Origin of the sequence: Streptosporangium sp. NPDC049078, from assembly GCF_040648855.1 — a bacterium.
In the GTDB taxonomy this organism is placed as follows: domain Bacteria; phylum Actinomycetota; class Actinomycetes; order Streptosporangiales; family Streptosporangiaceae; genus Streptosporangium.
The window spans coordinates 44,680-158,526 of record NZ_JBEZEL010000014.1 but is presented as its reverse complement, the minus strand read 5'-3'; the positions used below and the strand labels follow the sequence as shown (position 1 = coordinate 158,526).

The 113,847-nt window shown below is 69.3% G+C and carries 108 protein-coding genes and 1 tRNA gene (1 of these 109 only partly in view); 51 read left to right on the top strand and 58 right to left on the bottom strand.

The annotated features are described in order from the left end of the window. Positions 1-1,272: the 3' portion of a RecQ family ATP-dependent DNA helicase gene (locus AB0B90_RS24680; RefSeq protein ID WP_350946111.1), read on the top strand. 798 nt of this gene lie to the left of the window's left edge; only the last 1,272 of its 2,070 coding nucleotides appear in the window; its start codon lies beyond the left edge, outside the window; it ends in the stop codon at positions 1,270-1,272. 40 nt (positions 1,273-1,312) lie between these two features. On the opposite strand, the gene AB0B90_RS24675 is transcribed toward AB0B90_RS24680, so the two are convergent. Together AB0B90_RS24675 and AB0B90_RS24670 are read right to left on the bottom strand one after the other, a co-directional pair. Then, on the bottom strand, positions 1,313-2,143 hold the full coding sequence (locus AB0B90_RS24675; RefSeq protein WP_362924991.1) for a formate/nitrite transporter family protein: 831 nt from the start codon (positions 2,141-2,143) through the stop codon (positions 1,313-1,315). A gap of 269 nt (positions 2,144-2,412) precedes the next feature. Then, entirely contained in the window at positions 2,413-3,306 is an 894-nt protein-coding gene (locus AB0B90_RS24670; RefSeq protein ID WP_350945962.1) for a sugar kinase, read from the bottom strand. A gap of 211 nt (positions 3,307-3,517) precedes the next feature. Here AB0B90_RS24670 and AB0B90_RS24665 point away from each other — a divergent pair, with 211 nt between their 5' ends. Then, on the top strand, positions 3,518-6,136 hold the full coding sequence (locus AB0B90_RS24665; RefSeq protein ID WP_350945963.1) for a bifunctional GNAT family N-acetyltransferase/acetate--CoA ligase family protein: 2,619 nt from the start codon (positions 3,518-3,520) through the stop codon (positions 6,134-6,136). Between the two features lie 30 nt (positions 6,137-6,166). Here AB0B90_RS24665 and AB0B90_RS24660 read toward each other — a convergent pair whose 3' ends face one another. Further along, positions 6,167-6,751 (bottom strand): hypothetical protein, encoded by a 585-nt coding sequence (locus AB0B90_RS24660; protein WP_362924989.1) that lies wholly within the window; start codon positions 6,749-6,751, stop codon positions 6,167-6,169. Positions 6,752-7,262: 511 nt separating this feature from the next. Here AB0B90_RS24660 and AB0B90_RS24655 point away from each other — a divergent pair. Genes AB0B90_RS24655 through AB0B90_RS24645 form a run of 3 tightly spaced genes read left to right on the top strand, consistent with a single transcriptional unit; the run spans position 7,263 to position 9,860 of the window. Next, complete coding sequence (locus tag AB0B90_RS24655) at positions 7,263-7,853, top strand: DUF5998 family protein (protein WP_350945965.1); 591 nt, start codon at positions 7,263-7,265, stop codon at positions 7,851-7,853. Beyond that, a complete protein-coding gene (locus AB0B90_RS24650; protein WP_362924987.1) occupies positions 7,850-8,965 on the top strand; it encodes a nucleotide pyrophosphatase/phosphodiesterase family protein in 1,116 nt (371 codons plus the stop codon). Before AB0B90_RS24655 ends, AB0B90_RS24650 begins: the two co-directional genes overlap by 4 nt. A 49-nt stretch (positions 8,966-9,014) precedes the next feature. Next, a complete protein-coding gene (locus tag AB0B90_RS24645) occupies positions 9,015-9,860 on the top strand; it encodes a sulfurtransferase (protein WP_350945967.1) in 846 nt (281 codons plus the stop codon). A 232-nt stretch (positions 9,861-10,092) separates the two neighbouring features. On the opposite strand, the gene AB0B90_RS24640 is transcribed toward AB0B90_RS24645, so the two are convergent. Continuing rightward, positions 10,093-10,710 (bottom strand): hypothetical protein, encoded by a 618-nt coding sequence (locus AB0B90_RS24640; protein WP_362924984.1) that lies wholly within the window; start codon positions 10,708-10,710, stop codon positions 10,093-10,095. 58 nt (positions 10,711-10,768) lie between these two features. Here AB0B90_RS24640 and AB0B90_RS24635 point away from each other — a divergent pair, with 58 nt between their 5' ends. After that, positions 10,769-11,584, top strand: a complete 816-nt coding sequence (locus AB0B90_RS24635; RefSeq protein WP_362924982.1) for an ATP-dependent Clp protease proteolytic subunit — start codon at positions 10,769-10,771, stop codon at positions 11,582-11,584. After that, positions 11,581-12,183 (top strand): ATP-dependent Clp protease proteolytic subunit, encoded by a 603-nt coding sequence (locus AB0B90_RS24630; protein ID WP_362902348.1) that lies wholly within the window; start codon positions 11,581-11,583, stop codon positions 12,181-12,183. Before AB0B90_RS24635 ends, AB0B90_RS24630 begins: the two co-directional genes overlap by 4 nt. A gap of 14 nt (positions 12,184-12,197) precedes the next feature. On the opposite strand, the gene AB0B90_RS24625 is transcribed toward AB0B90_RS24630, so the two are convergent. From AB0B90_RS24625 to AB0B90_RS24605, 5 genes are all read right to left on the bottom strand, one after another. Further along, positions 12,198-12,554 carry a helix-turn-helix transcriptional regulator gene (locus tag AB0B90_RS24625; protein WP_350945971.1) on the bottom strand — a complete coding sequence of 119 codons (357 nt, stop codon included), beginning with the start codon at positions 12,552-12,554 and terminating at the stop codon, positions 12,198-12,200. Positions 12,555-12,673: 119 nt separating this feature from the next. Next, entirely contained in the window at positions 12,674-15,232 is a 2,559-nt protein-coding gene (locus AB0B90_RS24620) for a CHAT domain-containing protein (RefSeq protein ID WP_362924980.1), read from the bottom strand. Further along, positions 15,233-15,697 (bottom strand): hypothetical protein, encoded by a 465-nt coding sequence (locus AB0B90_RS24615; RefSeq protein WP_350945973.1) that lies wholly within the window; start codon positions 15,695-15,697, stop codon positions 15,233-15,235. It abuts the gene before it with no gap. After that, a complete protein-coding gene (locus AB0B90_RS24610) occupies positions 15,694-16,260 on the bottom strand; it encodes a sigma-70 family RNA polymerase sigma factor (RefSeq protein ID WP_350945974.1) in 567 nt (188 codons plus the stop codon). The genes AB0B90_RS24615 and AB0B90_RS24610 overlap by 4 nt, the downstream gene beginning before the upstream one ends. A gap of 61 nt (positions 16,261-16,321) precedes the next feature. Beyond that, complete coding sequence (locus AB0B90_RS24605; protein WP_350945975.1) at positions 16,322-17,389, bottom strand: S8/S53 family peptidase; 1,068 nt, start codon at positions 17,387-17,389, stop codon at positions 16,322-16,324. A gap of 206 nt (positions 17,390-17,595) precedes the next feature. Here AB0B90_RS24605 and AB0B90_RS24600 point away from each other — a divergent pair, with 206 nt between their 5' ends. Then, the gene (locus AB0B90_RS24600; RefSeq protein WP_344918407.1) at positions 17,596-18,090 is read left to right on the top strand and encodes a DUF3145 domain-containing protein; all 495 of its coding nucleotides are present in this window, start codon (positions 17,596-17,598) and stop codon (positions 18,088-18,090) included. Between the two features lie 163 nt (positions 18,091-18,253). Here the strand turns inward: AB0B90_RS24600 and AB0B90_RS24595 are convergent, their stop codons facing one another. The 9 genes from AB0B90_RS24595 to AB0B90_RS24555 all read right to left on the bottom strand — a co-directional run bounded on the left by AB0B90_RS24595 (position 18,254) and on the right by AB0B90_RS24555 (position 26,927). Then, positions 18,254-19,711 (bottom strand): carboxyl transferase domain-containing protein, encoded by a 1,458-nt coding sequence (locus AB0B90_RS24595; protein ID WP_350945976.1) that lies wholly within the window; start codon positions 19,709-19,711, stop codon positions 18,254-18,256. A gap of 12 nt (positions 19,712-19,723) precedes the next feature. Continuing rightward, positions 19,724-20,956, bottom strand: a complete 1,233-nt coding sequence (fabF, locus tag AB0B90_RS24590) for a beta-ketoacyl-ACP synthase II (RefSeq protein WP_350945977.1) — start codon at positions 20,954-20,956, stop codon at positions 19,724-19,726. Positions 20,957-21,013: 57 nt separating this feature from the next. Further along, positions 21,014-21,253 (bottom strand): acyl carrier protein, encoded by a 240-nt coding sequence (locus AB0B90_RS24585; protein WP_350945978.1) that lies wholly within the window; start codon positions 21,251-21,253, stop codon positions 21,014-21,016. A gap of 65 nt (positions 21,254-21,318) precedes the next feature. Next, positions 21,319-22,275 (bottom strand): beta-ketoacyl-ACP synthase III, encoded by a 957-nt coding sequence (locus tag AB0B90_RS24580; protein ID WP_350945979.1) that lies wholly within the window; start codon positions 22,273-22,275, stop codon positions 21,319-21,321. Positions 22,276-22,282: 7 nt separating this feature from the next. Then, positions 22,283-23,194, bottom strand: a complete 912-nt coding sequence (locus tag AB0B90_RS24575) for an ACP S-malonyltransferase (protein ID WP_350945980.1) — start codon at positions 23,192-23,194, stop codon at positions 22,283-22,285. 117 nt (positions 23,195-23,311) lie between these two features. Further along, positions 23,312-24,421 (bottom strand): helix-turn-helix domain-containing protein, encoded by a 1,110-nt coding sequence (locus AB0B90_RS24570; protein ID WP_350946112.1) that lies wholly within the window; start codon positions 24,419-24,421, stop codon positions 23,312-23,314. A gap of 356 nt (positions 24,422-24,777) precedes the next feature. Continuing rightward, entirely contained in the window at positions 24,778-25,260 is a 483-nt protein-coding gene (locus AB0B90_RS24565) for a DUF350 domain-containing protein (protein ID WP_362924975.1), read from the bottom strand. Between the two features lie 22 nt (positions 25,261-25,282). Continuing rightward, positions 25,283-26,443 (bottom strand): glutathionylspermidine synthase family protein, encoded by a 1,161-nt coding sequence (locus tag AB0B90_RS24560; RefSeq protein ID WP_350945982.1) that lies wholly within the window; start codon positions 26,441-26,443, stop codon positions 25,283-25,285. Positions 26,444-26,498: 55 nt separating this feature from the next. Beyond that, a complete protein-coding gene (locus AB0B90_RS24555; RefSeq protein ID WP_350945983.1) occupies positions 26,499-26,927 on the bottom strand; it encodes a hypothetical protein in 429 nt (142 codons plus the stop codon). Positions 26,928-27,088: 161 nt separating this feature from the next. Between AB0B90_RS24555 and AB0B90_RS24550 the strand changes: the two genes are divergently transcribed. Beyond that, positions 27,089-28,969 (top strand): serine/threonine-protein kinase, encoded by a 1,881-nt coding sequence (locus AB0B90_RS24550; RefSeq protein ID WP_362924972.1) that lies wholly within the window; start codon positions 27,089-27,091, stop codon positions 28,967-28,969. Between the two features lie 201 nt (positions 28,970-29,170). Here AB0B90_RS24550 and AB0B90_RS24545 read toward each other — a convergent pair whose 3' ends face one another. Both AB0B90_RS24545 and aceE read right to left on the bottom strand, forming a co-directional pair. Further along, positions 29,171-30,739, bottom strand: coding sequence for an alpha/beta hydrolase (locus tag AB0B90_RS24545; RefSeq protein WP_350945985.1), 1,569 nt, complete (start codon positions 30,737-30,739; stop codon positions 29,171-29,173). 93 nt (positions 30,740-30,832) lie between these two features. Then, positions 30,833-33,580, bottom strand: coding sequence for a pyruvate dehydrogenase (acetyl-transferring), homodimeric type (gene aceE, locus AB0B90_RS24540; RefSeq protein WP_350945986.1), 2,748 nt, complete (start codon positions 33,578-33,580; stop codon positions 30,833-30,835). Between the two features lie 848 nt (positions 33,581-34,428). Between aceE and AB0B90_RS24535 the strand changes: the two genes are divergently transcribed. The 13 genes from AB0B90_RS24535 to AB0B90_RS24475 all read left to right on the top strand — a co-directional run bounded on the left by AB0B90_RS24535 (position 34,429) and on the right by AB0B90_RS24475 (position 43,113). After that, positions 34,429-34,836, top strand: a complete 408-nt coding sequence (locus AB0B90_RS24535; protein ID WP_350945987.1) for a secondary thiamine-phosphate synthase enzyme YjbQ — start codon at positions 34,429-34,431, stop codon at positions 34,834-34,836. Positions 34,837-34,959: 123 nt separating this feature from the next. After that, the gene (locus AB0B90_RS24530) at positions 34,960-35,388 is read left to right on the top strand and encodes a DUF3052 domain-containing protein (RefSeq protein ID WP_329084203.1); all 429 of its coding nucleotides are present in this window, start codon (positions 34,960-34,962) and stop codon (positions 35,386-35,388) included. An 83-nt stretch (positions 35,389-35,471) separates the two neighbouring features. Next, entirely contained in the window at positions 35,472-35,930 is a 459-nt protein-coding gene (locus AB0B90_RS24525) for a peroxiredoxin (RefSeq protein WP_362924969.1), read from the top strand. 30 nt (positions 35,931-35,960) lie between these two features. After that, positions 35,961-36,311 carry a hypothetical protein gene (locus AB0B90_RS24520; RefSeq protein WP_350945989.1) on the top strand — a complete coding sequence of 117 codons (351 nt, stop codon included), beginning with the start codon at positions 35,961-35,963 and terminating at the stop codon, positions 36,309-36,311. 170 nt (positions 36,312-36,481) lie between these two features. Then, complete coding sequence (locus tag AB0B90_RS24515) at positions 36,482-37,549, top strand: ROK family protein (RefSeq protein WP_362924967.1); 1,068 nt, start codon at positions 36,482-36,484, stop codon at positions 37,547-37,549. Positions 37,550-37,581: 32 nt separating this feature from the next. Further along, positions 37,582-37,656: transfer RNA gene (locus AB0B90_RS24510), tRNA-Val, on the top strand. Between the two features lie 460 nt (positions 37,657-38,116). Next, entirely contained in the window at positions 38,117-38,563 is a 447-nt protein-coding gene (locus AB0B90_RS24505) for a hypothetical protein (protein WP_362924965.1), read from the top strand. 56 nt (positions 38,564-38,619) lie between these two features. Next, positions 38,620-40,689 carry a hypothetical protein gene (locus AB0B90_RS24500; protein ID WP_362924963.1) on the top strand — a complete coding sequence of 690 codons (2,070 nt, stop codon included), beginning with the start codon at positions 38,620-38,622 and terminating at the stop codon, positions 40,687-40,689. Next, positions 40,686-40,820, top strand: coding sequence for a hypothetical protein (locus AB0B90_RS24495; protein ID WP_362924961.1), 135 nt, complete (start codon positions 40,686-40,688; stop codon positions 40,818-40,820). Before AB0B90_RS24500 ends, AB0B90_RS24495 begins: the two co-directional genes overlap by 4 nt. A gap of 123 nt (positions 40,821-40,943) precedes the next feature. Continuing rightward, complete coding sequence (locus AB0B90_RS24490; protein ID WP_362924959.1) at positions 40,944-41,543, top strand: hypothetical protein; 600 nt, start codon at positions 40,944-40,946, stop codon at positions 41,541-41,543. A gap of 400 nt (positions 41,544-41,943) precedes the next feature. Then, positions 41,944-42,147 carry a hypothetical protein gene (locus AB0B90_RS24485; RefSeq protein ID WP_350945991.1) on the top strand — a complete coding sequence of 68 codons (204 nt, stop codon included), beginning with the start codon at positions 41,944-41,946 and terminating at the stop codon, positions 42,145-42,147. Between the two features lies 1 nt (position 42,148). Next, on the top strand, positions 42,149-42,562 hold the full coding sequence (locus AB0B90_RS24480; RefSeq protein WP_350945992.1) for a PIN domain-containing protein: 414 nt from the start codon (positions 42,149-42,151) through the stop codon (positions 42,560-42,562). Positions 42,563-42,852: 290 nt separating this feature from the next. Continuing rightward, the gene (locus AB0B90_RS24475; RefSeq protein WP_362924956.1) at positions 42,853-43,113 is read left to right on the top strand and encodes a hypothetical protein; all 261 of its coding nucleotides are present in this window, start codon (positions 42,853-42,855) and stop codon (positions 43,111-43,113) included. Positions 43,114-43,173: 60 nt separating this feature from the next. Here AB0B90_RS24475 and AB0B90_RS24470 read toward each other — a convergent pair whose 3' ends face one another. The 3 genes from AB0B90_RS24470 to AB0B90_RS24460 form a co-directional block, all read right to left on the bottom strand. After that, positions 43,174-44,040 (bottom strand): leucine-rich repeat domain-containing protein, encoded by an 867-nt coding sequence (locus AB0B90_RS24470; RefSeq protein ID WP_362924954.1) that lies wholly within the window; start codon positions 44,038-44,040, stop codon positions 43,174-43,176. Positions 44,041-44,381: 341 nt separating this feature from the next. Then, positions 44,382-45,494, bottom strand: coding sequence for an ABC transporter substrate-binding protein (locus tag AB0B90_RS24465; RefSeq protein ID WP_362924952.1), 1,113 nt, complete (start codon positions 45,492-45,494; stop codon positions 44,382-44,384). A 309-nt stretch (positions 45,495-45,803) separates the two neighbouring features. Then, on the bottom strand, positions 45,804-47,051 hold the full coding sequence (locus tag AB0B90_RS24460) for a cellulose binding domain-containing protein (protein ID WP_350945998.1): 1,248 nt from the start codon (positions 47,049-47,051) through the stop codon (positions 45,804-45,806). Between the two features lie 820 nt (positions 47,052-47,871). On the opposite strand from AB0B90_RS24460, the gene AB0B90_RS24455 reads away from it, so the two are divergent. From AB0B90_RS24455 to AB0B90_RS24445, 3 genes are all read left to right on the top strand, one after another. Beyond that, positions 47,872-48,321, top strand: a complete 450-nt coding sequence (locus tag AB0B90_RS24455; protein WP_350945999.1) for an SRPBCC domain-containing protein — start codon at positions 47,872-47,874, stop codon at positions 48,319-48,321. After that, the gene (locus AB0B90_RS24450) at positions 48,318-48,656 is read left to right on the top strand and encodes a metalloregulator ArsR/SmtB family transcription factor (RefSeq protein ID WP_350946000.1); all 339 of its coding nucleotides are present in this window, start codon (positions 48,318-48,320) and stop codon (positions 48,654-48,656) included. Before AB0B90_RS24455 ends, AB0B90_RS24450 begins: the two co-directional genes overlap by 4 nt. Positions 48,657-48,968: 312 nt before the next feature. Next, positions 48,969-49,781, top strand: a complete 813-nt coding sequence (locus AB0B90_RS24445) for an SDR family oxidoreductase (RefSeq protein WP_350946001.1) — start codon at positions 48,969-48,971, stop codon at positions 49,779-49,781. A gap of 497 nt (positions 49,782-50,278) precedes the next feature. Here AB0B90_RS24445 and AB0B90_RS24440 read toward each other — a convergent pair whose 3' ends face one another. The 3 genes from AB0B90_RS24440 to AB0B90_RS24430 all read right to left on the bottom strand — a co-directional run bounded on the left by AB0B90_RS24440 (position 50,279) and on the right by AB0B90_RS24430 (position 52,348). After that, positions 50,279-51,400 (bottom strand): hypothetical protein, encoded by a 1,122-nt coding sequence (locus AB0B90_RS24440; protein WP_350946002.1) that lies wholly within the window; start codon positions 51,398-51,400, stop codon positions 50,279-50,281. Continuing rightward, complete coding sequence (locus AB0B90_RS24435) at positions 51,397-51,915, bottom strand: SigE family RNA polymerase sigma factor (RefSeq protein ID WP_350946003.1); 519 nt, start codon at positions 51,913-51,915, stop codon at positions 51,397-51,399. Before AB0B90_RS24435 ends, AB0B90_RS24440 begins: the two co-directional genes overlap by 4 nt. 301 nt (positions 51,916-52,216) lie before the next feature. Beyond that, positions 52,217-52,348 carry a hypothetical protein gene (locus AB0B90_RS24430; RefSeq protein ID WP_350946004.1) on the bottom strand — a complete coding sequence of 44 codons (132 nt, stop codon included), beginning with the start codon at positions 52,346-52,348 and terminating at the stop codon, positions 52,217-52,219. Positions 52,349-52,785: 437 nt separating this feature from the next. Between AB0B90_RS24430 and AB0B90_RS24425 the strand changes: the two genes are divergently transcribed. The 3 genes from AB0B90_RS24425 (at position 52,786) to AB0B90_RS24415 (ending at position 54,637) form a co-directional block, all read left to right on the top strand. Next, entirely contained in the window at positions 52,786-53,526 is a 741-nt protein-coding gene (locus tag AB0B90_RS24425; protein WP_350946005.1) for an NPP1 family protein, read from the top strand. 249 nt (positions 53,527-53,775) lie between these two features. Further along, positions 53,776-54,216 carry a helix-turn-helix transcriptional regulator gene (locus AB0B90_RS24420; protein WP_350946006.1) on the top strand — a complete coding sequence of 147 codons (441 nt, stop codon included), beginning with the start codon at positions 53,776-53,778 and terminating at the stop codon, positions 54,214-54,216. 10 nt (positions 54,217-54,226) lie between these two features. Further along, positions 54,227-54,637 carry a VOC family protein gene (locus AB0B90_RS24415; protein ID WP_350946007.1) on the top strand — a complete coding sequence of 137 codons (411 nt, stop codon included), beginning with the start codon at positions 54,227-54,229 and terminating at the stop codon, positions 54,635-54,637. A gap of 114 nt (positions 54,638-54,751) precedes the next feature. On the opposite strand, the gene AB0B90_RS24410 is transcribed toward AB0B90_RS24415, so the two are convergent. Beyond that, on the bottom strand, positions 54,752-55,621 hold the full coding sequence (locus AB0B90_RS24410; RefSeq protein ID WP_362924947.1) for a dihydrodipicolinate synthase family protein: 870 nt from the start codon (positions 55,619-55,621) through the stop codon (positions 54,752-54,754). A 70-nt stretch (positions 55,622-55,691) separates the two neighbouring features. Between AB0B90_RS24410 and AB0B90_RS24405 the strand changes: the two genes are divergently transcribed. Next, a complete protein-coding gene (locus AB0B90_RS24405; protein WP_362924945.1) occupies positions 55,692-56,822 on the top strand; it encodes a LysR family transcriptional regulator in 1,131 nt (376 codons plus the stop codon). A 17-nt stretch (positions 56,823-56,839) separates the two neighbouring features. Here AB0B90_RS24405 and AB0B90_RS24400 read toward each other — a convergent pair whose 3' ends face one another. From AB0B90_RS24400 to AB0B90_RS24380, 5 genes are all read right to left on the bottom strand, one after another. Further along, a complete protein-coding gene (locus AB0B90_RS24400) occupies positions 56,840-57,502 on the bottom strand; it encodes a LysE family translocator (RefSeq protein WP_350946010.1) in 663 nt (220 codons plus the stop codon). Positions 57,503-57,661: 159 nt separating this feature from the next. Then, positions 57,662-57,868: a DUF397 domain-containing protein gene (locus tag AB0B90_RS24395; RefSeq protein ID WP_350946011.1), complete on the bottom strand. Its 207-nt coding sequence runs from the start codon at positions 57,866-57,868 to the stop codon at positions 57,662-57,664. Between the two features lie 64 nt (positions 57,869-57,932). After that, positions 57,933-58,133: a DUF397 domain-containing protein gene (locus AB0B90_RS24390; RefSeq protein ID WP_350946012.1), complete on the bottom strand. Its 201-nt coding sequence runs from the start codon at positions 58,131-58,133 to the stop codon at positions 57,933-57,935. Between the two features lie 115 nt (positions 58,134-58,248). Continuing rightward, positions 58,249-58,449 carry a DUF397 domain-containing protein gene (locus AB0B90_RS24385; protein ID WP_350946013.1) on the bottom strand — a complete coding sequence of 67 codons (201 nt, stop codon included), beginning with the start codon at positions 58,447-58,449 and terminating at the stop codon, positions 58,249-58,251. Beyond that, complete coding sequence (locus tag AB0B90_RS24380; RefSeq protein WP_350946014.1) at positions 58,440-59,267, bottom strand: helix-turn-helix transcriptional regulator; 828 nt, start codon at positions 59,265-59,267, stop codon at positions 58,440-58,442. Before AB0B90_RS24380 ends, AB0B90_RS24385 begins: the two co-directional genes overlap by 10 nt. A gap of 490 nt (positions 59,268-59,757) precedes the next feature. Between AB0B90_RS24380 and AB0B90_RS24375 the strand changes: the two genes are divergently transcribed. After that, positions 59,758-60,231 (top strand): hypothetical protein, encoded by a 474-nt coding sequence (locus AB0B90_RS24375; protein WP_350946015.1) that lies wholly within the window; start codon positions 59,758-59,760, stop codon positions 60,229-60,231. A 14-nt stretch (positions 60,232-60,245) separates the two neighbouring features. Here AB0B90_RS24375 and AB0B90_RS24370 read toward each other — a convergent pair whose 3' ends face one another. Both AB0B90_RS24370 and AB0B90_RS24365 read right to left on the bottom strand, forming a co-directional pair. After that, a complete protein-coding gene (locus tag AB0B90_RS24370; RefSeq protein ID WP_350946016.1) occupies positions 60,246-62,234 on the bottom strand; it encodes a hypothetical protein in 1,989 nt (662 codons plus the stop codon). 64 nt (positions 62,235-62,298) lie between these two features. Further along, on the bottom strand, positions 62,299-62,607 hold the full coding sequence (locus AB0B90_RS24365) for a hypothetical protein (protein WP_350946017.1): 309 nt from the start codon (positions 62,605-62,607) through the stop codon (positions 62,299-62,301). A 210-nt stretch (positions 62,608-62,817) separates the two neighbouring features. Between AB0B90_RS24365 and AB0B90_RS24360 the strand changes: the two genes are divergently transcribed. From AB0B90_RS24360 to AB0B90_RS24350, 3 genes are all read left to right on the top strand, one after another. Continuing rightward, positions 62,818-63,114 carry a hypothetical protein gene (locus AB0B90_RS24360; protein ID WP_350946018.1) on the top strand — a complete coding sequence of 99 codons (297 nt, stop codon included), beginning with the start codon at positions 62,818-62,820 and terminating at the stop codon, positions 63,112-63,114. A gap of 132 nt (positions 63,115-63,246) precedes the next feature. Next, on the top strand, positions 63,247-65,358 hold the full coding sequence (locus tag AB0B90_RS24355) for an alkaline phosphatase family protein (RefSeq protein ID WP_350946019.1): 2,112 nt from the start codon (positions 63,247-63,249) through the stop codon (positions 65,356-65,358). Positions 65,359-65,414: 56 nt separating this feature from the next. Beyond that, positions 65,415-65,759 (top strand): MmcQ/YjbR family DNA-binding protein, encoded by a 345-nt coding sequence (locus tag AB0B90_RS24350; protein ID WP_350946020.1) that lies wholly within the window; start codon positions 65,415-65,417, stop codon positions 65,757-65,759. Between the two features lie 262 nt (positions 65,760-66,021). Here AB0B90_RS24350 and AB0B90_RS24345 read toward each other — a convergent pair whose 3' ends face one another. The 3 genes from AB0B90_RS24345 to AB0B90_RS24335 all read right to left on the bottom strand — a co-directional run bounded on the left by AB0B90_RS24345 (position 66,022) and on the right by AB0B90_RS24335 (position 68,906). After that, entirely contained in the window at positions 66,022-66,411 is a 390-nt protein-coding gene (locus tag AB0B90_RS24345) for a hypothetical protein (protein WP_350946021.1), read from the bottom strand. 518 nt (positions 66,412-66,929) lie between these two features. Next, a complete protein-coding gene (locus AB0B90_RS24340; protein ID WP_350946022.1) occupies positions 66,930-68,180 on the bottom strand; it encodes an amidohydrolase family protein in 1,251 nt (416 codons plus the stop codon). 147 nt (positions 68,181-68,327) lie between these two features. Beyond that, complete coding sequence (locus AB0B90_RS24335) at positions 68,328-68,906, bottom strand: TetR/AcrR family transcriptional regulator (protein ID WP_350946023.1); 579 nt, start codon at positions 68,904-68,906, stop codon at positions 68,328-68,330. Positions 68,907-69,077: 171 nt separating this feature from the next. Between AB0B90_RS24335 and AB0B90_RS24330 the strand changes: the two genes are divergently transcribed. From AB0B90_RS24330 to AB0B90_RS24305, 6 genes are all read left to right on the top strand, one after another. Then, positions 69,078-69,977 (top strand): alpha/beta fold hydrolase, encoded by a 900-nt coding sequence (locus AB0B90_RS24330; protein WP_350946024.1) that lies wholly within the window; start codon positions 69,078-69,080, stop codon positions 69,975-69,977. A gap of 243 nt (positions 69,978-70,220) precedes the next feature. Continuing rightward, positions 70,221-70,709: an NUDIX hydrolase gene (locus tag AB0B90_RS24325; protein ID WP_350946025.1), complete on the top strand. Its 489-nt coding sequence runs from the start codon at positions 70,221-70,223 to the stop codon at positions 70,707-70,709. Between the two features lie 353 nt (positions 70,710-71,062). After that, positions 71,063-71,329 (top strand): hypothetical protein, encoded by a 267-nt coding sequence (locus tag AB0B90_RS24320; protein ID WP_350946026.1) that lies wholly within the window; start codon positions 71,063-71,065, stop codon positions 71,327-71,329. Positions 71,330-71,679: 350 nt separating this feature from the next. Further along, positions 71,680-72,363, top strand: coding sequence for a maleylpyruvate isomerase family mycothiol-dependent enzyme (locus AB0B90_RS24315; RefSeq protein ID WP_362924938.1), 684 nt, complete (start codon positions 71,680-71,682; stop codon positions 72,361-72,363). A 129-nt stretch (positions 72,364-72,492) separates the two neighbouring features. Next, entirely contained in the window at positions 72,493-72,723 is a 231-nt protein-coding gene (locus AB0B90_RS24310; RefSeq protein ID WP_350946028.1) for a hypothetical protein, read from the top strand. Continuing rightward, positions 72,713-73,033: a type II toxin-antitoxin system PemK/MazF family toxin gene (locus AB0B90_RS24305; RefSeq protein ID WP_350946029.1), complete on the top strand. Its 321-nt coding sequence runs from the start codon at positions 72,713-72,715 to the stop codon at positions 73,031-73,033. The genes AB0B90_RS24310 and AB0B90_RS24305 overlap by 11 nt, the downstream gene beginning before the upstream one ends. Before the next feature lie 138 nt (positions 73,034-73,171). Here the strand turns inward: AB0B90_RS24305 and AB0B90_RS24300 are convergent, their stop codons facing one another. Beyond that, positions 73,172-74,662: a pyridoxal-dependent decarboxylase gene (locus AB0B90_RS24300; RefSeq protein WP_362924935.1), complete on the bottom strand. Its 1,491-nt coding sequence runs from the start codon at positions 74,660-74,662 to the stop codon at positions 73,172-73,174. Between the two features lie 343 nt (positions 74,663-75,005). Here AB0B90_RS24300 and AB0B90_RS24295 point away from each other — a divergent pair, with 343 nt between their 5' ends. Continuing rightward, entirely contained in the window at positions 75,006-76,253 is a 1,248-nt protein-coding gene (locus AB0B90_RS24295) for a hypothetical protein (protein WP_350946031.1), read from the top strand. 228 nt (positions 76,254-76,481) lie between these two features. Here AB0B90_RS24295 and AB0B90_RS24290 read toward each other — a convergent pair whose 3' ends face one another. From AB0B90_RS24290 to AB0B90_RS24275, 4 genes are read right to left on the bottom strand one after another with little or no spacing between them, the layout of a single operon-like run. Further along, positions 76,482-77,483, bottom strand: a complete 1,002-nt coding sequence (locus AB0B90_RS24290) for a LacI family DNA-binding transcriptional regulator (protein WP_350946032.1) — start codon at positions 77,481-77,483, stop codon at positions 76,482-76,484. Between the two features lie 42 nt (positions 77,484-77,525). Next, the gene (locus AB0B90_RS24285) at positions 77,526-78,392 is read right to left on the bottom strand and encodes a carbohydrate ABC transporter permease (protein WP_362924933.1); all 867 of its coding nucleotides are present in this window, start codon (positions 78,390-78,392) and stop codon (positions 77,526-77,528) included. Beyond that, entirely contained in the window at positions 78,392-79,294 is a 903-nt protein-coding gene (locus AB0B90_RS24280) for a sugar ABC transporter permease (protein ID WP_362924931.1), read from the bottom strand. The genes AB0B90_RS24285 and AB0B90_RS24280 overlap by 1 nt, the downstream gene beginning before the upstream one ends. After that, on the bottom strand, positions 79,291-80,598 hold the full coding sequence (locus AB0B90_RS24275) for a sugar ABC transporter substrate-binding protein (protein ID WP_362924928.1): 1,308 nt from the start codon (positions 80,596-80,598) through the stop codon (positions 79,291-79,293). The genes AB0B90_RS24280 and AB0B90_RS24275 overlap by 4 nt, the downstream gene beginning before the upstream one ends. A 315-nt stretch (positions 80,599-80,913) precedes the next feature. Between AB0B90_RS24275 and AB0B90_RS24270 the strand changes: the two genes are divergently transcribed. Then, a complete protein-coding gene (locus AB0B90_RS24270) occupies positions 80,914-83,067 on the top strand; it encodes a beta-galactosidase (RefSeq protein ID WP_362924926.1) in 2,154 nt (717 codons plus the stop codon). A gap of 86 nt (positions 83,068-83,153) precedes the next feature. Then, positions 83,154-84,680, top strand: coding sequence for an arabinogalactan endo-1,4-beta-galactosidase (locus tag AB0B90_RS24265; protein WP_362924924.1), 1,527 nt, complete (start codon positions 83,154-83,156; stop codon positions 84,678-84,680). A gap of 125 nt (positions 84,681-84,805) precedes the next feature. Here the strand turns inward: AB0B90_RS24265 and AB0B90_RS24260 are convergent, their stop codons facing one another. The 12 genes from AB0B90_RS24260 to AB0B90_RS24205 all read right to left on the bottom strand — a co-directional run bounded on the left by AB0B90_RS24260 (position 84,806) and on the right by AB0B90_RS24205 (position 98,406). Next, positions 84,806-86,152 (bottom strand): amidohydrolase family protein, encoded by a 1,347-nt coding sequence (locus tag AB0B90_RS24260; protein WP_350946038.1) that lies wholly within the window; start codon positions 86,150-86,152, stop codon positions 84,806-84,808. Continuing rightward, the gene (locus AB0B90_RS24255) at positions 86,149-87,771 is read right to left on the bottom strand and encodes an amidohydrolase (RefSeq protein ID WP_362924922.1); all 1,623 of its coding nucleotides are present in this window, start codon (positions 87,769-87,771) and stop codon (positions 86,149-86,151) included. The genes AB0B90_RS24260 and AB0B90_RS24255 overlap by 4 nt, the downstream gene beginning before the upstream one ends. Beyond that, the gene (locus tag AB0B90_RS24250) at positions 87,768-89,189 is read right to left on the bottom strand and encodes a hypothetical protein (RefSeq protein ID WP_350946040.1); all 1,422 of its coding nucleotides are present in this window, start codon (positions 89,187-89,189) and stop codon (positions 87,768-87,770) included. The genes AB0B90_RS24255 and AB0B90_RS24250 overlap by 4 nt, the downstream gene beginning before the upstream one ends. 81 nt (positions 89,190-89,270) lie before the next feature. Further along, on the bottom strand, positions 89,271-89,987 hold the full coding sequence (locus AB0B90_RS24245; protein WP_350946041.1) for an ABC transporter ATP-binding protein: 717 nt from the start codon (positions 89,985-89,987) through the stop codon (positions 89,271-89,273). After that, complete coding sequence (locus AB0B90_RS24240; RefSeq protein ID WP_350946042.1) at positions 89,984-90,757, bottom strand: ABC transporter ATP-binding protein; 774 nt, start codon at positions 90,755-90,757, stop codon at positions 89,984-89,986. Before AB0B90_RS24240 ends, AB0B90_RS24245 begins: the two co-directional genes overlap by 4 nt. Then, complete coding sequence (locus tag AB0B90_RS24235) at positions 90,754-91,761, bottom strand: branched-chain amino acid ABC transporter permease (protein ID WP_350946043.1); 1,008 nt, start codon at positions 91,759-91,761, stop codon at positions 90,754-90,756. Before AB0B90_RS24235 ends, AB0B90_RS24240 begins: the two co-directional genes overlap by 4 nt. Beyond that, positions 91,758-92,654, bottom strand: coding sequence for a branched-chain amino acid ABC transporter permease (locus AB0B90_RS24230; RefSeq protein WP_350946044.1), 897 nt, complete (start codon positions 92,652-92,654; stop codon positions 91,758-91,760). Before AB0B90_RS24230 ends, AB0B90_RS24235 begins: the two co-directional genes overlap by 4 nt. 79 nt (positions 92,655-92,733) lie before the next feature. After that, a complete protein-coding gene (locus AB0B90_RS24225) occupies positions 92,734-93,930 on the bottom strand; it encodes an ABC transporter substrate-binding protein (protein WP_350946045.1) in 1,197 nt (398 codons plus the stop codon). Between the two features lie 479 nt (positions 93,931-94,409). Further along, complete coding sequence (locus AB0B90_RS24220; protein ID WP_350946046.1) at positions 94,410-95,288, bottom strand: NAD(P)-dependent oxidoreductase; 879 nt, start codon at positions 95,286-95,288, stop codon at positions 94,410-94,412. A gap of 14 nt (positions 95,289-95,302) precedes the next feature. Continuing rightward, positions 95,303-96,595, bottom strand: a complete 1,293-nt coding sequence (locus AB0B90_RS24215; RefSeq protein WP_350946047.1) for a Xaa-Pro peptidase family protein — start codon at positions 96,593-96,595, stop codon at positions 95,303-95,305. A 13-nt stretch (positions 96,596-96,608) separates the two neighbouring features. Continuing rightward, complete coding sequence (locus tag AB0B90_RS24210) at positions 96,609-97,613, bottom strand: transketolase C-terminal domain-containing protein (protein WP_362924917.1); 1,005 nt, start codon at positions 97,611-97,613, stop codon at positions 96,609-96,611. Continuing rightward, positions 97,606-98,406 carry a thiamine pyrophosphate-dependent enzyme gene (locus tag AB0B90_RS24205; protein WP_350946049.1) on the bottom strand — a complete coding sequence of 267 codons (801 nt, stop codon included), beginning with the start codon at positions 98,404-98,406 and terminating at the stop codon, positions 97,606-97,608. Before AB0B90_RS24205 ends, AB0B90_RS24210 begins: the two co-directional genes overlap by 8 nt. A gap of 202 nt (positions 98,407-98,608) precedes the next feature. Here AB0B90_RS24205 and AB0B90_RS24200 point away from each other — a divergent pair, with 202 nt between their 5' ends. After that, positions 98,609-99,316: a GntR family transcriptional regulator gene (locus AB0B90_RS24200; protein WP_350946050.1), complete on the top strand. Its 708-nt coding sequence runs from the start codon at positions 98,609-98,611 to the stop codon at positions 99,314-99,316. Between the two features lie 154 nt (positions 99,317-99,470). Here the strand turns inward: AB0B90_RS24200 and AB0B90_RS24195 are convergent, their stop codons facing one another. Next, a complete protein-coding gene (locus tag AB0B90_RS24195; RefSeq protein WP_350946051.1) occupies positions 99,471-100,337 on the bottom strand; it encodes an NAD(+)/NADH kinase in 867 nt (288 codons plus the stop codon). Between the two features lie 217 nt (positions 100,338-100,554). Continuing rightward, positions 100,555-101,040, bottom strand: a complete 486-nt coding sequence (locus tag AB0B90_RS24190) for a hypothetical protein (RefSeq protein WP_362924914.1) — start codon at positions 101,038-101,040, stop codon at positions 100,555-100,557. Positions 101,041-101,336: 296 nt separating this feature from the next. Here AB0B90_RS24190 and AB0B90_RS24185 point away from each other — a divergent pair, with 296 nt between their 5' ends. The 4 genes from AB0B90_RS24185 (at position 101,337) to AB0B90_RS24170 (ending at position 106,400) form a co-directional block, all read left to right on the top strand. After that, complete coding sequence (locus AB0B90_RS24185; protein WP_362924912.1) at positions 101,337-102,134, top strand: sulfotransferase; 798 nt, start codon at positions 101,337-101,339, stop codon at positions 102,132-102,134. After that, on the top strand, positions 102,131-103,324 hold the full coding sequence (locus AB0B90_RS24180; RefSeq protein ID WP_362924910.1) for a glycosyltransferase family 4 protein: 1,194 nt from the start codon (positions 102,131-102,133) through the stop codon (positions 103,322-103,324). Before AB0B90_RS24185 ends, AB0B90_RS24180 begins: the two co-directional genes overlap by 4 nt. A gap of 592 nt (positions 103,325-103,916) precedes the next feature. Beyond that, on the top strand, positions 103,917-105,302 hold the full coding sequence (locus tag AB0B90_RS24175) for a family 2B encapsulin nanocompartment shell protein (protein ID WP_350946055.1): 1,386 nt from the start codon (positions 103,917-103,919) through the stop codon (positions 105,300-105,302). Between the two features lie 57 nt (positions 105,303-105,359). Next, positions 105,360-106,400: a family 2 encapsulin nanocompartment cargo protein polyprenyl transferase gene (locus tag AB0B90_RS24170; protein ID WP_362924907.1), complete on the top strand. Its 1,041-nt coding sequence runs from the start codon at positions 105,360-105,362 to the stop codon at positions 106,398-106,400. A 51-nt stretch (positions 106,401-106,451) separates the two neighbouring features. Here AB0B90_RS24170 and AB0B90_RS24165 read toward each other — a convergent pair whose 3' ends face one another. Both AB0B90_RS24165 and AB0B90_RS24160 read right to left on the bottom strand, forming a co-directional pair. After that, entirely contained in the window at positions 106,452-107,603 is a 1,152-nt protein-coding gene (locus tag AB0B90_RS24165) for an acyl-CoA dehydrogenase family protein (protein WP_350946057.1), read from the bottom strand. A 177-nt stretch (positions 107,604-107,780) separates the two neighbouring features. After that, a complete protein-coding gene (locus tag AB0B90_RS24160) occupies positions 107,781-108,515 on the bottom strand; it encodes a hypothetical protein (RefSeq protein WP_350946058.1) in 735 nt (244 codons plus the stop codon). A gap of 333 nt (positions 108,516-108,848) precedes the next feature. On the opposite strand from AB0B90_RS24160, the gene AB0B90_RS24155 reads away from it, so the two are divergent. The 4 genes from AB0B90_RS24155 to AB0B90_RS24140 all read left to right on the top strand — a co-directional run bounded on the left by AB0B90_RS24155 (position 108,849) and on the right by AB0B90_RS24140 (position 113,695). Next, on the top strand, positions 108,849-110,486 hold the full coding sequence (locus AB0B90_RS24155; protein ID WP_350946059.1) for an ABC-F family ATP-binding cassette domain-containing protein: 1,638 nt from the start codon (positions 108,849-108,851) through the stop codon (positions 110,484-110,486). A gap of 84 nt (positions 110,487-110,570) precedes the next feature. Then, positions 110,571-111,551, top strand: coding sequence for a LacI family DNA-binding transcriptional regulator (locus AB0B90_RS24150; protein WP_350946060.1), 981 nt, complete (start codon positions 110,571-110,573; stop codon positions 111,549-111,551). Between the two features lie 595 nt (positions 111,552-112,146). After that, positions 112,147-112,698 (top strand): hypothetical protein, encoded by a 552-nt coding sequence (locus AB0B90_RS24145; protein WP_350946061.1) that lies wholly within the window; start codon positions 112,147-112,149, stop codon positions 112,696-112,698. A 52-nt stretch (positions 112,699-112,750) separates the two neighbouring features. Beyond that, on the top strand, positions 112,751-113,695 hold the full coding sequence (locus AB0B90_RS24140; protein WP_362924903.1) for a hypothetical protein: 945 nt from the start codon (positions 112,751-112,753) through the stop codon (positions 113,693-113,695). Positions 113,696-113,847: the final 152 nt, after the last annotated feature.

Below are 113,847 nucleotides of genomic sequence, written 5' to 3'. Positions count from 1 at the left end.
ATCGCCTATTCGGGGCAGACCGAGCAGGCCGAGCGGCTCGCCGCCGAGCAGGCGTTGCTGGACAACAAGATCAAGGCGCTGGTCGCGACCTCCGCGCTCGGTATGGGCTACGACAAGCCCGACCTCGGCTTCGTCGTGCACGTCGGCGCACCGCAGTCCCCGGTGGCCTACTACCAGCAGGTCGGCCGTGCGGGCCGAGGGGTCGAGCGTGCCGAGGTGATCCTGCTGCCCGGCGCGGAGGACCGCGACATCTGGGCGTATTTCGCCTCGCTGGCCTTCCCTCCCGAGCCCGTGGTGCGCGCCGTGCTGGCCGCGCTCGAGGAGGGCGGCGTGATGTCCACGGCCGCCCTGGAGAACCGGGTGGACCTCAGCAGGAGCCGCCTGGAGACGATGCTGAAGGTCCTCGACGTCGACGGCGCGGTGCGCCGGGTCAAGGGCGGCTGGGAGTCCACCGGCGAGCCCTGGGCGTACGACGCCCCCCGCTACGCCAGGGTCGCCGCCGAGCGGGAGGCCGAGCAGCGGGCCATGCTCGACTACCTCGACACCACCGGCTGCCGTGAGGAGTTCCTGCGCCGCCGTCTCGACGACGACACCGCCTCAGCCTGCGGACGCTGCGACAACTGCACCGGCGGCCACCGCTCGCCAGAGGTGGACGAGCGGGCCGTACGGTCGGCCGCCGACCGGCTCCAGCGGCCCGGAGTGGACATCGAGGCCCGCAGGCAGTGGCCGACCGGGCTGGCCGACCTCAAGGGCAGGATCAAGCCGGAGCTGGGTGCCGAGCCGGGCAGGGTGCTGGGCAGGCTCACCGACATCGGCTGGGGCAACCGCCTGCGCGGTCTCCTCGCCGACGGCGCCCCCGACGGGCCGATCCCCGACGACGTCTTCGCCGCCGTGATCAAGGTGCTCTCGTCCTGGGAGTGGGCACAGCGACCGGTCGGCGTCGTCGCGGTGCCCTCGGGAAGCCGTCCCCAGCTCGTCCGCGGCCTGGCCGAGCGGCTCGCCCAGGTGGGGCGCCTGTCCTACCTGGGCGACCTCGGTTATCGGTCGGGCTCGCCCGGACGGCAGTTCAACAGCGCGCAGCGCGTCCAGGCGATCCGGGGCACCCTCGCCATGCCCGCCGCCCTGGGCGCGGCCGTCGCCGGGGCCGGAGGCCCGATCCTGCTCGTCGACGACCTGGTCGACACCGGATGGACGATGACGCTGGGAGCCGCGATGCTCCGTCATGCCGGAGCCCCCGCCGTGCTGCCCCTCGCCCTCGCGGTCACCAGCTAGGAGGAGTGAGTCCGGTCCGGTGGACTGCCGTGTCACGCTGTCAGCCGTGGTGGCCGCGTTCCTCGGCGAGGCGGTGCGGCACCCGCGCCAGCCGCAGGAAGGTCACCAGCCCGACACCGCCGACGAGGTTGCCCATGACGGCCCAGCCCAACGCCGCCAGCCAGTCCAGGTAACCGAACGGAGCCTGGCCGGTGATCAGGGCGGTGAACATCAGGATCGAGTCCAGCACGCTGTGGAACAGCTGACCGCCGGCCAGCAGAGCGCCGAACAACACGGCGGGCACCAACCGGACCCCGAGATCGTCGGTGGCGTGCTGCATCCGGGTCATCAACGTGATCACCATGCCGGCCAGCACCGCGAGAGAGAACGAACGCAGGTTCGTCCCCAGAGCCGCGAAGTGGGTGCCGGCCTCCACGGCGGTCGGATGCAGCCCGGGAAAGGCCTGCATGATCAACCAGGCGATTCCCCACCCGCCGGCCAGGTTGGCCACCAGTGACACCGCCCACAACCTGGCCAGTCCACTCAAAGATCCGTGGCGGGCCGCGACCGCGGCCACCGGTACCAGGAAGTTTTCGGTGAACAACTCGCTACGGGCCAGCAACAGCGCGACGAAACCGATGCTGAACGCCGACCCGGCCAGAATCGCCGACCCGGTCGCCTCCTTGACCAGCAGGTACGCCAGCACCCCGGTACCGACGTCGATCCCGCCCAGCAGGCCGGTCACCACCAGTGTCGGCCACGGCCGGGCCAGCCGCGCGGAACCCTCGTTGACCAGACGGTCGAAGGCGTCCTCAAGCTCGGGCTCCGGCTCCACCGGAGGCTGCGTCAGCCCGTCGTCATGGCGATGACCGGACTCCGAAGGCTCGCTCACCGAGACGGCATGCCCCGTGCGCCAGTCGCCACTCCGACCTCGGAGAACAATGGAACAGCCAATAACGGCGGGTGGTCGTGAGCCCGGCCAAGGACCCTTCGAACCCGACGTTCCGATCCGTGATGGTGAGCGCGTGCCGCGTCGTCGCGCTTCGGCGGCGATGTCCGATCGGTGCGGCTGACGGTCGCCTCGGGGTGGGCCGGGGCATATGCGGAACGCGGGACCGGGTCCGCCGCACGTCCGAGATCGGTGAACCCGCGCGGGACGGGTCAGAGGCGAGGGCGGGCGCCGAGGTGCGAGATGGCCCGGGAGGCGAGGTGGCAGCCGGAGGCGAGGGCCTCGGCCGGGGGCTTGCCGCCCAGCCATGCCGGGAGGAAGCCCGCGGTGAAGGCGTCACCGGCGCCGGTGCCGTCGACCACGCGCTCGATGGCCTCGGCGGGGACCTGGATCGGTTCGGGGCGGTTGTTGGCGTACCAGAGCGCGCCCTCGTCGCGGAGCTTGACGACGACCTGCGGGAACCAGGCGGTGAGGACCTTGGCGGCCGCGGAGGGGTCGTCGCGGCCGGTCAGGACCTTCGCCTGGTCGGCGTTGGCGAACAGCAGCTTGGCGCTCTGCGTCCACTCCAGGAAGGGCTCGGCACCGGTGCGCTCCAGGGGAGCGGAGGAGGAGCAGTCGACCGAGACGGACATCCCCGCACGGCGGGCCATCTCCAGGGCGGCCCTGCCCGCGTCGCGGGAGCCCTCGTTGATCAGGGTGTAGCCGGACAGGTGCAGGTGCCCGCCCTGGGAGAACAGGTCGCGGGGCAGGTCCTCGGGCGACAGCGCCGCGTTCGCGCCGGGGTCGGACAGCATGGTGCGCTCGCCCTTGTGGGTGACGAGCACCACGCAGGTGCCGGTCGGGCGCTCGGGATCCATGACGAGACGGGCGTCGACGCCGTACCCCATCAGCTCCATGTCGCGGTTACGGCCCGTGATGTCGGCGCCGCGCCGCCCGATGAAGGCGACCTCGGTGCCCTCGACGGCGAGCCAGGAGGCGATGTTGGCACCCGAACCACCGCCGTGCATGGTGACGATCGCCGGTGTGTCACTGGCCCGGGCCAGCGGGTAGCGAGCCCGCGCGACCGCGTCGGTCATGAGATCGCCCACCACGACCACCCGCGTCATGATGTCACCACCTTGCTGCCTTCGATGCCGACCTGCCTCTAGACATGCTTCAAGCCATACCTCTGGCTGTGCCTGTAACCGCGAAAAACTTAACAGCTTCCGGCCAGCGTATGGGGCCTTGACCGGACACCGCACCACAGTCGATGCACAAGCGTTGCGCGAATTCGCCCGAGTGGTCTGTTATGTGAGATTCACGTCTACTCTCGGGACTGTGGAGGCTGCTCAGTATCCCGCTCACTGGGAGGCGGACGTCGTTCTGTCGGACGGTGGAACCGCCCACGTACGCCCGATTCGGCCCGCCGACGCCGACCGGTTGCGTTCCTTCTACGGTCGGTTGTCCGACGAGTCGATCTACTTCCGCTTCTTCGGCCCCCGGCCGCGGCTGTCGGAGCGGGAGATCACCTGGTTCACCAACGTCGACTACGACAGCCGGGTGGCGTTGATCGCCACGATCGGCACCGAGATGGTGGCGGTCATCCGCTACGACCGGATCGAGCCCGGTGAGGCGGAGGTCGCCTTCCTCGTCGAGGACGCCCACCAGGGCCGAGGAGTCGCCTCCGTGCTCCTGGAACACCTGGCCGCCACCGCGAGGGAGAAGGGGATCGCCCGCTTCGTCGCCGACGTGCTGCCCGCCAACCAGAAGATGATGGCGGTGCTCAAGCAGGTCGGCTACACCGCGCAGAGCCGCTTCGCCGACGGCGTGGTGAGGATGACCCTCGACCTCACCCCGACCGAGACCGCCCAGGAGGTGACCGCCTCCCGCGAGCACCGTGCCGAGTCCCGTTCCATCGAGCGGTTGCTCTCACCCGGTTCGGTGGCGGTCGTGGGAGCGGGCCGGGAACCGGGCGGCGTCGGCCAGACCGTGTTGCGCAACCTGCTCGGCGCCGACTTCACCGGCCCGGTCTACCCCGTGCACCGCGAGGCGCGGGCCGTCGCGGGGGTGCGGGCCTATCCGAGCGTGACGGCCATCGACGGCGAGGTGGACCTCGCCGTGCTCGCGGTGCCCGCCGACGGGGTGATCGACGTGGTCAAGGAGTGTGCTGAGAAGGGCGTACGCGGGCTGATCGTGGTCTCCTCCGGATTCGGGGAGACCGGTCGGGAGGGCCGGGCGAGGCAGGACGAGCTGGCGCGCATCGCCCGCGCGTACGGCCTGCGGGTCGTCGGTCCCAACTGCCTCGGCATCGCCAACACCGACCCCGCGATACGGCTGAACGCCACGCTCGCCGCCACCCTCCCCGGCCTCGGGCGGGTCGGGTTCTTCAGCCAGTCGGGCGCCCTGGGCACCGCGCTGCTGCAGCGGGTGGCCCAGCGCGGCATGGGCATCTCCTCGTTCGTCTCGGCGGGCAACCGCGCCGACGTGTCGGGCAACGACCTGCTGCAGTACTGGGAGGAGGACCCGCGGACCGACGTGATCCTGCTCTACCTGGAGTCGCTGGGAAATCCGCGCAAGTTCGCCCGCCTCGCGCGGCGCATCTCGCGCCGCAAGCCGATCGTGGTCGTCAAAAGCGGTGGTACCACCCAGAACGTGCCCACCGGCCACGCGGCACCCGTGCTCGGCCTGCCGGACACCGCGCTCAGCGCGCTGTTCGAGCAGGCGGGGGTGATCAGGGTCGACGACCTGATCCAGCAGTTCGACGTGGCGCAGCTGCTCGCCTACCAGCCGCTGCCCGCCGGGCCCAGGGTGGGACTGGTCAGCAACTCCGACGCGATGGCGCTCCTCGCGGCCGACGCCTGCGTGCGGGTGGGCCTGGAGCCCCGCCCGCCGGTCAACCTCGGCGCGCGGGCCTGCGCGGAGGAGTTCGGCACGGCGCTCACCTCGGTGATCCCGGACGTGGACGCCGTGGTCGCGATCTACATGCCGCCCATCCCCGGCGACGGGGCGGAGGTCGCCGCCGAGTTGCTGCGCGCCTCCCGCGACTGCGGCAAACCGGTGCTCGCCACCTTCGAGGGCAGGATCGGCATGCTCGACGAGCTGCGGGTCGGCACCGCACCCGGCAGGGGCTCCATCCCCTCGTACGCCGCACCGGAGGAGGCGGTCCGAGCGCTCGCCCACGTCGTGCGGCACGCGCGCTGGCTGGAGCAGCCCGCGGGACTGCCCGAGGAGATCGAGGGCATCGACTCCGGCGCCGCGCGGGACCTCGTGCTCGCGACGCTCGCGGACGCCCGTGCCGAGATCGACGCGTCGGAACTGCTCGCCTGCTACGGGGTGGAGGTCTGGCCGTCGCAGACGGTGGGGTCGCCGCGGGAGGCGGTCAAGGTGGCGTCGAAGCTCGGCTGGCCGGTCGTGCTGAAGGCCGCGGGTCCCGAGGCGGCCAAGCGTGCCGGGACCGTACGCCTCGGGCTGTCCGGTCCCGACGGGGTGCGTGACGCCTACGCCGACCTGAAGCGCCAGCTCGAACCCGGTGCCGTGCTCGCGGTGCAGCGTATGGCCCCGCAGCCCGCGGTGCCGACCGTGGCCGGCGTGATGGACGACCCCGCCTTCGGCGCGGTGGTCTCCTTCGGGCTCGGCGAGATCACCGCGCGGTTGCTGCGCGACGAGGCCTACCGTCTGGCCCCGCTGACCGGGGAGGACGCCGCGGCGCTGGTGAGGTCGCCGCGCGCCGCGCCCCTTCTTCTGGGCGAGTACGGCTACCCGCCGGTCGCCGTCGAGGCACTGGAGGACCTGCTGGTCCGGCTCGGGCGGCTGGCGGACGATCTTCCCGAGGTGGCGCGGCTCACCCTGGACCCGGTGCTGGTGGGAGAGTCGGAGGTGATCGTGCTGGGTGCCCGTGCCGTGCTCCGTAGTCACGAGGGCCCGCGCCCGGACGGCGGTCCCCGGCGCCTCGGCTAGCGCACCTGCCGCTTCGTCGCCGCTCGGCGGTCACATCCGATCCGGCGCGAGGGCCGGGGCACTCCGGGGCACGTACGGAACGCGGGGCTGACCCGTCCGCCGGGTCGCGGGGATGATCTGGACCGTGCTGGCGACGGTGGCGGGCGCGGGACCGGTCTCCATGACGTTGCCCGTGCCGGGATCGACCATGTCCATGCCGTCCTGGGCGGCATTGGCGGCATGGGCGGCATGGGCGGCTCTGCCGGACGCGGTGAGCGTTCCCGAGGCGTTCCGCGACACGGCCACGCCGACCGTGATCCGGGGGAGCTGGAATCCGGGTGCCACCAGGTCGCGCGTGTCGCAGTCGACGATTCCCGCCGTGATCCGGCATCTCCAGCCCGCACCCGAGGCGCGCACCGGGGTCAGGCCCGTGGGGAAGTAGTAGGTGACCCTGGTCGGCCGGGTGATCCCGGCGGAGTCGGGTCTCGCGGTGACGTCGATGGAGAAGGTGCCGCTGTCACCCGCCTCGAACGGGCCGTCGTGGACCGTGGTGAGGATCAGGTCGCCGGGGAAGCCCGCCCCGGAGAGGGACGGGCCGACGGTGGTCGCCGCCGCGGTCGTCATGACGGCCGTCACGACGGTCACCGGGACGGCCGCGACGAGGCGCGAGAGGCCGCTACGCCATGCCGGCCGGGTCAGGCCCCGCGAGGTCGGCCGGCGCGGCCGGGGCCGGCTCGGCGGGTCGGGCGGCGCCGGGACGGACCGTCCTGCTGAGTCCTGACCTTCTCCGGCCATGTTCTCTCGCCCCCTGTTCCGGTAGGGATTCACCGTTTCCCATTCCGGAGTGATGAAAAATCCCAGATATATGAACAAAGTGGGAAATGTGCAGAATCGCCCATTGTTGCTGCTCAGGACGCCGCACACCCCCGCCCGCTACCGCTCCCGGTAACCCGGAAAGGGTCGCGTCAAACCGGGCGGAGGGGAAAGTCGCGGCCGACAACGGAGACCCGGCGGCTCCGGGATCACCCCCCGATGCCGCTTTCACGGCCGGAAAAGGTGAGGGCGAATCGCATCACGATTTGCACCGCGGGCCGAAGCTCACGTACTCCCGGTGAAAGCGCCGCCCCGGACAGGGCAGGATGGACCCATGAGGGAAACCCGACTCTCGTCCGCCGGCCTGCGCGACGCCATCGACCGCAGTGGCTACTATCCCGACCTGGTCGCCGACGCGGTCGAGTCCGCGCTCGGCAAGGAGCAGGTGGGCGCCTACGTCGTGCACCACGAGGCCACCTTCGACCCGGCCATGGAGGTGCGCAGGCATGTCACCGTGCTGGTGCTCTCGCCCACCCGGCTGCTCGTCTGCCACACCGACGAGCATCCCGCGGTGGAGGGGGTCTCGGCCTCCCACGCCTCCACGACCACCGAGGCCGTGCGCCTCAGCCGAATCCAGTCGGTCGCGGTCACCCGGGTCGTCCCCGACCCCGCCTCCTACGTGCCGGGGGTGCCGCCCACGGAGGTCACGCTCACCATCGGCTGGGGAGCCATCTCCCACGTCGATCTGGAGCCGGCCACCTGCGGCGACGAGAACTGCGAGTCCGACCACGGATACACCGGCGCCATCACGGCCGACGATCTCTCCCTGCGGGTGAGCGAGGCGGCGGACGGACCGGAGGCCGTCTCCCACGTGCTGGCCTTCGCCAAGGCACTGTCGGAGGCCACCGCTCGCACCGCCTCGTGAACCCCCTGGTCCCCGCGTACGGGACGGCCTCGCTCGCGGACCTGTCCGCCTCGCTGCTCGCCGCGGTCGGGGTGGGCGGCGACAACCCGCTGGACCTCGCCTCCGCCGAGCGGGTCCTGCTGTTCCTCGTCGACGGGATGGGCGCCGAGCTGCTCCGCGCCCATCCCGGCGTCGCGCCGTTCCTGTCGTCCATGTCCGGCGGGGTGCTCACCGCGGGCTTCCCCGCCACCACCGTGACCAGCCTGAGCACCCTCGGCACCGGCCTGCCGCCGGGCGGGCACGGCATGCTCGGCTACCAGCTCGCCGTTCCCGGCGCCGGTTACCTGCTCAACTGCCTGCGCTGGACCGCCCCCGGCCCTCTCGTCGAGCCCGGCGCGTGGCAGCCGGCCCCCACCGTCTACGAGCGCGCGGCGGCGGCCGGCGTCCGGGTCAGCTATGTCGGGCCTGCCAGGTTCGAGACCACCGGTTTCAACAGGGCCGTCTATCGGGGCGTACGCTTCGTCGGGGCCGACGAGGTCGACGACCGGATCGCCGGGGTCCGCCACGCGCTGGCCGAGCCCCGGGCCCACGTCTCGGTCTACTACGGCGATCTCGACTCCACCGGCCACGTCGCCGGCTGGGGCTCCCCGGCCTGGCTCGACCAGCTCGCCCGGGTCGACCGGATGGCCGAGCGGCTGGCGGAAACGCTCCCGCCGGGCTCGGCGATGTACGTCACCGCCGACCACGGCATGATCAACGTCACCGATCGCGTCGACGTCGACACCCTTCCCGCGCTGCGCGAGGGCGTCGCCATGCTCGGCGGGGAGAGCAGGGCCCGCCATCTCTACACCGACCCCGGCGCCTCGGCGGCGGTCCTCGACACCTGGCGCGAGGTCCTCGCGGGAAAGGCATGGGTGGCCTCCCGGCAGGAGGCGGTCGAGTCCGGCTGGTTCGGGCCCGACGTCCGCCGCGAATGGCTGCCCAGGATCGGTGACGTCCTCGCCGTTCCCTACACCGACTGCGCCATCGTCGCCTCGGTCGCGGAGCCGCACGAGGCGAACTTCCTCGGCTGTCACGGCTCGCTGACCCCCGCCGAGCAGTACGTTCCCCTTCTGGAGACGAGCACCCGCTGACATCCGCCCCGCGGCTGAATTCGGGGTCCGCACGCTGGAGGCATTTTCGATGAATCCGTTGATCACCACCGCCGAGCTGGCGGACCTGGCCGAGGTGAGCGTCCTCGACGTGCGCTGGAAGCTCGCCGTCTCGCCCACCGGGCCGGCCGGGATCGACTCCTACCGCGAGGGGCACATCCCCGGCGCCGTCTTCTGCGACCTGGAGACCGACCTGACGGCCCATCCCGGGCAGGAGGGTCCGGCATGGGGGGGTGGCCGTCATCCGCTGCCCTCCGCCGAGGACTTCCAGGAGGCGATGCGCCGGCTCGGCGTGTCCGGCTCCCGTACCGTCGTCGTCTACGACGGAGCCGACTCCACCGCGGCCGCCGCCCGCGCCTGGTGGCTCCTGCGCTACTTCGGCCACCCCGACGTGCGGGTCCTCGACGGCGGCCTGCGCGCCTGGATCTCCGAGGGCCTGCCGGTCTCCACCGAGGAGAGCGGTCCCGAAACCGGCGACTTCGAGGCGCGGCCGGGCGGGATGCCGCTGCTCGACGCCACGGAGGCCGGCGCACTCGCCGCCGACGGGGTGCTGCTCGACGCCCGTGCCGCCGAGCGCTACCGGGGCGAGGTCGAGCCGATCGACCCGGTCGCCGGGCACATCCCGGGCGCGGTCAGCGCCCCCACCGGTGAGAACGTCGACGCCTCCGGACGCTTCCACCTGCCGGAATTCCTGCGCGAACGCTTCAACACCCTGGGCGCGGTCCCCGGGGTCGCGGTCGGCGCCTACTGCGGGTCCGGCGTGACGGCGGCGCACGAGGTGCTGGCCCTGGAGGTGGCCGGCGTCCCGGCCGCGCTCTACGTCGGGTCGTGGTCGGACTGGGTGACCGACCCCTCCCGGCCGGTCGCCACCGGCTGACCGTCACCGGCCTTGCGGGGCCTGTCATCACCGGGTGACCACTGCGGGCACCTTGAGGCTCTGGCATAAAGATCGCGACGTGGTCACGCTGAGCAAGATCCGGTTCCTGATCGGAGACCCAGGTGTCAACGATGATCGTCGGTTTTGGACATCTCGGTCGTGTTCGCCCTCGTCGCGAACAGGTGGTCCACGCCGGTTGTCTCCACCCAGGCGCAGTGAGACGAGGGCGATGTCACTCACGTGCGGAGTCGTCGATCTGCACCGGGTATCCGGCGTTCAACGCGGCGACGGTCGAGGGCGGGGTGATGACGTCGGCCGGTCCCCGTACGGGCCGTGGGTGGCGGGTCCGGTAGCCCTCGAACGTCCATTCGACCAACCGGGGGCCGACGACAACGGCGGGGGTGGTGCCGAACCGGACGAAGGTGCCGTCGGGCAGGCAGGCCCAGGGCACCTCGTGGACACGCCTCTGGCGCGTGCCCCGGACGAGCCGCTCGTCGTGCAACCGCCGATTCATCGCCCGGGCGGACGGCACGTCGACTCCCGCACCCTCGGCCCAGGCGAAGCGGTAGGCGTTGTAGCTGTCCCTGCGGCATTCCGCGCACGGGCGATGCCCGGCCGCCAACGAGACGGCCTCGTCATGGAAATACAGAAAGGTGTAGTGATCGGGGCGCCACTGCTCCTGCCGCCGCCCCTTGAAGCTGAGCGCACAGGTGATCCACAGGTCACCCGCGTGGAAGCGGACGATGCGCTCGCCCGAATGGACGATGCCGCGGTTACCCGTCCAGGCGCCGCGCAGCGAGATCGCCACGATGTCCCCCATGGGGGTGACCCGGTTACAGGAAGGCGCCACGTGGTGTCCTTTCACCAGAGCCCGTGAGAGTCCGGCATACCGGTCGGGCCTCACCATCATGGCCGGGGTCGAGGCCGCGTGTCCTGATCGATCACGACACCGCACGACGTTTGGAGGGCTGCTGAAGATCTTGTTCCTGTGGTGGTGCTCTCGGCCGGTCGGGGAAGCGGGTCCGCGCTGCTCAGAGCGGATCTGCTCCGGGCAGATCGTGTCGACGCCGATCCTGGCGGCGCCACATGATGGGCGCATGAGTGAACAATCGAAACCCCCGCTGTTCGACGCGCGGGTGAGAGGCCAGCTTTACGAGCGGCGTGTTCTCGTTCTCGACGGGCCTCTCGACGACGACAACGGCACGTTGCTCGCCACGCAGTTGATAGCACTCGCCACGCAGGACGCGTCGACCGATATCGCACTGTGGATCCATTCCCCGGGCGGTTCGGTTCCGTCGATGCTCGCGATCCGTGACGTCATCCGGCTCATCCCCTGTGACGTGTCGACCCTCGTGCTGGGCATCGCCTACAGCGCCGGGCAGTTCCTGCTGTCCTCGGGCGCCCGAGGGAAGCGCCGCGCCCTGCCGCACTCACGTGTCCTGATGCACCAGGGTTCGGCCGGGATCGGCGGCACCGCGGTCGACATCGAGCTGCAGGCAGGCGACCTGCGGCACACCCGCGACACGGTGCTCGGTCTCATCGCCGAGGACACGGGCCAGCCTGTGGAGCGCGTATTCGAGGACTCACTGCATGATCGCTGGTACACGGCGCAAGAAGCGCTGGACTACGGCTTCATAGACACGATCGTCCAGAGCTTCGAGGAAATCGCGCCGCACGATCGCCCTCGGCTCGGATTCGGCGTCACCGAAGGAGCCGCCCGGTGACCACGTACACGATCCCCAACGTCATCGCCCGGGATTCTCGCGGCGAGCGGATCATGGATGTCTACTCGCACCTGCTCACCGAGCGAATCGTCTATCTGGGAACCGCGATCGACGCGGGTGTCGCGAACGCGCTCATCGCGCAGCTCATTTTCCTGGAGTCGGACAACCCTGACGCCCCCATACAGTTCTATATCAACTGTGAGGGCGGGGATCCGAGCGCGATGCTCGCGATATACGACACCATGCGCTATATCCGCCCGCGGGTCGAGACGACATGCATTGGGCAGGCCATCGCGGTGGGCGCCGTCCTTCTCGCTGCGGGCGCCGAAGGAAAACGTGCCGCCCTCCCGCACGCACGGGTGATCTTGCATCAACCGGCAGCTCAGGGGCGCGGAACGATCCCCGATCTCATCCTGCAGGCCGACGAGGTCGTACGTGTGCGGGCGGACATCGAGCGCATACTGTCGCGGCACACGGGCCAGACCATCGAGACCCTGCGTGCCGACACCGATCATGACCGGGTGTTCACCGCGACGGCGGCCCTGGAATACGGGCTCCTCGATCAGATCATCGAGGAGCATTCACCGGGTCGTGCGTGATTCCGGAGGCCACGTCAGGCGGCCAGGGCGTACGCCGCCGAGCAGGTGGCACCTCTCGGTGTGCTGCTCTGAGCGGGCCGCAGGCTCTCGGCGACGGCAAGGGTCAGATCGAACAGGGTGACGTCCAGCGCGCCGGCGACCGCGGCGATCATTTCGCTCGACGGCTCCTTGACGCCCCGTTCCATCTCGGAGAGATACTGCGGTGAGACGCCGGCGCGATGCGCCGTCTCGCTCAACTTCTCGCCCCGCTCGTGACGAAGATCTCTGAGACGCTCGCCGAGCGCGTGCCGCCACAGCGGTTCGCGAGCCGGAGACGGCTTGGGATCGGTCCGATCGATCGCCGGAGACGGCGGCGGGACAGAGGAGGCCATGTCTCACCATAAATAGACGACGCGTTCGAGTTCTGCCGACTTCGCGCAGAGCGGAACGGGTGAAAACCGTGACCCGTCTGGTTTTGCCGTCCTCTGCCTGCCGCTCCCCACGGGAAGACCTACAGCTCTTCGCCGATCGCCGCGGACGGGCGATCCCTCCCGACAGGCCAAGGCGGCTCATCCCCGCGGCCGAAGCAGACGAAGCCCGCCACACCGGTCCTCCCTCCCGCGACGGCCAGCGCCCGCGCGGGCGGGTCGCCGGCGGCGAGCGCCTCGTGGAAGGCGGTCATCAGCGCGAGCGTCTCCTCGTCGCGCACCGGCACCAGGCTCGCCACCACGCACCGCGTCCCCAGCGACAGGAACGTACCCGCGAGCCCCAGGGGCGCCCCGTCCGCGGGGGCGTGCGCCATTCCCGCGTCACACGCCGACAGCACCACCAGAGCGGGCGGGGTGCGCAGCCGCAGCAGGTCGTACGCCATCAGCGGGCCGTCGTCGAGGTCGATGCTCGACAGCAGCGGGCTGCGCGGGGAGAACATCCCGTGCGCTGCCAGGTGGGCCACGTCGGCCCGTTCCAGCGCCGCCATCACCTCCGCCCGCCGCGCCGCCACCCGCTCCGTGCCTCGATGGCACTCGACGACCATGCGGGCCTCGGCCTCCGCGTACCGCAGTCCCGGTCCGGCCACCGCCATCGGCACCGCCTCCTCCCTCCCGTCCCGTACGGACGGCACACGCCGCCCTGCCAGCCAGGCGGCGGCGCTGGCCGCCACGGTCACCGGCCGATCGGCGTTCATCGGCAGCAGCGGCCAGGGCAGGGTGTGCAGCGTCCCCGTCGGCACGACCACCAGTGGCCGGTCGGCCAGCCGATCACGCAGCGGGCCGAAGAGGAGCCGCTCCAGCTCCGTGGCCTCCGCGCCGGGCTCGGGGGCACTCCCGTCGAGCAGGTGTGTCCTGCGCAGCCCGTACCGGAGGCGGACGGTGGCCTCGGCGACGGCGGAGAACGGGCCGAGGCGGCGCAGCGTCATCCGGTCCCGGGTGACCACGACGGCGGCCAGGTCGCTCTCGTGGCGGACGAACTCCACCAGGACCGACTCCCCGAGCGCGGCCCGCAGCGCGGCCGGTCGGGGCGCGAGCGGCCGGCCGGCGCCCCCGGTGACCGCCCGCCACCGTTCGGCCCAGGCCAGGACCGCATGGCCCCGCCCGGTCCGCATGGCGAGGGCGAGCCCGAAGCGGGCCAGCGGCTCACCCGCCCTGGCGGCGTGCGCGCGTACCACCGGATCCTCGAACGTCCTCGTCTCGGTGCCCACCTCCGCCAGACCGGCCAGCACAGCGGCGAACGCTCCCCGCCGGTCTCCCGCCAGGGCACGTAGCAGCGCCGCCGCGTGCAGGGCGACCATTCCGCGGCCCGGGCGGGAGAGCAGGGCGAGCTGGTGCTCGGCGGAGGGCCGGTCGCCCAGTCCGAGGGAGACCTCGGCGACGGTGAGCCTGAGCGCCTCCGAGGTGTCTCGGTGCCCGGCGGCGCAGAGGGCGTCGGCACACGAGAGCATCGTCGCCGCCAGTTCCGCCGTGGGCGACTCCAGCGCGAGCCGGGCCCGCAGGAGGATCTCCTCGGCGACCGGCACCAGGATCGTCCGCCCCTGCGCGGTCAGCTCGCGGGCGGCCAGGTCCGCGCTCTCCCTCGCACGATGCGGGTCACCGGTGCGCAGCTCGACCCTGGCGAGCAGCAGGAGGGCCTCGGCCAGCGCCGTCCCGGCGCCCGCCGCGGCGAGCTCTGGAACCGCCGCCTCCAGCAGGACCCGTGCCTCGCCGGGCAGATGGGCGGAGATCAGGGCCTCGGCCAGGTCGCAGCGCACCGTCGCCAGCCGCTCCGGGTAGCCGACCAGGACGCTCTCCGCGCGCCGGTAGGCGCCGAACGCGGCGGGCAGGTCGCCGCGCCGTGCGGCCAGGAACGGCAGATTGCCCTCGGCGAGCGCGAGAACGTGTTCCAGGCCCGCGCTCCTCGCCAGCTCCGCGCACCGGCTCAGGTCGGCCTCCGCCGCCCCCAGCTCTCCGAGGAACACCCGGGCGAGCCCGCGGTTCAGCATCGCCCCGGCCAGGAACCTGACATCGCCGCCGAGGACCCGCACGGCCCGGTCGCAGTGGTCGACGGCCTCGCGGTAGCGGCCGAGCCGCGCCAGGGCCACGGCCCGGTGCACGTCGAGCTTGCCCACCTCCGCCGGGGTGAGCCCGGGCTCGGCGTCGGCGGCGAGGGCGAGGGCCTGCTCCGGATGACCCAGCTCGGTACGGACGTGGACCAGTGACAGCCGCGCCTGGGCCGCCCGGTGCGGCAGCCCCGCCGAGAGCGCGATCCGGACCGCCCGGCGCAGGTGCTCCTCGGCGAACGGCAGGTCGCCCAGCTCGCGCGCCGCCACCGCCGCCGCCCTGTGCGCCACCGCCTCCGTCTCGCAGTGCCCGCACCCCGCGAGGCGCTCCGCGGGCCCGCCGCCCTCCGGCCCCTCGTCCTGTGACGCGCCGATCTCCGGCTCTCCGCTCCTCGCCGCGCCGCCGGCCGGGGCATCCGCCCGGCAGGACGCGGCAAGCGAGGCGAGCACACTGCGGGCGAGAGCGAGGGCGCGGGCCGGGTCGCTGCCCGAGAGGTCGAGTGCGTGCTCGGCGTCGGTGAGCGCTTCCTGGAAGGTCACCTACGGGCGGATCCGGGTCCAGGTGGTGACCACGGGGGAGCACTCGGGCCGGTGGCACACCACGCTGAACCAGCCCGGCGGCAGGCCGGTGACGGCGAACTGGCCCGTCGGGGACAGCACACGCGACTCCGTGAGGTGCAGGGTACGGATCTCGACCAGCGTGCCCGCCTCGGGGCAGGGGGAGATCTGGCCCGCGAGGTCGACCAGGCCGTCCAGGGAGGTGACCTCCAGCTCCACCGTGAGTTCGGTCGCGGTGAACCTCAGCAGCCGTGTTTCCTCGGTGGACCGGACGCCTCGCGGCACGGGCGTGACCACGGGACGGGCGTGGACGGCGCCGGGCAGCCGCAGGCCGAAGGCCGCGTGGGCCGCGGCCGTCACCCGCGCGGGCACCGGGTCACTTCCCGACGCCAGGCGCAGCGCGGCTATCAGGGACTCGTCGTCGATCGCCGCCGGATGTCGCGTCACGATGTCGCCTCCCGGGCGATGAGCATGGTGCGGAGTCGGTTCAGGCAGCGGCCCCTGGTGGGGCCGTAGCTGCCGCTGGGCATGCCCAGACGCCCGGCCAGCTGGTGGACGCCCGCGTCGGGGGCCGTCGCCATCAGCCGGAACAGCGACCGGCACGGCTCGTGCATCTCGTCAACGGCCTGCCACAGACGGCGGCCCTCGTCGGCGCTCAGCACGGCGAGCGCCGGATCGGCGTGGGCGGCGCCCGCCGGGGCGGACCACGCGTGCTCGCCGTCGGAGAGGTCGGCGACCAGCCGCTCGCCCCGGTGCCGGCGGCTCAGGAGGGACGCCTCACGCTTGGCCGTGGTGAACAGCCAGGAGCCGATCCTGTCGGGGTCACGGATGGTGTGCAGGCTCTCCAGCAGCCGCAGCCAGGTGCCCTGCACCGCGTCGGCGGCGTCCGCCGGGCTGAGGTCGTAGGCGCGCACGGCCGACCACAGCAGGCCCGTGAAACGGGTGACCAGCGCGTCCCAGGCCGCCTGGTCGTCCACCGGCACGGCGTCGATCGCGCGCTGGTCGCTCACCGGCACCTCCGGAATCGCGGAGAACACTTTACGTGTCCGAGTGAATGCTCTGGGTGAGACTTTAGCCAGGCGTGGGCACCGCGACTCCCAAATCGGGGATCCGCCTGGTCTTCGCCGGGTCGAGGACGTGTTTGACGGCCTCCTGCGCGGACCGGTCCGCGCACGCGGCGGCGATCGCCCCGCTCACCAGGGCGGTGGCGAAGGAGGTCCCGCTCCAGCGCGCGTAGCCGTTGAACGCCCCGTGTTCGAGGAAGGTGCTGGACAGCCACTCACCGCGGGCACACGCGTCCACCCACGCTCCGTACGCCGAGAACGGGGCCCTCGCCCCGCCGTCCGGGTCCAGTGCCCCGACGGCGATCACCCCGGGTGACGCGGCGGGCCAGAAAGGGCGGTCGGAGGCGGTGTTGCCCGCGCAGGCCACCGTGACCGTACCGGTGAGTGCTTCCAGGGCGGCCTCCACGAGCGGGGAGGGGCGGTCGTCGAAGGTGTGCCCGCCGAAGGACAGGTTGAGCACCTGCGGCGGGTCGGCCCGCAGCCGCTCCAAAAGGTGCAGCAGCCCGGCCTCGTCCCCGACGCCGTGGCCGTCCAGCACCCGGATCGGCCGCAGCCGCGCCGACGGGGCCGACCGCAGGATCAGCCCGGCGATGAACGTGCCGTGCCCCGCCTGGAGGTCCAGTTCGCCGTCGCCGTCGGAGTCGGGCACCTCGTCGGCCTCGCGGCCCCGCTCCAGGAACCACGGGCTCCCCTGCCACCACGGGTGCTCGGCCAGGCCGGTGTCGGCGAGCACCACCGTCACGGCGCCCGCCGCGCGCCCGGTGGGGGCGGGGTCGGGCGCCGGGAGGGCGGCGCTGGGGAAGGGGCGGGAGGCGGGGCCCCCGAAGTAGAGCGGCTGGCCCGTCAGGATGTGGTTGGGAGAGGCGCGCACGCCCCGCGCCCGTACCGACGCCACCAGGTCGCAGACGTCCACGCCCGGAGACAGGCGCACCCGGTGGATTCCCCCGATCTCGGTGACGGCGTCGGCCCAGCGGGCGGTGGCAGCGAGGCCCGCGGCGTCGGTCAGCAGTTGACCTTTTCTGATCAGGGCGGGCGAACCGGGGATGGGTTCGACCCGTTCTATGCCGGTGTTCATCTGGTCCTCCGGGGGGCGATCACCAGGTGATGGGGTTTTCTTCATTCCCGAGGATGCCCTGGCCAAGTGCCCACGGCACAACATCTCGGTATGACCCCCCTCTGGTGCGACGTCACGACCGACGGTAGTCTCTCCTTCAGTCACTTGTGATCATCCTGGTATGAGGCCGTTGGGGAAGGCGCACCTCGTACGAAACGGGAGGTCCGGTGTCTGCTCGTGGCGTGCTTTACGTCCACTCAGCTCAGCCTGCGCTGTGCCCTCATATTGAATGGGCGGTCGCAGGTGTCCTTGGCGTGCCCGTAGACCTGACCTGGACTCCGCAGCCCGCCGCGCCCGGTCACGTGCGCGCGCAGGCCGAGTGGGAGGCCCGTGTCGGTACCGCGGCGGCCATCACCTCGTCGCTGATGGGCTGGCAGCGGATCCGCTTCGAGATCACCGAGGACGCCTCACCGGGTGCCGACGGGACCCGGCACGCCTACACCCCCTCCCTCGGCGCCTTCACGGCCGTGGTCGGGGCCAACGGCGACATCCTGATCCCGGAGGACCGGCTGCGCTCCGCCATGCTGATGGCCCGTCAGGGCCGCGTGGTGCTGGAGGAGGAGCTCGATCGCCTGCTGGGCAAGCAGTGGGACGCCGAGCTCGAGTCGTTCCGCTACGCGGGCGAGGGCGCTCCGGTCCGCTGGCTGCACGCCGCCGTCTGAGCGGGCACGCCCCCACGGGGGCACGTTCGCTCTCTCGCGGCGGACGACCGTCCCGGACACGGGTTTGGAACGTGCCCTGCGCCTCCTCCCTGCGCGGGGAAGGGCGCAGGGAGGACGGGCGAGCCCCCACCGGCGGGACCGGCGGGGGCTCGTCGAACGACCGTCAGAGGGGGATGTTGCCGTGGGCGCCCCTGGCGGGGGTCGCCTGGGCCAGGACCCTGGCGATGGCGCCCCTGGTCTCCTCGGGCTTGATCACCTCGTCGATCACGCCGAGCTCGATGGCCCGGTCCAGGCCGCCCGCGAGGATCTCGTGCTCCTCGGCGAGCCTGGCCTCCAGGGCGGCGCGCTCCTCCTCGGGGGCGGCGGCGAGCTCGCGGCGTTTGAGGACGCGGACCGCGGCGATCGCGCCCATGACCGCGATCTGGGTCGTCGGCCAGCCGAACACCTTGGTCGCGCCCAGCGAGCGGGAGTTCATCGCGATGTAGGCGCCGCCGTAGGCCTTCCTGGTCACCAGGGTGATCCGCGGCACGGATGCCTCGGCGAAGGCGTGCAGGAGCTTGGCGCCACGGCGGACCACGCCGTCGTGCTCCTGCCCGACGCCGGGCAGATAGCCCGGAACGTCCACCAGGACGATCAGCGGCACCCCGAAGGCATCACACATCCGGACGAACCGGGCCGCCTTCTCCGCGGAGGCGGAGTCGAGGCAGCCGCCCAGGCGCATCGGGTTGTTGGCCACCACGCCCACGGTCCGGCCCCCGAGGCGGCCCAGGGTGGTGACGATGTTGGGTGCCCACTTGGCGTGCAGCTCCACGCCGGGCTCATCCAGCAGGCCCGTGACGAGCGGCTTCACGTCGTAGGCGCGGCGCACGTTGTCGGGCAGCAGGCCGGAGAAGTCGATCTCCTCGACCCCGGTGCGCACCCGGCCCTGGTGGCCGAGCAGCACCGCCAGGCGGCGGGCCCGCAGGTAGGCGTCGGTCTCGGTCTTGGTGACCACGTGGACGACACCGCTGCGCTTGCTGTGCGGCTCGGGGCCGCCCAGGGCGGCCATGTCGATCTGCTCGCCGGTGACGCTGCGGACCACGTCGGGACCGGTGACGAAGATGCGGCCCTCGTCGGCCAGGATCACGATGTCGGTCAGCGCCGGGCCGTACGCGGCGCCGCCCGCCGCGGGACCGACGACCACGGACAGCTGCGGGACCACGCCGGAGGCGCGGGTCATCGCGGCGAAGACGCGGCCGACCGCGTGCAGCGACTCCACGCCCTCGGCGAGGCGGGCACCGCCGGAATGCCAGACGCCGATGACGGGAACCCGCTCGCGGACCGCGACGTCGTAGGCGTGCACGATGTGCTCGCACCCCTCGCTGCCCATCGCACCGCCCTGGACGCGGGCGTCACTGACGAACACGACGACCGGAACACCCTCCACGCGGCCCGTCGCGGCGAGCACGCCGCTGCGGTCGACCGGTGAGATCAGCCGGATCGAGCCCTCGTCGAGCAGAGCGGAGAGACGCACCTGAGGGTCACGGGGATCGAGAGGCTCCGGTGTCGTGTCCTCGCGGCTCTCACCGTCCTTGCTGTCCTTGCTGTCCTCGCTCACCAGTCCCTTGTCGAGCACGGTCATCGCGAGCCCCTGTCAGACGCTGGTGAAGGCCACGGCGACGTCGTGCCCGCCGAACCCGAAGGAGTTGTTGATCGCGGCGATCTGACCGTCCGGCAGGGCGCGCGGCTCTCCGCGCACGATGTCGACCTCGATGCCGTCGTCGAGGTCGTCCACGTTGATGGTCCCGGGCGCGCGCCGCTCGTGCAGCGCGAGGACGGTGAAAACGGACTCGATACCGCCGGCGCCGCCGAGCAGGTGACCGGTCATCGACTTGGTGCCGCTGACCAGCGGGTGACCGCCGATGACCTCCTTGATGGCCATCGTCTCCACCACGTCACCCGCGGGGGTGGAGGTGGCGTGCGCGTTCACGTGCTTGATGTCGGCGCCGGTGAGACCGGCGTCCTCCAGGACGCGGCGCATGGCCAGCATGACCCCGGCGCCGGTCGGCTCCGGCTGCGCGATGTGGTGGGCGTCGGCCGAGTAGCCGACCCCGGCGGCCACGGCGTAGATCGTGGCGCCGCGGGCGAGGGCGTGCTCCTCGGACTCCAGGACGAGAATGCCGGCGCCCTCGCCGAGGACGAAGCCGTCACGGCCCTTGTCCCACGGCCTGGAGGCGCGCTGCGGCTCGTCGTTGCGGGTGGACATGGCGCGCATGGCCGCGAAGGACCCGATGTTCAGCGGGTGGATGGCCGCCTCGGTGCCGCCGGCCACGACCACGTCGGCCCGGCCGGAGCGGATCATCTCGATGGCGTACCCGATCGACTCGGCGCCGGTGGCGCAGGCGCTCACCGTGGCGTGGACGCCGGCGCGCGCGCCGACCTCGATGCCGATCCAGCCCGCCGAGCCGTTCGGCATCAGCATGGGAACGGTGAACGGTGAGAGCCGCTTCCAGCCCTTCTCCTTGAAGGTGTCGTAGGCGGCGAGGATCGTGGTGATGCCCCCGATGCCGCTGCCCACGACGACGCCGAGCCGCTCGGGGTCGACCTTGTCGATCGCGGCGTGCGCCCACGCCTCGCGGGCCGCGACGAGTGCGAACTGCTCGGCACGGTCCAGCCGCCTCGACTCCGGCCGGGGCAGAACCTCGGTCGGGTCGACGGCGGAAAAGGCGGCGAACTTCACCGGGACGGAGTCCACCCAGTCGGCGGTGATATCACTGACCCCCGACTGACCGGCGAGGAGCGCCGACCAGGTCGAGGCGACGTCTCCACCGAGGGGCGTGGTCGCGCCGAGCCCGGTGACGACGACACGTACCTGGTCTGTACTCACTGCTGCGCTCCTTGTGAATCGCTGGTCAATCTGGGCTGGGGGATAAGCGGGAACGTCTCAGTTCTGGATGAAGTTGATGACGTCCTTGACGGTCTTGAGGTGCTTGAGCTGGTCGTCCGGGATCTCGACGCCGAACTCGTCCTGAGCGGCGACGGCGATCTCGACCATGGACAGCGAGTCGATGTCGAGGTCGTCGACGAAGCTCTTCTCCGGGGTGACCTCGGTGGCCGGGATCCCGGTGATCTCGTTGATGATCTTGCCGATGCCGGCGAGGATCTCCTGCTCGGTCAGAGCCATGTCGCGTGTTCTCCTTGGAATCGTGGTTCTTCTGGTTTCCCGTGCGGCGGGGCCGCGCGGAAGCTCTAGGGGATCTCGATGATCTGGCCCGCGTAGGTCAGGCCCGCGCCGAAGCCGAGCAGCAGGGCGAGCCCGCCCGCCTGGACCTCGCCGCGCTCGATCATCCGGGACAGGGCGAGCGGGATCGAGGCGGCGGAGGTGTTGCCCGCCAGGACGATGTCCTTGGCGACGACGGCGTTGTCCGCGCCGAGCTTGCGGGCGATCGCCTCGATGATGCGGAGGTTGGCCTGATGGGGTACGAAGGCCGCGAGGTCGGCCGGGTCCACCCCGGAACGCTCGCAGATCTCCTTGGCGACGGGGTGAAGCGCGGTGGTCGCCCAGCGGAACACGGTCTGGCCCTCCTGGTGCAGGAAGGAGTCGCGGTCCTTGATGATGATCGCGTCGAACTTGTCGCCGGCGCTGCCCCACACCACGGGGCCGATGCCCGGGGTGTCGGAGGGGCCGACGACCGCGGCGCCCGCGCCGTCGGCGAAGATCACCGCGGTGGCCCGGTCGGTCCAGTCGATCCACTGGGAGAGCTTCTCGGTGCCGACGACGAGCACGTGGGTCGCCGAGCCCGCGCGGATCGCGTCGTTGGCGACCGCGAGCGCGTAACAGAAGCCCGAGCAGGCGGTGTTGACGTCGAAGGCGCCGGGGGCGTCGATGCCCAGCCGGGTGGCCACCCGGCCGGCGGCGTTGGGGATCTGCGTCTCCAGCGTGCAGGTGGCGACGATCACCAGGTCGATGTCGGAGGCCGCCAGGCCGCTCGCGGCGAGGGCCTTGCCGCCCGCCTGCACGGCCAGGTCGATCTCGGACTCGTTGTCCGGGGCGATCCGGCGCTCCTTGATGCCGACACGGCTCTGGATCCAGGCGTCGTTGGTCTCCATGGTCGCCGACAGGTCGTCGTTGGTCACCACGTTGGAAGGCTGGTAGTGGCCGAAGGCGAGGATCTTCGCGCCGGGCGCGCCCTGTGAGGTCTTCATTCCTCGGTCACCGCTCCTTGTTCGACTCAAGGGCGGCTCGCGCGGCCTCCAGGTCGTCGGGGGTCTTCAGGGCGACGGTCGTCACCCCGTGCAGAGCACGCTTGGCCAGGCCGGTGAGCGTGCCGCCGGGGACGAGCTCGATCATCGTGGTGACGCCGAGCTCGGCCATCGTGGCCATGCAGGCGTCCCAGCGCACCGGGTTGGCGACCTGGGTGACCAGGCGCTCCATGAACTCGGCGCCGCTGGTGACCGCCGACCCGTCGCTGTTGGACAGCAGCGTGACGGCGGGATCGGCCGGTGTGACGTCCGCGGCGGCCTCGCGCAGACGGCCGACCGCGGAGGCCATGTGGACGGTGTGGAACGCGCCGGCGACCGAGAGTTCCCTCACTCTCGCCCGCGCGGGCGGCTCGGCCTTGAAGGCCGCCAGCTGCTCCAGCGTGCCGCCGACCACGATCTGCCCGGCGCCGTTGATGTTGGCGGGGGTGAGTCCCTTGTCGGCGATGGCGGCGAGGACCTCCTCCTCGACGCCGCCGAGGACGGCGGACATGCCGGTCTCGGTGATCGTCGCGGCCTTCGCCATGGCCTGGCCGCGCTCGCGGACGAGGCCGACGGCCTGCTCGGGGGTGATCACCCCGGCCAGCGCGGCGGCGGTGAACTCGCCCACGCTGTGCCCGGCGACGATGTCGGGGGAGGCCCCCAGCACCTCGGCGACGGCGAGCCCGGCGGCTACGAGGAGTGGTTGCGCGACGGCCGTGTCACGGATCTCGTCCGCGTCCGCGGTGGTCCCGTAGGCGATCAAATCGAGGCCGGCCAGCTCCGACCAAGCGGTCAGCCGATCGGCCACGCCCGGTAGTTCGAGCCATGGACCGAGAAAGCCTGGAGTCTGGGCACCCTGGCCCGGAGCGACGATGACGAGCACAAAATCCAGCCTGCCCTGTAGAGGTTCAATACATGGATGGAGATCCAGACGAACTTTGTCCCCACTTCTTTGTAGGGAACCTACAGCGGGAGTTTCGCGGAGATTAAGTAAAGGATTCTAGGTTACCGGCGTCTCCGACAGGCGCCCGAGAATCAGCCCCACCTGGAGGGTGAAGGCGGATCGCCCCTCGGTCGGCTGATAGCCGGTCAGTTCCGTGATCTTACGCAGACGGTAGCGCACCGTGTTCGGATGGACGAAAAGCAGGCGGGCCGTCGCTTCCAGGGACGTGCCCTGTTCCAGGTAGGTCGCGAGGGTGTCGAGGAGCGGTGTGCCGATCAACGGCAGATAGACGTTCTCGATCAGCTGTGCCCTGGCGTCGCCGTCGCCGTCGATGGCCCGTTCGGCCAGCAGGTCCTCGGCGTGAACCGGCCTGGGCGCGTCCGGCCATCCCGCGGCGGCTCGCAGCCCGGCCATCGCCGCCCGCGCCGAACTCGCGGCCGAGTGCAGGTCGGCGACCTCGGGCCCGATCACGATCGGACCGGCGCCGAAACGCGGCACCACGTGCCTGGCCGCCGCGGCGACGCTGTCCGCCCCGCCCACGATCACGATCAACCGGTCGCCCTGCACCCCGGCCAGCATGTCCAGGCCCGACCGGCGGCCCCGGTCGCGCAGCGCGTCGATGACCGCCTGCGGGTCGTCGTCGGGGGTCTGCCCGGCCAGCACCACGACGGGGGCGGAGGTCCAGCCGAGCGCGGCGGCCCACGAGTGCAGGCCGTCGTCGACCTCGCCCCTGACCAGGGCGTCCACGATCAGCGCCTCCAGCCGTGCGTCCCAGGCCCCGCGAGCCTCGGCCTCGCGCGCGTACACCTGCGCGGCGGCGAAGGCGACGTCGCGGGTGTAGCGGAGCATCGCCTGCTGGAGCTGGTGCTCCCCGCCGGGCGCCGCCAGCTCCCCGGTCTGCGCCTCGACCACCTCGACCACGACCCGCACGATGTCGACGGTCTGCTGCAGCGAGATGGACCGCTTCAGCTCCCTGGGCGCGGTGCCGAAGAACTCGATGCTGGGCGTCGGGCGGCCCTCCCCGGCGTGCTGGAACCACTCCACGAACGCGGCGATCCCGGCCTGGGCGACCAGCCCGACCCAGGACCTGTCCTCCGCCGACAGGGCGCGAAACCACATCAGCCGGTCGTCCATGCGGGACATGGCGGCCGTGCCCAGCGTGCCCATGGCCCGCTCCAGCCGACGCGTGGTGTCCTCCCGGATCCGGTCGGAGTCGGGATCCCTCTCGTCCTGTCCGGTCACGACGTCGCTGTGCCTGAACGTTCGCTCGTTCCGCTCCCTCACGCCACTAAGAGTGCCAGGTCGCGGGAGATGCGCCAGCCGCGGCTCCGGACAGCGTACGCTCCCCGATCTTGTACGTCCCGCACGACCAGGGCGCGAGCGTACGCCGCGATCCCGTTCCGCGCGCCCGTGGCCCCCCTCTCGGAGCCGGGCGTCGTCATCGTCTGCCGTTCCGCGGGCCCGTGTCCCGTACGCCCACCGGGATGTGAACGTACGGAGGGTGGGGTGTGTCGGGCGGGGGCTCAGACGACCGCGACGGCGGTGATCAGGCCGATGGCGAGGTGGGTGACCGCGAGCAGCCGGGCGCCCGGCTGAAGCTCCGCCTCGGTGACCAGTTCGCGCACCGAGATGCCCGCCACCTTGTCGAACGCGACCATCGCCACGGTCTGTACGGCGATGCCGACCAGGCCGAAGACCAGCGTCGCGAGCAGGCCCTCCTGCAGGGCGCCGCCCGAGGACCAGATGGAGGCCGCCACGATCAGCCCGACGGCCGCCAGCCCCGAGCCGGCGAGCAGGGTGGCGTTGGGGTTGCGCCCCTCCTTGATGAGCTTGCCGAGCCTGCCGGGGGTGACCATGTCGATCACGTAGAAACCGACGATGAGCAGGATCACGCCGAGCGCGGCGTACGAGACGATCGCGAGCGCGCCGCGCCCGAGGACCTCGGCGAGCGAGAGCGCCTCGGCACCGGGCACGACGGGGGCGATTGGCACGGGGGTGGGACTCATGTGTGGTTTCTCTTTCCGGGACTCAGAGTTCGATGCGGTGCGGGACGAATGACGACGTGTCGTCGGTGATGAACCCCGAGGTCTCGCGGATGCCGGCACCCGCCGCCTCGTCGTGGACGACCCAGGCGCCGAGGACGGGACGCCAGCCCTCGAAGACGGGCAGCGCCTGGAACTCCTGGTAGACGTAGCCCTCGGCGCCGTAGCCGCCGAGGGTCTCGACGTGCTCGCCGGGGGTGACGATCCGCATGTTGGCGCCCTCGCGGCCGAGCAGCGGCTTGACGATGTAGGAGGACATGTCGCGGGGGCCGTCGAGGTAGGCGGGCAGCAGGTTCGGGTGTCCCGGGTACAGCTCCCAGAGCACCGCGAGCAGCGCCTTGTTGGACAGCAGCATCTTCCACAGCGGTTCGATCCAGGTCGTCGAGACCTGCTGGCGCACAGCCCGCGTCCCGAACGGGTCGGCGACCGCCCACTCCCACGGGTACAGCTTGCAGAGCGAGCGGATCACCCTGCGCTCCATGTCGACGAAGCGGAGGTTGAGGTCGTCCCAGCCGATGTCCTCCATCGCGACCGCGACGGTCTTGAGCCCGGCCTGGTCGGCGGTCTCCTGCAGATAGGCGAGGGTCATCACCTCCTCGCCCGAGGTGTCCATGTTGGTCCAGGCGAAGTGCGTGGGCCCGGTGGGCAGGCCGGTCGAGATCTGCTGCCACCTGGCGATCAGCCGCTCGTGGATGGAGTTCCACTGGTCGTCGTCCGGGTAGCGGTCGCGCAGCCAGAACCACTGCACCACCGAACTCTCCAGGAGGCTGGTGGGGGTGTCGGCGTTGTACTCCAGCAGCTTGGCGGGACCGGTCCCGTCGTAGCGCAGGTCGAAGCGGCCGAACAGGTGCGGGTCGTTACGCTCCCAGGAGGCGGCGATCTCGGGGGCCACCCACGGTGGGATCGCGAACTCGGCGTAGCGGCCCTTGGCGATGACGTGCTCCACGGCGTTCAGGCACATCCGGTGCAGTTCCTCGACCTGGTTCTCCAGGTCGAGGACCTCGTCCATGGAGAAGACGTACTGGACGGTCTCGTCCCAGTACGGACGGTCAAGGCCCTCGGGATGGGCCGAGCGGTGGTAGGCCAGGCCGTGGCCCTCGATGACGCTCTCCCAGTCGTCGCGAGGGAGGGAGGTCTCGCGTCTCATCTCCTGCTCACCTGTCGCTCACCTGTGGTTCGTCGGCCTGCTCATCGGCGCCGGATCAGCTCCCGCCACCCGATCCGCTTCGGCCGCCGAAGCCACCCCGTTGGATCACCGTGCCCTTGCGGCTGGTGATCTGGACGTCCGAGGGACGCACGGTGGTGCCCTGCCGGATGTGGGAACCGGACCTGACGCCTCCGTAGTACCAGCCGTAGGCGCCCCGCGATCCGTGGTAGCGCCTGTCGTCGTCGCAGAGGTCCTCGTCCACGATCGCGTAGCTGCCGTCCGGCTGGCGGTTGTTGAGGTCGACGCACTCGGCGCCCACCTCCTCGTAGTCCGACGTGGAGCAGGAGGAGACGAGAAGCATCGAGACGACACCGATTCCGGTGATGGCGATCGCTCTGGAGGCCTTGAAGCCCGAGGGCTTGGAAGGCGTCTTGCCATGGGGACCTGGCGGTGTGGCCCGTGGGTGTTGTGGTCGCGCGGCCATCGAGCTCCAATGAGATGCGTCGCCACAGGGTATCGATGCGCTTTTGTCTGTTCAACCGATCTCTGGATCTTTCGGGGGAATCGCCGACGCCCGCGCGGAGCGGCGAGGTGAGCCGCGCCGACCCCGGGAAGACAGCCGATCATCACCCGCCCGGGTGTGTAGTGTTCTGGCAAAGCGCGGTGGACGAGGGGTGCGCGGTGCCGGAGATCAGACCGTTGCGGCCGGGGGATCCGCCGCGACTGGGCAGGTACGAGCTCAAGGGCAGACTGGGGGAGGGCGGGCAGGGGGTCGTCTATCTCGGCGAGTCCGAGGACGGTGAGCGGGTGGCCGTCAAGCTGTTGCACGTGCGCTTCACCGAGGAGGCCCACGCGCGCTCCCGTTTCGCCCGCGAGCTGGCGGCGGCCCGCCGGGTGGCCGCCTTCTGCACCGCCCGGGTGCTCGCCGCCGACCTCGACGGTGAGACGCCCTACATCGCGAGCGAGCTGATCGAGGGGCCCTCGCTGCGCCAGGTGGTCGAACGCGAGGGACCGCTGACCGGGGAGGCTCTCGAACGTCTCGCGATCGGCACCGCCACCGCGCTGACCGCGATCCACCACGCGGGCATCGCGCACCGCGACTTCAAGCCCGACAACGTCATGCTCGCCACCGACGGTCCCAGGGTCGTCGACTTCGGCATCGCGAAGATCATCGACGAGAGCGGGACGATCACCACCCGCGCGGTCGGCACCCCCGCCTACATGGCCCCCGAGCAGATCGCCGGTGAGCGGGTGGGTTTTCCCGCCGACGTGTTCGCCTGGGGCTCGACCATCGTCTTCACCGCCACCGGAAAGGCTCCCTTCGGGAGCGACACGATCGTGGCGACGCTCAACCGGGTGATCAACCACGAGGCCGACCTGAACGGCCTGCCCGACGGGCTGCGCGACGTCGTCGCGGCCTGCCTGAACAAGGATCAAAGGCTCAGACCCACCTCGGACGTGTTGCTGAAGCGTCTGCTCGGCCACCCGGTGGACGAGGCGGAGACCCCGGAGGCCTCGGAGGAGGAGCTGGCCGAGGGCGCGCAGGTCGCCACCGGGGACCTGACCCGGCCCGAAGAGCCCGCCGCGCCCACGCGGCGCCGCCCGGCGGTCCTCGGCGCGATCGCCGTCGGGGTCGCCGTACTCGGCGTGGTGGGCGCCCTGCTGGGCCTCCCGTTCGGGAGCACGCCGCGCGGGCAGGCCGAGCCCTCCCGCCCACCGGTGACGGTGCCCAGCCCTGCGACGACCAGCCCTGCGGCGGCGACCCCGCAGGTCTCCACCGGCTCGCCCCTGCTCGACCGGATCAGAGAGACCGAGAGGCTCCGCGTGGGGTTCAGAGAGGGCCTGCCGGGGATCTCGCTGGGCAAACCGCCCCGGGGATTCGAGGCCGACGTGGCCGCCCACATCGCGAAAGAGCTGAAAGTGCCCGACGACGGGCTCAAGTTCGTGTCGGTGGTGGGGTACGACGGTCGTGAGGAGGCGGTGGAGAAGGGCAGGGTCGACCTCGTGATCGCCAACTTCTCGATCGACACCGCCGACCGCCGCCGCGTCGCCTTCGCGGGGCCGTACTATCTCGCCCACCGCGACGCGCTGGTGCGTACCGGCGCGAGGATCGACGGTCTCAAGGACCTGCGCGGCAGGAGGATCTGCCTGTCACCTGGCCAGACCACGGGCACGATGATCCGCGACAGGGGCGTCGACTTCGTCGCGGTGCGGGCGGACGACCCCGCGCAGTGCGCGTCCCAGTTGGCCGACGGCCGCGCCGACGCCATGGTCGGGGACGACCTGCTGATCGCCGGCTTCGGTGCCCGCCTGCGCGACGTCAAGGTCGAGATCGCCGGGATCAGGCTCACCTCGGAGAGGTACGGCGTCGCGCTCAGGCGTGGGGACCCGGTGGCCTGCCGGAAGATCAACGAAGTGATCGCGTCGATGTACGAGGACGGAACGATGAGGCGCCTGCTCGAAAAGCACCTGGGCAGGGTGGGTTTCCGCTTCGAGACCAAACGGCCCCGCCCGGAGCCCTGTTGAGCCCTGTTGAGTCTTCCGCCTTCGATCGGGCTCTTCTCCCCGAGCCCCGCCGAGCCCGTTCGCCTCCGACCGCGCTCCTCGCCGCCGCCCTGTCTCCCGCGAGGGCGAGCGACGTCTCCGCGAGGGCGAGCGATGTCTCCCGCGAGGGCGGGCGACGCGCGGGAAGGCGTGACCGCGCGGCCCGCCCGCGGGCCCGCCGCGTCACGAACCGTCGCAGACGGTCCCCCTGGCAGGAACCTTCCCGTCGATGAGGTAGGCGTCGGTCAGCTTCTTGACGCAGGTGTCACCGGACAGGTAGGCGCCGTGCCCCTCGCCCCTGTAGGTCACCAGCACCCCCGTCCGAAGCTCCCCCGTCAGCTTCGGAGCCCACTCGTACGGCGTGGCGGGGTCGCCGGTGCCGCCGATCACCAGGATCGGCGCCGAGCCCGTGGCGTTGATCCGCCTCGCCTCGTCGTTGCCGGGAACCGGCCACATCGAGCAGATCAGGCCCATCCCCGCGCCGCCGAACAGCGGGGAGACCTTCATCGTCTCGTCCTCCAGCGCGTTCAGCTGCTCGGGGGTGGGGCGTTCTGCGGTGTCCACGCAGCTGATCGCGGGGAAGCTGCTCATGAGCGTCGTGTAGCTCCCGTCGGGCTGACGGCCGTTGTAGCTGTCGGCCAGGGCCAGCAGGATCCGCCCGTCACCCTTCATCGCCTGGCCCAGCGCCTGGTCCAGCAGCGGCCAGGTCAGCTTCGAGTACAGCGCGGCGGCGATGCCGACGCCCGCCAGCCCCTGGGTCAGGAGACGCTTGCCGACCTTGAGCGGTTTGTCGTTCAGCTCGTCCATGAGCTTCGTCACGTTCTTGTTCGCTATGGTCGCGTCGCTGCCGATCTCACACTCGCGGGGCTGCTTCACGCAGTCCTTCAGGAAGGCGTCATAGGCGTGCTGGAACCCCTTCGTCTGGACCATCGTGCGCGTCGCCATGGAGACGCTCGGATCCAGCGGGGCGTCCAGTACGAACCGTCCCACGTTCTGCGGGAATTTCGTCGCGTAGACCGCGCCGAGCTGCGTCCCGTACGAGATGCCGAAGTAGTCCAGTTTCTTCTCGCCCAGGGCCGCGCGGAGGCGGTCCATGTCCGCGGCGGCGTTCACCGTGCCGATGTAGGGCAGCAGCCTGCCCGAGGTCTGCTGACAGGCCGTCACGAACTCCTTGGTGATCTCCCGGCTCCTGGCGCGCTCGTCCTCGTTGGCGGGCAGGGTGTCCATCGAGGTGAACCTGTCCATCACCGCGCTGTCGCCGCACCGGACACCCGAGCTTTGGCCGACCCCGCGCGGGTCGAAGCTGACCAGGTCGAAGCGGCTGTTCAGGGTGGTGAACGCCTTGGCGGCCTGGGCCATTGTCTCGACGCCCGAGGCGCCGGGGCCGCCGAAGTTGAAGACCAGCGAGCCGATCCGCCTGCCGGGGTCGGTGGCCTTGACGCGGATGACGGCCATCTCGATGGAGTCGCCGTCCGGGTTGGCGTAGTCGAGCGGGACCCTGAGTTTCCCGCACTGCTGCGCGGAGTTGGGCTGGGGGGTCTCACCGCCGGGCCGCCTGAGCCCGGTGCACGGACCCCAGGTGATCGCCTCCGCGGGGGCGGAGGTGGCGGTCGGGTCGGTCGTGCCCGAGACGACCTCGCCTCCGACCAGTCCGCCCGGGAGGGAACCGTCCCCGCCGGGTCCGCCACCGCAGGCGGAGAGCACGGTTGACAGGGCCGTGACCGTCGCGGCCGCCCTAAGGATTGTTGCCATGAAACGCTCTCCCCTGGAATCGTTCGCCGGGGGGAGCGTTCAACACTAACCGGGCGGGCCCTCCATGGAAAAGGAGAACCCGCCCGGGGACGATCAAACTCCCATGGACTGGGTGTCGTTGCTCTCGGCGCCCGCGGCCTCGGTCACGCCGTTCTTCAGGTGATACATGGAGATGGCGTCGCCCAGCACCTCCTGGTCGAGCTCACCCCTGTTGACCAGCTGGGTGAGCACGGCCAGGGTGATCGAGGCCGCGTCCACGTGGAAGTGGCGGCGCAGCGCCGACCGGGTGTCCGACAGGCCGAAGCCGTCGGTGCCGAGCGAGCTCCAGTCGCCGGGAACCCACTGGGCGATCTGGTCCTGGACCGCACGCATGTAGTCGCTCACGCCCACGAACGGCCCCTGCGCCGACGACAGCGCCTGCGTGACGTACGGCACGCGCTTGTCGGAGTCGGGGTTGAGCAGGTTGTGCTCCTCGGCGGCGAGCGCGTCGCGGCGCAGCTCCGCCCAGGAGGTGGCCGACCAGACCTCGGCCGCCACGCCCCAGTCCTCGGCCAGCATCCGCTGGGCCTCCATCGCCCACGGCCCGGCCACGCCGGACGCGAGGATGTTGGCCTTCGGCCCGGACACGGCCGGAGCCGGGGCGAACCTGTACAGACCCTTGAGCAGGCCCGCCACGTCCAGGTCCGAGGGCTCGGCGGGCTGGGGGTAGGGCTCGTTGTAGACGGTGAGGTAGTAGAAGACGTTCTCCGGCTCCTCGCCGTACATCCTCCGCAGGCCGTCCTTGACGATGTGGGCCACCTCGAACCCCCACGAGGGGTCGTACGAGACCGCGGCCGGGTTCGTCGAGGCGATCAGCGGGGTGTGGCCGTCCTCGTGCTGCAGGCCCTCGCCGTTCAGCGTGGTGCGGCCGGCGGTGGCGCCGAGCAGGAAGCCCCGGCCCATCTGGTCGGCGAGCTGCCACATCTGGTCGGCGGTGCGCTGCCAGCCGAACATCGAGTAGAAGATGTAGATCGGGATCATGTGCTCGCCGTGCGTGGCGTACGACGAGCCGACCGCGATCGTGGAGGCCATCGAGCCCGACTCGCTGATGCCCTCGTGCAGGATCTGACCCTCGGTCGACTCCTTGTACGACAGCAGCAGCTCGCGGTCGACCGCCTCGTACGTCTGGCCGTGCGGTGAGTAGATCTTCGCCGTCGGGAAGATCGCGTCAAGACCGAAGGTGCGCGCCTCGTCCGGGATGATCGGCACGAACCTGTTGCCGATCTCCTTGTCGCGCATCAGGTCCTTGAGCAGGCGGACGAACGCCATGGTGGTGGCGACGTTCTGCTTGCCGGAGCCCTTCTTCAGCTGCGCGTACGCGGCGTCGCCGGGAAGCGTGACCGGCTTGGCGCGCATCACGCGCTTGGGCAGGAAACCGCCCAGGGCCGCGCGGCGCTCCTTCATGTACTGGATCTCCGGGTCGTTCTCGCCCGGGTGGAAGTAGGGCGGGAGGTCGCCCTCGAGAGCGGAGTCGGGGATCGGCAGGTAGAGCCGGTCGCGGAACTCCTTCAGGTCGCTCTTGGACATCTTCTTCATCTGGTGCGTCGCGTTGCGCGCCTCGAAGTCCTTGCCGAGAGTCCAGCCCTTGATGGTCTGGGCGAGGATGACCGTCGGCTGGCCGACGTGCTCACGAGCCGCCTTGTAGGCCGCGTACACCTTGCGGTAGTCGTGGCCGCCGCGCGACAGCTTGCGGATGTCCTCGTCCGACAGGTGCTCGACCATCTTGCGCAGGCGCGGGTCGCCGCCGAAGAAGTTTTCCCTGATGTATCCGCCGGTCTCGACGGAGTATGTCTGGAACTGGCCGTCGGGGACGGTGTTCATCTTGTTGACCAGCACACCGTCGACGTCCGCCGCGAGCAGTGGGTCCCAGTCGCGACCCCAGACGACCTTGATGACGTTCCAGCCGGCGCCCCTGAAGTAGGACTCCAGCTCCTGGATGATCTTGCCGTTGCCGCGTACCGGGCCGTCGAGGCGCTGCAGGTTGCAGTTGATGACGAAGGTGAGGTTGTCGAGCTCCTCACGGGCCGCCACGCCGATCGCGCCGAGCGACTCGGGCTCGTCCATCTCGCCGTCGCCGAGGTAACACCAGACGTGACTCCGGCTGGTGTCCTTGATCTTCCGGTTCAGCAGGTAGCGGTTGAACCGGGCCTGGTAGATCGCCCCGATCGGGCCGAGACCCATGGAGACCGTGGGGAACTCCCAGAAGTCGGGCATCAGGCGGGGGTGAGGATAGGAGGGCAGACCCCTGAACCCGTGCGAGAGCTCCTGGCGGAAGGCGTCGAGCTGTGCCTCGTTGAGGCGGCCCTCCAGGAAGGCGCGGGCGTAGATGCCCGGCGCGGCGTGGCCCTGGAAGAAGACCTGGTCTCCGGACTCGCCGTGGTCCTTGCCGCGGAAGAAGTGGTTGAAGCCCACCTCGTAGAGCGACGCGGCGGAGGCGTAGGTGGCGATGTGCCCGCCGACGTTGGTGCGGGCGTTGGCCCGGGTCACCATCACGGCCGCGTTCCAGCGCGTGTAGGCGCGGATCCGGCGCTCGACGTACTCGTCGCCGGGGAACCAGGGCTCGCGCTCCGGCGGGATGGTGTTGATGTAGTCGGTGCTGCGCAGGCCGGGCACCCCGACCTGGTGTTCACGGGCGCGCTCCAAGAGCCGGAGCATCAGATAGCGGGCCCGAGTGCGACCTTCCGTCTTGATGACGTTGTCGAGCGACTCGAGCCACTCCTGGGTCTCGCTGGGGTCGACATCAGGAAGCTGGCTGGGTAGGCCGTCGCTGATGATCGAGAAACGCTGGCGTCCGGAAGCCACTGGGTCTCGCCTTCCGAGGATGGACTTTTGTCTGGAGTAGGTCGTCTTCCATCCTGGTCGCTTACCCCGGAAAGTGCATCTCTACTTCCCGGTAACCAGGAGATCCCTGCTGGCAGTGATACGAAAGTGGCCTAGACCACCGATGGTAGGACGAATTGCCACCAAAGGTTACATCGGGGTTGCCCCTTTTTTACAGGTTCCCTCCCTGGGAATCTGGGACCCGCTGTCTGGCCTGCCTTCGTGCCCCTCGCCGGAGCCTTCCGAGCCCCTCCGCGGGAGCCCTTCGACGGTCCTCGGGGGATCGTCGACGATCCCCCGAGGGTCTTGGAGGGACCCCGGAAGGGGAGGGGCCCTCCTCGCCGCCGCGCGATGTGCCCGGGCGTCGTGATCGGGACCCTCACCGTATACAACGCATGATCCCCCCTGAAGGTGCCCTAACGGACGCCTCGCGTATCGTCTTTCGCTCTTTTTCCCACCATCTTTCGCATCGCCTCCTCCGTGGAGCCCTGTCATGCGCCTCTCCCGCGGGGAGACGGGCCGCGGCCCGTGAGGCTCCGTGCCGAAGTGGTAACGATTCGCGCGCCAACCGTGAGCGGTGCCGCGGCCGCCGTCGCTGTCCGGAAACGCCGCATCCGGCGGGCGTATCCCGAGCCTCCGCTCTCGTCCCGGCCCCTGCCCTGCCCGGCTCCTCCCGGTAGGGAACGGTCCATACGGGGACATTCCAGAAACCGGAGACACCGCCCCCGTCCCCGTACCGACGAAGATCGGGCGGCGGCGAGGGCCGCACCTGGTCTTCCGGAGCGGGTGCGGTCGTCATCGCAGCTCACGATGGATCGTAGGATCGGTATGTGAGATCTCAGACGATCGAGGTGATAACGGGTTCCCGAGAGCGGGTGCACGACATCACCTCCGAGTGCGAGAGCTTCGTCCGGTCATGTGGGGGCGACGGCCTGTTACACGTCTTCGTGCCCCACGCGACCGCGGGGGTCGCGCTGCTGGAGCTGGGCTCGGGCAGCGACGACGATCTGCTCGCGGCTCTGGAGAATCTGCTTCCGGCCGACGACAGATGGAGGCATGCGCACGGATCACGGGGGCATGGACGGTCGCATGTCATGCCTGCCCTCATTCCGCCGTACGCCACCGTCCCGGTTCTCGCCGGACGGCTCGCGCTGGGAACCTGGCAGTCCATCGCCATCGTGGATCTCAACGTCGACAATCTGGAACGCCAGGTCCGTTTGTCATTTTTGTCGGACTAATTCATACGTAGCCCAGTCGTTGCCGTGGCGACCGTTGACGACTGAGGGTCACAGCGTGTGGACTGTGCCGAAGCACTCTGAGCACCGTGTGATTGCGGGGCCATTCAAGCAGGAGGGACAAACGTGAGCGCGACCGCGGGTCAGGCGCAGGGCGAACGCGGCCTGGCCGAACGACTCGGCCTCAAGCCGGGTCAGGTGGTGCAGGAGGTCGGATGGGATGAGGACACCGACGACGATCTGCGCGACTCCATCGAGGAGCTGACCGGTAACGAGCTGGTCGATGAAGACTTCGAGGACGTCGTCGACGTCGTGCTGCTGTGGTGGCGTGACGGCGACGGTGATCTGTTCGACGCCCTGAGCAGCGTGGTGACCAACCTCACCGACGGTGGCCAGATCTGGCTGCTCACTCCCAAAGCCGGCCGGGACGGGCACGTGGAGCCGAGCGACATCGGGGAAGACGCCACCACTGCGGGTCTCTCGCAGACCAGCAGCATCAGTGCCGCCCCCGACTGGTCGGGGACGCGTCTGGCGACGCCCAAGGCGCGCCGCTAAGGGTCCGCCCTGCCGTACGGCTCGCGCGGGCCGTACGGCAGGATGATGACGCCTGCCGTCAGCCGAGGAAAGGAACCCCGATCATGGCGATCGAGGTGGGTGACCAGGCTCCCGACTTCGAGTTGAGAGACCAGCACGGCACCCCGGTCAAGCTTTCCGGACACCGGGGCAAAAAGATCGTGCTGATCTTCTACCCTCTGGCGTTCAGCGGCGTCTGCGGCAACGAGCTCGACGCCATCCGCGACGAGCTCATCGCCGACATGCCCGAGGACGTTAAAATTCTCACCGTCTCGGTTGACTCGACCTTCGCCCACCGCGCGTGGGCGGATCAGAAGGGCTACACCTTCTCGCTGCTCTCCGACTTTTGGCCACATGGGCAGGTCGCGCGGGCGTACGGTGTATTCGACAACGAGAAGGGCTGCGCGGAGCGCGGGACCTTCATCATCGACGGCGAGGGCGTGGTTCGCCGGCGCGTCGTGAACCCGATCTCACGGGCCCGCGACATCGCCGAGTACCGCAAGGCGCTCACCGACCTTCCCTAAGCGGTGATCCGGCGGACGCCCGCTCACGAGGTGCCCCGCCGGTCCGACCTCTCGGAGGCGATCATGCCCTGCTTCTCCTGCGGGGCCAGGCAGACCGACCCGATCCGTGGCTCCAGCCCGTGGACGCGCGGAGTGCGCCACGAGACGCAGGTGCTGATCTGCCCGGACTGCCGGCGCACCCACCAAGTCGACCTCGACACATGCCTCTCGTGCGGCTCCGTCGCGCTCATCTGCCGGTTGGGCGAGGTGGAGTGCCGATCCTGCGGCGCGGTACGCCTCGCGCGGGGCGACGACCGGCCAGCCGCCTCCCACGCCTGCGCGCCCGGCCTGGCCGACGAGGTGGAGGCCGCCCTGGCCAGGGTCCTGCGCCGGGTCCCCTGAGAACGCCCCGGCCGTTCCAGGGGCCATGGGACCGGGCGTTTCCCGGGCATATCGGGAGGTTCTTCCAAGCAACGCGCTCGGCCGTATGGGGGAGATCCCGCCATTCCGCCGCGCCCGGCGTGCGCTAAGGTCGGGCTCGGTCCCGCCCCTTCGACCCGCTGGATGGGTGCATGAGCTCCTTCGTTGTTGCCCTCGACGTCGGTGGAACGTCGATGAAGGGCGGCCTCGTCACCCGTTCCGGCGAGATCATCCGTACCGACCGCCGTGCCACCCCGCGCGACAGGGGCCCGGCGGCGGTCATCGCGACGATCCGGTCCTTCATCGACGACCTCGCCGCCGCGGAGGGCGGCACCCCCGAGGGGGTCGGACTCGCCGTACCGGGCCTGGTCACCGCCGAGGCGGCCCTGTACTCCGCCAACATCGGCTGGCGCGACGTCCCGGCCGGAGACCTCGTCCCGCTGGACGTCCCCGTCATGCTCGGGCACGACGTCCGCACGGGCGGTCTGGCCGAGAGCGTCCTCGGAGCCGGCCGCGAGCTCTCCGACTTCCTGTTCCTGCCCATCGGCACCGGCATCGCGGGCGCCACGATCCTGGGTGGCGAGCCGTACGGCGGGAGCGGTGGCTGGGCCGGCGAGATCGGCCACACCCCGGTCCACCCCGAGGGGGAACCGTGCGCCTGCGGCCAGATCGGCTGCCTGGAGACCTACGCCTCCGCCTCCGCCGTGGCCCGCCGCTACTCCACCCGCGCCGCCGCATCCCCGCCTTCCGCCTCCGCTTCCTCCTCTTTCGCTCCGGAGCCCTCCTCCACCCCTGCCTCGCCCCTTCCTGCCTCCTCTCCGCCGTCCACCTCATCCGCCACCGTCGTCCCACCCGCCTCGGTCAGCGCCGAGCGGGTCGCCGCCCTGACCGCCTCCGGTGATCCTCTCGCCGTGGAGATCTGGGACGACGCGATCGAGGCGCTCTCTCTCGCCCTGGCCACCTACACGCTTCTTCTCGACCCCTCCGCCATCGTCCTCGGCGGAGGCCTCGCGGAAGCGGGCCCCCTCCTGTCCGACCCCCTGGCCGAACGGCTCGGCAAACGCCTAGCCTTCCGCGACGCCCCGCCCCTGCGTCATGCCGCCCTGGGCATGTCCGCCGGCATGCTCGGCGCGGCCCTCCTCGGCTGGCGCGCCGCCGGCTTCACCGACGCGGGAACCACGTGGTCTCTCGATGTGCTGAAGTCCCCCCACGTGGCGTAAAGTGTTGTCCCGTCTGTCCGACGGGATTTCCCGGGCGCTTAGCTCAGCGGTAGAGCGCTCGCCTTACAAGCGAGATGTCACTGGTTCGAACCCAGTAGTGCCCACCAGCCAGAACGCCCCGTATCCGATCTTCGGAACGGGGCGTGAGTGACTAACCGGGTGACCAACTCCTGAAGATGTCGTCCATCGCCTCCGCTCCCTGCATGAGAGCGCCGGCCGGATCTGCTTCCGATAGACCGTCTCCGTGACCACCGTGTTCCGATGGCCGACGAGCCGGGAGATGTCCTCGATCGGGATGCCGGAGTCCGACAGCAGCGACACGAAGCTGTGCCGCATCTCGCAGGTGCCCACACGTTGCGGCTCTCGTCGAAGGCGACCACATGTGACCAGAGAAGCGCACACAACTCCTCAGTACGGGCACCGATCAGCAGCGAGAGCACCACGTACGCCCGCATGCGGAGCGCGGCCTGCTCCGCCAGGGCGACGATGAAACCAGCCTGCGCGAGCGTAAGCGTCTTACTCGGCTCGCAACGAGAGCGTCTCCGCCGGGTACACCAACTACTTCCTGTGGCTGGAACACCCAACCTCGCCAAGGTCCTCAAGTGCAAGGCCGAGCAGGGGTGCAAGATCCGCTTTCTCATTGGGGACTCGGACAGCGAGGTCACCCGCCGTCGTGAGGAGGTGGAGAACGTCCCGCTGACCGTCTCCACCCGCATCCGGATCACCCTCTCGGAGATCGAGCAGGTTCGGGACGTACCCGGCATCGAGGCGAGGTTCGGAGACGAGCACATCGCGATGAGCGTCTTCCGCTTCGATTCGGAGATGCTCGTGACCCCCCACCTGGCCAAGCTCGTCGGCTGCGACTCGCCGATGATGCACCTGCACCGCTATCAGGACGACGGCCTGTTCGACCGATTCGGCTACCACGCCTCCGGGCTGTGGAGCAACGGCCGGGACGTCTGGGCGGACGACCCGCGGGAGCGCACAGAGAACACGAATTCTCCAGCTCGGTAACCCTCTATGCGAATCAAGCGATCAAAGGGAGAGCATGTTCGTACGAGAGGAACAATGTGCGTGTCGAGGACCTGTCTGACGCCGAGCGTCGGGTGTGGGAGGCATTCCCACATGGGGAAGAGGTCGATTTTACAACCGGGAAACCGGATGAGGACAATCCGGCGGTGGGTGCGGTTTGGGGGACGGAACGGACGATTCGCGCTCGGGTGATCGCCACGCTGTTGATGAGCGAGGAGGTGCCACAGTCGCACCGAATCCCGGCTCTCCGAATCAAGGGAGCCCGAATCACCGAACGGATGAATCTAGCCTATTCCACCATCTGCCACTCGGCGCGCTTCCTCTCCTGCTTCTTTGAGCAGGAGCCGGGCCTTTATTGGGCGCGATGCCAGCAGATGAGTTTCAAAGGCTCTCACCTGCCGGGCCTGTCTGCCTCCAACGTGCACATGGACGGGCACTTGCGACTGGACGGTTGCGTAGCCACCGGCCTGCTGGAACTTCGCGGAGCCCAGCTTGCGGGAAGCCTCACGATGAACCGTGCGCGGATCTCCGCCCCCGACATGGCGATCGACTGTGATCGGCTCCAGACCGGCCGAGGCCTGTCCGCGAAAGGTCTCCAGGCTACAGGCCAGGTCCGGCTGTCCAGCGCGCGGGTAATCGGCGCGATGATTCTGGATGGGGCCCGCCTTACCGATGCAAGGGGGTTGCCGCTAGACATGGACGGGCTGGTCGCTGATGGGAGCGTCCTGTGCCGGGGAATGGCCGTCGCTGGGATGGTGAGCCTGCGCAACGCCCGCGTGACTGGACCGTTCAGCTTCACCGGAACCACAATTGACTATCCCGGCAAAATGGCTTTTCGCGGTTCCCGGATTACCGCCGAGGGTGGCCTGTACCTGAGTGACGGGTTCACCGCGACCGGCACGGTGCGGTTGGCCGACTCGCGGATCGACCGGGAGCTTAGCCTGAAAGATGCCCATCTGGCCTATTCGGGTGGTCGCGCGCTCCAGGCAGCGGAGCTCCAGGTCGAGGGAAGTATCGACGCGCGCGGGCTCATCGCCGAAGGGCGGGTGAACCTCACCCAAGCCCGCATCGCGGGATCACTGAACCTGGCCGGTGCGAGCCTGTCTGTCACGAATCCCGACGCGTCCACTAAAACCGCCCTCGACGCCGACGGGGTGAACATCGGCGGCAGGCTGTCATGCACCGAAGGTTTCCGCGCCGACGGTGCGCTTCGTCTCGCTGACGCGAGGATCGGTACGTTCGCTGATTTCAATGGCGCCCGCCTCAGCAATTCCGATGGGCGGGCACTCGACCTTTCTAGGACGAGCGTCGGCGGTGGGCTGGAATGCGGGCGCGGCTTCACCGCCGAAGGTGAGCTCACCTTGGTCGGAGCCCGTCTCGGTCGGCATCTGGACCTCACCGACGCGACCCTGTCCGCGCCCGGCGCTCAGGCATTGGTCGCCCGGCAACTGGAGGCCCGCGAGTTGTACCTGCGCCCGAAGCAGACGCTCGAAGGTGTTGTCGATCTGCGACACGCCCGAATCGGCGTCATCTACGACGACCCCGCCACCTGGTCGCCACGCCACCAGAACGGCCTCGTCTACGACGCCCTGGAACCGATGTTGTCCGTCACCCAACGCTTGACATGGCTGAAGGACGACCTCGACGGATACGTGCCGCAGCCGTATGAACAGCTCGCCACCACCTATCGGCGACTGGGTCACGACGTCGACGCCCGTACCGTCCTGCTGGTCAAGCAGCAGCGGCAGCGGCGACAGCACCCCAGGCTCCCGTGGCACGCCCGCGCCTGGGGATGGCTGCAGGACGTCACAGTCGGGTATGGCTACCGCCCCATCCGCGCCGCCCTGTGGTTCCTGATACTGCTCATTGCCGGCGCCGTCGTTTTCACTCTGAACAACCCGCCTCGTGCTGAACCTGGCAAGGGCCCTGCTTTCAACGCCTTTGTCTACGTTTTGGATCTTCTGTTCCCGCTGATCGACTTCGGGCAGGAAAAGGCATACCAACCCACTGGCGGTGGTCAGTGGGTCGCCTACGGCCTCGTCATCGCGGGCTGGGTGCTGGCCACCACCATCGCCACCGGCATCACTCGCGCTCTCTCACGTCAGTGACCCTAAGACGACCCGCCTGGTATCAGGACGACGGGCTGTTCGACCGGTTCGGCTACCACGCCTCAGAGCTGTGGAGCAACGGCCGGGATGTCTGGGCGGACGAGCCGCGAGAGAGCGCGAATTCCAGGTGACGAATTAGACGGCAGTCATCCTGAGTAGGATTCCAGGTTTCCGGCGATCTGTGCTTATCGGGGTCCATGGATAGGATTCGAGTGGATCATGAGATGCCTTGATCGATCCTGGTTGGAGTTGTAGTGACTCTGCAAGAGCGGTTCCCGAGAAGTTCGATCGGCGCGCCGGGTCTGCCTCTGATCGGCTCGCTGACGGTCCTGGGCCTCCTGCTCCTGTACGCGGGGAGTTTTCCTGGTACCGGCCCTCTGTGGATACTGCCCGTTCTTCTTGCGTTTTTCGTGCTTGGCGTGGTCTGGTTCGTGCGCCTCGCTGTGGAACTTTCCGCTCCGGAGCGGCGATCGGGAGTCAGGCGAAACCTGCTGCGCTGGATGGCGCCACTGATCATCGTGATCCCGCTGTTGGCGCTGGGTAGCCAGGGAGAGCCGGAGAGATCCAGGTTCGCGTTGTCCGAGGGGAGTTTCGAGAAGGTCGCACGGTCGGTGTTGGCGGGAGGCGCAGACTGGAAGATGGGGCCTGGAAGGCTAGGGCTGTTCGATGTCTCCTGGGCCGAACGGTATGGGAACACCGTGCGCTTCGCACTGGCCGGTGGGTGGGACGGCATTTATGAGCGTGGTGTCATATGGAGCCCGCAGGGGGAGCCTCAGCTACCCGAGGAGGAAGAATACGAAGCCGACGTCGAGTACTACCGGGGTTCCTGGTACCTGTGGAACGAGAGCTTCTGAATCGATGAGTGACTAACTGGGTGACAACGGCCCCGGACGGGGGCGGACAGCGGTGGATGGTCGTGGACTGTACGCCCAGGTCAGGGCCGGTATCGTCCCTGGTCGTGCCCCCGGTCGGATCGCCTTACAAGCGAGATGTCACTGGTTCGAACCCAGTAGTGCCCACCACAAGGCTCTGACCTGCGTTAATAGGTCAGAGTCTTTCGTGTTTTCGGACGGATGTGGAGTATCACCGCTTGATGATCGCTCGCCAGATCGGCGAGTTACGTTGATTGGAGCCAGCTTCCTCCCTTCGGCGGGACTGCCTCTGGCACGCATGACCAGATTCGGTCACTCCTTCTGATCATGTTTTGGGAGGATGACCTGATGCACGGAAAGTAGGCGACCTACACTCGTAGGTATGAGCGTCATGCGTGAGGAACTGCACCACCTGGTAGATCAGCTGCCGGAGGCGGAGCTGCGCCCGGCCCTGGAGCTCATCCGCGGTCGTCTGAGTGAGCATGAGTCGGGTGAGCGCGATCTGCCGTTCTTCGCGTCGTTCGAAGCTGCCTCCGATCTCGCTGAGCGGCACGAAGAGATTCTCCGCTCGGAGTGGGGCCGCTGACGTGCTCCTGTGCGACACGGGTGTTCTTCTCGCCGCAGGTAACGTGAAGGACCAACATCACCGAGCGTGTCTGAAGCTTCTCCGGCAGGCCGAAGGGCCATTACTTGTTCCGTCGCCGGTGATGGGCGAGGTGGGCTATCTGCTCGACTCTCGTGTGGGTCCGCAGGCTGAGGTGACGTTCCTCAAGTCGTTCGGCGACAACGGCTTTCATGTGGCCGAATTGGAGGACGAGGACCTGCCGCGCATGGCACAGCTCGTCGAGACCTACCTCGATCTGCCGCTGGGGCTCGTTGACTCGGCAGTGATCACCATCGCCGAACGCCTCGGGCTGAAGGAGATCGCCACGGTGGATCATCGACATTTCAGGGTCGTCCGACCTCGTCACATATCGGCGTTCAGGTTGCTGCCTGATTGATCCGAGGTGCCGCACCTGGGTGACCGACTGGGTGACAACGACCCAGGACAGGGGCGGACAACGGTGGATGGTCGTGGACTGTACGCCCAGGTCAGGGGTGGTATCCGCCCTGGTCGCGCCCCCGGTCGGATCGCCTTACAAGCGAGATGTCACTGGTTCGAACCCAGTAGTGCCCACCAAGTCAGTAGCGTTCACCAGGCAAAACGTCCCTTCTCGCCTTGGGTGCAGAGCGCGAGTGACTATCTCCTGACAACTCTGTCTAACACCTCTTCGCCCCTTGGCGTCAAGCTGTGTTCCTGGTCGCCGGAGACAAGTCCGGTGACTGGAGCGGTTGGTATGACATGGCGATCAAAGCGGCAGAGCTGCGTTTTGCCCGATACCTCGAGAAGAGGGAAGCAATGAGCGATCAGGCGGTGACATGGGAGGAACTGCGCGCTGAGCTCGTCCAGCTCGGTGATGAGCAGGAGGTTGCCCGACTCCGCGATGGGCTCGTGGCTCGCCGGCGCGCCTATCGACTCGCTGAAGCCAGACATGAGCTTGGCCTGCGGTAGGAGGATGTCGCTCAGGCGAAGGGCGTGTCACAGGCTCGCATCAGTGACTCAAATCCGCTGTTATGCGCGGGTGAGCCGGTAGCCGTCCCGGTGGAACTCGTGGAGGGCGGCGAGGTTCTCCACCGATTCGGGCGAGACCAGCTGATTACCGCTCAGGTCGAGGACGGTGAGGGCGGTGAGGCCGCCCAGCCACTCAGGGAGCGCGGTCAGCCGGTTGCTGTCCAGGAGGAGTTCTCGGAGGACGGTGAGGTTGCGGAGCGACTCAGGCAGCGCGGTCAGCTGGTTGTGGCTCAGGTTGAGCCAGACGAGGGCGGTGAGGTCGCCCAGCCACTCGGGCAGGACGGTCAGTCCGTTGCTGCTCAGATAGAGCTCGTTCAGGCGGGTGAGGTTGCCCAGCCACTCGGGAAGCGTGCCCAGGCGGAGATCGCTCAGGTCGAGGTAGGTGAGGTTGGTGAGATCGCCCAGGGTCTCAGGCAGAGCGGTCAGCTCGTTGCAGCGCAGCTCCAGGTAGGTGAGGTTGGTGAGGCCGCCCAGCCATTCGGGCAGAGTGGTCAGTTCGTTGCACCCCAGGTCGAGCCAGGTGAGGGTAGTGAGGTTGCTCAGCCATTCGGGCAGGACGGTCAGCTCGATACCGCCCAGCTGGAGTGTGGTGAGGTTGGTGAGACCGCCCAGCCATTCGGGGAGGGCGGTCAGCTCGTTGCAGTTCAGGTCGAGGTCGGTCAGACGAGTGAGGTCGCCCAGCCATTCGGGTAGCGAGGTCAGCTCGTTGCCGCTCAGATTGAGCTTGCTCAGGTGCGTGAGGTCGCCGAGCGACTCGGGAACCGTCTCCAGGTGGAGATCGCTCAGGTCGAGTCTGGGCCATCCGAACCGTAGGCAGTTGCCGATCCGCTCGGCGGCTATCGACTGGCCGTCTTCGGGCCTGACCATGTCTCTCCTCGTCGTTGCCGATGTCTTCGAGCTCGGCTCCGTCGTGCCAGATGCGAGAGCCGGTGACGAGGCTAGGGACCGGTACTGGGAAACGGCTTGTAGATCACTTCAACACGTTGAGGAGGAGGCCGGATCAGGCTGGGCCCTGGCCTTGAGTGGATATCGCGACGGTGGATGACGGCAACCCTGCCCGTGCCGGCTTGTTAACGCGTTGTCGCTCAGGGGGGGCGGAGCGATTGGCTGTGACCAGCGCTGGCGCACCAGACCTTGCTGCTGACGGGCAGAAGACAGGTGGAAGGCCTCAAGTTCGGACGGATCTGGGCTGTCGGACCTCCGCGCTCTCAGCCGGTGTGGAGGATCCGAAAGTGATCGGGTTCCGCCGGATCTCGATCAACGACTTGGACCGGCGGCCAGGCCCACTGCCAAACGCCGATGCCCGGCGTGCGGGAGAACCGGATCTGCCCGCGGGTGCCTTCGACCGCGACGCGCGGCCAGGATCCGGCGGTGCGCGCCCGGTCCGCGCCGTGAGAACGCAGTACCTGGGCGAGGACGGTGACCGTGTCGTAGCCCTCGAAAGCCACGAAAGACGGCGCTTCGCCCAGTCGTCGGCGGAGGGCCGTCTCGATTCGTGTGCCCAGTGGGCTGAGACGCTCGGGCAGGTAGCGCAGGAAGGGGATCTCGGCGCCGTCGTCGCCCAACGACGCCGCCCATTCGGCGAACTCCGGTTGCCCGGCGGGAGCACCGATCATGATCCCGGCGAGACGCCGGTCGTGGCGGACGGCCTTGACGATCGACACCGCCGGTTCCGGGTGGCCGACCAGGAGAAGGAGGGCTGTCGCGCGACTGTCGAAGAGTTCGTCGCACACGGCCGCAGGGGTGAGCGTGCGCAGGTCGAGTTCGATGACGGTTCCGCCGCGGGAAGCGAGGTGGTCCCGCAGAATACGGGTGCCGGATGCCCAGTAGACACTCGACTCGGCCGCTACGGCGATCCGACTGTGGCCCGCGCCGAGGAGGAAGTCCGTATAGATCCGCCAGCCGTGGGACTGTGCCGGAGCGAGGCGTGCGACCCATTCCGTCGGCTGTTCGGTGAGTGCGTCGAGAACCGCCGACGAGCAGAGGAACGGCAGGCCGAGGGCGTCGGCCCTGGCGGCGGCGGCGCGAGCGACGACGCTGTGATATTCCCCCGCCAAGGCGGCCACGCCCAGGCGAGCCAATTCGTCCACGGCCGCCGCGGCCTTCCGCGGATCAGCCGCGGTGTCTCGGACCACCAGTTCGAGGGTTCTTCCGGTGACCCCTCCGGCCTCGTTGACCTCGTGAACGGCCAGTTCGAGCCCGGCGAGCAGGTGTTGGCCCGCCTCCACCCAACCAGGCCGGGTGAGCGGAACGAGAGCACCGATCTGGACGGCTGGTCCTTCAGCTCGTTCCGCTCCGGGTGGCGATGGTGGCGTACTCATGCGTCGGCATCCCCTGTGCGATGATTTGGCGCAGTTTGTGTGGATCGCAGAGTATTGCCCGCCGGTAGCGACGCTTTCGGTCGCTCCCGCCGGTCGTTCGTCAGATCACCACGCCCCCGAGGCCGCGATCATCTATCACCTTGATCCACTTTCGCACCAGACTCTAGTCGCTGTATGCGGTGGCGAGGTCCTTTCTCCGCGACCATCGTGACGCGGGCGGGGCTCCTGTCATGGAGAGATGGATCGACGACGCCGGGGGGAAGGGACGGTGGCATCTGGCCGTGATGCTCACAGCGCGCCGAACGGGTGTCAGGGGCGGCTGCTGCAGGCGAGGGAGGGGGACGACGGCGTACCGCCGGCCAGGAAGCCGAAGGTGGTCGTGCCGGAGGCCGGGATCGAGCCGTTGTAGGAGGCGTTCGTCACCGTTATCGCGGAGCCGTTGGCGGCCAGGGTGCCGTTCCATACCTGGCTGACCGACTGGCCGCTGCCCAGGGTCCATCTGACGGTCCAACCGCTGACCGCCGAGCCGCCCGCCGTCACCGTGACCTCGCCCTGGTAGCCGCCAGGCCACGAGTTCGTGGTGCGGTAGCTCGCGGTGCAGGCGCCCGGGGAGGGGGAGGGCGACGGGGTGGCCGAAGGTGAGGGTGACGGGGTGACCGAAGGCGAAGGGGTGACCGAGGGCGAGGGCGAGGGGGACGAGCCGCCCGGCGGCACGTACGGGCACTTGCTGCGGTACATCGAGATGCCGGTGGAGTCCATCAACGGACACAGGAACTGGGTGTACCGGGTGTCGTTGTCAACGAAGATCTTCAGCCACGGGATCAGCGTCCGCATCTCGGTCGTATTCGCCCTCGTCGCGAACAGGTGATCCACGCCGGTTATCTCCACCCAGGCGCTCTGTGCCGAGGCCGGGAGAGTGCTGTACAACCCGTTGAGGTAGGACTGCGTGACCACCGTGTCCCTCTGCCCGGAGATGAACATCAAGGGCACCCGGTTGTCGGCCAGGCTCAGGTTTCCCGTGGGGGAGCCGGGCGCGAGCCCGACCACGGCCTTCAGTGAGGGCCGCCGGAGCGCCGCGGTGAGGGCGCCGGCGCCACCCGCGGAGTGGCCGACGACCGACAACCGGCTGGGGTCGACGCGGTCACGCACCGAACTCCGCTGGGTGAGGTAGTCCAGCGCGGCGAGCAGCTGGGTCGCTCGGGCGTCGGCGCCGTCGGTACGGCTGTTGGTCTCGATTCCGATGACGACGAAGCCGAAGGACGCGAGCCAGGGACCCATCCAGGCCTCTTCGTCGGCGAACCGGGCGGAGTAGCCGGGCACGATCGCGACCGCGCCGAAAGTCCCCTGGCCGGTGTCCGTCGGATAGTAGATCACCCCACCGCCGAAGCCGTTCCCGGCCGGCAGACTGACCTGCGCGGTGGCGAAGGTGCCCCTGGTGGCGGACACACTGGCCAGGGTGGGGTCGGGACCTCGCTGATAGGGATTGTCGGCGGCCGAGGCCGGCCGAGTCGCGACGATCATCGCGAGCAGTCCGAGGACGACGACCGCCGCGGCCATCGCACGCTTCCGCCACCCGCTCTGTGGCCCGGGCTCCGATCGGACACTCCAGGCGGCACAAGGCTCCGGAGTCTCACTCACACGTCGTCGCACTGTGGTGTTCCTTCTCTTCGGGTGAGCCCCTCATCGGGATCAGTACGTGACGGCCATCGCCGAGTGGCCTTCGGTGCGGCGGCTCCGCACCGTATCGGTCGCCTCCTCGTCCCGGCGCCGAAGCGCGTACGACAAGGGCGTCGTGATCGGCGGCCTCTTCATCGCCGACCGGCAGCGGAGACCGCTCCGGGGACTCAGTGTGGAAACATCTGTGAAACGTGTCAAGATCCGTGTAAAGCTGTCGATGACCCGCTTTGGGGGTACACGCGCCTTATGGTGTGTCGGCATAAGACGTCGGCGAATGAAAGCACCTGAAACTTTCATCGCGATCTTGGAGCCGGTCGGGTGCGGACCGCCGGCCGCCGAAGGTGCGCACGGCGACCCGGAGTTCCACGGACCGGTGGACCGGCACCGTCACTCCACCCCCGCCAGGGCTGAGGGGAGAATCCCGAGCGGATCATGAACCGGCCTTCGGTGAGGCCTTGGATGACCGGCATAGCGTGTGCAGGCGCGGCGGGAGTTCTGAAACCAGGTCGGCCAGGTGTGCGCCCCCTCCGGGACAGGCTGTGAGAGCGCTGTCCCGGAGGGGGTCGGTCAGAGTCTCCGGTAGTGGACGGCGACCGGAATCGGCGTCGACCTCGGAGGCATCATGCAACATAAGGTTGCGGGTTGACGGCGTGGTTGCTAAAGTCATGCGCAACCGATGGTTGCCTATTGGAGGTTCGTTGTGGAGTTCGGAAAGCTGGAGCGCGAGATCCGTATCGACGCGGCACCGGAGATCGTCTTCGATGTGGTGAGCCGTCCCGAGCACATCAAGATGTGGTGGTCCGAAGACGCGTCGTTCGAGCCCGAGCCGGGCGCGGTCGGCGAACTGGTGTGGGACGAGCGCGCCGTGGTCGAACCGATCACGGTGGTCACCGTGGATCCGCCCCGTACGTTCGCGTTCCACTGGATCGCTCCCGGTGGTCGGCTGCCCGACGCGGACAACTCTCTCCTGGTCACCTTCGAGCTCGAACCCTCCGGCGACGGCACGATTCTGCGCGTGACCGAGAGCGGCTGGCGGGAGAAGGGCTGGGAGGCCGCCGTGCTTGAGGCGGCCTTCCACGACCACGAGCGCGGCTGGGACTTGTTCCTGCCCAGGCTGCGGGACTACGCCCCTTCCGTGGTGGCGCGATGACCGTCGCCGTCGACGACGAACTCTGGTCGGCGATCGGCGATCCGATCAGGCGCCGCCTGATCGACCTGCTGCTCGCGGAAGGAGTCGGTACGCCGACCAGCCTGAGCGATCGTCTCCCGATCTCACGCCAGGCGGTCACCAAGCACCTGGCCGTCCTCGATCGCGCGGGACTCGTGCACGCGACACCGATGGGCCGCGAGCGGCGCTACGAAGTCGACGAGGCGCAGCTCGCCCGCGCCGTCCGGCAGTTGAACGAGGTCGGCAGGACCTGGGACACGCGACTGAACCGCATCAAGCGCATCGCGGAACAGATCCAGCGTCAGAAAAACGACTGACCGACAGGCCGCCGGAAGAGATCTCCGGCGACCTCCTCGACGCGGTCGAGCTCGGCCCGGCCTGAGTGGACGGCTTTCGTTCTCGCCGCAGGTCTTCGCGGCCGATGTGGGCCTCGAGGTGAGTTCCCATGCCGGTGGCATGGCGATCGGCGCCTTCACCGCCTCGTCTGCGGCGATCTCCATGCCGGACGCCTGGGCCGCAGGCTTCCCGAAGCCTGCGGCAACCGCGGCCGCGACAGAACTCGCGGCGGCGGTGTGACCATCGAGCCCGCGTAATCGTTCGAAAGAATCGATCACCCCTGGGGGACGCATATGAATGCATTGCTACTCGAAGGCAAGAACGCTGTGATCTATGGAGGTGGGGGCGCCATCGGCGGCGCGGTCGCCCGGGTGTTCGCCAGGGAAGGCGCGAGGGTCTTCATCGCCGGGCGGACGCGGGCGAAGCTCGACGCCGTGGCGCGTGACATCGCCGTCACGGGCGGAAAAGTCGAGACCGCGCACGTCGACGTTCTCGATCAACAGGCGGTCGAAAAGCACGCCGACGCGGTCGCGGAGACGGCCGGTGGCATCGACATCGCCCTCAACGCCGTGAGCGTCATGCACGACCAGGGGACTTCACTGGCGGACCTCTCGCTGGAGGAGTTCATGCGGCCGATCGACGGTTTTCTGCGGACACTGTTCATCACCAGCAAGGCCGTGGCACGGCACATGGGCCGCGAGCGCCCCGGCGTCATCCTGACCTTGTCCGAGCCGGGTTCCAAAATGGCGGTGGGCGGCATCTTGGGGCACAGCGTGAGCGCGGCCGGCAAGGAGGCGTTCTCGCGGGTCCTGGCCGCGGAGCTGGCACCCGGCAACATCCGGGTGATCGGCATCCGTCCCCACGCCGTCGCCGACGCCCCGGCGGCGGGTTCCTACACCAAGGACCTCTTCGAGCAGACCGCGGCGGCGGCCGGACAGTCGGTCCAGGAAATGCTCGAAGGTGGGGGAATGGTGCAGGGAACGCTTCTGAAAAGGCTGCCCACGCTCTCCGATGTGGCGGAGACGGCCGCGTTCCTCGCCTCAGACCGAAGTGGAGCCATGACCGGAGCGATCGTCAATCTGTCCGCCGGCGCACTTGTCGACTGAGACTGCTATGCCGGAAAAGGCCGAGCTGCGGCCCGAACTCGCAGTTGTGAGAGTCAGGCGTGCGGACGTGCGTCCCCCCGCAGGTCGGCTGCAGGAGGTGGGGCCTCGCCTGACAGTGAGGATGGAGGTGAACGCCTCCCGGTGAGGTCTGACTCGTCGCCTGACGAACCATAGGAGCATCCCCAGAGCCGAGCCTGTCACGGTGGTTGGCCGAGCGGAGACTTCCGTTCTCCGCTTCCCTGTCAGGGCGGCAAATCGTGTGGCAGCAGCTGCGATGTACGTCCGGCCGCCGGTTGGTAGGCCGACGCGTTGACGATCTCCCGGAGGGAGCCTTCGACCGGACGACCGCCCGGCTTGCCCCGCCGAGAGCGGCGGGGCAAGGAATTCTCCCGCGGTGTCGGACAGGCGGCGCGTTTCCTTGTCGTCGACGGCCCCGTGCTCCACGACAAGTCACCCCACCGCCGATATCTCTCATCCAGGGATTTTTCGCACAAGCTCTATTTGCTGCTCACGACTCCAGGAAAGAGCATGTGCGGAGACACATTCGGGTAGCGAGCTGTTTGTCGGGCCCGGCCGGTATTGATGTCGATCGCATAGCTGCTGCGCGATCCTCCGTTGTGCAGGTAAAGAAGGGTGACCTCGGCCCTGTTCCGCCAGAGGGAGGTGCCGAGGACGCCGCCGGCCTTCGGCAGGCCGCGGATGACCACCTTCCGGATGGTCCGCCCGGTCTTGGCGTCGAGAAGGGTGAGCGAGTGCCTCTCCATGCCTCGCTTCCCGAACTCGAAGGCGGCCACCGTCCGGCCGTCCGGAGAGAGCTCACTGAACATGATGAACACGCCGTCGAAGCGCACCGGTGCGCCTCCACCGGTGACGGGCATCAGCCACAGGTCGGTCTTGCGGTAACGGACCAGTTGGGCGACGCCGTTCTTGATGCCGATCGCCTCGTACTCGCCGGGTATCGACACCGTTTTGCCGGTGCGCATGTCGATCAACAGTCCAGGTTCCTTGCTCCCCTCACGCGGGTCGAAGACCACGTGGCGGCCGTCGTCGGAGACCACGAGCATGGAGCCCACGCCGATCCTCTCCTCCTTCACCGTGACAGAGGAGGTCACCGTGGAGCCGCTCACCAGGTCACGGACCACATGCGCCTGGGCCTGACGGCTGTAGTAGGCGAGTATGCGCCCGTCCCGGCTGATCGAGACGGGGACGCGAAGTGCCTTGGCGGTTCCGGTGAGTGCCTGCGGCACCCGGTAGGTCGTGCCGGTGCGGGTGACCACCCGCCACTCGGTGACGCTGCAGTCGACCTGCCGTTTCTTGTCGACCTTGCAGGGCGTCTGGTACGCGTAGCCGAGCGGTTCCACCTTGCCGTCGGGCAGCTCGGGCAGCGTATCCGCGCGCTGTGGCGTGACCGTGTAGTCGCCGTAGTCGCCACGCGACCCCACCAGCGTCGTGCCCGCGGTTCCCACGCCCAGTGCCATGACCGTTGCGACAGCGGCGAGCGTCAGGGAGGTGCGCCGCCTGCGCCGGTGACCCGCGACGGCCCGGTCGGCCAGGTCGGCCAGACTCACCAGTGGAGCCTCGTCGGCGATGTCGCCCAGCGTCTTACGCAGGCTTGTCATAGGACCACCTCCGTGAGCTCGGAATCGGAGAGCAGATGCGCGAGTTCGGGCGCGACCGTGCGCAGGCGGGTCAGCGCGTGATGGGCCTGGCTTTTGACGGTGCCGACCGAGCAGCCGAGCACCTCGGCCGTCTGCGTCTCGGTGAGGTCCTCCCAGAAGCGCAGCACGATCACGGCGCGCTGCTTGGGCGTCAACTTGGCCAGCGCCTGCCGGAGCACGATCCGGTCGAGCGCGGCCCCGTCGTAAGAGGCACCGCGTTCAGGTGGATCGGCGCTCGGTAACTCAAGATGCGGCCGACGCCGCCAGGAGATGTACTGGTTGACCAGCGCCTTGCGGGTATACGCCTCGGGATTACCGCTCCTGGACAGCTTGGGCCAGTGCCCCACGATCTTGATCAGGACGCTCTGCAGCAGGTCTTCGGCGAGATGGGCGTCTCCCGTCAGCAGGTACGCGGTCCGCATCAGCGTCTGCTGGCGGGCGAGCACGAACTCGCGGAAGCCGTCATAACGATCCACTGTGATCTCCTCTCGCCCGTTCCCAACGCGACTCATCGGGCGAAAGGTTGCAGTCTTTTCTCTACGGCTTCTTCTACGGCGAAAGTGATCCGCCACGGCGGGTCGTGACACGGGCACTGTTCACAGCTTGATGTGTTTCTCCGGTAAGACGTGGCGAGACCGGGACGGGTCTGCGTATGGGCGGAGGAGCCGAGCTCCGGGGGCGACCGGATGACGACAGCCACGCCTTCGGTGATGCGTACAGCCTGTCGTACGACCTGAGGTGGGGGCCGACCCGTGAGAGCGGCCCCCCGTCCCATGGTTACGGCAGGGCGCAGATGACCGCGTCGCGCCAGTCGTAGTTCATCCAGTCGTAGTCCGGACGGTGACCGCCGGTGACGCCGGCGAGCTCGTTCTCGTCGAGCTCACGGGCGGTGGCTGTGAAGTCGTTCATCTTCAACACTCCTTTTGGATGGCGAACCTTGTGAGGGAATGCTCCCAAGGCGGTCTTGCCTTCCACTTGGGGATGACTTTGCTGATCTTCGCTCCCCGCTCCGCGGCAGGCCCGCCTACCGACCGCCGCCTGTGGTTCACCTTTCGGCCGTCGCCGGTATGTGTCGGCGTCATTTGATCCATGGACCTTGATCAAGCGCCGGTTCCGTGGTGCCGTAAAAGCGCGAGGCGTGCTCACATCGGCGCGGAGAACACCGCCGACGCCCCGGCATGCCGAAGCGCCGTCAGGTCATGAAGTCAGTTCTTCGAGAAGGCGGAAGAATGCGAAAGCTGTCGTCATTCACGTCCACCGCGAGGGCATCGAAGTCAACGACCACGTCAGAGAGGAGCACATCCTCCCCCACCTTCTTCACACGCAGGCGTTCGCGGCTCGGGATCGTGTTCGGCGTCGCCGTGCTGGGGGTCGTGATCCCCGCGTCGGCGGCCCATGCCGCTCCGCCCGGCAATCTGCCTCAGTCGGCGGGAGGGTATGAGTCCTCGTTCTCGCCGGCCTACGACTACGACGGCGACGGCTGCTACGCCACCCCCGCCATCGGACCGGACGGAACCCTCGCCGGTGGGCTGAACCCGACCGGCGCGGTGAACGGCAACTGCCGTGACCAGTCGGACCTGGACAACTCGCAGACCTACGCCCGTTCCAAGTGCAACAGCGGGTGGTGTGCCATCGTGTACGCCAGCTACTTCGAGAAGGACCAGGCGCTGCCCGGCATCAGCCTCGGCGGCCACCGGCACGACTGGGAACACGTCATCTCCTGGGTCAACCAGGCGTCCAACCAGGTGGAGTATCTCTCGACCACGCAACACAGCAGCGTCGTGACCTATCCGCGCTCGCAGGTGCGCTTCGACGGGTCGCATCCCAAGGTCGTCTACCACAAGGACGGGTTGTCCACGCACTTCTTCCGGCTCGCCAACGGCAACGACGAGCCGCCGGAGAACCACTACCACGACTGGCGCTACCCCCCGCTGGTGGACTGGAACGGCTGGCCCAGCACCTCGCTGCGCGACAGGCTGATGAACGCGGACTTCGGGGCCGCGACGATCAAGATCAATGACGGCAGGTTCGGGGACCTCCTCTCGCGGGCCAAGCCGAGCGGCATCCCCTTCGACCCCTGGGCCTGACAAGCCCTTCTGTCGAGCCACCGGCGGCTCGACCTGACCGGTGAAACGGGGGTGATGACCGGTCGTCACCCCCGTCGGCCGCGGCCGACGTCAGGCGGCCACGGTACGTACGCGCCGGATGGCTGTTCACGTGCCCTGGACGCGGGACGAAGGCCGTGGCCGGTGGATCCGGCCGCGGGGGCATGAGCTTCACTGAGTCTCATCCGTGCAGGTCGGCAGGGGTGAGACCGGAGCGGATACCCTCGTCCCATGGACCAGTCACACCTTGCCAACCTCGCGCACCTGCGCAGGGCGCGGGATCTGATCGACCGGGAGTACGCACGTCCGCTTGACGTCCCGACGATGGCCCGCCACGCGCTGATGTCGCCGGGGCACTTCTCCCGGGCGTTTCGGGCGGCCTACGGTGAGACGCCGTACAGCTACCTCATGACCCGGCGGGTCGAGCGGGCGATGGCGCTGCTGCGCGGGGGCATGAGCGTGACCGACGCGTGCATGGCGGTCGGCTGTACCTCCCTCGGCTCGTTCAGCTCGCGCTTCACCGAGCTCGTGAAGATGACGCCGAGCGCGTACCGGGCCCAGGAGCACCGTGCGGTGCGGGCGATGCCCGCCTGCGTGGCCAAGGTGCAGACCCGGCCGACGAGGAACCAACAGGTCAGGATCGGAGAAGTGGTCCGCGCCACCGCCATCTAGCGTTGGCCACATGACCGTTTCTCTTCAGTACTGCCACGTCACCGTCAACGACCTGGACGGATCGCTCGCCTTCTACCGCGACGCGCTCGGTCTTGAGGTGCGCAACGACGTCGCCTCGGGCGGGTTCCGCTGGGTCACCCTCGGCAGCGCCTCCCAGCCCGACCTTGAGATCGTGCTCTCCGAGCCGCACGCCGGCCGGTCCCAGGCCGACGGCGACGCCCTGCAGGAGCTGCTGACCAAAGGGGTCCTGCCCATGACCGTGTTCCGCACCGACGACGTCGACGCGACCTTCGAGAAGGTGCGCGACTTCGGCGCCGAGGTGCTGCAGGAGCCCATCGACCAGCCCTGGGGCCCGCGCGACTGCGCCTTCCGTGACCCCTCCGGCAACATGGTGCGCATCTCGCAGGCGCCCAAGGCGTAACCACCGCGAGCGCTCGGCGATGACCGAGCGGGAATCCGCACCGTATCCTCACGCCCTCCGCATCCTCACACCCTCCGCGCGAACGGCGGCCTTCCCGACGGCGCCGGTGCCGATTCACGGACGGAGCGGCTGCCAGGACGCCAGCGCCGCCGCCACCGTGTCCGGGGAAGCGGCCAGCAGCGGCAGCCGTACGGCGGGGGTGGGGATGTCGCCCCGCGCGTGCAGTACGGCTTTGATCACCGTGGGGTTCGGCTCCGCGAACAGCCGGAGCGAGAGCGGCGCCAGACGGTGTCCGAGGGCGCGCGCCTCGGACACGTCGCCGGCCCGCCAGGCGGTGACGAGCCGCGCGAAGTCGGCGGTGGCGACCAGCGCCGAGGCCAGAACGCCGCCGTGCGCGCCGAGTGCCAGCATCGGCGAGATGTGCGGGTCGTCGCCGCCGAGGATCGCGAACCCGGGGGGCGGGTCGGCCAGCAACTCGATGCTGTCGTCGGTGATCGCACCGGGCGCGGATTTCAACCCGGCGACACCGGGGATCACGGCGAGCCTCCGCAGCGTCCCGGCCGACAGGTGCTGGCCCGTACGGCGCGGAACGTCGTAGACGATGAGCGGCACCGGGCTCAGCTCGGCGAGGTGCGCGAAGTGCGCGAGAATGCCCTCCTCTCCGGGGCGTACGAACGGGGGAACCACCGTGAGCGCGGCGACGACCTCCGGGTGATCGCCCAGCCGCCGCAACGCCTCGGCCGTGGCGGCGCCCACCACGAGCGGCGCCGACCGCTCCCGGCAGACCCGGGCCGTCACCTCGACCACGGCCCGCTTCTCCGCGTCCGTGAGCGCACTGGGTTCCCCCGTGGTGCCGAGCGCGACCAGACCCGTCGCGCCGTCGTCGAGCAACCGCCGCGCGAGCAGCTCCAGTGCGCCGAGGGCCACCTCGCCGGAGGTCTCGAACGGAGTGATCAATGGGACGTAGAGACCGTTGAGCGTCATGGGGTTATCGTCGCGCGACCAAATATGAAGAACCAGTTCCGGTTTGTGGAGGCATACGTAAGCTGAACTTATGCTTGATGTTCGCCGCCTGCGGCTGCTCCGCGACCTGGCCAGACTCGGCACCATCGCCGCGGTTGCCCAGGTTCACACCTATACGCCGTCGGCCGTCTCCCAGCAGCTCGCGGCGCTGCAACGGGAGGCGGGGGTGGCACTGCTGGAACGGACCGGTCGCCGGGTCACCCTCACCCCGGCGGGCGTCGCACTGGTCGAGCACACCGAGACCGTGCTCGCCGAACTGGAGGCGGCCTCGGCGACCCTCGCCGCCGCCCGGTCCGGCCTGATCGGGACCATGCGCATCGGAGCCTTCCCCACCGCCGTGCACACCCTGCTACCGGCGGCCCTCGTCGCGCTGGGCCGCGACCATCCGGGGCTCGCCCTCATGGTCACCGAACTCGACCCGGCCGCCGCCCCCGACGCGCTGCGAGAACGGCACCTCGACGTGGCGCTGCTGCACGACTACGACCTGGCACCCGTCGAGCCCGACCCGACGCTCGACTCGACACCCCTGCTGGACGAGACGGTCTTCCTCGCGGTTCCCTGTGGCGCGGCGCTCGATACGACGTCGCGGCCGGATGAGACGATCCTCCCCGGGCTTCCCGGCGCAGCGGAGACCACGGCACTCACCGATCCGGCCGACGCCGGGACATCCGCGTGGTCGGTCGGCGCGACGGCAGGCGCGTGTTCAGCCGATACGGAGGGCGCCGTGGCGGCCGCGGATCCGGTCGACGGCTTCCGTGACGCCGACTGGATCGTAGGCTCACCGGGCACCCTCTGCCACACCGTGGCCGTACGCGCCTGTCAGGCGGCGGGATTCGCGCCGAGGGTACGCCACCACGTGGACGATTTCACCGCCGTGCTCACCCTGGTCGCCGCCGGCCAGGGGGTCGCCCTGGTGCCACAACTCGGCGCCGGCCGCCTTCCGGACGGCGTTCGGCTCCTGCCGCTGCGGGCACGGCGCAGGACCAGGATCGCCTACCGCCGGGGAGCCGCCGAGCACCCCGCGGTCGCCGCGTGTGTCCGCGCCATCCGCGCCGCGACCGAGGACCACCTGGGAAAGGCCCGGGTCGGCGGGCGGACGGAAGCTCCGGGGCTGCTCGAACGGGTATTCCGCGTGGATGGGACAGCCGCCTGTGGCCGGTGAGGGAACAGCCGTCGGCGTCAGCGGGTCGCGGCGGCCATGCGCAGGCCGAGGACGATGAGAACGGTGCCGCTGACGGCCTCCAGGCGGCGACGGATCACGGGCCTGCGGAACCACGCGCCCGCACGTCCCACCACCGCGGCCAGGGCGAGGTACAGCACGATCTCGACGGCCACCTGCAGGAGCGCGAGGAGCGCGGTGGTGGAGAATAGCGGTTGGTCGGCCGGTACGAACTGGGGATAGAAAGCGATCATGAAGGCCGCGATCTTCGGATTGGCGAGCATCACGAGGGCGCCCTCACCGAAGGCCCTCCACCAGCTCTGCCTCAGGCTGGGCGAGGTGTCCTCTGTCGTCTCCCGTACCGGTCCGGCCTTCTTGATCCGCCACGCGGTGCGCCACGCCTTCAGCCCGAGATAGAGCAGGAAACCCGCGCCGATCACGCGGAGAACGACGAAGGCCACCTCGGAAGCGGCCACCAGGGCGGCGAGGCCGGCCGCGGCGAACAGCGCCCAGGCGTACAGCCCGGCCTCCAGTCCCAGCACCGTCGGCACCGCTCCCCGGAAACCGTGCAGCGCGGCACGACGCAGGATCAACGCCATCGCTGGACCGGGTGACGCTGAGATCAGCACGACGGCGACGACGAAGGCAGGCAGGGAGGCGACGAGGTCCATGAGCCTGAGCATGCTCGCTTTCGTCTCTTCGGCTCAACTCTTTTCCGGCCGGGGCTCTGGTCTCGGAGCCCGGTGTCGAGGGCTCGGCAAGCACGACGTGAAGCCCGGCAACGTGGGCGCGTTGCCGGGCTTGGCTGGGACGGGTGTCCGTCGCGCCGAAGGGGTAAAAGCTCAGGTCGGAGAGTCGAACTTGCCGGCCTTGAGGCCGCCGACGAACGTTTTCCACTGGGTCGGGGTGAAGAGCAGCTTGGGGCCGTTGGGGTTCTTACTGTCGCGAACGGCGATCACTTCGGGCAGGTTGGCGGCCACCTCAACGCACTGGCCGCCGTTGCCGGAGGAACGCGATGATTTCCGCCACACTGCACCGCTCAGATCCATTCCCTGCCTCACTTCCTTGATCTTCTTGAGAGGTGCGTGCTGATGGTCCCTGACTGCGGCAGAGCTAATGGTCGAAGTCGCCGGCCTTGATGCGGTGGACGAAGGTGTCCCACTGGGTGGGGGTGAAGAGCAGCTTGGCCCCGTCCCGGTCCTTGCTGTCGCGAACAGTGACTACCCTGGGCAGGTTGGTAGCCACCTCGACACACTGGCCACCGCTATCCCCGGAGCGTGACGACTTCCGCCATACGGCTTCGTTCAAGTCCATTGCTGATTCACTTTCTCGATCCTCTTGAGGTAACGCGCCTCGAAATGAGAAAAGAGTGGTGTTGCCTCACCGTACTTTTGAACCCTGAGGGTTTTTCCTCCTGGCCGGAACCGGTTTAATGGCCGAGCTGATCGGTTTTGATACCGTGAACGAATGTGCCCCACTGAGCGGGGGTGAAGAGCAGCTTGGGGCCGTTGGGGTCTTTGCTGTCGCGAACGGCGATCACTCCGGGTAGGTTGGCAGCCACCTCAATGCACTGGCCGCCGTTGTCGGAGGAACGTGATGATTTCCGCCAGATGGCTTCGCTCAGGTCCACTCTTGCCTCGCTTCTTCGATCTTTTTGAGGGATACGTGCTCAGGATAAGCCCAGAGTCGTATCGCCTCATAGCGCTTCTGAACGGAAGCCACAAGATCTTGATTGGTTATGATATGTCCCTGGGCGGGTGAGTCTGAATGGACGACGTCCGGCTCCCCGTTCGGAAGATCGGCGATCATGAAGGCTCCTGCCAGACCCGCTACACACTCCGAATCGACGACCTGGATGGAAATGGTCGACCGCTGTGCGGCTTCCAGTAGATAACCGAATTGCTCGCGTATCAGCTCGGGGTTACCGATTCGACGACGCAGCACACCCTCATCGATAAGGGCGAGGATGGTGGGCGCATCTTCCTGATCAAGGATCCGTTGCCGCTGCATGCGGGCTTCGACACGCTGCTCCAACTCCTCGGATGTGATGTGTGGTCCTCGGCTGAAGAGATGTCTGGCATACGCCTCCGTCTGGAGCAGGCCGGGCACCAGGAGGGGATCCCAGGAGCGGATGACGAGAGCTCTGGGTTCGATCTCCTCGGCCCAGTTCCAGAACCAGGCAGGCCCGCCTGGTTGAGCAACGATGTGCTCACGTATCGCTGTGAAAGAGATGCCGTTGGTTGTTCCGAAGAGCCGATCCAGCCTCTCTGCGTCGGACTTCGAAGGTGTGCGACCGGCGCTCTCCAGGCGACTGATCTGGGTTTGGGTGCAGCCAAGGCGTCTGGCCACGGCGGACTGCGAGAGCTGCGCGGCCTCCCGCAGTCGACGCATCTCGGCGCCGAATCGCGCGCGAGGGGATCCGGGGTCGAGGGGTGGCACCTCATCCATCGTATTTCCTCTCAAATTAGAAGAAACGGACATTTCTTTTAATTGGCACCACCGAATTCGGCCGCGTATGCCAGCGGCTGTCATGGCCTGCCCTGACCTGGATTGACGAACTCCTCGTCAGCCAGCTACCGAGGAGGCATTCTAAGCACAGGAATCCTCACAACGAAAGGGCTGGCAATAAAGCGGTAAACCATTTTCCCGGGCGAAGGCGAGTCGAGTCGCATATGAATTAAATGGTCCCTTTTGGTCTCCCGGTGCGAGTGTCGGAAATCATTCGAAAGGAAAAATCATGATGACGAGTGAGCCGCCGGCTCCACGGATCGCACCTCTGGCCTATGAGTCCGCGCCTCTGCCCTGGCTGATGACAGTGGTCGGTGTGACCTGGCAACTCCCCCTGATCGGCGAACGAGTATGGAAAGGGTGTGGCGAACTCGGTCCAGGTGGGTAAAGATTGATACGTCCCGGCGCTCACCACCCCCGGAGGTCCCAAATGCGCTCCACCCGGTTACTCGCCGTTGGTCTGGCGCTGACGATAGTGGCCTCCGGATGCGCTTCCGGGCCATCCTTGAAGGACGCGGCAGCGGAGCTGCAAAAAGATGCCCAACGCCTGGAAAATGACGACGTCTTCAAGAATCCGCTCATGAATCTGCGCATCGTTCAACATCCCGACAAGGATCTTCCTTGCGGTGGCGATAAGGTCAAGCGGGTATTACGAGCAACGGCCGACGAGGAACGTGTCGACGAATCATTGGACTCTCGCCTGGACAAAGCCCAAAGAGTTATGGAGAACACTCTCTCTCGTATCATGGGCTACGAGGTTGAGCACGACATCAGTCAGGCTGATGCCCTGGAGGGGCGGTTCATTTATGGGAGTAAGGGGGTGGGGGTCATGGTGACTGTTTATATAGCGCCAGAAGCGCCGACCTGGCGACTGCATGCGCAGACCGCATGTCTGTCACGCTGAGAGAGTCGGTCACGTCACTTGGGAGTCTTCAATAGGTTCTCGGCCAGGTCGCTGGTCTGGAATCGTGAAGAATGTTCGATCTTTTTGTCGAAATCTACATTTTCGTCCATCCAGACATCGAGAGAGTCTAGCTTTTTCTGAAACGCTGGTTCCCACTCCTTGTCGCCAGTTGCCTCATGCTTGGCCTCGGCAATGAGTTCGTCATATGTTTTGAGAGTGCCGGTGGTCGCGTTGACGAGCTCTCCGGGAGGATCGCTCGCCGGGTAGCCGCCGCTGTGGAGAAGATATGCCATCTCGTACTTCATGCTTTTGGCAAGGTCGACCCGTTTCTCGGAGACTATTTCAACCTGTTTTTTGAACATGTCGGCCCATTTATCCGAGGCGTAGCTGATGGCGTATGCCTGGGCGAGTTCCCATCCGAGTTCGGCGGCCTGGTTCGTGACGGTAACTCCACCGAGGAGGAGGCCGAAAGTATTCTTGGCGAAATCGGTGGCTAATTTGGCGACGGCGTCCTCCTCGCCGAACGTGTCTTTCGCTGCCTTGAACGCTACGCTGCCGAAATCACCGAACATCATTGAGATGTCGCGGAAATGGTCAGTGCTGCCTTGCGCGTCCAAGCGGGCTGCGGCCAGCAAGGTGTCGTGGCGGAATCTCGCCACCGCTGAGTCGAACTCGTCGGTCAGCTTCTCGGCGCTAACGAAGGTTTTCATGAATTGATAGGTATCGACAGGGCTGAGGTAGAACGCGGGGGTCACCCCCGGGAAGGATTCCCAATGCTTGGGGACCTGCATGCTGGAAACACGGTCGGAGGCCTTGTCGAAGCGTCCTCCCGATACCAACTCGTGGACGTACGACTTTGCTATCACGCTCATGGAATCCTTGGCCGGCTGCGGCAGGTCGGCGCCGAAGGAGGCGGCTGCGCGGATGGCGTCGAAGGCGAAGGCCGCAGCGGCTGGGCTGTGCTGACCGGCCTTCTCGGTCTTGGTCTCGGTCCCCGCTTCCATCGCCCGGCCGAAGGCGTCGGCCACCTCGTCTCCGGTGCCCACCCCCTTGGCGTATTTGAGGAACAGCTTCATCTTGTCGACCTGGGTGAGTTTGACGTCGGTCCCGCCCATCTTGGAGAAGGTGTCCCGCACCGCTGGGCCGTCTCCGTCGAGCACCTCCAAGCCCATGGCGACCAGGTCGTCAGGCAGGTCGTACTTCTTGCTGCCGAGGGATCCGGCGCGCCACTCCTGTCCGGGCCTTTTCGCGAACTCGTCCAGGACGAGCGCGCGGGCCGCCGCGCTGCGGACGGACGAGGGGGCGTTCGCGCCCTTGAGCAGTGCGAGCCGGTTCCAGGCGGTGACCTTGCCCTCAACCGGCTTGACCAGGTCGTCTTTGACTTTGGAGAAGGCCGGGACGAGAGCGGGGGCGTTCAGGGCCGCACCGAGAGCCTTGCTGAAGGCGGCCAAGTCCTGTTTGGAAGTCTTGCTGCCGGTGGCCGCGATGATGCTGGGCAGTGCGTCCCGAACCTTGGGGGAGAGCAGGGCGAAGAAGGCGGCGGCGGCTTGGGGGTTTTCTGCGAGTTTGGCGACGTCGTCGATGTGCTCGTGGATGAGCTTGGCCTGCGACTCGCCGTGGAAGTTCACGAGGATGTCCTCGCCGTACATCCTGGCCAGACCCTGGGCGATCTCGAAGTCCTTCAGTTCGTCGGGGAGCCGGATGAGCCCTTGGCCGCCCGGCGCCATCGAGGCCGCACCACCCGCGCCGCCCAGCTCCGGGGCGCCGTCGCCCAGGGTTTTGATCAGGTCGATCCGGCCGTGGAGCATGGAGACCTGCCTCCCGGCCCAGTCGGCGATGTCGGCGATCTCCCGCAATGCGGGGGTGCTGATCCCGTACCGGCCGAGTTTCTGCTCGAACTCCCTGGTGAAGGTGGTCAGCCGGTCGGCCTCGCCGCGCAGGGAGGTGGCGAGCTGCCCCATCTGGTCGGGGTCGATGCCGCAGAATTCGGCGGTGGGTGCCATGGAACGTTCCCCCTCGTGCTCGTGGTCGTGACGGTCACGTACGTCCGGCTCATGGTCGTGACGGTCACATGCGTCCGGCCATCTCCCTGCGCATGGCGTCCGCCTCCGCCTCGGTCACCAGCGGGGGAGAGCGGCGCAGCTCTTCCTCGACCGCGTCCACCACACGCTGGGCGAGCCGCGCCAGCCGCTGGCGCCGGTCTTCCAACTCGCTGGTCCAGGTGGTGGCCGTCGGCCCCGTCCACACCTGTCCCGACCGCATCGCCGAGGAGGCGCGCTGGTATGCCTGCCGCACCTCGTGAGCCCTGTCTTCGGCCTCGATGAGCAATTGCCTCAGCCGTTCGTACCGAGGGCTGGGCACCATCCGCTCGGCCACGCCACCCCCGCCCTTTTCGTGACCCCGTGATGAAGGAAAAAGTCGCATACCAGAGTAGGTATTGATCGTCTAAGTCGGCAAGCCCCGTACTCGGTCGGCATCGCGCTTTCGTCGGTGGAGCGATGGCCATCCTGAGCGGTTGAAACCGATATTTCGGTCGTTACCTCTCATGTGCGGTAACTTCGCCAAGTGCCAGAATCGGAGTAACGGATGACGCTGTTCGAAAAGCACATCGGCGCGATAGAAATCGCCGTCAAGGTCGCGTACTGGATGTGTTTCCTCGCCGGTTTCGTGCTGTTCCTGGCCGGTCACGTGACCGTGCTCATGGCGATCGTGATCGGCGTCATATGGCTGTCTCGCGCTACCCTGCGCCACATCCAGGTGATTCGGGCGCGCTGGGACGAGCAGGCCGCCGAGGAGTCGGAGATACGCCGTGAGCAGTGGCACCTGAACCGCGAACGAGAGTTGCGTCTCCAGATCCAGCGGCTACAGCAGCCGGACCGTTGACCTGTTGACCTTATGCCGTCGTTCCGACGGTCGCGCTCTCCGTTCGCATCGTGTTCCCGCCGCCGCACCGGTTGCACCCCGAGGGTGGGTTAGGTTGAGGTTTGCCTGAAATGCCGTTAAAGGGATGCGCCAATGTCGGCACCGTCCGCACTTCCCCCCTCTCTCGTGCGCCTGCTGGCGCGGCCCGCCCCTCCCGGAGGGCTCTCCGACCTCAAGCACGTCGTCTTCGTCATGCAGGAGAACCGGTCGTTCGACCATTACTTCGGCCGGATGCGCGGGGTGCGCGGCTACGGGGACCGCAACGCGGTGTCCACCCGGGCGCTCCGCCCGATCTTCGAGCAGGACGGGATCCTGCCCTTCTCCCTACGGGAGGCGGCCGAGCGCGCGGGAGCCGACCCGATGCTGCTCGACACCCACGACCACACCTGGCTCGGTACGCAGAACGCCTGGGCGATGGGCTGGAACGACGCCTGGGTGCCCAACAAGGGGCCGTCCACCATGGCGTACTACGACCGCGGGGATCTTCCGTTCCACTACGAGCTGGCGGACGCGTTCACGATCTGCGACGCCTACCACTGCTCGGTGCTGAGTTCCACGACGCCGAACCGCAACTACCACGTCTCCGGCCACACGGGTTACGAGCCGGGCACCGAGCAGCGGGCCGTCGACAACGGCGCCTGTGAGGAGGACGGGCACCCGGGCTACACCTGGACCACGGTGCCCGAACTGCTGACCCAGGCCGGGCACTCCTGGCAGGTCTACCAGGAGTGGGACAACTACCAGTGCAACAACTTTGAGTTCTTCGCCACGTTCAAGGCGGTCATGGCGAAACTCGGGCAGAGCAGCATGTACTCCTTCTACGAGAAGGTGCGCGCGTCCGAGGATCCCGCGCCGATGCTCGCCGAGCTTGAGGAGAAGGTGGCACGCCTGGATCCGGCCGACCGGGCGCTCTACGACCGGGCGTTGCGGCGCACCCGGACGGGCGGGCTGGGGGACTGGTTCGCCGCCGACGTGGCGGCGGGACGCCTACCGGCGGTCTCGTACGTCGTGACCTCGCTCGCCGACTCCGAACACCCCGAGGGCTCCTCGGCGGTGGAGAGCGGGAAGGTCGTCTACCGGATTCTCGACGCGCTGGCGTCGAGTCCGGGGGTGTGGGCGAGCACCGCGGTCTTCGTCACCTACGACGAGAACGACGGCTTCTTCGACCACGTTCCCCCGCCCGTCCCGCCGGAAGGGACCCCGGGAGAGTTTGTCGGAGGACGTCCCATCGGGCTGGGCATGCGCGTCCCGATGATCGTCGTATCACCGTGGAGCGTGGGTGGCCACGTCTGCTCGCAGACGTTCGACCACAGCTCTACGGTCCGGTTCCTGGAGACCTGGCTCGGCATCGAGGCCCCCGACATCAGTGCCTGGCGGCGGACCGTCGCCGGAGATCTCACCTCCGCCTTCGACTTCGCCCGCCCGGAGGCGTGGCCCACGCCCGTGACGCCGGAAATCAGTGTCCCGGAGGGTGCCGCGTCCGCCCAGGGTGCTCTGACCGATCAGGACATCTCGACTGTTCGGGACATCTCGGCCGACCGGGACGCTCCGGTTGTCCAGGAGGTCGCGGCTGGTCGGGACGCTCCGGTCGCCCAGGGAGTCGCGGTCGGCCGCTGGTATCCCGACGCCCCCGCCGAGCAGCGCATGCCGTGCGCGGAACCGGGCGTCAGGCCCGCCCGCGCGCTGCCGTACCGGCCCGACGCCTCGGCACGCACCGGCGGTCGCGCCGTCGAGATCACGATGAGCAACACCGGTGCGGAGAGCGCGCACCTGGCGCTGTACGGCTACATGGGGGAACTCGTCCGGCCTCTGCACTTCGACGTGCTCGGCGAGGCCCGCGAGGTGGTCTACTTCCCCTGTCCCACGTACGCCCTCGTCCTCACCGGCCCGAACGGCTTCCGCAGGGAGTTTCGGGGTGGGACCGACGACAGGGTGGAGATGTCCAGCGTGATCGACGCGGCCACCCGGACGATCGAGATCACCGTCGTCAACACCGGTAACAGACCCGCCGACGTAACGGTCCTGCCCCTCGCCTACGGCGGGACGGCGCGGACGCTGCGGGTCGCGTCCCGTGACACCGCGCGGGTGCCGTGGCGGGCCGCGACCGGGTGGTACGACCTGTGGATCACCGTCGCCGGGGACACCGGCTTCGCCCGACGCCTGATGGGACACATCGAGAACGGCGAACCGAGTGTCACGGGCTGACGGCCGCCGGGGACGGCGGGGGAGAAATGTCGGTGTGCTCTGGTAGACCGTGGGCCATGGGTGTGAGCGTGGATGAATTCCTGGAGATGGTGAAGCGGCTGCCGGAGACCGAGCAGGGCGACGGCGGTGAGTGGGTCTCGCTGAAGGTGCGGGGCAAGGGCTTCGGCTACCTGTGGGAGAAGACGGAGACCGTGGGGCTCAAGTCGACGATCGCCGAGCAGCTCGCGCTGGTGGCGGAGCGGCCGGAGGTGTTCGAGATCCAGTTCACCGCGGGCCAGTTCGGCTGGGTCGTGGTCCACCTCGCGAAGATCGACGCGGACGAGCTGTTCGAGCTGGTCACCGAGGCGTGGTGCCTGACGGCTCCCAAGAAGCTCGTCGACGCCCACGAGGCCGCACACTAGCCCCGGTTGGCCCCATTTTCCGCATGTGCCGCATCGTTGCTGGTCAAATGCCATATTCGATCAGGTTGGCTGGGGAATCGTGCTGGTTCCGGGGTGGCACATGCGGAACGCGGGGCCGACAGGAGGTTGGCTCACGGGAAGGTGAGCGTGCGGCTCGTGGTCACGGCGACGCTTCTTCGGTCTCCTGACCGCCGGTGGCCGGCTCCGTCGTCCGGTCGCTGCCGGGCCGGCCGGCCGTCGTCAGGCGTCCGTAGGTCGTCCGTCAGTTGTTGATCCCACGGCCGGTGCCGCTACCGCCGATGCTGTCGCTGATACCGCCGCCGATACCGACGCCCTCGCCGATGCCGACACGCTCGCGTCCGCGTTTGCTTCCTCCGTACTCACGCCCGTAGTCCTGCCCATGCCCGCGCATGTGCTTATGGCCGTGCTTGTGCCGGTAGTTCCGTCCGTACTCGTACCGGTGCTCGCGCCGGGCGCGGCACCTTGCGGGGTTCTTGTGCTCGCGGCAGGGCTTCAGGGCGGAGGTGGCGGTGGTCGGGGTGGTCACGGCCACGGTGTCCGCGACGGCGGACGGGGTCGGCATCGCCACGGGGACGACGAGGGCGGAGACCGTCATGGCTCCGGCCGCCAGGGCATTTCTGATCATGGTCATGGCAGATCACTCCACATCGAATCGATGTCGAATCGGTCGAGCCCAGGGCGGTGCCCGGGCCGGCGGAGCGCCGCGCCGCGTCGAGGGCGACGCCGACACGATGCGTAACCTGTCTTCACGGTAAGTGGTTGGGGATGCGGGAGTCTGCTAGCGGATCCCAAAGGCTTGGGGCGGCCGGATTACCTGGCGGTAGCGGAAAGGAACGGAGACGGGGGGATCGGTGACGCTCGGCTATCGGTCTCGGCGGAAGGCTCGCGTCCCGGCAGGGTGTCATTCGCGGCGGAACCGCCAGGGTTCGGTAGATCGTCCTCGTCCGAGCTCCTGTTTTCGTGGGAGAACCCCCCGTCGGCCGGGGTCGCCATGGCGCTCGGGCACCGGTTTCCCGTATCCGTCATCGAAGACCGTTGGCTTCGAGAGGGCATCCACCAGGGGAAATGCCGAGTCCGAAAGCGCGTCCGGGGCAGGCAGGGTTCGAAGGAGCGTCCGCCGTGGGGAACGCCAGGTCCGAAGAAACGCCGTCAGCGGGGAACGCCGGGTCCGAAGGAGGTGTGCAGGGTGGAGGAGGCGACGACCCGGCCCGCGACGACGACGTGGCGGGGTGGCGCGTGCCCGGTGAGGGCCTCGCGGAGGGTTCGTCCTTCGAGGACGACGAGATCGGCGGGGGCACCGGCCTCCAGACGGTGGACGGGCAGGCCGACGACCCGCGCGGCGTTGACGGTCACCATGTCGTACAACCGCTCCAGGGCGTCGTCGGTGCGCGCGTCGAGCAGGTGGGCGGCGAGGAAGGCCACCTCCAGGAGGTTGTGCCGCCCGAACGGGTAGTAGGCGTCCTCGATGTCGTCCTGGCCGAGGGCGACCGGGACACCGGCGTCGGCGAGCCGGAAGACCGGCAGGTGGAGCGGCCCGGTGTGCGGATCGCTCACGAATCCGAGCCCCGCGGCGCGGCACAACCCGGCCAGGCGGCGCAGGTACGGCTCGGGGTAGAGCGCCATCGCCCTGGCGTGCTGGGCGCTGCCGCGTCCGACCATGTCGCGCGCCAGGAGTTCCCGCGCCAGCATCTCGGTCGTGCGCAGTCCCGGGTCTCCCGCGTCGTCGACGAGCATGGCGACGCGCAGGCCGTGCCGCTGGGCGAGGCCGACCATGCGCCGCACGTGCTCGGCGGCGTCGGCGTCGGTCCACTCGATCCAGGGGATGCCGCCCACCACGTCGGCGCCGAGCCGTACGGCCTCGACGACGAGTTCCTCGGTTTCGGGTTCGCGGAGCAGGCCGTCCTGCGGGAACGCCACCACCCGCACGTCGACCACGCCGCGAAACTCCTCGCGCAGTGCCAGCAGCGCCTCCAGGCCGGTGAGTCCTGCCTTCGGGTCGATGTCGGCGAAGGCCTGCACCGCCCGGACGCCGTGTCGTACGGACTCCAGGAGCACCGGTCTCGCGCGTTCGAGGACGGATCGCGTGGTCTGGCCGGTCTTGACGGCGGCGGCCGTCTCGATGGCGCCCATCGCGGCCCCCATCGCGCCCGCGGTGTACTCCGAGAGTGCGGCGGACCCGGCGCGGTCGAGGGTGTGGGCCTTGCACAGGTGCAGGTGCGCGTCCACGAACGGCTCGGTGACCAGGGCGCCGTCCGCGTCGAGGGTCATGCCGGTCGCCGGGGGCAGGTCGGGATCGTCCTGGGCGACGTGGCCGATGAGCCCGCCCGTGACGGCCAGCGACCACCTGCCGGGACGGCCGCGCAGGGTGGCGTTGCGGATGAGCAGGTCTGGAGCGTCCATGACAGCACGGTAGAAGCACACCGGCAGGAGCGTGACGGCCAGATCTGCCAAGCCGGTGCCTTGCGAGTGTGGTGGTTCGAAAGGGGGGACGACGTTCTAACCGGGCGATGGAAGGCCGTCCATTGTGGATCCCCGCGGAAAACCGGCTTAACGGAGCCGTAGTCCCGCGATGACGAGCCCGACCATGAGGCGCGCGTCGTAGCGGGGATTGTCGGCGCCGATGCAGAGATTGCCGATGCCGTGCATCAGGACGAGGGCATCCATGTCGGGGGCGATCTCGCCCGCCGTGGCGGCGGCGTCGAGCAGGTCGGCGCAGACGGGGACGAGGCGGTCGAGGAAGTAGGCGTGCAGCGTCTGGAAGGCGGCGTCGTTGGAGCGCAGCGCCTCGGCCAGACCGTGCTTGGTGACCAGGAAGTCGACGAAGAGGTTGATCCAGCTCGCGAGCGCGGCGTGCGGTGTGGTGCTCTTCGCCAGCAGTACGGGACCGGCCTCGGCGCACGCCTCCACCTGGTGACGGTAGACCGCGACGATGAGGTCGGCCCGTGTCGGGAAGTGGCGGTAGATCGTGCCGACGCCGACGCCTGCCTTGGCGGCGATGTCCCGCACGGGCACGTCGACGCCGGAGGAGACGAACATCGCGGCGGCGGCTTCCAGCAGGGTCTTCTCGTTGCGCCGGGCATCGGCCCGTTTGCGTGGGGCCGACGATTCGCCACTTGTGCCGGTCATTGTTGCCCCCTTGCAAAGCGGAACCGTGTTCCGTATATTCGAAGCGGAACCGGGTTCCGCATTGCCAGGATGTCAGCCCGGCAGGCCGATGCCAAGTCACGGTCATCGCCGAACCGCAGCCGCTGACACGTCACGGTCATCATCACATCGCCACGTCGCGAAGGAACAATCATGCACGCACTGCCAGAGCCCACGCCGGTCGTCTCGGTGCACCCCGTCACGCTGCCGGCCCCGGATCGAGGAGAGGATCTGCGGGTGCGGATCTCCGCCCCTACGACCGGCCGCGAGCTGCCCGTCATCGTCTTCTCCCACGGTTTCGGCCAGTCGGCGACCGGCTATGACCCGTTGACCGGCTTCTGGGCCTCCCGCGGCTTCGTCGTCGTCCAGCCCACCCACCTCGACTCGCGGACGCTGAACCTCCCGCCCGACGACCCGCGTACACCGCTGATCTGGAGGCTCCGGGTCGACGACCTGAAACTCGCCCTCGACCGGCTCGACCTCCTGGAGTCGTCCGTCCCCGGCCTCGCCGGACGTCTTGACGGCACGCGCGTCGCCGTGGCCGGGCACTCCTGGGGTGCCCAGACGGCGAGCACGCTGCTGGGAGCGCGAGTCCTCGACGCCGACGGCGTCCCCGGAGAGGACATGTCCGACCCGCGGATCAAGGCGGGCGTACTGCTGGCCGTGACGGGTACCGGCGGAGCCGACCTTTCCCCGTTCGCGGCCGAGCACTTCCCCTTCATGAGCCCGAGTTTCGCGGACATGACCACCCCGGCCCTCGTCGTCGCGGGCGACCGGGACGACTCTCCGCTGTCGGTCCGGGGTCCGGACTGGTTCACCGACGCCTACCGCTTGAGCCCGGGTAGCAAGAGCCTGCTCACCCTGGCCGGGGCGGAGCACTCGCTCGGCGGTGTCGCCGGTTACGAAATCAGGGAGACGACGGACGAGAGCCCCGAGCGGGTCGCCCTGATCCAGCAGCTCACGTGGGCCTACCTGCGCGACGCCCTCGGCCTCAAGGACTCCACCTGGCCGGCACCGGTGGAGAGCGGCCTGGGCAGCCTCGACTCCAAGTAGGGATTTCACCCCTGCCGGAAACCCGGTCGTGCCGGGGAGCGTCGGTCGGCCGGTTCCGCCGGCGGGGCTTGGGTGGGCGGTATTCGGCCTGTGCGGCAGCACGGGATTCGGTTGTGTCCTGTAGGGGGAAAGCCGCACATTCCAGAGTCAGGCCGCCGCCGTGGATGCCACGGCCGGGCCTCCTTGCAGGCGGTCGAGGTGTCGGGCGGTGAGGTCTTGCCCGTGGGTGCTCATCATGGATGCATGGATCGAGCCTTGGCCCAGGACACGAAAGGGAACGCGCTGACGGCGTTCCTGCCGGCCGCACGCGTCGCCGGCGCGCCGGACGACGCGCCGATGCCCGCGGCCTTGGTCGCGGTCTGGTGCGGCCGGCACCTGCTACTGGTCTTCGACCGCTTCCGCGGGGAGTGGGAACTACCCGGCGGCAGGATCGATCCCGGCGAGACGCCTCTTCAGGCCGCCGTACGGGAACTCCATGAGGAGAGCGGTCTGCGGCTGCCCACCCTCACCTTCGCCGGGTACGCACGTTTCCGGCTCGTCGGCCCACCACGCGACGAGTATGCCGCGATCTACACCGCCCACGTCCCCACCCTCCACGACGCCTTCACCCCCAATGGGGAGATCGGCGCCATCCGCTGGTGGGACACCGCCGACACTCCGCCCGATGGCACTCAGGTCATCGACGCGACCCTGGCGCAGCACACTCGCCTTCAGCGGCACTTGAGCGATTGACTCGCCTCGGTATTTCCGTCCTCATGTGCGAGAGGAGCCCGACGGTTTCGGTGAATTGTCGGGTTTGGTTACCGCATCGACGGCTGGATGGTCGAGCACGAAGGGAGAAGCACGATGGACCGGAAAATGCCGATGATCGTATCCGTGACGCCCGCCCTCACCTATTTCAGGCGCGACTCCGCAGATAATTCATCGAGATCACGACTTGTCAGAAGATTACACAATATATGTCAATATCCAGCGCTCTGACCGGTAAGCTACAGTCGTATTACCTGCCGTCGTCATAAATCATTCCATGTCTTACCTTTCGGATATGTTCAACCGCCCCGCAGAGGGCCAGAAGAAGGGGTGATATGGGAAAGAAAAAGAAGAACTCCTTTGCTCACGATGCCATCGACGCCGTGGCCACGGTCGCAGGTTCAACGGTCGCGGTGAAGGTCACGCTCCTCGGCACCGCCGCCGGGCAACCGGCGGCCGGAGCGCTCGGGGGTGCCTACGCGGGCAAGAAGGTCCGGGACGAGATCAACAGCTTGAAGACCCCGGAAGGCCGCAAGAAGTGGGGCGAACGTCTGGACAACCTCGGCGAGAACACCCGAAACAATCCATGCCCCGGAGCCTGACGATCGGCACACGCGTGATCTCGACACAGGCACACACAAGATCCACCCCTGGTGCCGAGTAGCGGGAAACAGACCCTCGACGGCCGGAGACCCATCCCATGAAGCCGAGGTCTCCGGCCTCCCGCTCCCGCCCAAGCCGGCGTGGCGCAGACGGCGAGTACGCTGCTGAGAGCTCTGCCGGACCAGACCGGAGGCCGCGTACCATTGCGTTCGGCCGTTCCCGCGCGAGATCGCCCATCGAAAAACCGCTCACCGGCGACGATTCCGCCCCGTGGCGAAAGTCCTACGCGTAACCGTTCCTACCGACCGCCGCGAGGACTGCCATGACCCACGACGGAACATCATCCGACATGACCGCTCCGGAACCGAGGCTGCGCCTTCGCCGCCTTCGCCGCCTTCGCCGCGCCTCCGGCATCTGGCCACTGGTCCACGCCGAGCGGGCGGCCCTCGCGGCCGACCTGGCGGATCTCACCGACGAGCAGTGGGCGACACCGTCGCTGTGCTCCGGACTGACCGTGCGCGAGGTGCTGGCGCACCTCACCTCGGCGGCGACCCTCACTCCGGTGAGGTGGATGGCGGGCGTGATCCGCTGCCGGTTCGACTTCAACAGGCAGAACGCCATGCGGCTCGCCGAACAGTTGGGCGCGACCGCGGCCGAGACGCACGACAGGTTCCGTCGTGTCGTCGCGAGCACGACCAAGCCGCCCGTCCCGGTCGTGGCGATGCTGGGCGAGACGATCCTGCACGCCGAGGACATCCGGCGGCCACTGGGTATTCGCCGTGACTACCCGATCGGGACCATCACCCGGCTGGCCGAGTACTACCAGGGCAGCGACTTCGTCGTCGTCGCCAAAGGGCGGATCGCCGGCCTGCGGCTCGTCGCCGACGACGGCCCCTTCGCGACCGGCTCCGGTCCGCTCGTCTCCGGCACCACCCTGGCACTCACGATGGCGATGACCGGGCGCATGACGTATTGCGACGAACTCGACGGCGACGGCGTCTCGATCCTGCGAGGACGCGGTGAGATGACATGATCGAGAACCTGCCGTCCGGACGCCTCTCACCGCTCGGCAGGCGAGGCATACATTCGACCACTCTGAGTATCCATGTGCTCACAGAATTTGGTCGAAGACCTGCGAGACGCCGCATCGTACAGTGAAGATATGGCCATGCTGACTGTCGACCTTGATGCCAGAGCGGAGAAGGCTTTGAGCGAGCTGACCGCTGATGGCCGTTCCGTGACCGAAGCGGTTCGTGAAGCTCTTGTCGTCGCCCAACGACTCCATCGGATGGAGGAGGCCCGGATCGCGGCCGAGAGGCTGGCCAAAGATCCCGCCGACAGGGCCGAAGCCGAAGCGATCATGAAGGACACGGAGCACCTGCGTGCGTGGTGACGTGTACCGGCTGCGCGCTCCTCGTGACGCGATGGCCCATGAACAGCGAGGCGAGCGCTTCGCCGTGATCCTCCAGTCGGATTTCCTCTCCCACCTCTCCACCGTCCTCATCGCACCGACCTCGGCCAGTGCACCCCCCGCCCCCTTCCGTCCCGAAGTCGAACTGCTCGGCAAGCAGAGCCGGGTCATGGTCGAGCAGACCATGGCTGTCACCCCGCACCGTCTGGGCGACTTCGCCGGTCGCCTGGACCCCGCCGAGATCGAAGAGGTCGACGAGGCCCTCCACACGGTCCTCGGGCTGCTCCGATAGAGAAAGCGCCGGATGGGCGCCTTTTCGCCGTGATCCCACTTCCGATGGAGTACGAGAACGGGATCACGGCAGAAGGCGGACGCCCCGCGGACTGGACTAATCAGAACCGTTCGATCACTGCCCCGAGGCCGGTCGAGCTCACGCTCGGTTCACGACCTCCTGGAGGAGCTTCGCGATTCGGTCGACGTCGGACTCGGTGGTGCGCCAGTTGCTGAACGCGGCGCGCAGCGCGGGCACACCCTCGTGGACGGTCGGCGTGAGGAACGCCTCGCCGGACTCGGTGATCGCCTCGGCCACCTCGGCGATCCCCGCCGTGGTGGGAGAGGAGGCGAGGGTGAAGCAGACCACGTTGAGCCGTACGGGGGCGAGCAGCCGGTAGGCGGGCATCGCGGCGATCCGCTCGCCGAGTGCGGCGGCGAGGGCGATGTCGTGCCGGACGATCTCCGCGTGCCCCTCGCGACCGTACGCGGCGAGGGTGAACCAGGCGGCCAGCGCACGCAGGCGCCGGGAGTTCTCCGGCGTGAGGTGTACGAGGTCGGGGACGTCGCCCACCGGGGTGAGATAGGCGGCGGAGTTCTGGAAGACGCGGATCTGCAGGTCGCGGCGGCGGGTGAACTGGACCGCGCTGTCGTAGGGCACGTTCAGCCACTTGTGCAGGTCCACGCAGACCGAGTCGGCCTCGCCGAGGCCCGCGACGAGGTGGGCGTGCTCGGGCGAGAGTGCGGCGAAGGCCCCGAACGCGGCGTCCACGTGCAGCCAGAACGGGTGGTGCTCACGTAGGGCCGCGATGGCGCGCAGGTCGTCGAAGTCGACGGTGTTCACCGTGCCGGAGTTGGCGACCACGATCGCCGGAGCCCCGTCCAGCCGGTCGAGTTCCTCGGCGAGCCGGGCCACGTCCACCGCCTCCCTGCCGGGCAGGAGGGAGACCCGCCGGAGCGCCGACCGTCCCAGGCCGAGCATGGACAGCGACTTGACGGTGCTGGAGTGCGGGCTTCCCGACAGCACGGTCACCGGCCCGAGCACCGCGACGCCCTCCTCGGCCACCGAGACGCCGCGTCGCTCGCCCAGCCACTCCCTCGCGATCGCGAGGCCGGTGAGGTTGGACAGGGTCGCGCCGCTGACGAACGCCCCCTCGTGCTCGGGGGGCAGACCGAAGAGGTCACGCAGCCACCCGACCGTCTCCCGTTCGAGGTCAGGGGCGAGCGAGTCCAGGCCCGAGGTGGGATTCTGGTCGAGGGTGCCGGTCAGCCAGTCGCCCGCGAGCGCGGCGGGCGTCACGCCGCCCGTGACGAAACCCAGGTAGCGGGGGCCCGCACCGGCCGCGAAGCCGGGCTCCCACCGCCGCGCGAACTCCTCCAACGCCCCCCGCAGGCCGACCCCCGCCTCGGGCAGCGACGCGGGCGCGGGCCTGACCGGTGTCCGCGCCGCCGCCCGGTCGCCGAGCCCGGCGAGGAGGCGTGCGGCGTAGGCGCGGGTGGCCTCAAGCAGTTCGGGGAGGTGGTCACGGTCGGTGCCGAGCGTCCCGCGCTCGCGACCGGTTCCCGTCGCCTGCGGCGTCTCGGGCGGGTGGCCGCCGGTGGGCGACGGCCCGGGAGCGTGAGAAGTGACCGTTTTGTCGCTGGCGTCCATGCCTCGACGCTACGACGCCGGTCGGACGTCTGACCAACGACCCCCGGGGTACGGACTCGGTCTTCGGCGATCATGCGAACTCACCCCCGTGCGGGGCCGGTATGCGACCGCCCGGCCGGGCGAATATCGGCAGGCGGGAGGCTACGAGGCCGTTGCCCGATCGCCCGGCCGACCACGAAGGGGCGGCCGGGCGGACGGGAGCCGCTGTCTTTACTGGCTGTCGGCGCAACTGTGTTCACTTCTGTCACGCGCGTGAGCGCCCGTTTCGCGAGCAAGCCACCGAACATTCTGGAATGATCGCTGAATATCCTGTCGGACATTCGAGACTGACGGACAGTGACTGATGCCCCCCATCGATCAAATTACCGCCTTCGCATCGGACCAGCCGATCCTGACGGTCATCATCGGCGTGTTCGCCCTCGTCCTGCTGGTCGTGGCCTACTTCGCGCTTCGCGCCGTCCAGCGGATAGCGGTCCGCTTCTTCCACTCCCATGTCGCGCCCCGTCCGGTGGAGGACATCCTCACCATCGTCGCCGCCAGCATCGCGACGGGCGTCTCCGCCCAGGGCATGTGGCGCTTCTCCGGTGACGTGCTCGGCTTCGACGGCCCGCTGAGGCTGCTGCTCTTCGCCTTCATCGAGGTCGCGGTCATCACCAGCGCGGTCCGTGCCCGCCGCAACATGCGGGAGAACTTCTCAGCGGGCATCGACGGCATCGCCGTGTGGGCGCTCACCGGCCTGACCGCCGTGCTGTCCAGCATGGACGCCCGCAGCACGGCCGAGGCCATCTTCCGGCTCGCCGCTCCCCTGGTGGCGGCGTGGCTGTGGGAGCGCGGCATGGCGATCGAACGCCACCGGATCAGCGGGCGCTCGCGCATCAACTGGCGGCTCACCCCCGAGCGGGCACTCGTCCGCATCGGGCTGGCCGAGGTCAGCGACCGTACGGCGAGTGAGGTCGACGCCCACCGCAGGCTGACCAGGGTCGCGCTGGCGGCCAAGCGCGCCCGCGCGCTCCGCGAGTCCGGGGCGTCCGACCGGAAGATGCGCTCGGCCCTCACCAAGCTGGACCGTGCCATGGACCGGGCGGTGGAGCACACCGGCCTGGCCGTCGACTCGGTGCGCCAGGAGGCCCTGCTCTCCCAGATCGGCGCCCTCTACAACACCTCCGCGCTGATCGACCTGACGCCGCCGGTGCCGTGGGAGCCGGAGCCGGCGCGTCCCGCGGTGGCCGCGGGTCCCTCCTCGTCGCGGTTCGGGGACGAGGATGACGACGACGAGGTCCAGGTGCTGGACGGTCCGCCGCCGGTCGTCGACACGGCGCAGCGCGCGGCCCTGATGCGCGCCGCGCGGGAATACTGGGACAAGCAGATCGAGCGGAAGTTCGTGCCCCGCGCGGCCGACATCGCCCACGAGACGGGGGTCTCCCTGGCCACCGCCCGTGAGTACCGTGCCCTCTGGAAGCTGGAGCCCAAGGCTCACGCGCTGCTGGAGGCCGCCTTCCACGAGCACGGGATCATCGACACCGGCACCTTCCCCGCGATCGAGACCGAGGAGCAGGTTCTCACCGTGAACGGGTCCTCGCCCGGTCGCTGACCCGGCCGTCGATCCCGCTCGATCCTGTTTGATTCCGCCGCTCCTCCGGCCGACCTGACGATCAGGTCGGCCGGAGGAAAAGGTCGGGCGGCTCCGCGTACGGTGGCGGACCGGTCCGATGGATTCGCGTGCGGCGACCATCGGATGGCCGGTCGGTCCGGCCGCCCCGCGTACGGTGACCGATGGCCGGTCGGTCCGGCCGCCGCCCCGCGTACGGTGATCAGCGGGTCAGGCGGACTCACGCACGACGAGGGTCGTGGGCAGTATGACCGGCTCCAGGTGCTCGGCGCCGTCGATCAGGGCGAGCAGCAGGCGGACGGTCTCCTCCGCGACCCGTTCCAGGGGCTGGCGGACGGTGGTGAGCGGCGGGTGGGTGGTGAGCGCCACCGCCGAGTCGTCGAAGCCGCCCACCGCGACGTCCTCGGGCACCCTGCGCCCCGCGGCGCGCAGGGCCGAGAGCGCGCCCGCGGCCATCAGGTCGGAGGCGACGAACACCGCGTCGATGTCGGGGGAGCGCTCCAACAGTCTGGCCATCGCGCTCTCCCCGCCCAGCTGGGTGTAGTCGCCGTGCTCGATGAGCCTCCTGCCGGCCTTCCTGCCGAGGATGTCGGCGAAGCCCTCCAGCCGCAGCGCGCCGCCGGGGGTGTCGAGCGGGCCGGTGATGGTGGCGATCCGCCGGTGGCCGCGCTCCACCAGGTAGCGCGTCATCTGCCGGGCGCCCTCGCGGTCGTCGGCGGCGGCGTACGGGATCACGTTCTCCCTGCCGATGACCGCCCCCTGGGCGACGGCGGCCACCGGGATGTCCAGCAGCGCGTCCACCAGCTTGTCACCGGCGTGGGTGGAGACCAGGAAGACCCCGTCGGCGTGGCCGCCGCGCAGGTAGCGGATCACCCGGTCGCGGTCGCCGTCGTTCCCGGCGATCATCATCACGAGCGACACGTCCCGCTCGGCGAGCCGCCGGGTGGCGGTGCGCAGCAGCACGCTGAAGGTGGGATCCTCGAACAGCCTCTCCTGCGGCTCCGACAGGACCATCACCACCGAGCCGGTCCGCTGGGTGACCAGGCTGCGGGCGGCCCGGTTGAGCACGTAGCCCGTCTCGGCGATGGCCCGCTTGACGGCGGCGTGCGCGGCGGGGCTGACATACCGGTCGTCGTTGAGGACCCGGGACACCGTTCCCCGGGACACCCCCGCCACCGCCGCGACGTCGTGAATGGTCGGACGCTTCGCCATGCTCCCCATTTTCCCCTCGCCCGGCGGCCGGTCGGCCTGGCCTCAGCTTTTCACGGCCCCGCCGGCCAGGTCGGCCCTCCAGTAGCGCTGCATCGTGAGGAAGAGCGCGATCAACGGGATGATCGAGAGCAGTGTGCCGGTGAGGATCAGGTTGTAGAGCGAGGGCTGGTTGGCCCCCGCGGCGAGCAGGGTGTAGAGCCCGACGGTGAGCGGGAACCTCTGGTCGTCGCCCAGCATGATGAACGGCAGCAGGAAGTTGTTCCAGATCGCGACGAACTGGAACAGGAAGATGGTCACCATGCCGGGCAGCATGAGGGGCAGGGCTATCCGGCCCAGCAGCAGCCGGTGCCCGGCGCCGTCGATGCGCCCGGCCTCCAGCAGCGCGTCGGGGACGGCGGCGGTGGCGTAGACGCGGGCGAGATAGATGCCGTACGGGCTGAGGATCTGCGGGAGCAGGACCGACCAGTAGGTGTCGGCGAGCACGATCCGGGAGAAGAGCAGATACTGCGGGATGGCGAGCACCACGGCGGGCACCAGGACGCCGCCGAGCAGCAGGTTGAAGATCAGGTTGCGGCCGGGGAAGCGATATTTGGCCAGGGTGTAACCGGAGACGGCGGAGACGGCCGTGGACAGCAGGGCGCCGCCGCCCGCGTACAGCAGCGTGTTGAGCATCCACAGCCAGAACACGCCGTCGCGGTAGGCGGCGAGGTCGGCGAGGTTGGACAGCAGGCCGGTGCCGGGGGCGAAGGTCGAGGTGGAGAACAGCTCCGCCTTCGACTTGCCGGCCGCCACCAGCACCCAGCTGACCGGCAGCAGGCAGTAGAGCGCGCCCAGCAGCAGGATCGCGGTCGGCGCGATCCCGGCCGGGCGGCGTCGGCGGCGGGCCCCGGTGAGGGGTGTGGTGGCCATCAGCCCTCCCCGAAGGCGCGGTCGCGGACGACGCGCAGGAAACCGAACGACAGGACGAGGGAGATCGCCGCGATGACGATCGAGGTGGCGGCGGCCGAGTAGAGGTCGCCGGTGACGAAGGCGTCGCGGTAGACCTTCATGAGCGGGCTCCAGGTCGAGCTGATCGTGTTGGTGAGCGGCCGCAGGGTGGTCGGCTCGGTGAACACCTGGATCGTGGCGATGATGGAGAAGACCGTGGTCAGGATGATCGCGGGCAGCAGGATCGGGACCTTGACCCGCAGCGCCGTCTGGATCTCGCTCGCCCCGTCGATCCTGGCGGCCTCGTAGTAGGTTCTGGGCACGGCGCGCAGCGCGGTGTAGAGGACCAGGGTGTTGAAGCCGACGCCGCCCCAGACCGCCACGTTCGCCATGGACAGCACCACCGTGCCCGCGCCGAGCAGGTCGACGTCGAGCACCTGGCGGATCGGGCTGAGGCTGGGCAGGTAGAGGAAGCCCCACAGCAGGGTCGCGGCCACGCCCGGCACCGCGTACGGCAGGAAGAGGGAGATCCTGGAGAAGCGGGCGAGCCGCACGTGCGCGGAGTCCAGCAGCAGTGCGAACAGCAGGGCGAGCCCGAGCATGACGACGAGCACCAGCAGGCCGTAGCCCAGGACGCGCAGCCAGCCGGCCCACAGTTCACCGTCGGCGAGCGTCGCCGCGTAGTTGTCGAGGCCGGCGAAGACCTCGCGGCGGGAGCCCTTGCCCAGGCCCAGCCCCGAGACCTTCGTGCGCCGCAGGCTGAGGTAGGCCGTGTAGGCGATGGGGAGGGCCATGAAGAGCGTGAACAGCGCCATGGCCGGTGCGAGGAGGAGGTAGGGGACGGCGCTCGCGGTGCGAACGCCGCCGCCGGGGCGTCGTGTCATCGGGTGAGCTGGAATCCGGACTTCTGCATGTCGGCGACCGTCGCGTCCTGCATCTTCACGAGGGCGTCGGAGAACGCCGACCTGTCCTGCAGGGCCTTGTCGAAGGCGTCCTTGAAGGCGTTGTAGGTCACGTTGACGTTCGGGCCGAAGGTGAAGCCGCGGGCGCCGCTCGCGATCGTGGCGGTCCGCTGCCAGAAGTCGGGCTGGTTGGAGAAGTATTCGGGGGCCTCACCGAGCATGGTGGCGCCCTTGGTGGCCGCCGGGTAGAGGGCGCCCTCGGAGACGAGCAGGCCGAGCGCCTCGGGGTCGGTGTTGAGCCAGGTCGCGAACTTCGCGGCGGCGGCGAGGTGGGGGGACTTGGCGGAGACCGCGGTGGAGGAGCCGCCCCAGAAGCCGCTCGCGTTCTCGCCGGCGTTCCACTGCGGCAGCGGGGCGATCGCCCACCTGCCCTTCGCCTTGGGGGCGTTGCCGGACAGCACGCCGGGGGCCCAGACCGCCGAGGGCCAGGTGAGCAGCCTGCCGTCGTTCAGCGCCTTGTTCCACTCGGGGGTGAAGTACGGCTGGTCGTCGATGGCGCCCTCGGAGACGAGGCCGCCCCAGTAGTCTGCGACCTTCCTGGTGGCCTCGTCGTCGACGGCGACCTTCCAGGACTCGCCGCTGATCGACCACCACTGGGCGCCCGCCTGCTGGGCGAGGCCGACGAAGGAGCCGGGGTCCTTGCTGGAGAAGGTTCCCAGGAAGACCTTGGGGTCCTTCTTCCGCACGGTGCGGGCGGCCTCGGCGTACTCGTCCCAGGTCTTCGGCACCTCGATGCCGTACTTGTCGAACAGGTCCTGGCGGTAGTAGAGCATCATCGGGCCGCTGTCCTGGGGGAGCGCGTAGACGGCGTCGGTGCCGAGCGTGACCAGGCCCCAGACGCCCTCGCCGAACTCGCCCTTCGCCGCGCCGGCCTCGCCGGAGAGATCGGCCACCGCGTCGGCGGCGACGAAGGAGGGCAGCATCTGGTACTCGGCCTGGACGAGGTCGGGAGGGTTTCCCGCCTTGGCGGCGGTGAGGAACTTGGCGGCCGCGTCGTCGCCGCCGGCCTGCTTGCTGACGGTGACCTGGATGTCGGGGTTGGCCTGGTTCCAGACCGTCACGATCTTGTCCATGTTGGGGACCCAGGTCCAGTAGGTGAGCTTCACCGGCCCGGCGGGGGCCGAACTCCGCGTGTCCGGGGCGGCCGCCTCCTGGGGGGTGCCCGAGCACCCGGCGGCCAGGGCGGCGGCGAGGAACGCGGTCGCCACCGCTACGAGCCGGTTCATCTGCATGTGTTCCTCCGTGGGGGTCCGTGGGGGAGTTCAGGACGGGTTCATGGCGGGTTCATGACGGGGCGTCGGCCGCTGGGAGGCCACAGGGGCGGGGCCGCCGGCGAAGTCGGCGAGAGAGGCCGGGGGGAGGGGAGGCCAGTGGCACCTCTCTGGGAACGTTCACAGACTGAAATCAGCCGGGACGCGCTGTCAATGCCCGTTACGTTCTTGTTAACCCGCTGCTGCTCCGGGAGTCTCGCCACTGGTCTTCCGTGAAAGACGGCCGTAGGTTACTGTGCACGTTCACAGAAATCGTTCGAGGGGGAGTCGTTGTCCGGATATCCCGCCCTGCCAGAGGGCATCGCGTACGGCGGGGACTACAACCCCGAGCAGTGGCCGGAGGAGGTCTGGCGCGAGGACGTCCGGCTGATGCGCGAGGCCGGGGTGAACCTGGTCAGTCTCGGGGTGTTCAACTGGAGCATGCTGGAGCCCGCCGAGGGGGTCTACGACTTCGACAGGCTGGACAGGATCGTCGAGCTGCTGCACTCCTGGGGCATCATGATCAATCTCGCGACGCCGACGTCGTCCCCGCCCACCTGGTTCAGGACGGCCCACCCCGGCGCCCGCCTGGTCGACCGCGAGGGCCACGTCATCGCCGGCGGCACCCGGCACAGCTTCTGCCCGAGTTCCCCCGAGTACGCCACCGCCTCCCAGCGGCTCGCCGAGCGGCTCGCCGAGCGCTACGCCGGGCATCCGGCGATCGCCATGTGGCACGTCCACAACGAGTACGGCTGGGCCAACGCCCGCTGCTACTGCGAGACCTCGGCCGAGGCGTTCCGTGACTGGCTGCGCGAGCGGCACGGGGACGTGGCGGCGCTCAACGCGGCCTGGGGAACCACGTTCTGGGGGCTGACCTACGGCTCGTTCGAGGAGGTGGAGCCACCGAGGCTCGCACTGCCCGGCCAGTTGACGGCCCTGCAACTCGACTACGCGCGCTTCTCCGTCGAGGCGCACATCGCCAACTTCCGCCGCGAACGCGACACCATCCGCCGCTTCGGCGACCAGCCGGTCACCACCAACTTCATGATCGCCAACTGTGTGGCGATGGACTACTGGCGATGGGCGGACGAGGTGGACGTCGTCTCCAACGACCACTACCTCGAAGCAGTGCGGGCCGAGAACCACATCGAGCTGGCCATGGCCGCCGACCTCACCCGCTCGGTGGCGGGCGGTCGGCCGTGGATGCTCATGGAGCACTCGACCGGCGCCGTCAACTGGCAGCCGCGCAACCTCGCCAAGCGGCCGGGGGAGATGCGGCGCAACAGCCTCGCCCACGTCGCCCGGGGATCGGACTCGGTGCTGTTCTTCCAGTGGCGCGCCTCCCGGCACGGCGCGGAGAAGTTCCACTCGGCGATGCTGCCGCACGCCGGGACGGACTCCGACCTCTGGCGCGACGTGGTCGCCCTCGGCGCCGGCCTGCGCGGGCTGGCCGGCCTGCGCGGCTCCCGCGTCGAGGCCGAGGTCGCGCTCGTGTGGGACTGGGAGTCGTTCTGGGCGCTGGAGCTGGAGTGGCGCCCCTCGGTCGACCTGCGCTTTCGCGAGCGGATGGAGGCCTACTACGAGGCGCTCTGGCGCGAGCACGTCACCGTCGACTTCGCCCGCCCCGGGGACGACCTCTCCGCGTACCGGATGGTCGTCGTCCCCAGCTCCTACCTGCTCACGGAGGCGGCGGGCAAGAACCTGCGCCGCTACGTGGAGGCGGGCGGGCACCTGGTCGTCTCCTACTTCTCCGGAATCGTCGACGAGAACGACGCCGTCCACCCCGGCGCCCCTCCCGGCGCGCTGCGCGACGTGCTCGGCCTGACGGTGGAGGAGTTCCACCCGCTGCCGGAGAACGGCACGGTGCCCGTCGGCGACGACGGCCTGACCGGCCGGATCTGGTCCGAGCGGGTCCGCCTCGCCGGGGCGCGCGCCGTGCACGCCTTCACCGGCGGGCCGGACGCGGGCCACCCCGCGGTGACCCGCCACGAGCTGGGCGCGGGCACCGCCTGGTACGTCGCCACCGCCCTCGACCCGTCCCCCGACCGCGCCCCCGGCGTTCCCGAAGGGTTCCGCGACCTCGACCGCGCCCCCGGCGCCGGCGTTCCCGAAGGTCGCCGTGACCCCGGTGACCCCGGTGACCCCGGTGACCCCGGTGACCTCGGCGGCCCGGCGGGCGACACGGGAACGGGCGCCGAGCGGGATCTGCGCGCTCTCCTTCGCGCGGTCCTCGACCTGGCGGGCGTGTCCCGCCCGCGCGGCCTGCCCGACACCCTGGAGCTCGTACGCCGGGGCCGCCACCTCTTCCTCATCAACCACGGCGAGGAGCCGGTCACCGTCCCGGAGGTGAGCGGGACCGGGATGCTCGACGGCGCCGCGTACACCGGGTCGGCGACCGTGCCCGCCGGCGGCGTCACGGTCGTCGAGCCGGCCGGAGACGCGTGATCGTCCCCGGGGTCGCGCCCGTCACCTGAGCGCGGCGCCCGGGGTCTCGGGGATCGTCCACATCACTCCTGACCAAGTGAGGACCCTTGAAGAAGATCCTGACGGCACTGCTGGTGTGTGCCGCCGCCGTCCTGGTGCCGTTACCGGCCCGAGCCGCCCCCACGGTCGCCAACGGCGGCTTCGAGACCGGAGGCGGCGTCGCCGCGCCGGTCTCGTGGAGCACCGCGGGCAACGCCTCCGCCGACTTCACCGAGGCCGGCGGTCGCACGGGCTCCTACCGCCTGTCGCACTGGTCCACCGCCGCGTACACCGTCGAGACCAACCAGACGCTGACCGGCCTGGCCTCGGGCGCCTACACGCTCCGCGTCTGGGTGAGGTCGGGGGCGATGAGCCAGAGCTGGATCGCGCTGCGGAACTGCGGCTCCGCCGAGAGGCGGACCCACGCGCCGGTCAGCTCCTCGGAGTGGATCCAGATCGTCGTCACCCAGAACGTGACGGGCGGCCAGTGCACGATCTCCCTCGGTTCCGCGGCGGCGGCGGGCGGCTGGGCCAACTTCGACGACGTCACCTTCGCGGCGGGGTCGGCGACGCTGGCGGTGAAGGGCGCCGACACCTCAAGCCTGCCCAAGTCCGAGGCGTACGGGGGCAGGTACCACGACGCCGGGGGCGCGCGGGGCGACGCCCTCGCGATCCTGGCGGCGGCCGGAGCCAACTACGTCCGGCTGAAGGTGTGGGTGAACCCGGCCGACGGCTACAACAACAAGGCGCGGGTGCTGGCGATGGCGCAGCGGGTCAAGGCGAGGGGAATGCGCCTGCTCGTCGACTTCCACTACTCGGACACCTGGGCCGACCCCGGCAAGCAGTACAAGCCGGCCGCGTGGAACGGATACACGTTCGCGCAGCTCAAGACGGCCGTCTACAACCACACCTACGACGTGCTGAACGCGCTGAAGGCGCAGGGCACCACCGCGGACATGGTCCAGGTCGGAAACGAGATCAACGACGGCATGCTCTGGGAGGACGGTCGCAGCTCCAACTTCGGCAACCTCGCCCAGCTGCTCAACTCGGGCTACAGCGCGGTCAAGGCCGTCTCGTCCTCGACCAGGGTGGTGCTGCACCTGGCCGAGGGCGGCGACAACGGGCTGTTTCGCTGGTGGTTCGACAGCGCCGCGGCGCACGGCGTGAACTACGACGTGATCGGCGTCTCCTACTACCCCTACTGGCACGGCACGCTCGGCGCCTTCCAGGCGAACATCAACGACATCGCGTCCCGCTACGGCAGGCCCGTCCTGCTCGCCGAGACCGCCTACCCCTTCACCACGGGCAACGACGACGGCCTCGCCAACATCATCACCGCGGCGACCCCGTACCCCGGATACCCGGCCTCGTCGGCGGGTCAGTCGGCGATGCTGCGCGACGTGATGAGCATCGTGCAGGCCGTGCCGGGCGGGCGCGGGCTCGGCGCGGTGTACTGGGAGCCCACCTGGACCGCGGTGACCGGGAACGGCTGGGACCCGGCCGACCCGTCCTCGGGCAACGGCTGGGAGAACCAGGCGTTGTTCGACTTCGCCGACAGGGCGCTGCCCGCCCTCGCCCAGTTCGCCCACCAGTGATCCTCGCGGCGGCACGCCGGGACATGCCGGGCGTGCCGCCGTGAGACGTCGTCGCGGGGCAGAGGCGCGGCCACGCCCCACGGCTCGAGCTTCCGTTTCGAGTCCGGCTCGGGTCAGGGTCGCGACTACTCTCCCGCGGCGCGATCCTCCGTCTTGAGTCCGGCTCGGGTCAGGATGTCCTCGTGGGCGGCGATCGCCTCGGCGCGGAGGCGGGGCAGGTCGACGCCGACCAGGACGCCGCCGCGCTTGCGGATCACACCGGCGACGAGCACCGTGTCGACGTCGGCCCGGTCTGCCGAGGAGACCACGGTGGCCGCCGGGTCCCGCAGGGGGAGGGTACGGATCGAGTCGGCTCGGACGAGGAGGACGTCGGCCGCCTTGCCCGGGGTGAGGGTGCCGGTTCGGTCGCCCAGGCCGCAGGCCCGGGCACCGTCGAGGGTGGCCAGCCGCAGGACGTCGCGGTGGGTGAGCGTCGGGGTGAAAGGATCCTCCGGGTTCTCGGGCAACGCCTCGGCGCGGCCGAGGGCGAGTGCCATCCGCAGCTGGGTGAACATGTCGCCGGGCGAGGTGGTGACGGTGTCGATGCTGAGCGTGGGGGCCACGCCGTGCGCGAGCATCGCGGTGATCCGCGGCAGGCCGTGGCCCATCACCAGTTCGACGTACGGCGCGATCGAGACCGTGCCCCCGGAGTCGGCGATCATCGCGATCTCGTCGTCGGTGCTGGTCGTGCAGTGGATGAACGTGGTGTTCTCGCCGAGCAGGCCGAGCCGGTGCAGGGTGCGGATCGGGTGGCCGGTCGCGCCGCCCGAGCGCATCGCGGTGTGCACCGAGACGCGGACGCCGAGTTCACGCGAGAGTTTCCAGTCGTGCACGGCGACCTCGTCGACGACGTTGCCGGGCTGGCGGAGTGCGAGCGCCATCGTGAGCAGGCCGTCGTCGGAGGGGAAGTGCTCGGCCCTGATCCGGCGGGCGTCGGCCGGGTGGTCGAGCTCGCTGCGGTACCACCACTGGCCGCCGGCCGGCATGCCGTGCGCGTACATCGCCCGGATGCCGGCCTGCCGAAGGCCCTCGATCGCCCCGTCCGCGTGGTCGGGGGTCTCGCTCGGCGACCAGTCGACCATGGTCGTGATGCCGGCGTCGAGCGCGTCGAGGGCACCGACGTAGTTGCCCAGCCGCATCAGCTCGGGGGTGTAGGCCGGGGCCACGCTGTTGAAGATGGTCCCCATGAACTCCCCGAGCGTGCAGCTCGGCAGCAGGCCGCGGACCAGCGACTGGTAGGTGTGGCGGTGGGTGTCGACGAAGCCGGGGAGCACGACGGTGCCGGTCGCGTCGAGGATCTCCGCGTCCGCGGCGGACAGGTCGGGACCGATCTCGGCGATCCGCCCGTCGACCACGAGGACGTCGCCGTCGACGTCGCCCAGCGCCGGGTCCATGGTCACCACGCGGCCACCGCGGATCAGCAGTCGGCTCATCGGCCCTCCTCCAGGACTGCGGCCAGTTCGCCGCTCGCGTACACGGGCCGGCCGCCGAGCAGGGTCAGCTCCGACTCCAACGTAAGGATCTTGTTCACGTCGACGGTGAAGTAGTCGTCGGAGAGCACCGCGAGGTCGGCGCGGAAGCCCGGTTCCAGCGCGCCGATCTCGTGCTCGGCGAAGCAGTTCCAGGCGCTGCCGCGCGTGTAGAGGCGCAGTGCCTCGTCGCGGTCGAGCAGGTTCTCGTCGGCGACGATCCGGTCGCCGCCGATGGTGCGGCCGGTCAGGTAGAAGTGCAGCGAGGTGAACGGGTCGTAGGAGGCGCCGCGCATCGCGTCGGTGCCGGCGCTGACCGGAACCCCGGCGTCCAGCAGGGCGCGCAGCGGTGGCGCGTCGCGGACCCGTTCGGCGCCGAAGGCGCCCACCACCTGGTCGCCGAGGAAACGCAGCAGGCTCTGGGTGAGGACGCCGAGTCCGAGTGCGCGGATGCGTCCCACCTGCGCCGGGTTGATCATCTCGCCGTGCACGATGCCCCAGCGCAGCGGCGCGAGCGGATGGCGGGTGTTCACCTCCTCGCAGGCCGCGATGACGGTCTCGATCACCTCGGGCCGGTGCGCGTGCATCTGCACCGGCCAGCCACCGGCCGCCAGGTCGGTGAAGACGCGGATCAGTTCGGCCCGGTCGGCGTCGGTGACGTCGACCCGGGTGTGCACCCGGTCGTGCAGGCCGTACAGCACGACCTCGCCGAAGCCGAGCAGCCGGAGCGTGTCGCTGCCGTGCCGGGGGCGACCGTAGCGCAGGTATCCGGCGATCTCCTCGGCCTCGCGCCCACGCGCCGACGCGTGCACGGTCAGGAACGTCCGCACGGTCAGGTCGCCGCGCCGGTCCACCTCGTACACGGCCTCGTAGACGTCCGGACCGGTGTTCACGCCGCCGCCGTCGATCAGCGCGGTCACCGCGAAGCGGTTGAGGTCGCGGGAGAGCCGGGCGGTCGAGGCGATCTGGGCTTCCAGTGTCTCCTTGGGCAGCCGGGCGTAGAGCCATTTGCAGCCCTCCATGCCCAGCACCCGGCCGGTCGGCCGGCCGTGGCCGTCCCACTCGAACAGGTGCGCTCCGGCCGCGCGGGCGGTCTCGGCGGTGAGACCGGTGGCGCGCATTCCCGCGGTGTTGACCTGGGCCCAGTCGTACATCATCTGCACGAAGACGGGGCGATCCGGCGCGACCTCGTCCAGTTCGGCGAGATCCGGTCCGCGTCCCTCCGGGAACTGGCGTTCGTGCCAGCCGCCGATCACCAGCACCCACTCGCCCGGCGGCCGTATGCCGGCCGTCTCGGCGATGGTCCGCAGACCGGCGGCGAGGCTGGGGCAGCGTTCCCAGCGCAGCTCCGAGTTCCAGGTGAGCCCGGCCCGCACGAAGTGGATGTGGTTGTCGACCAGGCCGGGGATCACGCAGCGGCCTCCCAGGTCCACGACCCGGGTGCCGGAGTCGGCGTACCGGCGGATCTCGTCGGTGCTCCCGGCCGCGAGTACCCGCCCGGCGCGTACGGCGAGGCCACTCACCCGCCGCCCGCCCGCGCCGGTGGTGATGTCGCCGTCGACCAGGATGAGATCGGCCGTCATCGGGCGATCCTCGGCTCGCCCAGCAGCGGGCTGGTCAGCAGGTACATGCCGGAGTTCGTGAAGGCCCAGACCAGGCGGCGGTCCCACTCCACGAAGATGCTCTCGGTCGGCACGAGATAGGAGCGCGGGTCGCCCAGCTCGTCGGTCATCTTCGGCACGAAGTACCCGGCCAGGGCCGGTCGGCGGACGTCGGTGAGGTCGAACATCTGAACACCCGCGTTGCCGAAGGAGTACAGCGTGAGGTTGGGGTCGGCCGTCCCGGGGTGGGCGTTGGAGCCGAAGCGTTTGGGACCGAACTTGCCCCGCCGGAACACGAAGTCCTGGTAGGGCGCTCCGGCCGGCGGAACCGGCCGGGGGAACGTCGCCACGATGTGCGGATTCGCCGGGTCCTTGACGTCGATCACATAGATGTCCTTGTACGGCTCGTAGCCGTCCTCGTTCATCGGGCCGCCGTTGACGAACACGACGCCGTGGTCGGCCACCCGGCTGGTGTCCACCACGTCGCCTTCGATGCCGGCCCAGCTGTGCGGCAGGTCGAGATGGCCGGCGACCAGTGGGCGGCGCGGGTCCGCGAGGTCGAGCACGTACAGCCCGAGGCCGCCCATGACCGCGTAGCCGTACCGGCCGCCCTGCTCCAGGGGCACCGGCACCGACATGGGCACCCGCGCGCCGATCCACGAGGTCCGGTTGCCGTGTCTGCTCCATGACTCGTAGGCGTCGGTCTCGCCCGCCCGCTGGCCGGGCACCCACCAGGTGGACAGGAGCTTCGGGTGCGCCGGATCCTCCATGTCGTACACGAGCTGCGCGGGCGTGTACGGGTAGGTGGCGAACTCCTGGTTGACGAACGTGTCGTCGGGGGCGGCGGCGATGAACATGTAACGGCCGCCGTCGTAGGCGGGCGTGTCCACCCCGCCGGAACCCTGGTGGATCCCGGTGGCCGGGTCGACCGGGCCGGTCGGCACCTCGGCGAGCAGCTTCCAGTCGGTCGGGCCGGTCAGCTCGTAGACCCGGAAGCCGCGGAATCCGGGCGCCGCCATCAGCCGGGGCAGCACGGCGGGGTCGGCGTACTTGTCGGAGTCGGGCCCGTAGGTGCGCGGCACCTCGAAGCACTGCACCAGAATCCAGGCGTCCCGCTGCTTGTTGTAGGCGATGGCCGCCGCCCCGAACTCGCCCTCCTCGGGGCCGTACCGCTTTTCGAGCACCAGTTCACGGGCCGTCGGGTCGGTGATGTCGTAGACGTTGAGAGCCTGTCGGTAGTAGTGGAACATGTAGCGTCGGCCGCCCATGTCGACGACGTTCTGCCAGGTGTGGGTCAGCCTGACGACCGTGGGCCAGCGGGCCTCGACGGTCATGTTGGAGGTGTACTCGCGATCCTCCAGGTAGTCCAGGCTCTGCGGCAGGGGCCGCGGTCCGCTCACGTACGGTGTGCTCCGCGGATGGACGAAGAGCCGGCGCTCTTCGTCCCACCCATAGTCCTTCGTGGTCAACGTTCATCCCCTCTACTGTGGACCGGCCACGCTCATCAGCGCGCGGACGCGTTCGCGGTCGCCGTGGAAGCCGGCGGGGTCGGTGTGCCAGGCGATCTCGCCCTTGACCATCACCGCGACGTGGTCGGCGAGTTCGAGTGCCAGTCGCACGTTCTGTTCGACGAGCAGGACGGTGATGCCGTCCTCGCGCAACGTGCGGACGACGTCGGCGACCTGCCGTACCACCATCGGGGAGAGCCCGTCCGACGGCTCGTCGAGCAACAGCAGGCGCGGGTTGGTCAGCAGCGCCCGGCCGATCGCGAGCATCTGCTGCTCGCCGCCGGAGAGCTGGTCGCCGCGGTTGCCCCGCCGTTCCCGCAGCCGCGGCAGCAGTTCGTAGAGCCGATCCAGCGTCCAGGGGCCCGGCCGGTTGCGGCGTACGGCGATGCGCAGGTTCTCCTCGACCGTCAGCGGGCTGAACACCCGCCGTCCCTGGGGCACCAGCGCGATGCCGGTCGAGGCGATCCTGTCGGTCCGCTCGCGGGTCAGCTCCCGCCCGGCGAACACGACGCTGCCCGAGTACGCCCGTACGAGCCCGATCACCGACATGACCAGGGTCGACTTGCCGACCCCGTTCCTGCCGAGCACCGCGAGCACGGTGCCTTCGTCGATGGTCACGTCGACGCCCTGCAGCACCACGCTCCCGTCGTATCCGGCGCGCAGACCGCGCACTTCCAGCAGCGGGCTCACGGGATCTCCTTCAGGTCGTCGTCGGTCGCCGACCAGGACAGATACGCCTCCTGGACGGCAGGGTCGGCCGACACCTCGGCCGGTGTGCCGGTGGCCAGGAGCTTGCCGTGGTGCAGTACGGAGATGTCGGTCGCCAGGCTGAACACGACGTCGAGGTCGTGCTCGACCACGATCACCGTCAGGTCGTCGGGAAGTGTCTTGACCAGCTGGACGAAGGCGTCCGACTCGGTCGCCGACATGCCGGCCGTGGGCTCGTCGAGCAGCAGCAGGCGGGGCTTGGAGGCGAGCGCCAGGGCCAGTTCCAGCTGACGGCGCTCGCCGTGGGACAACGATGACACGAGGTCGTCGCTCCGCTCGGCCAGGCCCACCGCGGTGAGGCATTCCCGGGTGGCGGCGGCCCGGTCCGCGTATCGGGCGGAGCCGCGCCACCACACGGTGCCGATGCCCTGTGCCCGCTGGGCGGCGAGCGCGACGTTCTCGGCGACTGTGAGCGACATGAAGACGCTGGAGTGCTGATAGGTCTGGGCGATCCCCATCCGGACCCGGCGTGGCTGGGAGTGGCGGGTGATGTCGTCGTCGAAGTAGCGGATCCGGCCGTCGGTCGGACGGACCTCGCCGGAGAGCAGCTTGAACATCGTGGACTTCCCGGCACCGTTGGGTCCGATCAGTGCGTGCCGGGCCCCGGCGCGGACCGTCAGCGTCACGCCGTCGACCGCGCGCAGCGCGCCGTACGCCCGGGTCAGGCCATCCAGCCGTAGTGCGGCGGTCATACCCGCTCCTTCCTTGGCGGCTCGGCGGTCACGGCCGCGGGCGGGCGACGGCGCAGCGGGTTGCGGATCCCGGCGAAGCCGTCCGGCAGCGTGTAGACCACCACCACGAGCACCACGCCGAGTACGAGGGGGCCGAGGCCCTGCATGGAGATCGGCAGCATGTTCTGCGCGACGATGATCAATGCGGAGCCGGCCACCGCCCCCCAGAGGCTCTGCGACCCGCCGACGATCAGCGCGAGCAGTGCCAGCGCAGAGGTGTGGAAGCTCATGTCGGACGGGGAGATGAACAACGTCTGGGTCACCCACAACGACCCGGCCACGCCGGCGAACGCGCCGCTGACGGTGAACGCGGCGTACTTGTAGAGGGCGGTGCTGTAGCCGAGCGCGCGCATCCGCGGTTCGTTGTCGCGCACGCCGCGTAGCGCCCGGCCGAACGGCGAGCGGATCAGCAGCGCGATGAGGGCCGCCATGAGGAGCACGGCTCCGGCGATGTACCAGTAGACGACGGCGATGTGCCGCAGCGTGACGCCGGGCAGCAGTGTCAGCGCCGGGATGTTCGCGAGGCCGTCGGAGCCGCCGGTGAGGCTGACCCGCGCGATGGCCACCAGGGCGAGCAACTCGCCGATGGCCAGCGTCAGCATCAGCACGTACGTGCCCCTTACCCGGACGAGCAGCCAGCCGGTGGCGGCGGCGACCAGCGCCCCTGCCGCCGCCGAGATCACCAGCAGCGCGGGCGCGCTGGTGGTGAGGTGGCCGGCCAGCAGGGCGGTCACGTAGCCGCCGACGCCGAAGAAGCCGGCCTGTCCGATGGTCGGCACTCCGGCGATGCCCATGAGCAGGACGATGCTCATCACCATGAGGGAGAAGGCCAGGATCTGGGTGAGGGTGGAGACCGCGTAGGGGCCGAGCAGGAACGGTGGCGCGGCGGCGGCCAGCACGAGCAGTGGCGGGACGAGCAGCGGCGGGACGAGCGCGCCCGTGGCCGGACGTTCGAGGATGTTCATGTGGTCGCCTCCGCTCGGCCAAGGAGGCCGTGCGGCCGCACGACCAGGACCAGCGCCATCGCGCCGAATATGAGAAACGGGGCGACCTCGGGCGCGAGGGCCGTGCCGAGGGTCTGCACCTGACCGATCAGCAGGCCGCCGATGAGCGCGCCGCGGGCCGATCCCATGCCGCCGATGACCACCACGACCAAGGCGATCAACAGGACGTGGCCGTCGAGCCCGGGCGCGGCGCCGAGCATCGGGCCGCCGAGGACACCGGCCACCACGGCGAGTGCGGAGCCGACGGCCAGCACGCCGTAAAGGATCTTCCGGGTGTCGATGCCGAGCGTGCTGACGATGTCGGCGTCGGCGACGATTGCCCGCACGACGGCACCCATCATCGTGCGCTCCAGGATCACCTCGGCCAGCAGGGCGATGAGCAGCCCGAAGCCGATCAGCACCAGCCGGTAGACGGGGTAGGGGTTGCCGAGGATCGTGACGCTGCCGTCCAGGCCGGCGGGTGCCGGCACCGAGCGCACATCCGCGCCGAAGATCCACAGCAGCAGGCTGGACCCGGCCAGCGAGATGCCGAGGGTGAGCAGTGCCTCCGCCATGTGGCCGCGGCGGGTCAGCAGCCGGGTCATCGTGGTGAGCCCGACCCCGGCCAGTGCGCCGACGACCAGCGCGATGCTGAGCGCCAGCACCCACGACAGCCACGCGCCGCTCGGTGCCACGACCACGGCGGCGACATAGGCGCCGGCGAGGAAAAGCGTGCCGTGCGCCAGGTTCAACAGGCTGAGCATGCCGAACACGAGCGACAGACCGACGGCCAGCGTGTAGAGCAGTAGACCGTACGCCAGTCCGTTGATCACCGTGATGAGGTTGGCGTCGAACCATTGCGTTACTACGGACACGTTCCTCCCTCCAATGGATGCCTCATCGATGCCTGTGGCGGGCGGCGTGTCCTGCCGGGACGCGCCGCCCGCGGGCTTTTCAGGACTTCTTGCCGTCGCTGGAGTAGACGCCCAGGACCTCGAGCACCTGGTCGCTCATGACGCCGTCGGTCTCGGTGGCCCGCCGCAGGTAGATGGTCTGGCTGGGTGCCTGGAAGGTGTCGAAGCGCCAGGTTCCGCGCGGCGTTTCGACATCGCCCACCTTGCCCAGCGCCGCGTTGACGGCGTCTCCGGTGATCGCGCCGTCGCCGATCGACGCGATCGCCTTGTCCAGCACCGCGGCCGAGGCGTACTGGGCCTCGGAGTAGACGGACGGCTGCGCGTCGAACTTGGCCACGTACGCGTCGACGAACTCCTTGTTGACCGGGGTGTCGATGCTCGGGCTGTAGATCGAGTTCGTCAGCACGCCGGCGGCGGCCGAGCCCTGCGCGGCGAGGTTGCCCTCGGTCAGCGCCTGGTTACCGTAGAGCGTCGCCTGGTCCTTGAGACCGAACTGGCCGTACTGGGTCACGAACTTGGCGGCCTCGGCGCCGGCGTAGAACGCGTACACCGTGCCGGCCTTGCTCTTCTTGATCTCCGACAGGTACGGCTGGTAGTCCTGGGTGGTGCCGAACGGGGTGAACGTGGTGCCGACGACCTTGACACCGCCGGCCTCCAGGCCGGCCTTGACGTCGTCGATGATGTCGCGGCCCTGCTTGTAGTCCGCGCCGATCAGGTAGGCCGGCTTGTCCTTCGCCTGGGCCACGAGGTGGTCCACGATGGATGTGTTCATCATCGGATTGGTCCAGCCGACCCGCCACCAGAACGGGTTGTCGGCGACCTGGCCGGTGGAGACGACCGGGATCTTCGCGTCGGAGAAGACCGTGGCCACGCCGACGGCCGTGGCGCTGTTGACGATGCCGGTGACGACGGCCACCTGCTCCTGCTGCACGAGCCGCCGGGCGGCGGCCGTGCCGGTCTGCGGCGTGCTGCCCTCGTCGACCGTGACCAGGTCGACCTTGCGGCCACCCAGTTCGCCGTTGTTCTTGTCGAGGTAGATCTGCATCGCTCGGTCGAGGTCGTTGCCGATCGAGGCGTAGATGCCGGACTTCGGCACCATGAACCCGATCTTGATCGAGTCGCTCGTGCCGGTTGATTCGGCACTCTCGCCGCCCGCGACGGTGCTGCCGCCGCAACCGGTCAGGGCGAGTGCGAACGCGAGCGCGGCGATCCCCGATACGGCCCCTTTGCGTGTCATGTCGTTAGCTCCCTGTGCTGTGGCACGGCCGGTTCCCTCCTACGGTCGGAGCCGGTGGCCACGCCCGTAACGATGCCTGACTTTGGTGCCTATTTATCTTCGGATAAATACCGGTTTGGGTAATTATGTCGCTTCGAAGTGCCCTAGTGGCCATGTGGCTTAGCCAATTTAAACGGATGATCCGCCCATGGTGTCAAGGTCGCCAACGGCTCGTTACCAAGCCGTAGCTACCGGTCGGCGGTCACGCATTCAGGTTCGAATAACGCCTCGACGCCGGCCAGGGCGCCACCCGCCGCGGGCGCCGCGCCGACCGCCGCGAGCAGGTCCTCGACCGTTCCCACCGGCGATTTCGGCGACGACCTCGGTCGTCGCCGGGCCGGTCACCGGGACGTGATCGGCCCGGCGACGGCCCGACCCGCTCGCCCGCGACGAACATTCCGGTAGACACGTCCACCGGAATCACGCCGCTCATACAGCGCTCATGTGGAGTCGTGTCGCAGACCGGCGTTGGCCGCCTGCACGTCGTACATGGACAGGAAGTCGTCGTCGCGGTGGCCCTGCCCGATCGCGGCCTGGATGATCTGGTGCACCAGGCTCGCCACCGGCATCGGCACCTCGTGGGTCCGGGCGGCGCCGAGGCCGAGATCGAAGTCCTTGCGCAGCAGCGCGGTCGTGAAGGTCGGACGCCAGTCCCGTTCCAGCAGGTCGGGGGTGCGGTGACGGACCCACTCGGAGCCGAGCACGGTGCCGCCGAGGAACTCCAGGAACGCGGCCCTGTCCACACCGCCCTTCTCGGCCAGCGTCACCACCTCGATCAGGGACTCGACCATCATCCCCAGGTAGAGGTTGTGGCAGACCTTGACCAGTCGGCTCACCTCTCCCGGACCGGCGTAGACCGCGCTCTGGCCGATCGTCTCCAGCAACGGCCGGACCAGGTCGAAGCTCTCCCGGTCGCCCGACGCCACCAGGCGCGCGTCCCCGGCGGCGACCACATGCGGGTTTCCGCTCACCGGGGAGGCCACGAAACGCACGCCGCGCGCGGCCGACTCGGCGCGCGCCTCGGCCGACGCCTCCGCGGAGACGGTCGAGCAGTCGACCACCGTGCCCGGCAGGGCTGTTCCCTCGTAGAGGCGGCGCAACACCTCGCGCAGGTCGTCCGAGGTCGAGACCATGATGAACACGACGTCACAGCCGCCCAGGTCGGACACCTCGTCGGCGACCGTCGCGCCGCGCGGCACCAGCGCCTCCGCCTTGGCCCGCGTACGGTTCCAGACCCGCACCGGGAGGCGGGCGTCCAGCAGGCGGCCGGCCATCGCCGCGCCCATCCGTCCGGCGCCGATCCAGCCGATCTCTGTCATCTTCTCTTCTCCGCTCACAGTAGGTCGGCGCCCCGCGTATACCGGATGCCCGTCACGTACAGCTGGTCGGCCGGGAATCGGGTGAGCAGCTGGCAGCCGTCCGCGGTCACCACGACCTCCTCCTCGATGCGCGCGGCGGCGCTGCCGTCCGGCGTCGGCCAGTAGGTCTCGATCGCGAAGACCATGCCCTCCTGCAACGTCACCGGATGCTCGAAGGAGTGGTACCGGCTCATCAGCGGCCGCTCCCAGTTGGACAGGCCGAGCCCGTGGCAGTACTGCAGCCCGAACGCCTCCTCCTCGTTGGCGTACCCGAACTCCTGAGCGGCCGGGAAGTGCCGGACCACGTCGGCCGAGGTCGCGCCGGGACGGATCTCGGCGATCGCGTTGTCCATGAACTCCCGGGCCCGCCGGTACGCCTCCACCTGGGCCAGGCCGGCCCCTCCGACGTTGAACGTCCGGTAGTAGCAGGTCCGGTAGCCGTTGAAGGAGTGGATGATGTCGAAGTACGCGGTGTCGCCGGGCCGGATCAGGCGGTCGGAGAACACGTGCGGATGCGGGCTGCAGCGGCCGCCGGAGATGGAGTTGACCGCCTCGACCTCTTCCGAGCCGTGCTCGTAGAGATAACGGTTGACCAGCGCCACGCAGTCGTTCTCGCGGATGCCCGGCCGCAGGGTGCGGAACAGCTCCTCGTAGGCCCCGTCCACCAGGCCGGCCGAATGGTCCAGCAGGGCGATCTCGTCGGGGGTTTTGACCGCGCGGACGTCCTGCATGAACGAGTGTCCGTCGACGACGGTGAGACCGGCGCCCTCCAGGGCGCGCAGCACCGGCAACTCGACCACGTCGACACCGATCGGCTCACCTGCCAGGCCGTGGTCGCGGAGCAGCTGGGCGATCCTGGCCGCGTTGCCCCGCTCGACACCCACCTCCTCGGGAATCGAGCCACGCCAGCTGGACAGGCCCGCCTGCCAGCTCTCCTTGCCGAACCAGGGCGCGAACCGCTGGTGCGTGCGTGCGGCCGAACCGATGTCCCACAGGATCGGCTCCTGGTCCCGCATCACGAGCGCGCACCGGAAAAGCTTGTCGCGCGCCCAGTTCCCGATGTGGGTGCCGGTCGTGTAGCGGATGTTGTTCATGTCGAACAGAACAAGCGCGCCCAGGTCGGAGTGGGCGAACGCGTTCTGCACCTTGGCGAAGCGCTCCCTGCGGAGCCGGTCGAAGTTGACTCGTTCCTCCCAGTCGACACCCATGGTCGCGCCGAGTGAGGCGATCGAGCCGGTCTCAGCCGGTGGAGCATAGAAATTGGTCACAGGGCCTCCCGTATCAGACTGGTGAGTACTCGCCGACGGCGGCGGGACTTGTCGGGGCGACCGGCGCGGGGCCGCCTGGCTTGAGCACACCCCACACCGCGTCGACGATCGACTGGGTGGTGAGGTCGTAGGTCTGGAAAAGGTGATGGGCGGTCAGCGCGCCCTCGGCGAAGGTGTCCCGCAGGCCGACCCGGCGCAGCCTGGCGCCCGACCCGGCCTCGGCCAGGGCCTCGGCGACCGCCGACCCCAGGCCGCCGACGATCGTGTGGTTCTCCGCGGTCACGACCGCGCGCACCCCGGCCGCGGCGTCCACCACCGTGGCGGCGTCCAGCGGCTTGACCACGGGGGCGTGCACGAGGCCGCAGTCGATCCCGGTGGCGGCGAGTATGTCGGTGGCGACAATGGCGGCGGGAAGCATCATGCCGTTGGCGACGATCACCGCGTCGCCACCCGTCCGCAGCCGCTGGGCGCGGTGCATCGAGAACTCGTACCCCTTCTCGAAGATCACCGGGATCTCACCGCGCTTGAGGCGCAGGTAGACCGGGCCCGGATGGTCGAGGATCGCGGGCACGACCTGTTGGATCTCCGTGGCGTCGGCGGCGTCGATCACCGTCAGATTGGGCAGCGCGCGCATCAGCGCCACGTCCTCGATGGCCTGGTGGCTCGGGCCACCGGGGCTGGAGATGCCCGGCATGAAGCCGACGATGCGCACCGGCAGGTTCGGGTACGCGACGGCGTTGACGATCTGGTCGAACGGGCGCCGGGTGGCGAAGACGCCGAAGGTGTGCACGAACGGCACGTGACCGGCCCGGGCCAGCGCCCCGGCGATGCCGATCATGTTGGCCTCGGCCATGCCGACGTTGACGAAACGTTCCGGCAGCTCGTCGCGGAACAGGTCTATCTCGCACTGACGGGTCAGGTCTCCGGACAGGCAGACGATCCGCTCGTCGACGCGGGCCAGATCCAGCAGTGTCCTGCCGTACGGTTTCAGGACTGTGGGGTACGGCGGTCTACGCAAGGCGGGCCTCCAGTTCGGCGACGGCCTGCTCGGCCAACTTCGGGGGGAGCTTGACGAAGTGTCCGTCGATGGTGCTGGGCAGACAGTCCAGGCCGGTGGTCGTGGCGGTCCTGGCGGTGACGACCGCGGGGCGGTCGGACCGGACGGCCTTATCGAGCGCGGACTCCAGCGCCTGGATGTCGTGGCCGTCCACGTCCTGGGCGTGCCACCCGAACGCGCGCCACTTGTCGGCGACGGGCTCGATCGTGGTGATCTCCGCGACCGGGCCGTCCACCTGGGAGTTGTTCGCGTCGACGAGCGCGATGATGCCGCCGAGCCCGTGGTGGGCGGCGAACATCGCCGCCTCCCAGACCTGGCCCTCCTCCAACTCGCCGTCGCTGACGAGCACCACGGTCCTGGCGTCGGTGCGGCCCAGCAGCCGGTCGGAGAGCGCGAAGCCGACCGCGGCGGACAGGCCCTGACCCAGCGATCCGCAGGTGAGGTCGATCGAGGGGGAGCGTTCCGTGCCGATCGCCTCCAAACGCGAGCCGTCGTGACCGTAGGTCGCGAGCGCGGCCGGATCGAGCAGGCCGCACTCGGCCGCCGCCGCGAACGCTCCGATCACATAGTGGCCCGGTGAGATCACGATGCGGTCCACCTCGGGTCGGTACACCCTGCCGTAGACGGTCGCCAGGATCTCGGCCGACGACAGCGCCTGTCCCAGATAGCCAAGCCCATGCGTCGCCACCATCCGCACGGCGTGAAGCCGGATGCGGTCGGCCAACGCGGCGAGTGACTCGGTTTTTTGGTCCATGTCTGCTCTCTAGTGGTAAAGTGGCTATGCCGCTTTAGTACAACCACAGAGCTTATGCCGTGTCAAGCCCTCTTCCTGGCGGTTCCGTGGCGGGCGTACGCTCTCTCTCGTCTTGGTCAAACTGGAGGAATCCATGGCGCTGGCGGACCACGAAAACGGTTCACGCCCACGCAAGGTTGTGGAGTTCGGGGCCGTCCGAACCGTGTCGACCAGCCGGCTCGCAGACGACGTCGCCGAGCAGATTCGACAGCTCATCATCACCCAGGACATCGCCGAAGGCGCGCGCCTGCCGTCGGAGCGCCACCTCGCGGAGATGTTCGGCGCCAGTCGGCCGATCGTCAGCCAGGCCTTGCGCACGTTGTCGCTCATGGGGCTTGTCGAGATCAAGCAGGGCTCGGGAGCGTACGTGATGCGCCGCCCGGAGTCGGGCCTGGCCGCCTCCGTCAACCTGATGCTCGACCTCGACAGGCAGTCCCTGTCACGCCTGGTCGACCTGAGGCTCTGGCTGGAGACGCTGGGCGCGACCGAAGGGCTGCGAAACCCCGAAACCGACCTCGCCGAGGTGAGGTCGGCGCTGCAACGCCTCAAGGAGAGCATGGCCCACGGCACGTCGGCGTGGATCGCCGCCGACACGGTCTTCCACGCGGCGGTCGTCCGGACCTCCGGCAACCCGTTCCTGACCTCGATCTACGAGGCGGTCCACACCGCGATCATCTCTTACGAGTACGACGACTGGGTCAACAGGGACCTGATCCCCGACTGGCTGTTACCGGACAGCGCCGACGCTCAGATGGCCATTCACAAGCCCATCCTGGACGGGATGACCGCCGGTGACGACACCGCCACCCGCGCCGCGATCCGTCACCACCACGAGGTGATGCTCCAGCACATCGAGCGCAGCCGCCGTTAGCGTCGCGAGAAAACATCGCGGGCCGCATGCCTTGAGGGGCTCACGCCGGGAAAGACGGCGGACGGGTGATCCGGCCCTCGGGCCGGCACGGGTGAGGTCCCTGTGACAGGACGGTCGCCACCTGAGGTGTCGGCTCCGCCACGACGAGATCCGGCTACTGGTCGACCTCGGCGCTGCCGTTGACGCGGAGCTTGCGGCGGGCGCGGTCGTAGAAGCTCTTGGGGCCGAGCCTGACCACCCAGGCGGCGGCGCGGATCGCGGTGATACCAAGCGCGTCCCCGGGTGTCAGGTGCGCGGCCACCGCGCCGTCCACCTCCACGGCGAGTCGTCCGCTCGTCGGCAGCAGGTCGAGCACCACCCGCTCGTCGGCCGACAGCACGAGGGCCCGGTTGAACGACGAGTGCGCGGCGGCGGGAACCACCAGGAACCCCTCGACCGTCGGCGACACGATGGGGCCGCCCGCGGAGAAGCTGTAGGCGGTCGACCCGGTGGGGGTGGCCACGATCACCGCGTCGGCCGCGTAGCGCACGAAGGGATGGCCCTCTACGGTGATCGACACCGCCGACAGCCCGTCACCCGGTATCCGCACCAGGGCGATGTCGTTGAACGCGGTCATCGTCGTGCCGTCGGGCAGGGTCGCCCGCACCGCCATGCGCGGCTCGACGCTGTAGTCGTGGTTGTCGATGGCCGACAGCGCGGGAGGCAGCTCGTCGACGTCGATCTCCGCGAGGAATCCCAGCTTGCCGAGATTGACGCCCAGGACGGGGAGCTTGCGCTCCGAGGCGAGCCGCATGGTGCGCAGCATCGTGCCGTCGCCGCCGAGGCTGACGAGCAGGTCGGCGCGGTCGACCAGGGTGGGGGCGTCGACCGCGACGGCGCTGCAGTCGATGCGCCCGACCTCGTCGGGCAGCCCGAGCACCGTGACGTCGCGGGCGCGGGCCCACTCCACGATCGTGTCGATGGCCACCTTCGAATCGCGCTGCGGGTGCAGAACCAGTCCCACGGTCTTGACCATCCCCATGCCTCACACTGTACGGGGAGCCGCCATCGGATCCGTACGCCGAATCCCGCGGTCCGCGAGATCGGGGTACGGCGGCGAGGAGCGGGCGAGCCCTTGGGTGGCAGGCCCCGCGGTGAGTGCGGGCACAGGTGCGAGCGCCGGGCACAGATAAGGGTTCGGCGGCGAGGAACGGGCTTCCAGGCGCAGGGGCTTTCGGGCGTGGCGGAGGTGGAGAGCCTCAGCCCTGGCGCCTTTTCTTCATCCGCGCCTCGTGGAGGTGGCGGCGCCCGCCGGCGAGCCGCTCCCTGATCCGCCTTTCCACGCCGGTGAAGGCGGCGTGGTAGCCGTCCTCGTACTCCTCCACGATCTGGAAGGTCCACCTGTCGGGGATGACGTCCAGGCCGATCAGCTCGCGGGTCACCATGTCGGCCATCTCGGGGTGGCCCGCGGCGCGCAGCAGTTCCACGGCCTCGTCGAGTTGCAGGTCGGCGTGGCCGGTCAGCTGGTGGAAGGAGTAGAGGTGTCCGCGAGCCCTCTGGGTCGTCTCCAAGGCCTCGGAGAGCTTGCCCAGGGCCTCGGCGGTCGCGTCGTCGACCTCGATATCGGCCCCGGTATCGGCCCCGGTATCGGCACTGCTGTCGGCCTCGGTTGCGGCATCGACGCGGGACGAGGCGTCGGGCGAGGTTCGGGAGGAGGCCGTCTCCGGCCGTACGTCGTGGGTCACCCGATCTCCTCCTCGCGGGGCGGCGGCGGTGCTCGGGGCGGTGTGCCGGAGCTCGGTCGCTGTCGGCTGCATGCCCTCTGAGCTGTGGGAACGTGTCCCTACCCCGGGTGGAGAGCGTGAATCACCGGCTTCGGGCCGTGCGCGAAGAGGTGGTCTTGAGTGAACACACAGTTAAATGCCAGGAAAGGTGGCTACCCTCCCTGGGCATGGACTGGCAGCGCAAGGCAAACAACGCACTTGTCAGGCTCACCGGATTCCAGCTTAACCGAGTAGGAAAAGTTGGTCCACCGGTGGCGGTGAGGGCACCCGCGGCGGCGGCGGAGGAATCGTTCAGGCCGCCCTCGGACCCGAAGATCGACCGGCTGCTGATCGCCCCGATCTTCATCCTCTCGCCGGTGCGGTCCGGTTCCACGCTGCTGAGGGTCCTGCTCAACGCCCACTCCATGCTGCACGCCCCGCACGAGCTGCACGTCCGAAGGCTGCGGGTGGAGTTCGGCACCTCGCTGGCGGAGAAGGCGATGGGGGCGCTCGGGCACGACCGGGCCGACCTGGAACACCTGCTGTGGGACCGCGTGCTGCACCGCGAGCTGGTCAAAAGCGGCAAGACGTTCGTCGTGGACAAGACTCCGGCCAACGCCTTCGCGTACCGGCGGATCGCCGCGTGCTGGCCGGACGCCCGGTTCGTCTTCCTGCTGCGCCACCCGGCGTCCATCGCGAGTTCGTGGTACGAGGCGGGCGCGGGCAAGAGGACGCCCGAGGAGGCGGCGCTCGACGCCCTTCGCTACATGAAGGCCGTGCAGCGGGCCCGGGGGGCGCTCAGCGGGTGCACCGTGCGCTACGAGGACCTGACCGCCGACCCCGAGACCGAAGGGCGCCGCCTGTGTGACTTCCTCGGCGTTCCCTGGGAGCCGGAGATGCTGACGTACGGGGAGCAGTCCGTGCTGGAGAAGGGGCTGGGCGACTGGAAGGACAAGATCCGCTCCGGGAGCGTGCAGCCCGCGCGCGAGCTGCCGACGACGGAGGAGATCCCCGAGCCGCTCAGGCCGATGTGTGAGAGCTGGGGATACCTGCCGCGCGCCGCGGAGCCCGCGTGACGGCCCCGGGGGTGCCCGGAGCTCCCGGTGCGATGAAGATCCGCTACATGCTCCTGCACGCGTACGGCATGGGTGGAACGATCCGCACGGTGATCAACCAGGCGAACGCGATGGCCGCGGCCGGACACGAGGTCGAGATCGTCAGCGTGGTGCGCCGCAGGGAGAGCCCGCAGTTCCCGATCGACGAGCGCGTCCGTCTCCTGGCGCTGTCGGACCAGCGGGAGGCCAGGCCGGTCGACTCGGTGGGACGCAAGGCCTGGCGGCGGATCCGCGGCAAGATCGTGCCCGCGGGGGAGTTCGCGGCCTCCTACTTCACCGAGCGCGTGGAGCGGGCCGTCATCGAGTACGTCTCCGCGCTCCAGGACGGCATCCTGGTCACCACCCGTCCCGCGCTGAACCTCATCTCCGCCCGGCGCACTCCCACGAGCGTCGTCAGGGTCGCCCAGGAACACATGAACCTGGCCACCCACCCCGCGGCGGTCCGGTCGGCGATCGCCCGCCACTACGGCGGCCTGGACGCGGTGGCCGTGCTCACCGGGACCGACAGGAAGGAATACCAGGAGCTTCTGCCCGACACCCCCGTCGTGCGGATACCCAACGCGGTCGGCCCGGTGCGGCAGCCGCCCGCCGAACGGGAGGGGAGGCTCGCGGTCGCGGCCGGGCGGCTCGTCGGGCAGAAGGGGTTCGACCTGCTGATCCCCGCGTTCCGGCAGGTCGTCGACCGCCACCCGGACTGGCGGCTGCGCATCTACGGCACCGGCCCGAAGAAGGACAAGCTGCGCGAGCTCCTGAAGGAGCACGCGCTGGGCGACAACGTCACCTTGATGGGACGGACCGAGCACCTCGACGAGGAGCTGGCCAAGGCGTCCTTCTACGTGCTCAGCTCGCGGTTCGAGGGGTTGCCGATGGTGATGATCGAGGCGATGGCCCAGGCGCTGCCCGTGGTCGCCTTCGACTGCCCGACCGGCCCGGCCGACGTGCTCACCCCCGGCGTCGACGGGCTGCTCGTCCCGCCCAAGGACGTCGACGCGCTGGCGGCGGCGATGGTCCGGCTCATCGAGGACCGGGAGTTGCGGGAGCGGATCGGGGCCGCCGCGATCGTCACCGCGCGCGACTACACGCCCGAGGTGGTCATGCCGCTCTGGGAGAACCTGTTCGCCGAGCTTCTGGACCGCGCGCCGGAACGGTAATACTTACCAGCTTTGCCCGACTTTCCGCTTTTAAGGGAAATGTCGCTCTGGTTCATATTTCGCATTTTTCGTCGCTGTGCCGTCGCGTTTTCGTGCGAGGCCGCGGGTGTGTCCGGGCGCCCGGGATATGGGCGTGTCCGGGACGACCGGGGAGCGTCCGGGATCGGCCGCCGGCCTGTCCGGGGTGCGCCCAGGTCGCGAGGACGTGACCTGGGCCCGTTTCACGCGAGGGGTTTCCGCGTCGCGGCGCCGGTCGCCGAGGATGCGTGATGCCGTGTCCGTCATGGCGGACACCCCGGCCCGCGGAGCCCGTCGTATGCGTGCGGCGCCGCGATGAACAAGACATTCAATGTTTTTCGGGCATTTGGCGATGGCGACTTTTTTAATTGCCGGCCGGATCGTAGTCAATGCTTGACAGGTTATTTAAGGACCTCCCAATATTGAGGCGTCCACGATGGCGGGCCGTATCCGGCTCCGCGCATCGGGGGGTCAACGATTCTGCCGTTTCTGTCGCGGGTAATTGACGTTCCCCCCTGGCTGTTTCATGTCTTTTTCTCCCCTGTCAGATACGAGTACGGATCGGTGGTGTGTTGTGACGGAGTTCGAGGCTGGCCGGTCGCAGCTGAGCTTGAGTACGGACGCCGCGCGTAACCTGGCGACGACGACCAAGTCGACTCCCCAGATGCAGGAGATCACCTCACGGTGGCTGCTGCGGATGCTCCCCTGGACGCAGGTCTCGGGCGGCACCTACCGCGTCAACCGGCGGCTGAGCTACACGATCGGTGACGGGCGGGTGAGCTTCACCAACTCGGGGTCGCAGGTGGCGGTCATCCCGGCCGAGCTGTGCGAGCTGCCCCTGCTGCGCGGGTTCGACGACTCCGACGTCCTCGACGCGCTGGCGGGCAGGTTCGTCCAGCGCGACTTCCAGGCCGGCGACGTGCTCGTGGAGGCGGGACAGCCGGCCGACGAGGTCGTGCTCATCGCGCACGGCAAGGTCAACAAGCTCGGCACGGGTCCGTACGGCGACGAGATCGTGCTGACCGTGCTCGCCGCGGGCGACCACTTCGGTGACGACGCGCTCGTCGGTGACGAGGGCGAGTGGCCGTTCACCGCCAAGGCGGTCACCAGTGGCACGGCGATGGTCCTGCCCCGGCACGCGTTCCTTGAGCTGGCCGGGCAGGCCGAGCCGCTCCAGGCCCACCTGCGGCAGCGGGAGACGGCCGAGCGCGGGCCGCAGAACAAGTACGGCGAGGCCGCCGTCGAGGTGGCCGCCGGGCACGCGGGGGAGGCCGACCTGCCGGGCACGTTCGTCGACTACGAGCTCACCCCGCGCGAATACCAGCTGAGCGTCGCGCAGACGGTCCTGCGGGTGCACACCCGGGTGGCCGACCTCTACAACGACCCGATGGACCAGATCGAGCAGCAGCTCCGGCTCACGATCGAGGTGCTGCGCGAGCGCCAGGAGCACGAGCTGATCAACAACCGCGAGTTCGGGCTGCTGCACAACGCCGACCTCAAGCAGCGGATCCACACCCGCAGCGGCCCGCCCACCCCCGACGACCTCGACGAGCTGCTCAGCCGTCGCAGGAGCACGAGCTTCTTCCTCGCCCACCCGCACGCCATCGCCGCCTTCGGTCGCGAGTGCAACGCGCGCGGACTCTACCCGCAGGGCGTCGACGTCGGCGGCAGCGGGGTGCCCGCCTGGCGCGGCGTCCCCATCTTCTCCTGCAGCAAGATCCCCATCACCTCCACCCGCACCACCTCGATCCTGGCGATGCGCGTCGGCGAGGACAACCAGGGGGTCATCGGCCTGCACCAGACCGGCATCCCGGACGAATACCAGCCGAGCCTGTCGGTTCGCTTCATGGGCATCAGCGAGAAGGCGATCATCTCCTACCTGGTCAGCGCCTACTACTCCGCCGCCGTCCTGGTGCCCGACGCGCTCGGCATCCTGGAAGACGTCGAGATCGGCCACTGAGGACGGGCCGGGCGACCCACCACCTTCGGACCGGCCGCTGAGCGAGGGAGAGCAAGGATGACGACCATCGAGATGTCGACGAACGGGCGGTCCGCGGGTGAGGTGCTCGCCTGGAGCCGGGACATGGTCGAGGCGACCCTGCGCCCGGCGGCCGACACGCTGCCCGCCTCGATGCGGCGAATCGCCGGATACCAGTTCGGCTGGTGGGACGAGCAGGGCAGGCCGTCCACGATCGGCGGGGGCAAGGCGCTCCGTCCCGCGCTCGCCCTGCTCTCGGCCGAAGCCGTCGGGGGGACCGCCGTCTCGGCCCTTCGACCGGCGGCGGCCGTCGAGCTGGTGCACGACTTCTCCCTGCTGCACGACGACGTGATGGACGGTGACCGGACCCGCCGCCACCGCCCCACGGCCTGGGCCGTCTTCGGCGTCAGCCCGGCGATCCTGGCCGGTGACGCGCTGCTGACGCTCGCCTTCGACGTGCTCGCGACCGGAGGGCACCCGGCGACCGTCGAGGCGACCCGGATATTCAGCACCGCCGTGCAGGAGCTCCTGGACGGCCAGAGCGCGGACGTCGCCTTCGAGGATCGCCGGGATGTCGGGCCGGCCGACTGCCTGAGCATGGCGACCGGTAAGACCGGGGCCCTGCTGGGGTGCGCGTGCGGGCTCGGCGCGCTGTTCGGCGGTGGCACTCCCGAGCAGGTCGAGCACCTCGTCGCCTTCGGCAGGGACCTGGGGCTCGCGTTCCAGCTCGTCGACGACCTGCTCGGCATCTGGGGAGATCCCGCGACGACCGGCAAGCCCGTCCACTCGGATCTGCGCAGCCGCAAGAAGTCCGTCCCGGTCGTCGCGGCCCTCACCTCGGGCACCCCGGCCGGACGGGAGCTGGCCGGGCTCTACCACCGGGAGCAGCCGCTCTCCGACGACGAGCTGGTCCACGCGGCCACGCTCGTCGAGGCCGCGGGCGGGCGCGACTGGACGCGGGTGGAGGCCGACGAGCTGCTCGCGCGGGCACTGCGTCACCTGGAGGCCGTGGGTGCGCCGCCCCGGCCCGCCGCGGAGCTGACCACCCTCGCTCGTCTCGTCACCCGCCGCGACCACTAGACGGTGCGGAGGCGGGCGGGCGCCTCCGCGTTCGTCTCCTCGGTGGAGCCCTCAGACGAAGGCGCCGATGCCGGTGATCGCCCGTCCCACGATCAGGGTGTTGATCTCCCGCGTCCCCTCGTAGGAGTAGATCGCCTCGGAGTCGGCGACGAACCGGCCGACGTCGTAGTCGAGGTCGATGCCGTTACCGCCCAGGATCTCCCTCGCCCACCCCACGGCCTCGCGCATCCGCGCCGTGCAGAAGGCCTTGGCCATCGCCGAGTGCTCGTCTTTGTAGACGCCCGCGTCCTGGAGTTGCGCCAGCCGCACCACCATTCCCAGTGAGCAGGTGATGTTGCCCAGCATCCGCACGAGCAGGTCCTGCACGAGCTGGAACCCCGCGATCGGCCGCCCGAACTGCTCGCGCGTCCCGGCGTACTCCAGCGCCAGCTCGTAGGCGCCCATCATGCACCCCACCGCCTGCCACGCCACGCCTCCCCGGGTCTGCCGCAGGATGGCGCCGGTGTCGCGGAAGCCGTTGGCCTTCTGCAGCCGGTTGATCTCCGGCACCAGGCAGTTGGTGAGGGTGATGTCGGCGTTCTGGACCGTCCGCAGGGCTATCTTGTTCTCGATCTTCGTCGCGGCGAAGCCGGGCGTACCCTTCTCGACCACGAATCCCTTGACTGCGCCGTCGGCCTCGTCCTTCGCCCACACCACGATCAGGTCGGCGAAGGTCGCGTTGCCGATCCAGCGCTTGGCCCCGTTGAGCACCCACATGTCGCCCTCGCGGCGGGCCGTCGTGCGCAGTCCGGCCGCGACGTCGGAACCCCCCTCGGGTTCCGTCAGCGCGAACGCGCCGATCTTCTCCATCGCGGCCATCGGCGCCAGCCACCGCTCCCGCTGCTCCTCCGAGCCCAGCCGGTCGACGCTGCCCATCGCGAGGCCGTTGTGGACACCGAAGAACGTGCCCATCGACGGATCCACCCGGTTCATCTCCAGGACCACGAACCCGGTCAGCAGGCTCCGCGCTCCCCGATAGGACAGGCCCGCGATGTCAAGCTTGGCGAACCCGGGAACCAGTTCGTGGGGAAAGCGGGAGTTGGTCCACGACTCGTTCGCGATGGGCGCGACCTCGCGCGCCATGAACTCCCGCACCCGGAGCACGATCTCCTTCTCGTGCCCCTCCAGCAGGTCGAAGTAGTCATAGAAATCACCGGTCGTCATCGGCGCGGCTCCCCTCCGGTAGTCGTGTCCCTGTCTTGGCCGAATGCCCGAAAGCCGGGGCATCAAGCGGAACACGCCGGAGACGATGCCGGAGACGGTGAAGGCCCGGGGGATGCCCGGGCCTTCACGTCGGTCGCCGTCAGGCGTCACCCGGCCGCGACGCGGCCTCAGGCGGGACTACCAGCGGCGGGTGTAAACACGCACCCCGTCGGTCCGGCTGCGGCTCTCCTCGAGCTTGTCGGTGCCGTCGAAGATCGCGCGGTAGTCGCCGCTCTTGGTCGCGCGGGCCTTGGCGCGGAACTTACCCTGCCAGTTCGTGTCGGCGGAGGTCACGTACTTCCAGGCGCTGGAGCCGCGCTTGCGGAAGTAGATCTCCACCTCCTCGCCGCGTACGCCCTTCCAGCGCCTGTCGTCGACCTGGAGACTGCCGGTGAAGTAGACCGAGCGGCCCTTGCGGACGCGCTCGGGGTTCGCGGAGAACCGGTAGACGCGGGTCTCGGCCTTCTCGGCCTTCTCGTGCACGACGGAGAAGTTGACCTCGTCGGTCACCTTCTTGCCGTCCTTGTCGTACGCGTCGGCGATCGCGACCCAGCGACCCTCGAAGTCGCTCTCGTCGAAGCTGGTCGTGAAGCGCCACAGGTCGCCCTTGTGCAGGAGCCTGGGCTCCTGGGCGGCCATGGTGCGGGCCTGGTCGGAGACCGGCCTGAGGCGAAGCTCGACGCGGGTGGCCTCGGTGGTACGGACCTCGATGGAGACCCTCGTGTCGTCGTCTCCCTTCACGACGACCGGGTTCGGGTCGATGTTGTCGATGCGCACACTGAGAGCGACTCGCTCCGCGGAGGCCGTTCCCGCGGACAGGAGCAGAGAGCTGCCCACCGCGGTCGACAGCAGGCCGATGGCGATTCGTTTCATCAAGACGCTTTCCTCTTCTCCCCGTTTCAGGAGACGGTCAGGGTTGACCGTTCCCGCATCCATAAGACGACACAGAAGCGGGTGATGTTGCCAAAAATCTCCAAAAAAGGAGGTTTAAGTCTCCGTAAGGTAACGTTTCTGGGCGGGAACGGCCAGGTCAGGCGTCGGACGCCGGGTCCCGAAAATTTATTTGAAGCAAGTCTGTTATATCCGATTTGTCGGAATTCTCTTTGTGGGGCGGAGGGGTTGCAGGTAGGTTCGGTATCACTAACCGGACATAACGGACAATTGGGGTGTGGTGTCGCGGTGTCGCCGGACGGATAGCGTTTGCGTATGAGTGCCACCATCGTCGCCAAGGACCTGGCCGCCGGACACGGCGACCGCGCGCTTTTCACCGGGCTCGACCTGGTGGTCGCCCCCGGTGACATCGTTGGCCTGGTCGGGGTGAACGGCGCGGGCAAGTCAACCCTGCTGCGGATCCTCGCGGGGCTGCTGCCCGCCGAGCACGGCTCCGTGCGGCTCAGTCCGCCCTCGGCGTCGGTCGGCTACCTGCCCCAGGAGCGTGAGCGCCGCGCGGGCGAGACGATCGCGGAGTTCCTGGCCCGCCGTACCGGGGTGGCCGCCGCGCAGCGCGCGCTGGACGCCGCGACCCAGGGGCTGGTGGAGGGCGCCCCGGGCGCCGACGACGACTACGCCACCGGTCTGGAGCGCTGGCTCGCCCTGGGCGGCGCCGACCTGGAGGACCGGGCCGCCGAGGTCGTCGCCGAACTCGGCCTCGCCGTGGAGCTCGACCGGCCGATGACGGCGCTCTCCGGCGGCCAGGCCGCGCGGGCGGGCATGGCCTCCCTGCTGCTCAGCCGATACGACGTCTTCCTGCTGGACGAACCCACCAACGACCTCGACCTGGAGGGGCTGGAGCGGCTCGAACGCTTCGTCACCGGGCTGCGCGCCGGGACCGTCCTGGTCAGCCACGACCGCGAGTTCCTGGCCAGGACCGTGAACAGGGTCGTCGAGCTCGACCTCGCCCAGCAGCTGGTCAGGGTGCACGGCGGCGGCTACGAGGCATACCTCGCCGAGCGCGAGGTCGCCCGTCGGCACGCCCGCGAGGAGTACGAGGAGTACGCGGGCACCGTCGCCTCCCTCAAGCAGCGCGCGGGGATGCAGCGCGCCTGGATGGAGAAGGGCGTCAAGAACGCGCGGCGAAAGGCGCCCGACAACGACAAGATCGGCCGCAACCTCCGTACCGAGACGACGGAGAAGCAGGCGGCGAAGGCCCGCCAGACCGAGCGGATGATCGAGCGGCTGGAAGAGGTGGAGGAGCCCCGCAAGGAGTGGGAGCTGCGCATGGAGATCGCGGTGGCGCCGAGGTCGGGCGCCGTCGTCGCGACGCTGCGCGACGCCGTGGTCCGGCGCGGCACGTTCACCCTCGGCCCGGTGAACCTGGAGGTCGGCTGGGCGGAGCGGGTGGCGATCACCGGCGCGAACGGCTCGGGCAAGTCCACCCTGCTCGCGGCGCTTCTGGGCCGGCTCCCGCTGGAGGAGGGCAACGCCTCGCTCGGTCCCGGCGTGGTCGTCGGGGAGGTGGACCAGGCGCGCGGGCTCTTCCTCGGTGACGAACCCCTGGTGGACGCCTTCGGCGCGGCCGTGCCCGACATGGTCCCCGGTGACGTCCGCACGCTGCTCGCCAAGTTCGGCCTGCGCGCCGCGCACGTGCCGCGCCCGGCCGCCACCCTCTCGCCGGGGGAGCGGACCCGGGCCGCGCTCGCGCTGCTCCAGGCGCGCGGGGTGAACCTGCTCGTGCTGGACGAGCCGACCAACCACCTGGACCTGGCCGCGATCGAGCAGCTGGAGTCCGCGCTCGCCTCCTATCCCGGTACGCTGCTGCTGGTCACCCACGACCGCCGGATGCTGGAGGCGGTGCACACCACCCGGCGGATCCACGTCGACGAGGGCCGGATCGCCGAAAGGTGACCGAGACGCTCGCGGGACCTGACTGATGACGTAACTTTCGCAAGTCTCTGCAAGTAATTGCTTCTTTTGCCTTATAGTTTCATCATGACGCGACGGCTTGCAGAAGTGGCCAAGAAGGTCGGGATGAGCGAGGCGACGGTCAGTCGCGTGCTCAACGGGAAGCCCGGCGTGTCCGAGGCGACCCGTGAGGCCGTCCTCACGGCGCTCGACGTGCTCGGCTACGAGCGGCCGACCCAGCTGCGAGGCGACAGGGCGCGGCTGGTCGGGCTCGTCCTCCCCGAGCTGCAGAACCCCATCTTCCCCGCCTTCGCCGAGGTGGTCGGGGGCGCGCTGGCCCAGCAGGGCTTCACCTCCGTGCTGTGCACCCGGACCCTGGGCGGAGTCTCCGAGGCGGAGTACGTCGATCTGCTGCTCCAGCAGCAGGTGTCGGGGGTCGTCTTCGCCGGAGGGCTGTTCGCCCAGGCCGACGCCCCCCACGACCATTACGAGCTGCTGCGGGAGCGGCGTCTGCCGACCGTGCTGGTGAACGCCGCGGTCGCGCACCTCGCCTTCCCGCAGGTCTCCTGCGACGACGTGGCCGCCGCCGAGATGGCGCTCGGCCACCTGCGGTCGCTGGGCCACGAGCGGATCGGCATGGTGCTCGGCCCTCCCGACCACGTGCCCTCGCGGCGCAAGCTGGACGCGGCCGACCTCGACCCCGAGTTCGTGGAGCACACCATGTTCTCCCTGGAGGGGGGGCACGCGGCGGCCGCCCGGCTGATGCGAAAGGGCGTGACCGGCGTCATCTGCGCGAGCGACGTGATGGCCCTGGGCGCGATCAGGGCGGCACGCAGGGCCGGGCTCTCCGTGCCCGACGACGTCTCGGTGATCGGTTATGACGACTCCGCGCTGATGAACTGCACCGACCCGCCGCTGACGACGCTGCGCCAGCCGATCGACGCGATGGGACGCGCGGTCGTCGACCTGCTCGCGGCCCAGATCGACAAGGCCCTCGTCCCGGCCGACGAGCTGCTCTTCGAGCCCGAACTGGTGGTCAGGGCCTCGACCGGCCCGGTCAGGCGCTGAGGGGCGCCGGTCGCGAGGCGGGGGACGCCGCCCCACGTGTCCCGTGGGGCGGGTCCCCTCCACCCGGGCCTCTGGCTGGTCGTCTCGCCGGCACTCCGGGGGCGCGGGGTGCCGTGGGCGTCCGAGATGACGGACACCACACCGCAGGATCGCTTCCGGTCACGTCCACAGGTGATCTAGCAGCAAGGTGTCATTTTCTTCCAAATTTACATTCGATTATTGCGAATATATATCGTAAATAAGAAGTTATGGTGTCCCGGGCTTCCTGGCGGGGTGCCCGGCGGAGGCTCCGCGGGTTCGGGGCGGTTCGCCTGACGGGTGTCCTGAACCGGCTCGTGTGGCGACTGGTCCCGCGTCGGGTCGAGTAAGTCGAGTAATGGGTCACGACCTTCCGTGAATCCGGTGGAATCGCGACGCATACCGCCTCCGCACTCTTCTGCGGCTTTGGTTGTCACTCGAACATTTCTGTGCCTTCTATTTGTCGCTTCGGTTACTCTGTGTAGTTATTGATCTCTTAGAGTTGTACCGGCAAGTGTGGAGGATCCATCACCTGCGCCCCCCGAAGGCACGCTTCGTCATTCGGAAGGAAAAGATCTTGCGTAAGAGATTTGCCGTGCTCACCTCGGCGGGCGTAGGCGCTTTCATGGTCATCTTGGCGGCACCGGCGGTCGCCGCTCCCAGCGCCGACACGATCGTCACGTTCTCCGTCGAGGCGGGGAGTCTGGACATCACCGCACCGGCCGGTCCGATCAATCTCGGCTCGGCTCCCCCCGGTGGCACGATCACCGGGCAGATCGGCCCGGTGTCGGTCTCGGACACCCGAGGCGGGGCGACCTCGGTCTGGACCGCGACGGTGTTCGCGACGGACTTCACCGCCGCCGCCCTGACGATCCCCTTCTCCTCCGTGGAGTACTGGTCCGGGCCGACGACCGCCACCACCGGTGGCGGTACCTTCATCCCCGGACAGCCCACGGCGGGCGACGCGGTCCCGCTGACGGGGACGGCGCAGACCGCGATCCCATCCATGGCCCACACGGGAGGCACTGGCGGCAGCACGGCGGCGTGGAACCCCACGCTGATCGTCAACATTCCCATCACGGCTCAGATCGGCGACTACAGCGGGACGGTGACACATCAGGTGGCGTAGCCGGATCGCTGGACCGTTCGCGCTGACGCTGCTGGCCGCGCTGTGTTCCAGCGTGGCCGGCGCGTCGGCGGGCGCGAATCGGGTCGCGGACCCTCGGGGCACGATCGGCATCCGCCTTCTCGAAGCACCGGTCAGCTACCGCGGCGATCCTCGCGCGCTCTCCTACATCGTCGACCACCTCAACCCGGGCACCACCATCCATCGGAAGGTGGAGATCTCCAACACGTCCGGGAAACCTCGGCACATCAGCCTGTATCCGGCCGCAGCCAATGTCGCGCGCAACAGTTTCAACGCGCCGGCGGGCCGCCCCAGGAACGAACTGGTGGGCTGGATGTCGCTCGACCGAGACTCGGTCGACCTGCCGCCGGGCGGCACGTCGACCGCCCAGGTAACGATCAAAGTGCCGCCCGTGGCCTCGCGCGGAGAGCGCTTCGGTGTCGTCTGGGCGGAGGCGGTCGCCGAACCCGACGACACTCACCCCGTACGCGTCGTCAACCGGGTCGGGATCCGCGTCTACCTCGATGTCGGGCCGGGCGGCGAACCTCCGTCGGACTTCCGGATCGAGACACTGACGCCCGCGCGGGCCCCGGACGGCAGCCCGCAGCTGGTGGCACAGGTCCGCAACACCGGCGAGCGGACCCTGGACATGAACGGGTCGGTGTCGCTCACGGAGGGCCCCGGCGGTCTGCAGGCCGGGCCTTTCCCCGCTGACCTGGGCGTCACGCTGCTTCCGGACGCCGCCGCCCGGGTGACCGTGACCATGGACCGGCGCATGCCCGACGGCCCCTGGAAGGCCAGGCTGACCCTGATGAGCGGCATGGTGAAACGGATGGCCACCGCCACCCTCACCTTCCCGGCGGCGGGTGCGGGCCTGTCCGTCGAGCCCGACGAGAACTACCTGCCCCTGGTGGGACTGGTGGCCGGCCTGATCGTGCCCGCCACCGCCCTCGGCATCGTGGTGCGCCGCAGGCGCCGGGCCGCGACCTCGGTGAGCTGACGCTCCCTCCGAGGTCGCGGCCCGGTGGCCGTGGCGGGGGGGGGGTGCCCCCCCCGGGGGGCCGTGGAGGGGTGGTGGGTCGTGCCGCTGGCCGCCGGCACGCCCGTGAGGGGGGGGGTGGGAGCCGGGGGGGGGGTGCCGGACGGTGGCGG

Bases quoted from the DNA above. Each gene is read 5' to 3' on its own strand.
- AB0B90_RS24585 (WP_350945978.1), bottom strand. From the start codon at position 21,253: ATGGCTCTGACCGAGCAGGAGATCCTCGCCGGCATCGGCAAGATCATC.
- AB0B90_RS24360 (WP_350946018.1), top strand. From the start codon at position 62,818: ATGACGCTGTTCGAAAAGCACATCGGCGCGATAGAAATCGCCGTCAAG.
- AB0B90_RS24195 (WP_350946051.1), bottom strand. From the start codon at position 100,337: ATGGGGATGGTCAAGACCGTGGGACTGGTTCTGCACCCGCAGCGCGAT.
- AB0B90_RS24380 (WP_350946014.1), bottom strand. From the start codon at position 59,267: ATGGATGAGGTGCCACCCCTCGACCCCGGATCCCCTCGCGCGCGATTC.
- AB0B90_RS24150 (WP_350946060.1), top strand. From the start codon at position 110,571: ATGACGCGACGGCTTGCAGAAGTGGCCAAGAAGGTCGGGATGAGCGAG.
- AB0B90_RS24275 (WP_362924928.1), bottom strand. From the start codon at position 80,598: ATGAACCGGCTCGTAGCGGTGGCGACCGCGTTCCTCGCCGCCGCCCTG.
- AB0B90_RS24565 (WP_362924975.1), bottom strand. From the start codon at position 25,260: ATGAGTCCCACCCCCGTGCCAATCGCCCCCGTCGTGCCCGGTGCCGAG.
- AB0B90_RS24340 (WP_350946022.1), bottom strand. From the start codon at position 68,180: ATGGACGCTCCAGACCTGCTCATCCGCAACGCCACCCTGCGCGGCCGT.
- AB0B90_RS24330 (WP_350946024.1), top strand. From the start codon at position 69,078: ATGCACGCACTGCCAGAGCCCACGCCGGTCGTCTCGGTGCACCCCGTC.
- AB0B90_RS24460 (WP_350945998.1), bottom strand. From the start codon at position 47,051: ATGGCCGCGGCGGTCGTCGTCCTCGGACTGCTCGCGATGATCGTCGCG.
- AB0B90_RS24580 (WP_350945979.1), bottom strand. From the start codon at position 22,275: ATGAAGACCTCACAGGGCGCGCCCGGCGCGAAGATCCTCGCCTTCGGC.
- AB0B90_RS24240 (WP_350946042.1), bottom strand. From the start codon at position 90,757: ATGACCGCCGCACTACGGCTGGATGGCCTGACCCGGGCGTACGGCGCG.
- AB0B90_RS24350 (WP_350946020.1), top strand. From the start codon at position 65,415: ATGGGTGTGAGCGTGGATGAATTCCTGGAGATGGTGAAGCGGCTGCCG.
- AB0B90_RS24220 (WP_350946046.1), bottom strand. From the start codon at position 95,288: ATGACAGAGATCGGCTGGATCGGCGCCGGACGGATGGGCGCGGCGATG.
- AB0B90_RS24310 (WP_350946028.1), top strand. From the start codon at position 72,493: ATGGCCATGCTGACTGTCGACCTTGATGCCAGAGCGGAGAAGGCTTTG.
- AB0B90_RS24280 (WP_362924931.1), bottom strand. From the start codon at position 79,294: ATGACACGACGCCCCGGCGGCGGCGTTCGCACCGCGAGCGCCGTCCCC.
- AB0B90_RS24315 (WP_362924938.1), top strand. From the start codon at position 71,680: ATGACCGCTCCGGAACCGAGGCTGCGCCTTCGCCGCCTTCGCCGCCTT.
- AB0B90_RS24375 (WP_350946015.1), top strand. From the start codon at position 59,758: ATGCGCTCCACCCGGTTACTCGCCGTTGGTCTGGCGCTGACGATAGTG.
- AB0B90_RS24300 (WP_362924935.1), bottom strand. From the start codon at position 74,662: ATGGACGCCAGCGACAAAACGGTCACTTCTCACGCTCCCGGGCCGTCG.
- AB0B90_RS24155 (WP_350946059.1), top strand. From the start codon at position 108,849: ATGAGTGCCACCATCGTCGCCAAGGACCTGGCCGCCGGACACGGCGAC.
- AB0B90_RS24485 (WP_350945991.1), top strand. From the start codon at position 41,944: ATGAGCGTCATGCGTGAGGAACTGCACCACCTGGTAGATCAGCTGCCG.
- AB0B90_RS24395 (WP_350946011.1), bottom strand. From the start codon at position 57,868: ATGGATCTGAGCGGTGCAGTGTGGCGGAAATCATCGCGTTCCTCCGGC.
- AB0B90_RS24290 (WP_350946032.1), bottom strand. From the start codon at position 77,483: ATGGCGAAGCGTCCGACCATTCACGACGTCGCGGCGGTGGCGGGGGTG.
- AB0B90_RS24390 (WP_350946012.1), bottom strand. From the start codon at position 58,133: ATGGACTTGAACGAAGCCGTATGGCGGAAGTCGTCACGCTCCGGGGAT.
- AB0B90_RS24670 (WP_350945962.1), bottom strand. From the start codon at position 3,306: ATGACGCGGGTGGTCGTGGTGGGCGATCTCATGACCGACGCGGTCGCG.
- AB0B90_RS24205 (WP_350946049.1), bottom strand. From the start codon at position 98,406: ATGGACCAAAAAACCGAGTCACTCGCCGCGTTGGCCGACCGCATCCGG.
- AB0B90_RS24545 (WP_350945985.1), bottom strand. From the start codon at position 30,739: ATGGCAACAATCCTTAGGGCGGCCGCGACGGTCACGGCCCTGTCAACC.
- AB0B90_RS24555 (WP_350945983.1), bottom strand. From the start codon at position 26,927: ATGGCCGCGCGACCACAACACCCACGGGCCACACCGCCAGGTCCCCAT.
- AB0B90_RS24325 (WP_350946025.1), top strand. From the start codon at position 70,221: ATGGATCGAGCCTTGGCCCAGGACACGAAAGGGAACGCGCTGACGGCG.
- AB0B90_RS24465 (WP_362924952.1), bottom strand. From the start codon at position 45,494: ATGAGTACGCCACCATCGCCACCCGGAGCGGAACGAGCTGAAGGACCA.
- AB0B90_RS24260 (WP_350946038.1), bottom strand. From the start codon at position 86,152: ATGAGCCGACTGCTGATCCGCGGTGGCCGCGTGGTGACCATGGACCCG.
- AB0B90_RS24320 (WP_350946026.1), top strand. From the start codon at position 71,063: ATGGGAAAGAAAAAGAAGAACTCCTTTGCTCACGATGCCATCGACGCC.
- AB0B90_RS24625 (WP_350945971.1), bottom strand. From the start codon at position 12,554: ATGGCCTCCTCTGTCCCGCCGCCGTCTCCGGCGATCGATCGGACCGAT.
- AB0B90_RS24605 (WP_350945975.1), bottom strand. From the start codon at position 17,389: ATGAACACCGGCATAGAACGGGTCGAACCCATCCCCGGTTCGCCCGCC.
- AB0B90_RS24335 (WP_350946023.1), bottom strand. From the start codon at position 68,906: ATGACCGGCACAAGTGGCGAATCGTCGGCCCCACGCAAACGGGCCGAT.
- AB0B90_RS24560 (WP_350945982.1), bottom strand. From the start codon at position 26,443: ATGAGACGCGAGACCTCCCTCCCTCGCGACGACTGGGAGAGCGTCATC.
- AB0B90_RS24470 (WP_362924954.1), bottom strand. From the start codon at position 44,040: ATGGTCAGGCCCGAAGACGGCCAGTCGATAGCCGCCGAGCGGATCGGC.
- AB0B90_RS24595 (WP_350945976.1), bottom strand. From the start codon at position 19,711: ATGACCGTGCTCGACAAGGGACTGGTGAGCGAGGACAGCAAGGACAGC.
- AB0B90_RS24450 (WP_350946000.1), top strand. From the start codon at position 48,318: ATGACCGTCGCCGTCGACGACGAACTCTGGTCGGCGATCGGCGATCCG.
- AB0B90_RS24170 (WP_362924907.1), top strand. From the start codon at position 105,360: ATGACGACCATCGAGATGTCGACGAACGGGCGGTCCGCGGGTGAGGTG.
- AB0B90_RS24420 (WP_350946006.1), top strand. From the start codon at position 53,776: ATGGACCAGTCACACCTTGCCAACCTCGCGCACCTGCGCAGGGCGCGG.
- AB0B90_RS24225 (WP_350946045.1), bottom strand. From the start codon at position 93,930: ATGACACGCAAAGGGGCCGTATCGGGGATCGCCGCGCTCGCGTTCGCA.
- AB0B90_RS24410 (WP_362924947.1), bottom strand. From the start codon at position 55,621: ATGACGCTCAACGGTCTCTACGTCCCATTGATCACTCCGTTCGAGACC.
- AB0B90_RS24405 (WP_362924945.1), top strand. From the start codon at position 55,692: ATGCTTGATGTTCGCCGCCTGCGGCTGCTCCGCGACCTGGCCAGACTC.
- AB0B90_RS24400 (WP_350946010.1), bottom strand. From the start codon at position 57,502: ATGCTCAGGCTCATGGACCTCGTCGCCTCCCTGCCTGCCTTCGTCGTC.
- AB0B90_RS24355 (WP_350946019.1), top strand. From the start codon at position 63,247: ATGTCGGCACCGTCCGCACTTCCCCCCTCTCTCGTGCGCCTGCTGGCG.
- AB0B90_RS24635 (WP_362924982.1), top strand. From the start codon at position 10,769: ATGGCCGGGGTCGAGGCCGCGTGTCCTGATCGATCACGACACCGCACG.
- AB0B90_RS24525 (WP_362924969.1), top strand. From the start codon at position 35,472: ATGGCGATCGAGGTGGGTGACCAGGCTCCCGACTTCGAGTTGAGAGAC.
- AB0B90_RS24570 (WP_350946112.1), bottom strand. From the start codon at position 24,421: ATGGGCACGCTGGGCACGGCCGCCATGTCCCGCATGGACGACCGGCTG.
- AB0B90_RS24295 (WP_350946031.1), top strand. From the start codon at position 75,006: ATGCCCCCCATCGATCAAATTACCGCCTTCGCATCGGACCAGCCGATC.
- AB0B90_RS24440 (WP_350946002.1), bottom strand. From the start codon at position 51,400: ATGACAAGCCTGCGTAAGACGCTGGGCGACATCGCCGACGAGGCTCCA.
- AB0B90_RS24645 (WP_350945967.1), top strand. From the start codon at position 9,015: ATGAATCCGTTGATCACCACCGCCGAGCTGGCGGACCTGGCCGAGGTG.
- AB0B90_RS24255 (WP_362924922.1), bottom strand. From the start codon at position 87,771: ATGACGGCCGATCTCATCCTGGTCGACGGCGACATCACCACCGGCGCG.
- AB0B90_RS24415 (WP_350946007.1), top strand. From the start codon at position 54,227: ATGACCGTTTCTCTTCAGTACTGCCACGTCACCGTCAACGACCTGGAC.
- AB0B90_RS24515 (WP_362924967.1), top strand. From the start codon at position 36,482: ATGAGCTCCTTCGTTGTTGCCCTCGACGTCGGTGGAACGTCGATGAAG.
- AB0B90_RS24655 (WP_350945965.1), top strand. From the start codon at position 7,263: ATGAGGGAAACCCGACTCTCGTCCGCCGGCCTGCGCGACGCCATCGAC.
- AB0B90_RS24160 (WP_350946058.1), bottom strand. From the start codon at position 108,515: ATGAAACGAATCGCCATCGGCCTGCTGTCGACCGCGGTGGGCAGCTCT.
- AB0B90_RS24165 (WP_350946057.1), bottom strand. From the start codon at position 107,603: ATGACGACCGGTGATTTCTATGACTACTTCGACCTGCTGGAGGGGCAC.
- AB0B90_RS24345 (WP_350946021.1), bottom strand. From the start codon at position 66,411: ATGACCATGATCAGAAATGCCCTGGCGGCCGGAGCCATGACGGTCTCC.
- AB0B90_RS24445 (WP_350946001.1), top strand. From the start codon at position 48,969: ATGAATGCATTGCTACTCGAAGGCAAGAACGCTGTGATCTATGGAGGT.
- AB0B90_RS24285 (WP_362924933.1), bottom strand. From the start codon at position 78,392: ATGGCCACCACACCCCTCACCGGGGCCCGCCGCCGACGCCGCCCGGCC.
- AB0B90_RS24370 (WP_350946016.1), bottom strand. From the start codon at position 62,234: ATGGCACCCACCGCCGAATTCTGCGGCATCGACCCCGACCAGATGGGG.
- AB0B90_RS24430 (WP_350946004.1), bottom strand. From the start codon at position 52,348: ATGAACGACTTCACAGCCACCGCCCGTGAGCTCGACGAGAACGAGCTC.
- AB0B90_RS24235 (WP_350946043.1), bottom strand. From the start codon at position 91,761: ATGAACATCCTCGAACGTCCGGCCACGGGCGCGCTCGTCCCGCCGCTG.